Origin of the sequence: Pseudomonas sp. efr-133-TYG-103a (assembly GCF_030209235.1) — a bacterium.
GTDB lineage: Bacteria > Pseudomonadota > Gammaproteobacteria > Pseudomonadales > Pseudomonadaceae > Aquipseudomonas.
In genome coordinates this window covers 1-115,343 of sequence record NZ_JARVSK010000021.1, presented here as the reverse complement: position 1 = coordinate 115,343, position 115,343 = coordinate 1, and the positions used below count along the sequence as shown (strand labels likewise).

General features: G+C 60.6%; 95 protein-coding genes and 4 pseudogenes (1 of these 99 running past the window's edge). 52 read left to right on the top strand and 47 right to left on the bottom strand.

Annotated elements, in window-relative coordinates:
• Window positions 1-304: the start of an acyl-CoA dehydrogenase gene (locus QRN36_RS18650; RefSeq protein ID WP_285425410.1), read on the bottom strand. The gene continues 728 nt to the left of window position 1, outside the view; only the first 304 of its 1,032 coding nucleotides appear in the window; the start codon lies at window positions 302-304; its stop codon lies off the left edge, out of view.
• A gap of 231 nt (window positions 305-535) precedes the next feature.
• On the opposite strand from QRN36_RS18650, the gene QRN36_RS18645 reads away from it, so the two are divergent.
• The 3 genes from QRN36_RS18645 to QRN36_RS18635 all read left to right on the top strand — a co-directional run bounded on the left by QRN36_RS18645 (window position 536) and on the right by QRN36_RS18635 (window position 2,194).
• Complete coding sequence (locus tag QRN36_RS18645; protein WP_285425409.1) at window positions 536-940, top strand: DUF2946 family protein; 405 nt, start codon at window positions 536-538, stop codon at window positions 938-940.
• Window positions 941-1,100: 160 nt separating this feature from the next.
• Window positions 1,101-1,709: an SCO family protein gene (locus tag QRN36_RS18640; protein ID WP_285425408.1), complete on the top strand. Its 609-nt coding sequence runs from the start codon at window positions 1,101-1,103 to the stop codon at window positions 1,707-1,709.
• Complete coding sequence (locus QRN36_RS18635; RefSeq protein ID WP_285425407.1) at window positions 1,709-2,194, top strand: copper chaperone PCu(A)C; 486 nt, start codon at window positions 1,709-1,711, stop codon at window positions 2,192-2,194. The genes QRN36_RS18640 and QRN36_RS18635 overlap by 1 nt, the downstream gene beginning before the upstream one ends.
• A 45-nt stretch (window positions 2,195-2,239) precedes the next feature.
• On the opposite strand, the gene QRN36_RS18630 is transcribed toward QRN36_RS18635, so the two are convergent.
• From QRN36_RS18630 to QRN36_RS18610, 5 genes are all read right to left on the bottom strand, one after another.
• Window positions 2,240-3,514, bottom strand: coding sequence for an Nramp family divalent metal transporter (locus QRN36_RS18630; RefSeq protein WP_285425422.1), 1,275 nt, complete (start codon window positions 3,512-3,514; stop codon window positions 2,240-2,242).
• Window positions 3,515-3,653: 139 nt separating this feature from the next.
• Window positions 3,654-4,319, bottom strand: a complete 666-nt coding sequence (locus tag QRN36_RS18625; protein WP_285425406.1) for a glycosyltransferase family 2 protein — start codon at window positions 4,317-4,319, stop codon at window positions 3,654-3,656.
• Between the two features lie 201 nt (window positions 4,320-4,520).
• Window positions 4,521-5,084, bottom strand: coding sequence for a type 1 glutamine amidotransferase domain-containing protein (locus QRN36_RS18620; RefSeq protein WP_285425405.1), 564 nt, complete (start codon window positions 5,082-5,084; stop codon window positions 4,521-4,523).
• Between the two features lie 230 nt (window positions 5,085-5,314).
• The gene (locus QRN36_RS18615) at window positions 5,315-5,650 is read right to left on the bottom strand and encodes a hypothetical protein (RefSeq protein WP_285425404.1); all 336 of its coding nucleotides are present in this window, start codon (window positions 5,648-5,650) and stop codon (window positions 5,315-5,317) included.
• 337 nt (window positions 5,651-5,987) lie between these two features.
• On the bottom strand, window positions 5,988-7,313 hold the full coding sequence (locus QRN36_RS18610) for an OprD family porin (RefSeq protein ID WP_285425403.1): 1,326 nt from the start codon (window positions 7,311-7,313) through the stop codon (window positions 5,988-5,990).
• Window positions 7,314-7,759: 446 nt separating this feature from the next.
• On the opposite strand from QRN36_RS18610, the gene QRN36_RS18605 reads away from it, so the two are divergent.
• The 5 genes from QRN36_RS18605 to QRN36_RS18585 all read left to right on the top strand — a co-directional run bounded on the left by QRN36_RS18605 (window position 7,760) and on the right by QRN36_RS18585 (window position 13,063).
• On the top strand, window positions 7,760-8,452 hold the full coding sequence (locus QRN36_RS18605; protein ID WP_285425402.1) for a response regulator transcription factor: 693 nt from the start codon (window positions 7,760-7,762) through the stop codon (window positions 8,450-8,452).
• Between the two features lie 120 nt (window positions 8,453-8,572).
• The gene (locus QRN36_RS18600) at window positions 8,573-9,964 is read left to right on the top strand and encodes a HAMP domain-containing sensor histidine kinase (protein ID WP_285425401.1); all 1,392 of its coding nucleotides are present in this window, start codon (window positions 8,573-8,575) and stop codon (window positions 9,962-9,964) included.
• 199 nt (window positions 9,965-10,163) lie between these two features.
• On the top strand, window positions 10,164-11,246 hold the full coding sequence (locus tag QRN36_RS18595; protein WP_285425400.1) for a glycoside hydrolase family 3 N-terminal domain-containing protein: 1,083 nt from the start codon (window positions 10,164-10,166) through the stop codon (window positions 11,244-11,246).
• A gap of 102 nt (window positions 11,247-11,348) precedes the next feature.
• A complete protein-coding gene (tam, locus tag QRN36_RS18590) occupies window positions 11,349-12,113 on the top strand; it encodes a trans-aconitate 2-methyltransferase (RefSeq protein WP_285425399.1) in 765 nt (254 codons plus the stop codon).
• 164 nt (window positions 12,114-12,277) lie between these two features.
• Window positions 12,278-13,063 (top strand): sulfite exporter TauE/SafE family protein, encoded by a 786-nt coding sequence (locus tag QRN36_RS18585; protein WP_285425398.1) that lies wholly within the window; start codon window positions 12,278-12,280, stop codon window positions 13,061-13,063.
• A gap of 45 nt (window positions 13,064-13,108) precedes the next feature.
• On the opposite strand, the gene QRN36_RS18580 is transcribed toward QRN36_RS18585, so the two are convergent.
• The gene (locus QRN36_RS18580; RefSeq protein WP_285425397.1) at window positions 13,109-13,414 is read right to left on the bottom strand and encodes a DUF6482 family protein; all 306 of its coding nucleotides are present in this window, start codon (window positions 13,412-13,414) and stop codon (window positions 13,109-13,111) included.
• Window positions 13,415-13,635: 221 nt separating this feature from the next.
• On the bottom strand, window positions 13,636-13,965 hold the full coding sequence (locus QRN36_RS18575; RefSeq protein ID WP_093458970.1) for a hypothetical protein: 330 nt from the start codon (window positions 13,963-13,965) through the stop codon (window positions 13,636-13,638).
• A gap of 749 nt (window positions 13,966-14,714) precedes the next feature.
• On the opposite strand from QRN36_RS18575, the gene QRN36_RS18570 reads away from it, so the two are divergent.
• The 3 genes and pseudogenes from QRN36_RS18570 (at window position 14,715) to QRN36_RS27635 (ending at window position 17,299) form a co-directional block, all read left to right on the top strand.
• On the top strand, window positions 14,715-15,683 hold the full coding sequence (locus tag QRN36_RS18570) for a threo-3-hydroxy-L-aspartate ammonia-lyase (protein ID WP_285425395.1): 969 nt from the start codon (window positions 14,715-14,717) through the stop codon (window positions 15,681-15,683).
• A 230-nt stretch (window positions 15,684-15,913) separates the two neighbouring features.
• Window positions 15,914-16,741, top strand: a pseudogene (locus tag QRN36_RS27640) (methyl-accepting chemotaxis protein); the annotation flags it as partial.
• 165 nt (window positions 16,742-16,906) lie between these two features.
• The gene (locus QRN36_RS27635; RefSeq protein ID WP_373568767.1) at window positions 16,907-17,299 is read left to right on the top strand and encodes a hypothetical protein; all 393 of its coding nucleotides are present in this window, start codon (window positions 16,907-16,909) and stop codon (window positions 17,297-17,299) included.
• A 140-nt stretch (window positions 17,300-17,439) separates the two neighbouring features.
• On the opposite strand, the gene glgX is transcribed toward QRN36_RS27635, so the two are convergent.
• From glgX to glgA, 6 genes are all read right to left on the bottom strand, one after another.
• A complete protein-coding gene (gene glgX, locus QRN36_RS18560) occupies window positions 17,440-19,626 on the bottom strand; it encodes a glycogen debranching protein GlgX (protein WP_285425392.1) in 2,187 nt (728 codons plus the stop codon).
• A gap of 173 nt (window positions 19,627-19,799) precedes the next feature.
• On the bottom strand, window positions 19,800-20,243 hold the full coding sequence (locus QRN36_RS18555) for a DUF2934 domain-containing protein (protein ID WP_285425391.1): 444 nt from the start codon (window positions 20,241-20,243) through the stop codon (window positions 19,800-19,802).
• Between the two features lie 16 nt (window positions 20,244-20,259).
• Window positions 20,260-23,043: a malto-oligosyltrehalose synthase gene (locus tag QRN36_RS18550; protein ID WP_285425390.1), complete on the bottom strand. Its 2,784-nt coding sequence runs from the start codon at window positions 23,041-23,043 to the stop codon at window positions 20,260-20,262.
• Window positions 23,040-25,109, bottom strand: coding sequence for a 4-alpha-glucanotransferase (gene malQ, locus QRN36_RS18545; RefSeq protein ID WP_285425389.1), 2,070 nt, complete (start codon window positions 25,107-25,109; stop codon window positions 23,040-23,042). Before malQ ends, QRN36_RS18550 begins: the two co-directional genes overlap by 4 nt.
• Window positions 25,099-26,913: a malto-oligosyltrehalose trehalohydrolase gene (gene treZ / locus QRN36_RS18540; protein WP_285425388.1), complete on the bottom strand. Its 1,815-nt coding sequence runs from the start codon at window positions 26,911-26,913 to the stop codon at window positions 25,099-25,101. The genes malQ and treZ overlap by 11 nt, the downstream gene beginning before the upstream one ends.
• Window positions 26,914-26,938: 25 nt before the next feature.
• Window positions 26,939-28,525 carry a glycogen synthase GlgA gene (glgA, locus tag QRN36_RS18535; protein WP_285425387.1) on the bottom strand — a complete coding sequence of 529 codons (1,587 nt, stop codon included), beginning with the start codon at window positions 28,523-28,525 and terminating at the stop codon, window positions 26,939-26,941.
• Window positions 28,526-29,129: 604 nt separating this feature from the next.
• Between glgA and QRN36_RS18530 the strand changes: the two genes are divergently transcribed.
• Together QRN36_RS18530 and QRN36_RS18525 are read left to right on the top strand one after the other, a co-directional pair.
• Window positions 29,130-29,621: a GNAT family N-acetyltransferase gene (locus tag QRN36_RS18530; RefSeq protein ID WP_285425386.1), complete on the top strand. Its 492-nt coding sequence runs from the start codon at window positions 29,130-29,132 to the stop codon at window positions 29,619-29,621.
• Window positions 29,622-29,975: 354 nt separating this feature from the next.
• Entirely contained in the window at window positions 29,976-31,523 is a 1,548-nt protein-coding gene (locus tag QRN36_RS18525) for a TerC family protein (RefSeq protein WP_285425385.1), read from the top strand.
• Window positions 31,524-31,590: 67 nt separating this feature from the next.
• Here QRN36_RS18525 and QRN36_RS18520 read toward each other — a convergent pair whose 3' ends face one another.
• The gene (locus QRN36_RS18520) at window positions 31,591-33,336 is read right to left on the bottom strand and encodes a phosphoethanolamine transferase CptA (protein WP_285425384.1); all 1,746 of its coding nucleotides are present in this window, start codon (window positions 33,334-33,336) and stop codon (window positions 31,591-31,593) included.
• Window positions 33,337-33,649: 313 nt separating this feature from the next.
• Window positions 33,650-33,823 (bottom strand): DUF6026 family protein, encoded by a 174-nt coding sequence (locus QRN36_RS18515; protein WP_093458959.1) that lies wholly within the window; start codon window positions 33,821-33,823, stop codon window positions 33,650-33,652.
• Window positions 33,824-34,147: 324 nt separating this feature from the next.
• Between QRN36_RS18515 and gnd the strand changes: the two genes are divergently transcribed.
• The 4 genes from gnd (at window position 34,148) to QRN36_RS18495 (ending at window position 39,394) form a co-directional block, all read left to right on the top strand.
• Window positions 34,148-35,125, top strand: coding sequence for a phosphogluconate dehydrogenase (NAD(+)-dependent, decarboxylating) (gene gnd / locus QRN36_RS18510; RefSeq protein ID WP_285425383.1), 978 nt, complete (start codon window positions 34,148-34,150; stop codon window positions 35,123-35,125).
• Window positions 35,125-36,648, top strand: a complete 1,524-nt coding sequence (zwf, locus tag QRN36_RS18505) for a glucose-6-phosphate dehydrogenase (RefSeq protein ID WP_285425382.1) — start codon at window positions 35,125-35,127, stop codon at window positions 36,646-36,648. Before gnd ends, zwf begins: the two co-directional genes overlap by 1 nt.
• Window positions 36,645-37,463, top strand: a complete 819-nt coding sequence (locus QRN36_RS18500) for an HAD family hydrolase (protein ID WP_285425381.1) — start codon at window positions 36,645-36,647, stop codon at window positions 37,461-37,463. Before zwf ends, QRN36_RS18500 begins: the two co-directional genes overlap by 4 nt.
• 116 nt (window positions 37,464-37,579) lie before the next feature.
• Window positions 37,580-39,394 carry a glycoside hydrolase family 15 protein gene (locus QRN36_RS18495; RefSeq protein WP_285425380.1) on the top strand — a complete coding sequence of 605 codons (1,815 nt, stop codon included), beginning with the start codon at window positions 37,580-37,582 and terminating at the stop codon, window positions 39,392-39,394.
• Window positions 39,395-39,423: 29 nt separating this feature from the next.
• Here the strand turns inward: QRN36_RS18495 and alkB are convergent, their stop codons facing one another.
• The 3 genes from alkB to QRN36_RS18480 all read right to left on the bottom strand — a co-directional run bounded on the left by alkB (window position 39,424) and on the right by QRN36_RS18480 (window position 40,684).
• Complete coding sequence (alkB, locus tag QRN36_RS18490) at window positions 39,424-40,104, bottom strand: DNA oxidative demethylase AlkB (protein WP_285425379.1); 681 nt, start codon at window positions 40,102-40,104, stop codon at window positions 39,424-39,426.
• A gap of 16 nt (window positions 40,105-40,120) precedes the next feature.
• Window positions 40,121-40,300 carry a hypothetical protein gene (locus QRN36_RS18485; protein WP_285425378.1) on the bottom strand — a complete coding sequence of 60 codons (180 nt, stop codon included), beginning with the start codon at window positions 40,298-40,300 and terminating at the stop codon, window positions 40,121-40,123.
• A 78-nt stretch (window positions 40,301-40,378) separates the two neighbouring features.
• Window positions 40,379-40,684 (bottom strand): DUF1883 domain-containing protein, encoded by a 306-nt coding sequence (locus QRN36_RS18480; protein ID WP_093458953.1) that lies wholly within the window; start codon window positions 40,682-40,684, stop codon window positions 40,379-40,381.
• Between the two features lie 169 nt (window positions 40,685-40,853).
• Here QRN36_RS18480 and QRN36_RS18475 point away from each other — a divergent pair, with 169 nt between their 5' ends.
• Entirely contained in the window at window positions 40,854-41,210 is a 357-nt protein-coding gene (locus QRN36_RS18475; RefSeq protein ID WP_285425377.1) for a hypothetical protein, read from the top strand.
• Window positions 41,211-41,274: 64 nt separating this feature from the next.
• Here the strand turns inward: QRN36_RS18475 and QRN36_RS18470 are convergent, their stop codons facing one another.
• Both QRN36_RS18470 and QRN36_RS18465 read right to left on the bottom strand, forming a co-directional pair.
• Complete coding sequence (locus QRN36_RS18470; RefSeq protein WP_285425375.1) at window positions 41,275-41,556, bottom strand: hypothetical protein; 282 nt, start codon at window positions 41,554-41,556, stop codon at window positions 41,275-41,277.
• Window positions 41,557-41,710: 154 nt separating this feature from the next.
• Entirely contained in the window at window positions 41,711-41,896 is a 186-nt protein-coding gene (locus QRN36_RS18465; protein WP_285425373.1) for a hypothetical protein, read from the bottom strand.
• A gap of 367 nt (window positions 41,897-42,263) precedes the next feature.
• Between QRN36_RS18465 and galU the strand changes: the two genes are divergently transcribed.
• The 5 genes and pseudogenes from galU to ahpF all read left to right on the top strand — a co-directional run bounded on the left by galU (window position 42,264) and on the right by ahpF (window position 48,912).
• Window positions 42,264-43,106: a UTP--glucose-1-phosphate uridylyltransferase GalU gene (galU, locus tag QRN36_RS18460; protein ID WP_285425372.1), complete on the top strand. Its 843-nt coding sequence runs from the start codon at window positions 42,264-42,266 to the stop codon at window positions 43,104-43,106.
• A gap of 135 nt (window positions 43,107-43,241) precedes the next feature.
• Complete coding sequence (gene gorA / locus QRN36_RS18455; protein ID WP_285425371.1) at window positions 43,242-44,597, top strand: glutathione-disulfide reductase; 1,356 nt, start codon at window positions 43,242-43,244, stop codon at window positions 44,595-44,597.
• 167 nt (window positions 44,598-44,764) lie between these two features.
• A pseudogene (locus QRN36_RS18450) lies at window positions 44,765-46,408 on the top strand (ATP-binding protein); the annotation flags it as partial.
• 238 nt (window positions 46,409-46,646) lie between these two features.
• Window positions 46,647-47,210 carry an alkyl hydroperoxide reductase subunit C gene (gene ahpC, locus QRN36_RS18445; RefSeq protein WP_017128507.1) on the top strand — a complete coding sequence of 188 codons (564 nt, stop codon included), beginning with the start codon at window positions 46,647-46,649 and terminating at the stop codon, window positions 47,208-47,210.
• Window positions 47,211-47,349: 139 nt separating this feature from the next.
• Entirely contained in the window at window positions 47,350-48,912 is a 1,563-nt protein-coding gene (gene ahpF, locus QRN36_RS18440; RefSeq protein WP_093458947.1) for an alkyl hydroperoxide reductase subunit F, read from the top strand.
• Window positions 48,913-49,100: 188 nt separating this feature from the next.
• On the opposite strand, the gene gloA is transcribed toward ahpF, so the two are convergent.
• Complete coding sequence (gene gloA, locus QRN36_RS18435; protein ID WP_285425370.1) at window positions 49,101-49,631, bottom strand: lactoylglutathione lyase; 531 nt, start codon at window positions 49,629-49,631, stop codon at window positions 49,101-49,103.
• A gap of 54 nt (window positions 49,632-49,685) precedes the next feature.
• Between gloA and QRN36_RS18430 the strand changes: the two are divergent.
• A pseudogene (locus QRN36_RS18430) lies at window positions 49,686-50,336 on the top strand (DUF4946 domain-containing protein).
• A 449-nt stretch (window positions 50,337-50,785) separates the two neighbouring features.
• Here the strand turns inward: QRN36_RS18430 and QRN36_RS18425 are convergent.
• From QRN36_RS18425 to QRN36_RS18385, 9 genes are all read right to left on the bottom strand, one after another.
• Window positions 50,786-51,148, bottom strand: a complete 363-nt coding sequence (locus QRN36_RS18425; protein ID WP_285425369.1) for a histone-like nucleoid-structuring protein, MvaT/MvaU family — start codon at window positions 51,146-51,148, stop codon at window positions 50,786-50,788.
• 361 nt (window positions 51,149-51,509) lie between these two features.
• The gene (locus QRN36_RS18420) at window positions 51,510-52,607 is read right to left on the bottom strand and encodes a hypothetical protein (protein WP_285425368.1); all 1,098 of its coding nucleotides are present in this window, start codon (window positions 52,605-52,607) and stop codon (window positions 51,510-51,512) included.
• A 196-nt stretch (window positions 52,608-52,803) separates the two neighbouring features.
• Window positions 52,804-54,201 carry an efflux transporter outer membrane subunit gene (locus QRN36_RS18415; protein WP_285425367.1) on the bottom strand — a complete coding sequence of 466 codons (1,398 nt, stop codon included), beginning with the start codon at window positions 54,199-54,201 and terminating at the stop codon, window positions 52,804-52,806.
• Window positions 54,201-57,392: an efflux RND transporter permease subunit gene (locus QRN36_RS18410; RefSeq protein ID WP_285425366.1), complete on the bottom strand. Its 3,192-nt coding sequence runs from the start codon at window positions 57,390-57,392 to the stop codon at window positions 54,201-54,203. The genes QRN36_RS18415 and QRN36_RS18410 overlap by 1 nt, the downstream gene beginning before the upstream one ends.
• 12 nt (window positions 57,393-57,404) lie before the next feature.
• Window positions 57,405-58,649, bottom strand: coding sequence for a multidrug efflux RND transporter periplasmic adaptor subunit MexE (gene mexE, locus QRN36_RS18405; RefSeq protein ID WP_285425365.1), 1,245 nt, complete (start codon window positions 58,647-58,649; stop codon window positions 57,405-57,407).
• 221 nt (window positions 58,650-58,870) lie between these two features.
• Window positions 58,871-59,227, bottom strand: a complete 357-nt coding sequence (locus QRN36_RS18400; protein WP_285425364.1) for a type II toxin-antitoxin system RelE/ParE family toxin — start codon at window positions 59,225-59,227, stop codon at window positions 58,871-58,873.
• 2 nt (window positions 59,228-59,229) lie between these two features.
• Window positions 59,230-59,520: a type II toxin-antitoxin system ParD family antitoxin gene (locus tag QRN36_RS18395; protein ID WP_285425363.1), complete on the bottom strand. Its 291-nt coding sequence runs from the start codon at window positions 59,518-59,520 to the stop codon at window positions 59,230-59,232.
• Between the two features lie 847 nt (window positions 59,521-60,367).
• Window positions 60,368-60,991, bottom strand: a complete 624-nt coding sequence (locus QRN36_RS18390) for a hypothetical protein (protein ID WP_285425362.1) — start codon at window positions 60,989-60,991, stop codon at window positions 60,368-60,370.
• A gap of 141 nt (window positions 60,992-61,132) precedes the next feature.
• Window positions 61,133-63,796 carry an ATP-binding domain-containing protein gene (locus tag QRN36_RS18385; RefSeq protein WP_285425361.1) on the bottom strand — a complete coding sequence of 888 codons (2,664 nt, stop codon included), beginning with the start codon at window positions 63,794-63,796 and terminating at the stop codon, window positions 61,133-61,135.
• Window positions 63,797-64,160: 364 nt separating this feature from the next.
• On the opposite strand from QRN36_RS18385, the gene QRN36_RS18380 reads away from it, so the two are divergent.
• The 4 genes from QRN36_RS18380 to QRN36_RS18365 all read left to right on the top strand — a co-directional run bounded on the left by QRN36_RS18380 (window position 64,161) and on the right by QRN36_RS18365 (window position 67,449).
• Window positions 64,161-64,490 carry a hypothetical protein gene (locus QRN36_RS18380; protein WP_285425360.1) on the top strand — a complete coding sequence of 110 codons (330 nt, stop codon included), beginning with the start codon at window positions 64,161-64,163 and terminating at the stop codon, window positions 64,488-64,490.
• 14 nt (window positions 64,491-64,504) lie between these two features.
• Window positions 64,505-65,464 (top strand): hypothetical protein, encoded by a 960-nt coding sequence (locus tag QRN36_RS18375; RefSeq protein ID WP_285425359.1) that lies wholly within the window; start codon window positions 64,505-64,507, stop codon window positions 65,462-65,464.
• On the top strand, window positions 65,451-66,131 hold the full coding sequence (locus QRN36_RS18370; protein ID WP_285425358.1) for a hypothetical protein: 681 nt from the start codon (window positions 65,451-65,453) through the stop codon (window positions 66,129-66,131). Before QRN36_RS18375 ends, QRN36_RS18370 begins: the two co-directional genes overlap by 14 nt.
• 103 nt (window positions 66,132-66,234) lie before the next feature.
• Complete coding sequence (locus tag QRN36_RS18365; RefSeq protein ID WP_285425357.1) at window positions 66,235-67,449, top strand: HEPN-associated N-terminal domain-containing protein; 1,215 nt, start codon at window positions 66,235-66,237, stop codon at window positions 67,447-67,449.
• A gap of 50 nt (window positions 67,450-67,499) precedes the next feature.
• Here QRN36_RS18365 and QRN36_RS18360 read toward each other — a convergent pair whose 3' ends face one another.
• Complete coding sequence (locus QRN36_RS18360) at window positions 67,500-68,618, bottom strand: XRE family transcriptional regulator (protein ID WP_285425356.1); 1,119 nt, start codon at window positions 68,616-68,618, stop codon at window positions 67,500-67,502.
• Window positions 68,611-69,231, bottom strand: coding sequence for a hypothetical protein (locus QRN36_RS18355; RefSeq protein WP_005737903.1), 621 nt, complete (start codon window positions 69,229-69,231; stop codon window positions 68,611-68,613). Before QRN36_RS18355 ends, QRN36_RS18360 begins: the two co-directional genes overlap by 8 nt.
• Before the next feature lie 181 nt (window positions 69,232-69,412).
• On the opposite strand from QRN36_RS18355, the gene QRN36_RS18350 reads away from it, so the two are divergent.
• Window positions 69,413-70,459 (top strand): DUF4062 domain-containing protein, encoded by a 1,047-nt coding sequence (locus QRN36_RS18350; RefSeq protein ID WP_285425355.1) that lies wholly within the window; start codon window positions 69,413-69,415, stop codon window positions 70,457-70,459.
• 46 nt (window positions 70,460-70,505) lie between these two features.
• Here the strand turns inward: QRN36_RS18350 and QRN36_RS18345 are convergent, their stop codons facing one another.
• Together QRN36_RS18345 and QRN36_RS18340 are read right to left on the bottom strand one after the other, a co-directional pair.
• Window positions 70,506-70,886, bottom strand: coding sequence for a hypothetical protein (locus QRN36_RS18345; RefSeq protein WP_285425354.1), 381 nt, complete (start codon window positions 70,884-70,886; stop codon window positions 70,506-70,508).
• A gap of 588 nt (window positions 70,887-71,474) precedes the next feature.
• The gene (locus QRN36_RS18340) at window positions 71,475-72,389 is read right to left on the bottom strand and encodes a LysR family transcriptional regulator (protein ID WP_285425353.1); all 915 of its coding nucleotides are present in this window, start codon (window positions 72,387-72,389) and stop codon (window positions 71,475-71,477) included.
• A 476-nt stretch (window positions 72,390-72,865) separates the two neighbouring features.
• Between QRN36_RS18340 and QRN36_RS18335 the strand changes: the two genes are divergently transcribed.
• The 5 genes from QRN36_RS18335 to pgm all read left to right on the top strand — a co-directional run bounded on the left by QRN36_RS18335 (window position 72,866) and on the right by pgm (window position 81,846).
• Window positions 72,866-73,888: a zinc-dependent alcohol dehydrogenase family protein gene (locus QRN36_RS18335; RefSeq protein ID WP_285425352.1), complete on the top strand. Its 1,023-nt coding sequence runs from the start codon at window positions 72,866-72,868 to the stop codon at window positions 73,886-73,888.
• A gap of 660 nt (window positions 73,889-74,548) precedes the next feature.
• A complete protein-coding gene (locus QRN36_RS18330) occupies window positions 74,549-76,051 on the top strand; it encodes a hypothetical protein (protein ID WP_285425351.1) in 1,503 nt (500 codons plus the stop codon).
• Window positions 76,052-76,144: 93 nt separating this feature from the next.
• A complete protein-coding gene (locus tag QRN36_RS18325; RefSeq protein WP_285425350.1) occupies window positions 76,145-77,542 on the top strand; it encodes a PLP-dependent aminotransferase family protein in 1,398 nt (465 codons plus the stop codon).
• Between the two features lie 248 nt (window positions 77,543-77,790).
• Window positions 77,791-80,031, top strand: coding sequence for an ATP-dependent DNA helicase (locus QRN36_RS18320; protein ID WP_285425420.1), 2,241 nt, complete (start codon window positions 77,791-77,793; stop codon window positions 80,029-80,031).
• Between the two features lie 156 nt (window positions 80,032-80,187).
• A complete protein-coding gene (gene pgm / locus QRN36_RS18315) occupies window positions 80,188-81,846 on the top strand; it encodes a phosphoglucomutase (alpha-D-glucose-1,6-bisphosphate-dependent) (RefSeq protein WP_285425349.1) in 1,659 nt (552 codons plus the stop codon).
• A gap of 186 nt (window positions 81,847-82,032) precedes the next feature.
• Here the strand turns inward: pgm and QRN36_RS18310 are convergent, their stop codons facing one another.
• Window positions 82,033-82,728, bottom strand: a complete 696-nt coding sequence (locus QRN36_RS18310; protein WP_285425348.1) for a pirin family protein — start codon at window positions 82,726-82,728, stop codon at window positions 82,033-82,035.
• Between the two features lie 248 nt (window positions 82,729-82,976).
• On the opposite strand from QRN36_RS18310, the gene QRN36_RS18305 reads away from it, so the two are divergent.
• Complete coding sequence (locus tag QRN36_RS18305; protein WP_285425347.1) at window positions 82,977-85,520, top strand: UvrD-helicase domain-containing protein; 2,544 nt, start codon at window positions 82,977-82,979, stop codon at window positions 85,518-85,520.
• Window positions 85,521-85,575: 55 nt separating this feature from the next.
• Here the strand turns inward: QRN36_RS18305 and QRN36_RS18300 are convergent, their stop codons facing one another.
• Window positions 85,576-85,857 carry a DUF1652 domain-containing protein gene (locus tag QRN36_RS18300; protein WP_285425346.1) on the bottom strand — a complete coding sequence of 94 codons (282 nt, stop codon included), beginning with the start codon at window positions 85,855-85,857 and terminating at the stop codon, window positions 85,576-85,578.
• Between the two features lie 625 nt (window positions 85,858-86,482).
• Here QRN36_RS18300 and QRN36_RS27630 point away from each other — a divergent pair.
• Window positions 86,483-87,250: pseudogene (locus tag QRN36_RS27630) on the top strand (MCP four helix bundle domain-containing protein); the annotation flags it as partial.
• Window positions 87,245-88,108, top strand: a complete 864-nt coding sequence (locus tag QRN36_RS27625; protein WP_371265944.1) for a methyl-accepting chemotaxis protein — start codon at window positions 87,245-87,247, stop codon at window positions 88,106-88,108. The pseudogene QRN36_RS27630 and the gene QRN36_RS27625, both read left to right, overlap by 6 nt.
• Before the next feature lie 117 nt (window positions 88,109-88,225).
• Here QRN36_RS27625 and QRN36_RS18290 read toward each other — a convergent pair whose 3' ends face one another.
• From QRN36_RS18290 to QRN36_RS18260, 7 genes are all read right to left on the bottom strand, one after another.
• Complete coding sequence (locus QRN36_RS18290) at window positions 88,226-89,209, bottom strand: D-glycerate dehydrogenase (RefSeq protein ID WP_285425344.1); 984 nt, start codon at window positions 89,207-89,209, stop codon at window positions 88,226-88,228.
• Between the two features lie 16 nt (window positions 89,210-89,225).
• Window positions 89,226-90,542 carry an MFS transporter gene (locus QRN36_RS18285; RefSeq protein WP_285425343.1) on the bottom strand — a complete coding sequence of 439 codons (1,317 nt, stop codon included), beginning with the start codon at window positions 90,540-90,542 and terminating at the stop codon, window positions 89,226-89,228.
• A 79-nt stretch (window positions 90,543-90,621) separates the two neighbouring features.
• The gene (locus tag QRN36_RS18280; protein ID WP_285425342.1) at window positions 90,622-91,587 is read right to left on the bottom strand and encodes a sugar kinase; all 966 of its coding nucleotides are present in this window, start codon (window positions 91,585-91,587) and stop codon (window positions 90,622-90,624) included.
• Window positions 91,580-92,419 carry a sugar phosphate isomerase/epimerase gene (locus tag QRN36_RS18275; protein WP_285425341.1) on the bottom strand — a complete coding sequence of 280 codons (840 nt, stop codon included), beginning with the start codon at window positions 92,417-92,419 and terminating at the stop codon, window positions 91,580-91,582. Before QRN36_RS18275 ends, QRN36_RS18280 begins: the two co-directional genes overlap by 8 nt.
• Before the next feature lie 110 nt (window positions 92,420-92,529).
• Window positions 92,530-93,552, bottom strand: coding sequence for a LacI family DNA-binding transcriptional regulator (locus QRN36_RS18270; RefSeq protein ID WP_285425340.1), 1,023 nt, complete (start codon window positions 93,550-93,552; stop codon window positions 92,530-92,532).
• A gap of 205 nt (window positions 93,553-93,757) precedes the next feature.
• Window positions 93,758-94,573 carry an ABC transporter permease gene (locus QRN36_RS18265; RefSeq protein ID WP_373568766.1) on the bottom strand — a complete coding sequence of 272 codons (816 nt, stop codon included), beginning with the start codon at window positions 94,571-94,573 and terminating at the stop codon, window positions 93,758-93,760.
• Window positions 94,574-94,593: 20 nt separating this feature from the next.
• Window positions 94,594-95,580 carry an aliphatic sulfonate ABC transporter substrate-binding protein gene (locus tag QRN36_RS18260; protein WP_285425337.1) on the bottom strand — a complete coding sequence of 329 codons (987 nt, stop codon included), beginning with the start codon at window positions 95,578-95,580 and terminating at the stop codon, window positions 94,594-94,596.
• Window positions 95,581-95,917: 337 nt separating this feature from the next.
• Here QRN36_RS18260 and QRN36_RS18255 point away from each other — a divergent pair, with 337 nt between their 5' ends.
• The 9 genes from QRN36_RS18255 (at window position 95,918) to QRN36_RS18215 (ending at window position 106,369) form a co-directional block, all read left to right on the top strand.
• Complete coding sequence (locus QRN36_RS18255) at window positions 95,918-97,057, top strand: MFS transporter (RefSeq protein WP_285425336.1); 1,140 nt, start codon at window positions 95,918-95,920, stop codon at window positions 97,055-97,057.
• Between the two features lie 191 nt (window positions 97,058-97,248).
• Window positions 97,249-97,929 (top strand): hypothetical protein, encoded by a 681-nt coding sequence (locus tag QRN36_RS18250; protein WP_285425335.1) that lies wholly within the window; start codon window positions 97,249-97,251, stop codon window positions 97,927-97,929.
• Between the two features lie 80 nt (window positions 97,930-98,009).
• Window positions 98,010-98,930 (top strand): DNA-3-methyladenine glycosylase, encoded by a 921-nt coding sequence (locus QRN36_RS18245; protein WP_285425334.1) that lies wholly within the window; start codon window positions 98,010-98,012, stop codon window positions 98,928-98,930.
• Window positions 98,931-99,047: 117 nt separating this feature from the next.
• Window positions 99,048-99,587 (top strand): methylated-DNA--[protein]-cysteine S-methyltransferase, encoded by a 540-nt coding sequence (locus QRN36_RS18240; protein WP_285425333.1) that lies wholly within the window; start codon window positions 99,048-99,050, stop codon window positions 99,585-99,587.
• A gap of 78 nt (window positions 99,588-99,665) precedes the next feature.
• On the top strand, window positions 99,666-100,469 hold the full coding sequence (locus QRN36_RS18235; RefSeq protein WP_285425332.1) for an isocitrate lyase/phosphoenolpyruvate mutase family protein: 804 nt from the start codon (window positions 99,666-99,668) through the stop codon (window positions 100,467-100,469).
• Between the two features lie 129 nt (window positions 100,470-100,598).
• Window positions 100,599-101,216, top strand: a complete 618-nt coding sequence (gene lexA, locus QRN36_RS18230; RefSeq protein WP_285425331.1) for a transcriptional repressor LexA — start codon at window positions 100,599-100,601, stop codon at window positions 101,214-101,216.
• Window positions 101,216-101,833, top strand: coding sequence for a translesion DNA synthesis-associated protein ImuA (imuA, locus tag QRN36_RS18225; protein ID WP_177182078.1), 618 nt, complete (start codon window positions 101,216-101,218; stop codon window positions 101,831-101,833). The genes lexA and imuA overlap by 1 nt, the downstream gene beginning before the upstream one ends.
• A 7-nt stretch (window positions 101,834-101,840) precedes the next feature.
• Window positions 101,841-103,271, top strand: a complete 1,431-nt coding sequence (locus QRN36_RS18220) for a DNA polymerase Y family protein (protein ID WP_285425330.1) — start codon at window positions 101,841-101,843, stop codon at window positions 103,269-103,271.
• Entirely contained in the window at window positions 103,268-106,369 is a 3,102-nt protein-coding gene (locus QRN36_RS18215) for an error-prone DNA polymerase (RefSeq protein ID WP_285425328.1), read from the top strand. The genes QRN36_RS18220 and QRN36_RS18215 overlap by 4 nt, the downstream gene beginning before the upstream one ends.
• 54 nt (window positions 106,370-106,423) lie before the next feature.
• On the opposite strand, the gene iolG is transcribed toward QRN36_RS18215, so the two are convergent.
• Window positions 106,424-107,422, bottom strand: a complete 999-nt coding sequence (iolG, locus tag QRN36_RS18210) for an inositol 2-dehydrogenase (protein ID WP_285425327.1) — start codon at window positions 107,420-107,422, stop codon at window positions 106,424-106,426.
• 58 nt (window positions 107,423-107,480) lie between these two features.
• Window positions 107,481-108,506: a LacI family DNA-binding transcriptional regulator gene (locus tag QRN36_RS18205; protein ID WP_285425326.1), complete on the bottom strand. Its 1,026-nt coding sequence runs from the start codon at window positions 108,504-108,506 to the stop codon at window positions 107,481-107,483.
• A 175-nt stretch (window positions 108,507-108,681) separates the two neighbouring features.
• On the opposite strand from QRN36_RS18205, the gene QRN36_RS18200 reads away from it, so the two are divergent.
• From QRN36_RS18200 to QRN36_RS18185, 4 genes are all read left to right on the top strand, one after another.
• Window positions 108,682-109,554 (top strand): SDR family oxidoreductase, encoded by an 873-nt coding sequence (locus QRN36_RS18200; protein WP_285425325.1) that lies wholly within the window; start codon window positions 108,682-108,684, stop codon window positions 109,552-109,554.
• Window positions 109,551-110,714 (top strand): phytanoyl-CoA dioxygenase family protein, encoded by a 1,164-nt coding sequence (locus QRN36_RS18195; protein ID WP_285425324.1) that lies wholly within the window; start codon window positions 109,551-109,553, stop codon window positions 110,712-110,714. The genes QRN36_RS18200 and QRN36_RS18195 overlap by 4 nt, the downstream gene beginning before the upstream one ends.
• Window positions 110,715-110,829: 115 nt before the next feature.
• Window positions 110,830-111,495: a GntR family transcriptional regulator gene (locus tag QRN36_RS18190; protein ID WP_285425323.1), complete on the top strand. Its 666-nt coding sequence runs from the start codon at window positions 110,830-110,832 to the stop codon at window positions 111,493-111,495.
• Window positions 111,496-111,508: 13 nt separating this feature from the next.
• The gene (locus QRN36_RS18185) at window positions 111,509-112,360 is read left to right on the top strand and encodes a DUF1989 domain-containing protein (RefSeq protein ID WP_285425322.1); all 852 of its coding nucleotides are present in this window, start codon (window positions 111,509-111,511) and stop codon (window positions 112,358-112,360) included.
• Between the two features lie 57 nt (window positions 112,361-112,417).
• Here QRN36_RS18185 and QRN36_RS18180 read toward each other — a convergent pair whose 3' ends face one another.
• On the bottom strand, window positions 112,418-112,819 hold the full coding sequence (locus QRN36_RS18180; protein ID WP_177182041.1) for a hypothetical protein: 402 nt from the start codon (window positions 112,817-112,819) through the stop codon (window positions 112,418-112,420).
• A gap of 271 nt (window positions 112,820-113,090) precedes the next feature.
• On the opposite strand from QRN36_RS18180, the gene QRN36_RS18175 reads away from it, so the two are divergent.
• Together QRN36_RS18175 and QRN36_RS18170 are read left to right on the top strand one after the other, a co-directional pair.
• A complete protein-coding gene (locus QRN36_RS18175; protein WP_285425321.1) occupies window positions 113,091-114,101 on the top strand; it encodes a zinc-binding alcohol dehydrogenase family protein in 1,011 nt (336 codons plus the stop codon).
• Between the two features lie 9 nt (window positions 114,102-114,110).
• On the top strand, window positions 114,111-115,235 hold the full coding sequence (locus QRN36_RS18170; protein ID WP_285425320.1) for a mannitol dehydrogenase family protein: 1,125 nt from the start codon (window positions 114,111-114,113) through the stop codon (window positions 115,233-115,235).
• Window positions 115,236-115,343: the final 108 nt, after the last annotated feature.

Genomic DNA, 115,343 nt, shown 5'->3' with positions numbered 1-115,343 from the left:
CGGCGGCCCAGACGCCCCAGATGCCGTGTACGGAGAACGGCGCAGCGTTCAGCTCGGCGAGGATCGCCAGGGCGTCGGTGTGGCCTTCGAACAACTTGAACAACGCCAGGTCGATCCCTGCGACTGCGGCCAGTTGCTGCCAGCGGGCGAGGGTGCGGCCGGCGCCCGGCAGTGGCAGTCGATCCAGGTCCGACTCGATGCAGCGGATCATCGCGGCACGCAGTGCTGCGTCCGGCGCGGCGGCGTTGAGGCGCTGGGCAAAGGACGCCAGTGCGGTTTCGAGGGTGATTGCGTCGTCGCGCATGCCTGAGTTTCTCCCGGCGTTTCAGGGCTGACGCGTAGTGCGCAGGCTGTTCATCGAATTCGGCATTGATCGCGGTCCGGGGTTCAATAAGAATCCGCGCCGATTGCGCGTGCAGGGTCGGGCGACAGGACGTGGTGCTCGAACGCAGTGCCAGGCCTGTGCGGTTTTGTCGCACCCGGCAGTCAGAGGGCCGGGCGTGCGCGGACCCGCAACGCGGTAGAATCGCGCCCCATGAAATTCGTCCGAACCCACCAATCGCTCATTGCCTGGATGCTCTACGGCGCCATCCTGTTCAGCGGGCTCGTGTGCAGCCTCAGCCATGGGCAGATGCTGCGGGCGTTCAACCAGTTCAGTGCGCAAAACAGCGCGGACGAGGTCTGCAGCGAGCACCCCGGCATGTCCGCCGTGGCTGGCGACACCCGGATGGACATGGCGCAGATGGGCGATCATGCGCAGTTGATGAAACTGTCGATGACCGACTGCGCATTCGCCGGCACGCTGGCGCTATCGCTGGTGTTTTTCGTAGGTCTTACCTGGCTGGCGAATCAACGGCGCAGGCCGCAACTGCGTTACGCCCCTCTGCTGCGCAAACCCCCGCGACATCTCTTTCCCGCGCTGCTGCCCCAGGCGCCCTGAGCGGGCGGCCCGCAATGTCCGGGCGCGAAGGCCGGGCACCGCTGTTTCGCTCGATCCTCCTTGGGCTGCCCGGCTACGCCGTGTGCGGGTCGGCAATGTTCCGGGCTGGATGGAAAAGGGCTGGCGTCTATGCTGGCCATTGTTTGCGAGAGTTCGTCTTATGAATGATTTACTCACCCGCCGTCAGGTGGTCACCGGGATGGGCCTGCTGGGTCTGGGCCTGCTCGCCGGTTGCGATGGCTCGACCACCGCGCTGGATTTCAAATACGGCAAGGACCTGAGCAACAAGATCATGGGCCGTACCTTCAAGCTCACCGACACGCAAGGCGAGGTGAAGACGCTGTCCAGCTATCGCGGCCTGATGCCGATGGTGTTCTTCGGATTCACCCAGTGTCCATCGGTGTGTCCGACCGCTCTGGCCCGCGCAGCGCAGATCAAGAAGATCATGGGCGAGGACGGCAAAACCTTGCAGGTCATCTTCATCACCGTCGATCCGGAGCGCGACACTTCGCAGATCCTCGACGCTTACGTCAAGCAGTTCGACCCAGGCTTCGTGGCATTGCGCGGTACGCTTGCGCAAACCGAGCACGTGGCCAAGGAGTTCGGCGTGTTCTACGAGAAAGTGCCCATCGGCGACACCTACACCATGTCCCACACCGCCACCAGCTTCGTTTTCGACTCACGCGGTAACCTGCGCCTGGGCCTGTCGCCTTCACTTTCCGCCAAACAATGCGCGGAAGATCTGCTCACTGTCATGGAGGTTTGCTGATGACCCCTCTGTTGCGCAACTCGGCCCGGGCCGCACTCATTGCATTGCTTGCCGCTGCGGGTGCTTCGGCATCAGCGCAAACGCGCGTCGACGACGCCTGGGTGCGCACGTCGGTGCCCGGTCAGCCTTCTTCCGGCGCGTTCATGCGCCTCACCGCGGACACCGACAGCAAGCTGCTGAGTGTCAGTTCTCCTGCGGCCACGGACGTGCAGATTCATGAGATGAACATGACCAACGACGTCATGCGCATGGGCCCGGTGGATTCGGTCGCGCTGCCAGCGGGCAAGACGGTCTCGCTGGACCCGGACGGCTATCACGTGATGCTGATGGGGCTGGTGGGGCAGATCAAAGAGGGCGATCAGGTGCCGCTGACCCTGACCATCGAAGACGCCAAGGGTGGCCGCGAAACCCTGACGGTCAAGGCGCCGGCCCGCGCCGCGATGGACACGATGAACATGGACCATGATCACGGCGCGTCGCACTGACGCCTCGCACCAGAAGCAACGGGCGCCGGTCGCGATGGCCGGCGCTCAATCCATGAACGCGTTGGTCAACAGCACGACATTCAGCCCGATGATCAACAGCGCAATCGCCCACGCGGTGATGGTCAGCACGCGACCTGTGACGAAGCTGCCCATGAGTTGCCGGTCCGAGACGAACCGCACCAGCGGGACAATGGCGAAAGGCAGCTGCATCGACAGAATCACCTGACTGAGCACCAGCAATTTGGCCGTGCCCTGCGCGCCGTACAGGCTGGTCACCACGATCACCGGAATGATTGCCAGCCCTCGGGTCAGCAGACGACGCACCCAGCCCGGCAGCTTCATGCGCAGAAAACCTTCCATGACGATCTGGCCCGCAAGGGTGGCGGTCACGGTGGAGTTGATCCCCGATGCCAGCAAGGCCACGGCGAACAGCATCGAGGCGACGCCGACGCCGAGCATGGGCGACAACAGGTGATACGCCTGCTCGATTTCCACCACATCGGTTTTGCCGGCCTTGTGGAAGACGGTTGCTGCGGTGATCAGAATCGCCGCGTTGACGAACAATGCCAGGGTCAAGGCGATGCTGCTGTCCGTTACCGCCCAGCGCAGGCCGATCCGTCGGCCTTCGTCGGTGCGCGGGTAGGCGCGGGTCTGGACGATGGAGGAGTGCAGGTAGAGGTTATGCGGCATGACGGTGGCACCGATGATGCCGATCGCCAGATACAGCGCGGCCGGGTTGGTCACCACTTCGGCCTTCGGAATGAAGCCTGCGAACAGCTCCGCGAGGTCGGGGCGGGCTAGCACCATCTGGATCGCGAAACAGCCGAAAATGATCAGCAGCAGCGCGATGACGAAGGCTTCGAGGGCACGGAAACCCTTACCCATCAGCAGCAGAATCAAGAACACGTCGATGGCCGACAGCACCGCGCCCCAGACCAGCGGGATGCCGAACAGCAGGTTCAGGGCAATGGCGGTGCCGATCACTTCGGCCAGGTCGCAGGCGATGATCGCGGTCTCGCAGGCCAGCCATAGCGCGATGCAGACCGGCCGGCTGTAGCGTTCGCGGCAAGCACGCGCCAGGTCCCAGCCGGTGACGATGCCTAGGCGTGCCGAGAGCGCCTGCAACAGAATGGCCATCAGGTTGGACAGCAGAATGACCGAGAGCAGCATGTAGCCAAATTGCGAACCGCCGGCGATGTCGGTCGCCCAGTTGCCGGGGTCCATATAGCCGACCGCGACCATGTAGCCGGGGCCAGTGAAGGCCAGCAGGCGCTTGAACCAGTTGCCGGTTTTGGGCATTGCAACGCTGGCGCTGGGCATGCCGCCGCCCAGTGTGTCGTCGTCGCCGGGATTGGCCCGGTTTTTTATCGGTTGCATGAAAAGTCGTTCCGGCTGGGTGTAAATGAGCGGTGCAGAACCCACACCGGACGTCAGCGCCCGGTACCCGCTATAGACAGGGTTAGCTCATTAACGAGGGCGCCGCCAACGAGTTGAGGTAATCGCCGAAACCTTCCTTGCATCGGTAGTTTTTTCGCGCGCTGGTGACGACGCTGTTGCGTGCGGTCCACGCGATTCTCGCGCCGATACGCTGCAGGTCCTCGACCAGGTGCACATCTTCATGGGCGGACAGGGCTTTGAAGCCACCTGCCCGTTGATAAGCCTTGGCACACACGCCCAGGTTGGCGCCATGAATATGCCGGTGGTCCTCGACGGGACGATACAGCGCGTCGTAGCGCAGGCGCACTTGCTCGGGATGCTCCGACCAGTCGCTGACCTGAACGATGCCACACACCGCGTCGGCTTTCAGGCTCATCTGCTCGGCGAGCCACGCATAAGGCACGACGCTGTCGGCATCGGTAAACGCCAGCCAGCGGGCGCCGCGTTCGAGCATCAAGCGCGCACCCGCGGCACGGGTCATGCCGACATTGCGGTACTCGCACAGATGCGTCAGCACGCTGTGGGATTGGGCCACGCTGGCGGAGTCATCGGTGCAGTCGTCGAGCATGATCAGGATCTCTACCGGCTCGCCCGCGAGCTCTTCATGAGCACTGGCGGCGATCAGCGATTTGATGCAGTCATCCAGAAAATCTTCTTCGTTGTGCGCAGGGACAATGATTCCAATCATGTATCGATCTCGTCTCGGCACCAGCGATGGTCGTGGCGTCCTTTCAATGTCGACCTGCGCGGCGAAAAAATGGTTGCAAGTATTTTCGCTTGCGAAGGCGACTGAACCTGTAACCGCGCGTGTCTGTTTCGCCATATGAAAGACGCCGCTATCGAGCGGCGTCTTTTGTCTTACGGTGCAACCAGGCCCGAGGCCTGACGGTTATGCGGCGATCAGCGATTTGCCGATGGCTTCGTTAAAGGCCGGCAGATCATCCGGCGTGCGTGAGGTGATCAGGGTCCAGCCGTTGGCCGGGCACTGTTTGACTTCGGTGTCGACCCAGCCTGCCGCTTTGGCATTGAGCAGGTCAGTGCGCACGCTCGGGTATGACGTCAGGGTCTTGCCCTCGATCACGCCTGCATCGATCAACAGCCACGGGCCGTGACAGATGGCTGCGACTGTCTTGCCGGCCTTGGCGAACTCGCTGACCAGGCGCTGGGCATCGCTGTCCTGGCGCAGGGTGTCGGCGTTGACGGTGCCGCCGGGAATCACCAGCGCATCGAACTGGCTGGCGGTCAGGCCGGCAAGCTTGCTGTCGGAAGTGACACGCGAATCCTTGTCGGTGTCGTGCAGGAATAACTGGGCGGCACCGCCTTCGATCGTGGCATGGGTGACGGTTGCGCCCATGTCTTTCAAGGCTTGCAAAGGCTTGAGCAGCTCGTCACGTTCGATCCCGGTGTTGGCCGTGATGATCAGTACCTTCTTGCCGTTCAGTTCAGTGCTCATGTTCACGATCTCCTCAATGGTTGAAACGACGTCGTGTTGCCTGCAATGCAGACGTGCGAATGCTGACGTGTTGGTTTTCAGAGGCGGACGGAAAACTGAAAGTTCAGGCCGATTGCCTGACCGGGCTACGGTCATATTGCCGCGGGGCCGTCTAAAGAAAGGCTTTCACCTGGACGAGTGCCGTGGACACTGTCCGCGAGCGCTCGTCATGGCTGAAGGGTAAGGGCGCTTTACAGGCAGTCGCGGGCGGCCTGTTCCAGCGCGTTGCGACCGAATGCCGACGAGAGCGGCGCCCGCTGGTAAAGGAAGACGCGAGTCGTGGGGTTGCCTTTGTAGATTTCCAGAATCTCATCGGAGGCGACTTTGCTGACCACCAGCAACTTGTAATGCCCCTTGCTCTCGGTCATGGAAGCATCTGGCTTGATCTGTTGCCATTTGGGAAACACGCACTGCGCGTATTCGGAAGCGCTTTTGCGGGTGTCCAGATTCAGCGACGGGTTATTCGGTGTAGAACTGCAGCCAGCAAGGGCAAGGGCCAACGCAGCTGTCGGCATTAAATGACGCATCATTCATCCTGAATAGTTAAGAGTAATCGTGTCGGGCACAGGTGCTCCGCAGTCCGTTCAATGCGCACTTCGCCGTTGTTCTGGAGTGGGGCAAAGTACTGTTCCGTTCCTTGCAAGTGTGCACTTGAGCAAGAACCGAAATCATTTGCATCGATGCTGCAGTCATTGTTTTTTTCGGAGGCTGCGTATGTTGACCAGCCGCAACGAAAATGAAAAGCGCGAGTGGCAAAAAACTGCCGATCGGACAGTGGGCTGAACGAGCTTAGAGAGAGGTGCGGGGGAGGCGCTGCGGGAAGGGGATGGGCAGAGCGGCTGCCGCGAAGCAGCCGCGAGCGATTTACAGAATGCTGATCGGGTAATCCACGATCAGACGGAATTCGCTCAGATCGCCTTCGCCCTGATCGGCGTTGGCGTTGTGAAAGGCCTGGCGAATGCGGAACGAGAGATCCTTGGCCGGACCGGTCTGGACGACGTATTTGGCTTCGATATCCGTTTCGTGATGCTTGCCGTCACTGCCATACAGTCCGACGTAGCGGCTGTTGGACGGGGTGTGGGTGCCATCGACGTTAGAGCCGTTCAGGTAGCGGGTCATGAAGCTCAGACCCGGCACGCCGTAAGTGGCCATGTTCAGGTCGTAACGGATGCCCCAGGATTTTTCACCCGGACCGTTGAAGTCCGACCATTGAACGGAGTTGGCCAGGAACACCGAGTCTCCGCCTTCACCACCGCCGTTATCACCGGTACTGGCGTAGTCGAACGGGGTGTCGCCGTGCACTTTCTGATACGACAACGTCAACGTGTGCGCACTCAGGAATGAATATGCGGCCGACGCCGAATACGTGGTGTTATTGATCGTGCCGGCCTTGGCCTGACCTTCATCCAGGGTGCGATACAAGTTAACGTCGAACAGCAACGATTGTTCATCGCTCAGTGGCAACGTGTAGTTGGCGTTGACGTAGTACTGGTTCCAGATGTCCTTGAATTCCGAACCGTAGAAGCTGACACCCAATGCCGGGGTGATTGCATATTTGGCACCGGCAAAGCTGACGCTGTCAGCGGTCACGCCTGCATAAAGGGCGTAAATATCATGATCGTGGTTACTGGTAATGCCGCTGTTGGTGCTGGTGTAACGACCGGCTTCCAGATCCAGTCCGTCAAACTCACTGCTGTTGAGATTGAAACCGGTGGCCGATTGCGGAAGCAGGCGGCTGCCGCCCACGGCAAATACCGGAGAAGTCGGTTGCATGTTGCCGTAGCGCAATTCGGTCTTTGAAATCCGCATCTTGATACTGCCGCCGGCGGAACCGTAACTGTCGCGCGGATCGCCGTCATCGTTGACGGGCAAGTTGCCGGTGCCCGAGTACTTGCTTTCGCCGTCGAGCTTGACGCCCCAGTAACCGTAGGCATCGACGCCGAAGCCGACAGTGCCCTGAGTGAAGCCGGAGCTGTAGTTGGCGATGAATCCCTGAGTCCAGTCGCGATTATCGACACCGCCATTGGTGCGGTTGCGATTGAAGTAATAGTTGCGCGCCAGAACATTGAGGCTGCTGTCTTCGATGAAACCCTTGGATTCGGATTGATCGGTAACGGATTCCGCCCATGCCATTTGACTCACTGCGGCCGAAACGGCCAAGGCGACCGCGCTCCAACGTGTTGAACTCATCGTTTTAATTCCCCTGGTATAGATATGGCTCACAGGCGTGCCCATACGATCCGCTCGAAGTGGCGGCGAGTATGAGAAAACCGGGCATTACGGCAGGCTGACTAAAGTTCAGCGAGTGGCTGAAGTCGCAGAATGTTTATAGATATAAGACGTTGCGGGCAACGTTGAATGATCTGCGTCGTGGCGTTTTATATCACGGCTGTCTTGTTTGGCAGGGGCCAATATCAGTCGGGAATGGTTAAATAAAATTAACTGTCGAACCTGCGTGCGCTTGATTAGTCTCGAGAAAGTTGAAGTCACTCTCATCGCTTCAATGCTCTTTTATTTAACCGCCCTCCCTCTGTGGCGGTTTTTTTTGCCCGTAACCCACGGTTGAGCAACACCGGCTTTACCATTCGCTTGCACGGGTTAACATGATGCACTCGATTGAAAAGGTTCACGCTGCCATGCGAAACGTCTTGTGCATCGAAGACGACCCCGATACTTCCCAAGAAATCGCCGCGCAATTGCGCCGCGTCGGTTATACGGTCGAATGCGTGGCCGACGGCGCCCTCGGTTTGCAGCGAGCGTTGAGCGGAACATTCGATGCGATCACGCTGGATCGCATGTTGCCCGGGCTCGACGGGCTGGGTGTCATCACATCGCTGCGGGCTGCTGGTGTGCGCACGCCAGTGCTCATGATCAGCGCCATGAGTGATGTCGATGACCGGATACGCGGCCTGCGTGCCGGCGGTGACGATTATCTGGTCAAGCCGTTCGTGTCAGAAGAGATGGCCACGCGCATCGAGGTGCTGCTGCGCCGCAACAACGACATCCCGGAGCGTGAGACCGTGTTGCAGGTCGCCGATCTGGTGCTGGACCTGCTGAGCCGCGAGTTGCGTTGCGCCGGACGGTCCATCGCGTTGCCGGCCACCGAGTTGCGCCTGCTGGAGTTTCTGATGCGTAACCCGGATGTGTTGGTGACCCGCGCGCTGATTTTCGAGGTGGTCTGGGGCTATCACTTTGATCCGGGCACCAAGCTGATCGACGTGCACCTGACCCGGCTGCGCAAACGTCTGGAAAATCTGGGCTGTGCACCGGTCATCACCACGCTGCGCGGCTCCGGATTCAAGCTCGTGACATCGGCTGCGAACCCTTGACTGCTGGCCACTGGCCCACTAATTGCTGTCGCAACGTACACGATGACTGAATGGAGACGGCTTGTCGCGCGCTGGCCGCTGCGTTCATGCAGTGCGCGGGCGCCAGGCCAATGAATGCTTATGTCTGCGGACCTTTCCGACCTGACCGCCGCGCGCTGCGCCGAGGTGCGTCCGCGCCTGTCGCGCACCACCACGTTCCGCTTGACGGTGACGTATGCCGCGGTGCTGGTCATCGTGGTCGTGTCGTTGATCAGCCTGATCTACTGGCAAGCGGCTGACTACATGGTGCGCCAGGGTGACGCCATCGTCACCGGGCAAGTCCGGGCCCTGTTGTATGTCGACGCCAACGATTTGCCCGACGAGATCGATCGCCTGCAGGCTGGTGATCTGCGTGGGGTGATCCAGTACGGTCTGTTCAGCGCGCAAGGGCGCTATCTGCGCGGCAAAGTTTTCTCGTTGCCGCCAGGCGTGATGCTCAACGGCAAGCCCCATGACTGGCTGGAAACCGGCTTTGAAGACGGCGCAAGAGCAGTCGCCAAGCGCCTGCCCAATGAGCAGATTCTGTTCGTCGGCTACAACGCCAAGACCCTGGCAGGCCTGCGCGACATCATCTTTGACTCACTGTGGTGGAGCGCCGTGTTGATTCTGGCGATCGGTCTGGTGCTCGGCGTGCTGCTGGGCGTGGGGCCATTACGGCGGGTTCGTGCGGTCCAGATCATCAGTCAGCGCATTGCCAGCGGTGACCTGTCGCAACGTCTGCCGCTGTCCGGGCGGGGCGACGAACTGGACGCGCTGTCGTCACTGGTCAACCGCATGGTGAGTGAGATCGGCCTGCTGCTGGAGGAAGTCAAAAGCGTCGGCGACAACGTGGCCCACGATTTACGCACTCCGCTGAACAAGCTGCGCGCGCATCTGCATCGCACGCTGGAGGACTGGTCCGAGACACCGGACGAGCAGTTGCAGGTTCACGTGGAAAAGTCGCTGCACGCCGCCGATGTCCTGCTCGGCCGTTTTCGTGCGCTGCAGCGCATCGCCGAAATCGACAGCAATGCGCGCCTTGCACGCATGGCCACGCTCAATCCCGCGCCGCTGCTGGAGGAGCTGTTCGAGGATTATCAGGCCGTGGCCGAGGAGGAGGGCATTCGCCTGAGCCTGCGCGCCGAGCCGGTGCCTGCCTTGGTGGCCGACCGCGAACTGCTGGCGGAAGCGGTGATGAACCTGCTGGACAACGCCCTGAAGTTCACTGCGTCAGGGGGCCACGTGCAGATGGGCCTGAGGCTCGCGATGGGCCGCGTGCGCATCGAAATTCAAGACAACGGGCCCGGGATTTCCAGCCAGGATCGTGAGCGGGTGCTGCGCCGCTTCTGTCGTGGCCAGCACGACCCACTGGTGAGCGGTGCCGGACTTGGTCTGGCGATTGTTGCGGCAGTCGCTCGTGCCCATGACTTCGATCTCTGCATGGAAGACGCACAGCCCGGTCTGCGCGTCGTGCTGCAGGCGCGACCTGCCTGAGCTTGCGATGTTCTCTTGAGCGAGAGGCGGCGAGCGCATCCGACCTGATTCCTCCACTGAAAGTGCACAGTGTTGCTCGGTCATCGTTATTTATGACTTGACCCAAGATTGATTCGCTTTAGAGTGAGCATGAACGAGCGTTATGTTGATTGTCATGGTCATCATCGAGCACGCTCAATTGTTCGCTTCGGAGGAATAAATGTCTGACCCACTGCAAGAAGCCGCGTATGCCGTGCTGTTGCCTGCGTTTGCCGAACTTGAACTGGACGATGCAGTGCGCCGTTATCTGCAGCGCGGCGGCGTGTCGATCCTGCTCGGTGAAACCCGTGACGAATACCTGGCGCGGCGCATGAGCTTCGAGCGACGACGCGCAGAAACACAGGCTCATTTCACGCGCATCGCCGAGGACGCTGCGGCATGTGCTGGCGGTCCCGTGCTGATTGCCGTCGACCAGGAACTGGGCGGGATCCAGCGTTTGCATCATCTGGTACCGGGCATGCCGTCCGCCGAGTTGCTCAAGGATCTGAGTTGCGAAGAGATCGAAGCGCGGTCTTATGAGATGGCCAGTTCGGCACGTGTCATGGGGATCAATCTGTTCCTGGCGCCAGTGGTTGATGTCGTCACCGGGGTCAATCCCTGGCTGCACAACCGCAATCTGGGCGCCGATGCCGCCCAAGTGGCGCGCATCGCCTGCGCCTTTATTCGCGGCGTGCAGCGCGCCGGGGTGATTGCCACGGCGAAACATTTTCCCGGTCACTCTCAAACCGAGCACGATCCTGCAGTGGCGCGCGCGACAGTGCCCGGATCGCTCGAAGCGCTCGCCGATGGACTGGAGGTCTTCCGCAAGGTCATTGCCGCCGGCGTGCAAGCCATCATGCCGGGGCCAGCGGTATTTCCGGCGCTGGATCCGCTGCAGTCCGCCAGCACCTCGGAAGCGGTGATCGGCCTGTTGCGCGATCGCCTGGGTTTCGACGGCCTGATCATTTCCGACGACCTCGACGCCGTGTCGATTCTGCGCGGCAACAACCTTGCCGACACGGCCGTTGCAGCGTTGCGTGCCGGTGCGCATCTGCTGTTGGTGTCCAGCGAGGCGGGGCTCGATGACCTCGCCCAGGCGATCGTCGACGCCGTGGCGGCCGGCCGTCTTGATGCGCAGCGCTTGTTGGCAGCGGCAGAAAAGGTACGAGGTCATGCACAGGCCAACCGTGCGCAGGTCGAGGCGGGCCTGTATGTGTCCTATCCCTTTGCAGGCGGACACATGACGCGTCGGGTCATGCGCTGATCGGCGTGAGTGAAGGGCAGGGGAGATGGTAGGCAGAATCCATGCTGCATTGCACAATGCCTGTTGTTATCGCTCCCGTCCCAGTCAGAGAAGGAATGCCCGATGAGCTGGTCCGCCAGGCAGTATTCAATGTTCGAACAGCAGCGCACGCGTCCGGTCCGTGATCTGGTCGCAGCGATTCCCACCACCGAGGTCAACGTCGCCGTCGACCTGGGTTGTGGACCGGGTAACTCCACGCAAGTGCTGGCCGAACGCTTTGCAAACGCGACCATCCGTGGCGTCGACAGCTCCGACGACATGCTCAAGGAGGCACGCCAGCGCCTGCCGGAATTGAGCTTCGAACTGGCCGACATCGCCACGTGGAGACCCAATCAGCGTTTTGATGTGATCCTGGCCAATGCTTCGCTGCAGTGGGTTCCGGATCATGCCGAGCTTTATCCGCGGCTGGTCAATCTGCTGAATCCGGGCGGTACGCTTGCGGTGCAAACCCCCGACAATCTGGAAGAACCGGCCCATCGCCTGGCGCGTGAAATTGCCAGCAGCGGCCCGTGGGCGGACAAGATCGGCAGCGTCAGGCATCCCGACCGTCACCCGGCACGCGCTTACTTCGAATGGTTGCAGCCTCACTGCGCAGAGGTCGACGTCTGGCGCACGACTTATCATCACCCGCTTGCCGGCGGACATGAGGCGGTGGTGGAGTGGTTCAAGGGGTCGGCGCTGCGACCTTACCTGCAACGGCTGGAAGAAGACGAGCAGAGCGCATTCCTCGAGACGTACCTGCAGGCGGTCAGTCAAGCCTATCCGGCGCTGGCTGACGGGACGGTACTGCTGCCGTTTCCTCGTCTGTTCGTGCTCGCCACGCGTTGAGGTCAGCGAGGCGTCCAAGCGCCAGCACCCTGCACTCGGTTGACCTTCAGTTATAACCATAGATCGTTTCGATCTAGGTTTTTAGAAGAAAACGCAAGGTCCTTAGACGAAAAATAGCTATCCTGCCCGCCAGTTTTTCGGATGCACGTTGGTCAGGCAGAGCAATGGATTTTGGCAATGTAGGTTTCGTCGTCGCCGGCCTGGTGGTCGGCTTCATCGTAGGCATGACGGGTGTCGGCGGCGGGTCGCTGATGACGCCGATCCTGCTGTGGTTCGGCATCAATCCGGCGACCGCTGTCGGCACGGACTTGCTGTACGCGGCAATCACCAAAAGCGGCGGGGTCCTGGTCCACAAGAAGAATGACAACATCGACTGGGGCATCACGGGCTGGCTTACCTTGGGCAGCGTGCCTGCCGCGGGGCTGACGCTCTGGTTTCTCAGTACGCTGCACACCGCTCCCGATTCAATGAACACGGTGATCAAGCAAGCGCTCGGCGTGGTGCTGCTGCTGACGGCGCTGGCGATCTTCTTCAAAAAGCGTCTGCTGGCCTTCGCTCAGCGGCATGCGGGTGACCACTACCGCCTGAGTGCCCGCAGCCTGAACGGCCTGACTGTGCTGACGGGGGTAATCCTTGGTGTGATGGTGGCGCTGACGTCCATTGGCGCCGGCGCGCTGGGGACGGTGGCGTTGTTCATCTTGTACCCGTTTCTCGACACCCGACGCCTGGTCGGCACTGAAATCGCCCACGCAGTACCACTCACCCTGATCGCGGGATTGGGCCACGCGAGCATGGGCAACATGAACTGGTCGATGCTGGGTTTCCTGCTGATGGGGTCACTGCCGGGCATTTACATGGGCAGCCACCTTGCCGGGCGTGTGCCCGACGCCGTGCTGCGTCCGTGCCTGGCGGCGATGTTGATCGCGATCGGTTACAAACTCGCGTTCTGAAGACCGGGCGCGATCATGCCGCATCGCGCCTGTCCACCACCGGCCTCAGAGGCTGGAGCGAAACGGTATCGGCTCGCGGGAAACGTAGCGGTCGGTCGCGGCATGGCCCACCATCTCGTCGTAGACCACCGGATGCACGATGAACAGCGGCACTTCCGCAACGGCCGTCAGGCACTTGCGCGCTTCCTCGACCGACGCCACATGCAGGACGCCGCCCTTGGGGCTGCTGATGGCATGAGACGTGCCCTTCATGCGGGCATGGATGACGTATGACCCCCCTTCAACGGAAATGAGGTCCAGTTCTTCAACCTCGCCCGCCTTGATGTGCTTACCCAACTGATCCAGATCCATTGCGGCACCTTCTTACGCATTGCGCGTTTTATGTTCCATGGATTGATGCAAAGGCCCTAGAGGCGGCCTGCATGCATTGGAAGGGGCGAGAGGACGACGAGTTCAAGGCGATTGAACGCGGCAGGATAGGAGGGCGCCGGTAAGGGTGGCCGCAGGCGTTGATGCGGCCCTGCGCAAGAGCGCCGCGGGCGTCCGCGAAACGGACCCCGCGGCGGTGTCGGTCAGCAGAGCTTGTCGATGACGCGCACGTCCGGCTGTTTCTGCGCTGCGCCCCATTCGGCGCTCAGCGTCTCCAGCACTTGCCCCAGGAACTGCTTGTCGGCCGCTGCCTTCTTGCCGACATAACCATGGCCCTTGCGGTACATCTTCAGCCGTGCACGCATGTGCGGATGCTGCTCGGCGAACTCTTGCTCTTCGGTACAGGCACCCAGGCCGTCCATATGGACATCACCTTTCTCACAGACCCAGAGAATATGGCTATCAAGGGAGTCCTTACGCGCCGCGAACAGTCGAGCCAATTGATCAATGGTAGGTTGATTGTTCAGATTCATTGTTGGATACCCCTTTTTGACCACTCGTCAATCTATCTGGTTAGTTCAAACGTAATGGCGAATCCTCGGTCGATTCGCAGTCCTTTTGCTCACGCTGACAAACAAGGTCCGTCGGTACACAGAGCCGGTGCCGGGCCGTTTGGATGTGCTGTCGATGGGGGCTGAAACGCAGAGGTCGAGACCAGGAAGAGGAATGGCGGACATCACGAGGACACGGGCGACGTGGTCGACCACAAGTGTCATGAGGATGTTTCGCCAGCACCCGGCCCTGGTGGGTCGATCCTGCGGGTTCCGCTTCATCAATCTGCCTTGTGGGCAGCACACATCCAGAGGATGTTCGACGGCTGTGTCGAACGAGCCCGGAATACTTTTGCCAGCTCTCCCGATCGGGGAGACGCTTGAACTATGCAGTTGCAAAATCACTTCGTCAACCGTTTTGTAGTGAAATATTTATCGCACTACAAAATATGTAGTTTTCGAACACGAAGGTCCGATCGTGACTACAAGGTCAATGTTTACGGGGGCTTGGCGGCATGCGCCGCCGTGATCCCGAAAAAAATCAGGCAGGACAAACGGCTAGATCTCTTTGCTGACCCACTGGTCTGCAAATGAACCTGCGGGCACCCTCAAACCTGTCATTGAACGTCGCCGCGACGTCGCCGCCGCGGGGTGCCAGGTCGGGTCGCGACCCATCCACTGGCGTCCCCGATATGCCAGAATCAGGCACGGACTCAACCTGGAGGGTGAATATGCAAACGCTGGTGCTGCCAACCTATGAAGATGTGCTTACCGCCGCTCGACGTATCGAGGGACACGCGCACAAAACGCCGGTCCTGACGTCTCGCACGGTGAATCGCGAATTGGGTGCCGAAGTCTTCTTCAAATGCGAAAACTTTCAGCGCATGGGGGCGTTCAAGTTCCGCGGGGCGTTCAACGCGCTCTCGGCATTCGACGCCACGCAGCGCAAACATGGCGTCGTTGCGTTCTCCTCCGGCAATCACGCGCAAGGCATCGCGTTGTCGGCCCGGCTGCTGGGCATACCGGCGACCATCGTCATGCCCCACGACGCGCCGGCGGCGAAAGTGGCCGCGACCAGAGAGTACGGCGCAACCATCATCAGCTACGACCGCTATACCGAAGACCGCGAAGCCATTGGCCGCGAGCTGGCCGAGCGGCAAGGACTGACGCTGATTCCACCCTACGATCACCCTGACATCCTCGCTGGCCAGGGCACTGCGGCCAAGGAGTTATTCGAAGAGGTCGGCGCACTCGACGCCCTGTTCGTTTGTCTGGGCGGCGGTGGACTGCTCAGCGGATCGGCCCTGGCGACGCGCGCGCTGGCGCCCGCATGCAGGCTGTATGGGGTCGAACCCGAAGCCGGCAATGACGGTCAGCAGTCCTTGCGCGCTGGCACCATCGTCAAGATCGACACGCCGAAAACCATCGCCGACGGCGCCCAGACGCAATATCTGGGCAATTACACCTTCGCCATCATCCAGCGCGACGTCGATGACATCCTCACCGCCAGTGACGGGCAACTGATCGAGGCCATGCGGTTTTTCGCCGAGCGCATGAAGATGGTGGTCGAACCCACCGGCTGCCTGGGGTTTGCCGCTGCGCGGGCGATGGCGTCGCAACTGAAAGGACAACGAGTGGGCGTGATCATCAGTGGCGGCAACATCGATCTGCACCGCTACGCGCAGTTGCTGGCGGAATAAACCGCACAGCCACCTGGAGGTTCGAGTACGCACCAAAACGACCTCCTGCGAGCAATTCCTCGCTTGAAAACGGGCATTTTTCTGACTGCCCATTCCTCGCCGCGCGGCGCTGTCTCGCGGCTTTCCTTAGCGTTCCTCGGGGTGAATCAGCACTGCTCAGCGTTCTTCGTGAAGCGTGTGCTGATGGCATTGTGCTTGCAGTGGCATCGGCACATACGGAGGGATGCTGAATGTTTTCACTGCGCGCCAACAAACGCCGGGCTCATGACGATGATGCCCTCAACCTGCTGTTCGATGACCTCGACCTGACCGTGCAGCTGTCCGGGCACACACCCCTGAGCACGCGCCTGAACGGCTTCACTGCCACTTTGCATCAGCGTCTGGCAGAAAGCCTGGCCGCGTCGGTCGATATTGCCGCGCACGCGCCGGAGCTTGCGCGCATCGCACGGGCGACCGAGCAGAGTGGTCAGACCCTCGCTCAGGCGTCCGAGTTGATCGCCAGCGCCAGCGAGCAGGTGAGTACTTCGCTGGACACCGAACTGGTGCCCGGCGCTGCTCAGGTGGCCAAATTGTCCAGCGAGGTCACGCTGACCTTGCGTCAGTGTCAGCAGACGGGCGAGCAGGTGTTGGGGCAGGTGGACGCCATTGGTACCAGCGAGCAGAAGCTCGAAGAAGTCATCGGTCAGTTGTTCGGACAGCTCGAAGAGGTCAGCCAGGTGCTCGGCGTGATCGCCAGCATTTCGCAGCAGACCAACCTGCTGGCCCTGAACGCCGCGATCGAGGCGGCAAGGGCGGGCGAACACGGCCGCGGGTTTGCCGTCGTCGCTGACGAGGTCCGGCGTCTGGCGGGGCATACCACCGAATCCACGACCCGCGTCAGCCAGATCATCGAACGCTTTCGCGCCGACATGGACCAGCTCGGCAGTGCCGGACGCATCATGCACGCGGCGGTCGCCGATGGTCGCGAAGGCATGACGCGCATGGGTGAAGACCTGCGCAGCACCCAGGCGGCGATGGACCAGCTGGATCAGCGTGTCGGCCACATCGCTTCCGGCACCGAACACATCGGCATCGCCGTGCACGCCATCAACCGCGACGTGCAGAACATCGCCGGCGTGGCCGCTGAACTGCTCGGCAATGCCGGTCAGGTGCTGACTCACAGCGACGCGGTGCGCAGCAGCGGCGACCATCTGCTGAACGGGCTGGGCGGCTTCCGGCTGCAGATGCACAAGGCGATTCAGGCGAGCGTCGAAAAGCTCGCCAGCGAGGCGGCGATGCAGGGGGATCCGGGCGCGGCCGAGCGATTCATGGGCGAGATTCTGCAGCGAGATCAGCGTTTCGAGCTGTTCTACATGGTCGACAGAAACGGCGTACAGATCAGCGAAAACGTCGGACTGGACATTGATCCAAAAGCCGCCAGTTGCAAGGGTCGCAACTGGGCTCAGCGGCCATGGTTCCGCGAGGTCGCCGAGCAATTGGGCAGCTATATCACGCCGGTGTACCGCTCTTCGGCGACCGACGCTTTCTGCATCACGGTGTCGGTGCCGATATTCGCCGGCAATGGCCAACTGCATCGGGTGCTGGCGGCGGACGTGAGACTGTCGGCGTTGCTGTAAGCGCAAGATCGCGCGGGGAAGAATGTGGGCCGCTCGAAGGCTGAATCGCGGCCGACGAGGGGCCGCAGCGCTGCGCGCACGGGTAAGCGCACATAAAAAAGCCCGCAGACGCGGGAACGTCTGCGGGCCTTTTCAGGGCATTACGCCTGGTCTTCTTTCTGCAGCTCGAACAGCAGCAGCGAGCGCGGAGTGACGGTGTATTCCGAGCCGAACTCGAATTTCTCCTTGCCTCTTGCGTCAGGCTGGTTGGTGTCGATCAGGCAGGTCCAGTTAACGCCTTCCGGCACTTCAGGGAGCTTGAAATTCACCCCTTCGTGGTGTGAGTTGACCATCATCAGCATGGTCGCATCAGCCCCGCGGCGACGGATCCCGGTTTCCTGCGCACGGCCATCGATGAGCATGCCCAGGCAGCGGCCGTTAGGGTCTTCCCATTGCTCGATAGTCATTTCCTCGCCGCTCGGCGACAGCCAGGTGACGTCCTTGACCCCCAACTCTTCGTTGTATTCGCCCACCAGGAAACGCCCGCGACGCAGGATCGGGTATTTCATCCGCACCTTGATCAGCTTCTGCACGAAGTCATGCAGCGCTTTGCCGTCTTCATCCCAGTCCCAATTGACCCAGCCGATTTCGCTGTCCTGGCAGTAGGCATTGTTGTTGCCGTTTTGAGTGCGAGCAAACTCGTCACCGGCAACGATCATCGGCGTGCCTTGGGAAAACAGCAGCGTGGCGAAGAAATTGCGCATCTGGCGCAGGCGCAGCGCGTTGATTTCCGGGTCGTCGGTCGGACCTTCGACGCCATGGTTCCAGGAGCGGTTATCGTTGCTGCCGTCCTGGTTGTTCTCGTCGTTGGCTTCGTTGTGCTTGTCGTTGTACGACACCAGGTCGTGCAGGGTAAAACCATCGTGGGCGGTGACGAAGTTGACCGACGCATAAGGCCTGCGGCCGCGCTGGTTGAACATGTTGCCGGAGGCGGTCAGGCGGCTCGCAAGATCGGCCAGCTGGCCTTCGTCGCCTTTCCAGAACGCCCGCACGGTGTCGCGGAACTTGTCGTTCCACTCGGCCCAGCCCGGCGCGAAATGCCCAACCTGATAGCCACCGGGGCCGCAGTCCCAAGGCTCGGCAATGAGCTTGACCTGACGCAGCACCGGGTCCTGACGGCAGGCCACGAGGAAGCTGTGCCGCTCGTCAAAGCCATCGTGGTATCGACCAAGGATCGTCGCCAGGTCAAAGCGGAAACCGTCGACATGCATCTCGCTCGCCCAGTAGCGCAGGGAGTCGGTGACCATCTGCAGCACGCACGGGTGGCTCAGGTCCAGGGTGTTGCCGGTGCCGGAGTCGTTGATGTAGTAGCGCTTGTCGTCTGGCATCAGGCGGTAGTACGAGGCGTTGTCGATGCCGCGCATGGACAGGGTCGGGCCACGCTCGTTGCCTTCGGCGGTGTGGTTGTAGACCACGTCGAGAATCACCTCCAGGCCCGCATGGTGCATGTGCGCGACCATTTCCTTGAACTCGGCGATCTTGCCGTGAGCCAGGAAGCGCGGATCCGGCGCGAAGAAGGCGATGGTGTTGTAACCCCAGTAGTTGGTCATGCCCTTTTGCAGCAGGTGTTGGTCGTTGACGAACGCATGGATTGGCAGCAGCTCGACCGAGGACACGCCCAGGCCTTTGATGTGCTGGATCACGTCGTCGACCATCAAGCCAGAGAACGTGCCTTTGAGCTCATCCGGGACCGACGGGTGACGCATGGTGAAACCGCGGGTGTGGGTCTCGTAGAAAACGGTTTTCTCCCACGGCACATTGACGCGCTGGTCACGGCCCCAGGTGTACGCCGGGTCGATGACTTTGCACTTGGGCACGAAGGGCGCGCTGTCGCGCTCGTCGAAGCTGAGGTCGTCATCGGGATGACCGATGGTGTAGCCGAACAGGGCTTCGGACCACTTCAGTTCGCCTACGAGTTGTTTGGCGTAGGGGTCGATCAACAGCTTGTTGTGGTTGAAGCGATGGCCGTTTTTCGGATCATACGGGCCATAGACCCGGTAGCCGTAGATCAGGCCTGGATGAGCATCGGGCAAGTAGCCGTGGAAAATCTCATCGGTGTATTCGGGCAGCTCGATGCGCTCCAGTTCGTGCTCGCCGGTGGAGTCGAACAGGCACAGTTCGACTTTGGTGGCATTGGCCGAGAAGATTGCAAAGTTGACCCCAAGGCCGTCCCAGTTGGCACCGAGCGGGAAGGGCAGGCCCTCACGAATGCGCGATGCAGTGACTTCAGGGCTGCCGGCCGTGCTGGATTCATTCTGGTTGGTGCTGTTCTTTTCTTGCTTGCTCATGTGAATTCCTGACGTTTCGAATGATTTCCTGAGGGCGAACAAAGCCTTTGTCGCAGGCTGGGACTGCGCCATTACGCAATACAGGGGGTGGTTTACCGCAGGTTTCAGACGATCGTTTTCAGGCGATCCCTGCGGTAGGTGTCATCTGTTGGAAGCCTTGCCGAAGGCAAGGTTCAAGGCGTCGGAGGTTTGGCTGCCGGCGCCTTCTTGGCTGCAGGTTTTGCTGGCTTGGCCGCGGGTGCCGCACCGTTCGCGGCGGACTTGGCTTCTGCCGGTTTGGCAGGTGCCTTGGCCGCCGGTTTTGCCGCAGGCTTGGCAGCGGACTTGGCTGCTGGCTTGGCGGCAGGTTTTTCAGCCGCTTTGGCCGCCGGTTTTTCAGCCGGCTTTTCGGCAGGCTTGGCGGCGGCTTTGGCGGCGGCCGGTTTTGCTGCTGCAGGCTTGCTGGCGGCTTTGCCCTTGGTCGCTTTTTCAGCCGCAGGCTTCTTCGGCGACTTGGCTTCGGCTTCGGCCAGTTTGCGGGCCATTTCCCAGTGACGGGCATCATGCCCATGCGGCTTGCCTTCCGTTTCCCAGATCTGGTGGGCAAGCTCTTTGATTCTTTTCTCGTCGGCACTCATCTCGACACTCCCGGTATTACAAGGTTTGAATAAGCAGGTTTACAGAAATTTCCTTGAGCGCTGCACTGAGCAACATTTCCTTGCTGGATGTGACTGTAGCTTGTGAGAAAAGTCCCTTCCAATCCGGATGTGAATCAGTGAACGGCAGGAGTATTCGTGTATCGCCCCAATTTGCTGCGTTGATGAATGGAGTTTGCGCGGTGCCCATTAGTTCAGCCGGCAAACGTGGAACCACAACAATAGCCCGCACGCCCTGCGTTTCCCGGGCAAATGCGACGACGTGGGCGGCCTTTTCGCCGACCACTTCAAGCGGTTGATATCGGCCTTCACTGAACAGTGAGGAATGTTGATTGCGCAGCATGAGCACCTGGGCAATCAACGCCTGTTTGATCCGGCCGTCCTGCCACTGGGCAAGCAACTCGGTGAGGGATGTGGATTGGCTCAGCGCGCGTTCGCGAGCGGGGTAATCCACCGGACGACGGTTGTCCGGATCCACCAGGCTGAAGTCCCAGAATTCGGTACCCTGATACAGATCAGGCACACCGGGCGCAGTCATTCGCAGCAAAGTTTGCGCCAGACTATTCAATGCACCTGCCGGAGCAATTCGATTGGCCGTGGCACCGATCGACTGACGCAGCGCCAATCCTTCCGGGCTCAACAACAGCTGCTGCAAGAACTCGCGACACGCGGTCTCATACGCCTCGTTCGGAGCGCTCCAGCTGCTCTGCAACTTGGCTTCGCGCAGGGCTTTTTCCTGCCATTGCGTGAGCCGTTTTGCGTACTCTTCAAACGCACTGTCGCCCTCAAGCCCCAGCGGCCAACTGCCCAGGATCGCCTGGTAAAGCATCAATTCGTCGCCTGGGCTGATGTGACTCTCGCCCCCCTTGAGCGGTGCGGACAGTTGCTGCCAGCGCTCGACCTGTTCGGCGTACCACGGCGCATGCTCGCTGATCACCGCCAGGCGTGCGCGCGTGTCTTCGCCGCGCTTGTGGTCGTGGGTTGCCGTGGTCAGCAGGTTGTCTGGAAAGGTTGCACTGCGATCGATGCAGACCTGATGGAAAGCCTCGACCGGTGCACTGAAATGTTGCGGATGGAAGCCCACATCGTTGCGCGACAGCAACACGGACGAGCGATAGAACGAGGTGTCTTCCACCGACTTGGCGGCGACCGGTGAAGTCAACTGCTGGAAGCGATTGCACGCCTTGCGACGCATCTCGCGCAGGGGGCCGCTCGGGTAGTCGCGCAGGCGTTCTCCGCCGAGCCAGCGCTGCAGATAATCGAGCACCGGCCAGTCGCCTTCGCCGAGTAACTCGCGGGCACCGCTCATGGCTTGCTGGAAGAAGCGCTCGTCTTCGTCGGAGCGTCCGCAGGCCGTGATGTAGGTGCGATAGACCGGGAAGTTACTCACCAGCGCCAGCAACGCACGACGGATCGCCCCCAGCGTCAGGTCGCGGCTCATGACGTCGCTGCGCGCCACTTGCAGCAGCGCCTGAGCAAGGTTTTCGAAGTCCCCGGCAAGCGTGCCGTGCAGCACCAGATCCCGGGCCTCGAGCACTTCGGCATTGAAGTCGGCGGTTCGACCGCTGACCCGGCTCCACAGCTCACCCAGCACCGCTTCGCCACGAGGATCGTGTTGCAGCAACGACACCTGGTTCATGAACTCGTAACCGGTGGTGCCGTCCACGTTCCAGTCCTGACGCAGCGGCTCGTCGGGGCCGAGGATCTTCTCGACGAAGATCGGCAGGTGGTTCAGCTCGGTTCCGGCCGGGCGCAGCTTCAGCAGGCTGTCAACCCGACGCCGCAGCTTGCGGCAATAGCCACGCGGGTCGGCCAGGCCATCGATATGGTCGATCCGCAGACCGTCCACCAGCCCTTCGGAAATCAGCTCGAAAATCTTGCCGTGGGTGGCTTCGAAGACCTGCGAGCGCTCGACCTTGAGGCCGCCCAGTTCGTTGATGTCGAAGAACCGGCGCCAGTTGATGTCGTCGCCTGCCGTGCGCCAGCTCGCCAGGCGATAATCCTGTTGTTCGAGCAGGCGGTGAAGCCGCTCGAAGCCTTCTGGCTGGCGTCCGTCGAACTGGGAGAATCCGGCCTCGATGGCAGGCGTCAGGTCAGGATTGGCCTTGATCAGTCCCGCCAGTTCGGCTTTCAGGTTCAGCGCCTGCTCGTAGGCGTCGGCCTGGGAATCGAGCTGCGTGAAACGCTCGGCCAGTGGCTCCAGCTCAGGGCGTCTGGCGGCCTTCAGCAGCGGCCCGTACGAGCCCGGATTGATCGGGAAATGATGCTGATAGTGCTCGGCGTGGAAACTGCCATGCTCGGCGTCGAGCCGCAGTGCGACATCGCCGTTCTGCAACACAGTGCCATAGTCGGTGCTCAGGAACGGCAACAGCAGTTGCCCTTTGAGCAGCGGATCAGGGGAATTCCACTGGATGTCGAAAAACTTCGCGTAGGGACTGCGACGGCCCCATTCCAGCAAATCCAGCCACCACGGGTTGTCAGCGCCGCCGACAGCCATGTGGTTGGAAACGATATCCAGAATCAGGCCCATGCCATGTTCGCGCAGGGCCGCCACCAGTCGACGCAGTGCCGGCTCGCCGCCCAGCTCGGGATTGATCACCCGCGGATCGACGACGTCGTAACCGTGCATGGAGCCCGCCCGCGCTTTCAGCAATGGCGAAGCGTAGATATGGCTGATCCCCAGCCGGGCGAAATACGGCACCAGTCGGGTGGCGTCGTCGAGGGTGAAATCCTTGTGGAATTGCAGGCGTTGGGTCGCGCGCAGAGGCTTGAGAGCGCTCATTGGTCACGCTCCCGGGCCTGCTGACGTGCCGCCGCAAGGATTTCCAGGCGTCGTGCGGCGTCGGGATGGTCGAGCAACGCCGCGCTGTCCCCCGGCAAGCGTCGCCGCCAGTTGGGGTGGCTGTCGATGGTCCCCGGCAGGTTGGCTTGTTCCTCGATCCCCAGCGCATCTTCAATCGGCAGCAACACCAGCGGCGCGCGCGTGTGGCCCAGGTAGCGGATGCTGCCGTCGATGAGGTCGCTGTCGCTGCTGTCGTGCATGCCGTAGTTCTGTCGCAGGGCGGTACGTAAACCCTGGCGTTCGCGCTCGCGGGCTGCACGCCAGTCTTGTTCGGTGTTTGCGTCGATGTGGCCCAAGGTTTTATTCCATTCAATGTCCAGCTCGCTGAGCCAGCCGGTCAGCGTCGGCAAATCATGCGTACTGGTGGTTGCCAGCGCGTCGTCCGACCATCTGATGATCGGTTTGAATTGAGCGTTGTCCTGTTCGAACAACAGCACGCGCATGCCGAGAATCTCCCGCTCCGACAATTTGTCGTGGAGGCCTTCGGGCACCGTGCCCAGGTCTTCGCCGAGGACCACAGCCTTGTGGCGCCAGGATTCCAGGCACAGCAGGCGCAGCATGTCGTCCAGCGGATAGTTGAGGTAAGCGCCTTCGCTTGGCGGCGAGCCCAGCGGCACCACCCACAACCGCTGCAGGCCCATCACGTGGTCGATGCGCAGCCCGCCGGCATGGGCGAAATTGGCCCGCAGCATTTCAATGAATGCACGAAAGCCGTTGCGTCTCAGGCCCGTGGGCGAGAACGCCGAGATGCCCCAGCTTTGCCCGGAGCGATTGAGGATGTCCGGTGGCGCGCCGACGGTAAGGGCGGACAGCAGTTCATCCTGACGGCTCCAGGCCTGGCTGCCGGCGCCATCGGCACCGACTGCCAGATCGCCGATCAGCCCGATTTTCATGCCGCTCGAGCGCGCGGCGGTCTGCGCCCGTTCAAGGCCTCGGGCGATCAGCCATTGAGCGAAGGCGTGAAAGCCGATCTGCTCGCCATGTTTGTCGGCAAATTGGTCGATCTCCTCGCTGCGCGGGTTTTTGAACGCGTCCGGCCATTCATGCCAGTTGTCGCTGATGCCCAGTTTTTCGGACTCGTCACGCAGCGCCTCGAAGCGACAATGATTCTCCAGCGCTTCGCCGCCGGCGTGGCGGAAACTGTTGAAATCTTCGTGCAGCGGGTGCTCGCTGCCAATGAACGCGCTGTAGAGGGAGCGATAAAGAATCCACTTGGCTGCCGCGGCAGCCGGCCAGTCGACCAGTGTCAGCGATTCAAGGCGCTTGAGCTCGTCGGCAAGGCCGGTTTCTTCGATTGCCGTGCGCACGGCGCGCTCACCGAGGATCGCGCCGGGCGCCGCGTACAGCGCATTGAGGAACAGCCGGCTCGAAGGCGAGTAGGGGCTGTAACGACTCGGGTCGCTGGCGAACATCGCGTGCACCGGGCTGATGGCGATCGCGGCGGCGCCACGTTCGCCTGCCGAGCGAGCGAAAGCCTCCAGAGCCTGGGTGTCGCCAAACCCGCCATCGCCTTCGCGGCGAAGGTAGTACAGCTGAACGGTCAGCCCCCAGTCGCGGGCGATGCTGACGTCTTCGGCCATTGCCATGCTGTAACAGGTCTTGGGTGCCACCGCGATGGTCAGGTGCTGGCCATCGATGGCCAGTTGCTGATAGCCGACGGTGGCCAGCCCCGGAAGCTCGGCTTTGGCGGTGAGTCTGGCGTCGAGACGCGAACCGTCTGCCAGCTTCAGAACGAAAGGCGTTTCCGGTTTGAACCAGGCCGACAGGTCCAGATTGCGGCCGTGGTCAACCGTCAGCAGAGGCGGCGGTGTGGCGGACAGGCTCTGATCTTGCAGTCGCTTGAGGCTCGAGGCGATCTGCGCATCGTCTTCAGCGGGGTAACCCAGTCCGTCGAGGACCTTGCGTAACACTTCGGGGCTGACCCTTTGCGGTCGTGCGTTGGCATCCTTCCAGTCGACCGACAATCCTGCCTCGGCCGCCAGCATCTCCAGTTGCTCATTGCTCATCCTGTTCCTCCACAACGTCACGCGATATCAGGCTGACAACGGCCGTGTATGGATTGAGGCTGCCGCGTTGGGAAAGTTCTGCCGATTTTGGATGGGACTCGTGCAGCACGCGCTGTGCGTGGTAGGGCTCGATCTCCACCGGGTGCTCGCTGAGGTTCAGGTCGATGCGCAGCTCGGTGTCATCGCCCATCCGCCAGCGTGCGCTGACCGCTTTGTCGGCCAGTACGTCAGCACCCAGCGCCTCGGCACCTTCCAGGCGCGGGAAGATTTCCTCCCGACGGGTCTTGAGCAATTCCTTATAAAGCGCAAGCCAGTTGCGATGGTCCTGACCTGTGTCGGTTTCCAGATAAAGCGCATCGAAGCCGGGTTTGGAGGCTTCAAAGGTTGCCAGTGCGTTCGGATCCGGAATGCGCTCGCGTTGCTGCGGATCGGCAAACGCGGCGAAATCGGCGAATTCACCGCGACGTCCTTCGCGCACCGCGTCAGCCAGTTCGTCATGGAAATCGGTGAAAAACAGAAACGGTTCGCTGGCGGCCCACTCATCACCCATGAACATCAGGGGAATCATCGGCGACAGCAGCAAGAGGGCAGTGGCGGCACGCAGAGCGGGCGCCGGTGCCAGTTGCACCAGACGTTCGCCCAGCGCACGGTTGCCGATCTGGTCGTGATTCTGCAGGAACAGCACGAACGCACTGGGCGGCAGGTCCGCGCTGGGCTCGCCACGGGCATGACCATGGCGCGTGGACTCGCCCTGGTAGACAAAGCCTTCACTGAGCAGACGCGCCAATTTGTGCGTCGGTTGCTGGGCAAAATCGGTGTAGTACGCGTCGGTTTCGCCTGTCAGCAACACGTGCAGCGTATTGTGGCCGTCGTCGTTCCACTGCGCGTCGTAGCCCTGTTTCATGCGCCGGGCTTCGTTGAACTCGTTCTCCAGCATCAGCCAGATCTGCCGCTGCGAGGGCACCTGCTGGTGCACGCGCTCGGCAAGCTCTTCGAGAAAGTTGGGGTCTTCGATGGCGTGGACCGCGTCGAAGCGCAGGCCGTCGAAGCGATATTCCATCAACCACATCAGGCTGTTGTCGATGAAGAAGTCACGCACTTCGCGCTGGCGGAAGTCGATGGCGTCGCCCCATGGCGTCTTCTTGTCGCTGCGGAAGAAGTGTTTGGCGTAGCTGCCCAGATAATTACCGTCCGGCCCGAAGTGGTTGTAGACCACATCGAGGATGACCATCAGGCCAAGCCCGTGGGCGGTGTCGATCAGGTGCTTGAGCTCTTCCGGCGTACCGTAGGAGGACTGCGGCGCATACGGCAACACGCCGTCGTAACCCCAGTTGCGATCGCCGGGAAACTGGCCGATGGGCATCAATTCGATCGCGGTGATGCCAGTGTCGACCAGATGTTGCAAATGTCGTTCGACGGCGGCAAAACCGCCCAGCGCACCGGTGTGCAGTTCATAAATGACTGCTTCATGCCAGGGGCGTCCGCACCAGTCGGCATGCTGCCACTTGAAAGCCGCGGGATCGACGACCACGCTAAAGCCATGCACGTCGCTGACCTGAGCCCGGGAGGCCGGGTCAGGTACGTGCAAGTCGTTGTCGATGATGTAGCGGTATTGCGTGCCGGCCGGGGCGTGTGTTTCCAGGACGAACCAGCCGTTTTCCTGCGCAAGGAGGGCCTGTACAGACCCATCCTCTTTCTCGACACTGACATCATTTGCATCCGGTGCCCACAGGGCGAACCGGGTGCGGTCGGAATCCAGCAAGACGGCGCCGTGGCGCCAGTTCTCATCCGTGCGCGAAGGCATCCGTTACCCCTTTTCAGTTCATCAATCAGTAATGCAGCGCAGCACCCACGTTTTTCTTCAGAAGATCCTGATACAGCTCGGCGTAAGGTTCGACGGCTTTATGCCAGTCAAACGGGGCGGCCATTGCGCGGCAACGCATGGCGTTCAGCAGCAGCGGGTTGGCAAAGACCCTGAACGCGCGGGTCAAGGCTTCGGTGTAGCTTTCAACGGTGGACTCATCGAACAGAAAGCCTGTGCAGCCATCTTCGATGGTGTCGGCCAGACCGCCGGTGCGGCGTGCGATCGGCAGTGAGCCGAAACGCTGGGCGTACATCTGGCTAAGGCCGCACGGCTCATAGCGCGAAGGCATCAGCAGGAAGTCGCTGCCGGCGAACATACGGCGCGCATCGGTTTCGTTGAAGCCCACACGCACGCTGATCTGGCCGGGGAAACGGGCTGCCAGCGCACGCATCGCGTCTTCTTCTTCAGGCTCGCCGCGACCGATGATCGCGATCTGCCCGCCGTTGTTGACGATGTACTCGCCAACGCCGATGGTCAGGTCCAGGCCTTTTTGATAGACCAGACGGGACACCACCGCGAACAGCGGTCCGCTCGACGGTTCCAGTTCGAACAGCTCGCGAACGTGATCGGCGTTGATTTCTTTGCGCGTCCACTCGTTCGGCGCGAAACGGCAGACCAGATGGTCGTCGGTCGCGGCGTCCCAGCTTTCGTCGATGCCGTTGGGGATCCCGCTCAACTGGCCTTTTTCAGCCTTGCTTTGCAGGAAGCCTTCAAGACCGCAACCGAAGTCTGGCGTGGTGATTTCCTTGGCGTAGGTGGCGCTCACGGTGGTGATGTGGCTGGCGTATGCCATGCCGGCCTTGATGAACGACAGGCGACCGTAAAACTCCATGCCATCCGGGCCGAGCGCCTCATCGGGAATCCCCAGCTCGCGGCTCGACGCCGTGCTGACGAAACCCTGATAGGCGAGGTTGTGAATGGTGAAAATCGACGGCGTGGTCTGTCCGCGCCATTTCATGTACGCCGGCGCCAGGCCTGCTGGCCAGTCGTGGGCGTGAACCAGCTCCGGGCACCACTGGGTTTTCACCGCGCCTGCGGCGAAGTCCGCTGCCGCCAGACCCAGTCGGGCAAAGCGGATGTGGTTGTCGGACCAATCGCGACCTTGGTTGTCGCCGTAAGGCGTACCTTCGCGTTCATACAGTTCAGGGCAGATCAGCACATAAATCACCAGCCCGTCTTTCATGTCCATGCGGCCGATCTTGCACGGCGGCAGGGCGGCATGGCCGCTGAGTTCGCTGATGATGTGAATCGGGTTACCGCTATTGATGACCTGTGGATAGCCGGGAATCAGCACGCGTACATCGTGCAGGTGGCGCATGGCGCGCGGCAGTGCGGCAGAAACATCGCCCAGACCGCCGGTTTTCACCAGGTCGGCCATTTCCGAGGTCACGAACAGAATCTTCTTTCTGTTCATCATCGACATGCCCGGTTGAACCGGGGGCAGTTGCAGCACAGGTGCGCTCGTCGTTGCGAAGACCGGCAGATGGGTCAGCTCGCTGGCCGGCTGATTAAAACTCTCTCCCTTCTGGGTTTTGACAGCGGCACTAATCATCGTTTTCTCCCATTCGATACGCAGTGTTGGTACAGCACTTGAGTTGTAATCGGCCATGTCCTATGGCCAGGCACACAAGACCTACGCAAAATCGATACCCATTTACCGACTGCATAATGAAGGACAGGGTGAAAGCGGCCTCTGCTCGGGCTTGAAGCAATAGCATAGGCGCTCTAATCACATGACCCAGGGCTGTTGTAGAAGTTTCGACTTTTTTTCAGGGAAATGTCTGGCATGCGGGGTGGGAGGCTTTTTGTAGGAAAGTTTCCACTGCGCTACATCATCCTGCTCGCCATGCATTGCGCTGTCGTGACGCATGAAACGGCGGTTCCCGATGCAGACGACCGCTGGTCGGATTGTTCGACAATCAAAACGGTGCGCATCCCAGCCTCGGTGCTTCGGGACTTTTTGGATCATTCGCAGGAGGGAAAGTGCAGACGTCGCCTTTTCTCGGTGCGTGATCGATCTTTTCGCGTGCGCATAGAGATTTTTCCTACTTCTGTATCGGGATATTTTGGTGCGCACCGCGTTAGAATCGCTGCCACGTGGCGGTCCCGGTCGAAGCACCGGTCGCCTGGTCACCTTTCAGCGGTAGAGGAAGTCAATGCAAGCCCCCGAGGTTCTGGTACTGCAAGCCAGCTATAGCAATCCGGTCCACGCCGAAGCGATCGGTTTCCTGCTCAACCAATATGCCGAAGACGCCATGGGTGGCGGCGAGTCGCTGTCTCTGGATACCCGAGAGCAACTGGCCATCGAACTGGCCAAGCGGCCTCACGCGTTCAGCGTGCTGGCGTTCATTGCCGGTGAGCCGGTGGGCCTGGTCAACTGTTTCGAAGGCTTCTCCACCTTCGCCTGCCGGCCTCTGGTCAACGTTCACGACGTGGTGGTCATTGCCGCCGTGCGAGGGCAGGGCATCAGTCAGAAGATGCTCGCCAAAGTGGAGGAGATCGCCCGTCAGCGCGGTTGCTGCAAGATCACTCTGGAAGTGCTGGAGGGCAACGAGGCGGCCAAGGGCGCTTACCGCAAGCTGGGTTTTTCCGATTACCAGCTCGACCCGCAGATGGGGCGGGCGCTGTTCTGGCAGAAAGCCCTCTGAGTCGCCGCGTCGCCCGGACACACGTGTACCGGGCGGCCTGCGCGCTCGTCCCGCTGCAGCGCGCTCCTCGTTCAGGTGTTGCTGGGGCAACAGTCGTTCAAAACATTTGTAACAGTTATGTCCTGTAAGGCATTTCGGCGCGCAAGGTAGGATCGGCTCCCGTATTCATTTCAGGATTCACATGCCGCTTTCACTGGAACCTCCCGGTTGCCAATCCCGCCCGCATTGCCCCGATCATCTCGCCCCTGATCTAATCTTGCCTGTGCCGTCCGAACCCAGCCTCGACCCGCACCCACGCGTGCGGGGGAGTGAGTCGTCGTTCGATTCTGTCCTGCCGCGAAGGAGCAACTGACCATGGAATGGCTTGCGGATCCCACCGCCTGGCTCGGCCTTCTGACCTTGATCGTGCTCGAGCTGGTGCTGGGCATCGACAACCTCGTCTTCATTGCGATTCTCGCCGACAAGTTGCCGCCCGAGCAGCGTGACCGCGCGCGGGTGCTTGGCCTGTCCCTGGCGCTGATCATGCGTCTGGGGCTGCTGGCGAGTATCTCGTGGATGGTGACCCTCACCGAGCCGTTGTTCGAGATATTCGGCAAGTCGTTTTCGGGGCGCGATCTGATCATGCTGTTCGGCGGCGTCTTCCTGCTGTTCAAGGCGACGATGGAGCTGCACGAGCGCCTGGAAGGGCATGTGGCGCAGCACTCCGGCAGCACGACCTACGCGCTGTTCTGGCCGATCGTGGCGCAGATCGTGGTGCTCGATGCGGTGTTCTCGCTGGACGCCGTGATCACGGCGGTGGGGATGGTCGACGAACTGGCCGTGATGATGATCGCGGTGATTTTCTCGATCGGCATCATGATCATCGCCAGCAAACCGCTGACGGCGTTCGTCAACGCGCACCCGACCGTTATCATGCTCTGCCTGGGTTTCCTGATGATGATCGGCTTCAGCCTGACCGCCGATGGCCTAGGCTTTCATATCCCCAAAGGTTACCTGTACGCCGCCATCGGATTTTCGATCCTCATCGAGGTCTTCAATCAGGTTGCCCGATCGCGCCGCAAACGCAGCCTCAAGGGCGATCTGCCGCGTCGTGAACGCATGGCCCACGCAGTGCTTCGCCTGCTGGGCGGGCGCAAGCCGAATGCCGAAGACGTGGGCGAGGAGATTGCCGACATGCTCGATGGCGACAGCGGGGAAGTGGTCTTCGATCGTCGTGAGCGCGTGATGATCAGTGGCGTGCTGCAGTTGGCGCAGCGGCCGATTCGCAGCGCCATGACCGTGCGCAACGATGTCGACATGCTCGACCTGGATGATGATCCGCAGGCCATCCGGCAACGACTGCTGAGTTCCTCTTACTCGCGGCTGCCGCTGATCCGTGGCGGGCGGGTGGAGGAGCCTCTGGGTTTCGTGCATAAAAAGGAAATGCTCAACGCGCTGCTGTCCGGGACCGAGCCGAATCTGGAGCACTTGGCACGGCCGAGCCTGAACCTGTTGGAAAGCTTTTCGATCCTCAATGCGCTGGAGCAGATGCGCGCGCAGTCGACGCACATCGCCTTCGTGATCAACGAGTTTGGGGATTTTGCCGGGATCCTGACCATGACCGATATTCTCGAGTCGATTGCCGGCGAATTGCCGGACGCCTCCGAGGTCGAGGGCCCGGACCTGACCGAAGAGGGCGGGGGCGTGGTGGTCAATGCGGCGATGAACCTGGATCACCTGCGCGAGCGGATCGGCTTCAAGGCGCGCCCGACAGAGGACTATCAAACCCTCGCCGGTCTGGTCATGAGCCTGCTTGATCGCCTGCCGGTAACGGGCGATCAGCTGCAGTGGGCGGGCTGGAACATCGAGGTGGTGCAAGTCCAGGAGCGTCGGGTTACCAAGGTCTTGCTGCGTCAGCAGTAAACCGCGGCGAACCGGAAAAACAAAAAGGCCTGCGCGATGCAGGCCTTTTCGTTCAACTCAGACGCGTTTACTGCGCCGCGACTTGCGGCGGAGTCTCGGGTTGGCGCGCCACTTTCTCCATGATTGCGAAGTCGCTCAACCCTTTCTGCGCATACGGGTCGCCGATCAGCCTCGGACGCGCCTTGAAGTCCAGGCTGACCAGGCTCTTGGTGGTGTCCAGCTCGTCAAAGCTCAGGCCGGCCAGTTGCGCCCAGGTGTGGATCAGGTTGGAGCTGGAGTAAGGACGGCTGTGAATGCTGTCGAAATTCCAGTCGTGGGTTTCACGCCACTTCGGTGAGGCGTAGGCAATGAACGGCACGGTGTACATGGGAATCGTCGGCTTCTTCTCGTTGCGTCCCAATGTGGCGTGACCCGCCGAATCGAACACGTCCTCGCCATGATCGGACAGGTACAGCAAGAAGCCATTGGGGTCAGCCTTGCCATATTCCTTGATCAGGCTCGAAACCACGAAATCGTTGTACAGCACCGCATTGTCGTAGCTGTTGTACAGCTCGAGTTTGCTGTCATCGATGGCCGCAGGCACGCCGTCACGGCCGGTGAATTTCTCGAACGACTGCGGATAACGGTACTGATAGGCCATGTGCGTGCCCAGCAGATGAACGACGATCAGCTTGCGCGGCGCGGCATCGCCCAGCGCCTTGGCGAAGGGTTCAAGCACGTCGCCGTCATACTGGCGCGCATTCTGGTTGCGGTTGTTGTTCAGGTAGACCTGCTCGTCGGCCTGCTCGGAGAAGGTCGTGAGCATGGTGTTGCGTTTGGTCATCGTCTGCTGGTTGGTGATCCAGAAGGTCTTGTAACCCGCCTGCTTCATCACGCTGACGATCGAAGGCGTCTTCAGGTACAGGTCGGGGTTTTCTTCGTCAGCGAACGTCAGCACCTGTTGCAAGGCTTCAATGGTGTAAGGCCGCGGCGTGATCACGTTGTCGAACACCTGCAACTGATCTTTCATGGCGTCCAGGTTGGGCGTGGTCTGGCGCGGATAGCCATACAGATGCATGCGCCCACGGTTGGTCGACTCGCCGATGACCAGCACCAGCGTGGTCGGCAGCCCGGCCTGTTGATCTTTCAGGTTCTTCAGCGGCGCGATGTTGCTGCTGCTGGTGAGCATGTCTTGCATGCTGTCCAGTTGTTGGGTGTAGCGGTGATAGGCGACGATCATCTGCCACGGCACGGCGGGCTCGACGCGTGATTCGAACGCCTCGAGGCCTTCGGCCGTGGTCTCATGGCGCGACATCTGTTTGGCCAGCGGGTAGCCGATGATCGCGACCAGCAGCGCGGTCGCCACGATCCACGCGCGACCGCGGGGCATGTACACCGGGCGCAGGCGGGTCCACAGGAAGATCGCGAACGCAGTATGGGCGATGAACGCCAGGACGATCCACCACGCGAAGTACTGCGTCATGTACTCGCCCGCTTCAGAGATGTTCGATTCGAACATGATGAAGATGACGCTCTGCGAGAATTCTTGCTGATAGATGAAGAAGTAACCCAGGCTGGCCATCGAGCAGGCCCAGAGGATCACGCCGATGACGGCCGCCATTACGCGGGTCTGTCTCGGGAACACCAGCATCGGCGCCAGCCAGATCGCGCTCAGCACGAATGCCTGGCGAAAGCCCGCGAAACCGGTGATGCCGGTCAGCTGAATGAGGAGTTGCGTGATCCCGGAGAAATACCAGAAGAATACGAACAGCCAGATCAGGCCAGTCCAGTCAAAACCTTTCGGAGCAGCGGCGCTCCGGTGCATCGTTGTCATGTGACGCTCCAGCTGTGAATCTCGAGCGGCAAGGTGCCGCGTCGCATCGTCTGATGGCGGCTAAGTGCCATCATCTGTTTTACAGTGGCGCGATTATGGTGCGGCGGACGTGAAAATTATGTCAGCTGTGTGTCAGTAGGGTGTCGAGTAGCTCAGGGAAGGGATTGTGCAAGGCGCGGGAACGTTACAGAGTGTGTCTGGTCGGACGAATGTCCAGAGGTCTGGATGGCGTTGGCGGGGAAAATGCTGGACTGGGCATGCATCGGCAAGCCAGCGGATCGGGCTTGCCTCAGGACGAACGTGGCAGGGAGAGTCAGGCTTGCAGGGCAGTGCCGCTGCTGACCAACTGAGCGTGTTGCAGCATCATGGTCAATTGGGTGACTTTCTTCTGCAGCTGATCGCGTTCTTCCTTGAGCTGGCGCAGCTCGTCACGACGGACAGTGACGTACAGAGTTTGTGGTGCGTTTGCCGGTAGTACTGTGCCCATTGCTCACCTCGCAAATGGCGGGATTCAACTTCGTAAGGTTCAAGCAGAGACGTTGCCTACCCGACTGTGTCCTTGCTTCCTACCTCTATCGGCGGGAATTCTGATTTCTTTTGCGCAAAAAAGGAACTTTTTTATTTTTAATTGTCGCGAACGTTTCTTGATCGCGAAAACCGGCGTCTTAAGGCAGTCTTGCAGACCTCTGCCTGGCGGTACATGAAACTATTTTCACCGGGAAACCTTCGTTTGCCTCCCCGGACTAACCCTATATGCGGCACTGGGCTATAAAATGAGGCACCCCTGTATTTGATTAAGGAGCACCTCTACATGCAACTCGGGATTGTTGGACTAGGCCGCATGGGCGGCAACATCGCACGTCGACTGATGCTCAATGGCCACACCACTGTGGTTTATGATCGCGATGAGCAGTCTCGCACCGTGCTCGCCAACGAAGGTTCGACGCCAGCCAATGACCTCAAGTCACTGGTCGCCGCACTGGAAAAACCTCGAGCCGTCTGGGTGATGTTGCCTGCTGGCGCTCCAACCGAAGACACCATCAACGTGCTGGCCGACCTGCTGGATGAGGACGATGTCATCATCGACGGCGGCAACACGTTCTATAAGGACGACGTCCGTCGCTCCATCGCGCTCAAGGAAAAAGGCCTGCATTACGTCGATGTCGGCACTTCGGGCGGCGTCTGGGGCCTGGAGCGTGGCTACTGCATGATGATCGGCGGCGAAACCGAGGTCGTCGATCGCCTTGATCCGCTGTTCAAGACTCTGGCACCGGGCATCGGCAACATCCCGCGCACCAAAGACCGCGCCAAGGATGCCGACCCTCGCGCCGAGCAGGGCTACATCCACGCCGGCCCGCCGGGCGCCGGCCACTTCGTCAAGATGATCCATAACGGTATCGAGTACGGGATGATGCAGGCCTTCGCCGAGGGCTTCGACATCCTCAAGACCAAGAACTCGGACAACCTGCCCGCCGAACAGCGTTTCGACCTGAACCTGGGTGATATCGCCGAAGTCTGGCGTCGCGGCAGCGTGGTGTCGTCCTGGCTGCTGGACCTGACCGCCGATGCACTGGCGACCGATCCTCAGCTTAATGCCTATTCCGGTTCCGTGGCCGATAGTGGTGAAGGCCGCTGGACCATCGAAGCGGCGATGGAGCAGGCCGTGCCGGTTCCGGTGCTGTCCACTTCGTTGTTCGCTCGCTTCCGTTCCCGTCAACAAAGCACGTACGGCGACAAGATGCTCTCCGCCATGCGTTTCGGATTTGGTGGTCATAAGGAACCAAAATAATGGGTTTATCCCGAAGCAAGCAGAAAGCCCCGGTCGCCCCGGCGACCACGCTGTTCCTGTTCGGCGCGCACGGTGATCTGGTCAAGCGACTGCTGATGCCGGCCCTCTACAACCTGTTCCGTGACGGACTGGTTGGCGAGGACTTGCACATCGTCGGCGTTGACCACAACACCGTCAGCGATGCCGACTTCGCCAGGAAGCTGGAAGACTTCATTCGCCAGGAGGCGGCCAACAAGGTCGCCCAGGGCGGGGAAGAGCCTCTGGATCCGGCGCTGTGGGGCAGTCTGGCCAAGCGCATCACCTACATCACAGGTGATTTTCTCGACGATGCGACCTACAGCGCCATCGACGACAAGATCAAAAGCACCGGCACGCGCAATGCCGTGTTCTACCTGGCGACCGCGCCGCGCTTCTTCAGTGAAGTGACCAAGCGTCTCGGCTCCTCGGGGCTGATGGTCGAGGGCGACGATCATTTCCGTCGCGTGGTGATCGAGAAACCGTTTGGTCATGACCTGCCCAGCGCCGTGGCGCTGAACAACTGCTTGCTGAAGGTCATGAGCGAGAAGCAGATCTATCGGATCGATCACTATCTGGGCAAGGAAACGGTACAGAACATTCTGGTCAGCCGTTTCTCCAATGGCCTGTTCGAATCGTTTTGGAACAACCATTACATCGACCATGTGCAGATCACCGCCGCTGAAACCGTCGGGGTCGAGACGCGCGGCAGTTTCTATGAAACCACCGGCGCGCTGCGGGACATGGTGCCCAATCACCTGTTCCAGTTGCTGGCGATGGTCGCCATGGAACCGCCGGCGGCTTTCGGAGCCGACGCCGTGCGCGGTGAAAAGGCCAAGGTCATCGGCGCGATCAGGCCGTGGTCGGAAATGGAAGCGCTGGCCAACTCGGTGCGTGGGCAGTACACCGAAAGCACGATCGGCGATAAGAGCGTGCCGGGTTACCGTGAAGAGGACCGCGTCGCGGCGGACAGCAATACGGAAACCTATGTCGCGCTCAAAGTCATGGTCGATAACTGGCGATGGGTCGGTGTGCCGTTTTATCTGCGCACCGGCAAGCGCATGAGCGTGCGCGACACCGAAATTGCGATCTGCTTCAAGCCTGCGCCTTATGCGCAGTTCCGGGACACCGACGTGGACCGCGTAGCGCCTAACTTCCTGAAGATCCAGATCCAGCCCGACGAAGGCATGTGGTTCGACCTGCAGGCGAAAAAGCCAGGGCCGACCCTGGACATGCAGACCATCGAGCTGGGCTTCGCGTACAAGGACTTCTTCGAGATGCAGCCATCGACCGGGTACGAAACCCTGATCTATGACTGCCTGACCGGCGATCAGACCCTGTTCCAGCGGGCCGACAATATCGAGAACGGCTGGCGTGCCGTGCAGCCCTTCATCGATGCCTGGGCCAAGGATCCGCAAGTGGAGTTCTACAAGGCCGGTGACGATGGCCCAGCGGCGGCGGATGAACTGCTGGCCCGCGATGGCCACAGCTGGCAACGTCTGGGATGAGTGAAGCCACGCAACCCCTCATCCGTTTCATGCTGTCCGACATCGATGGCACGTTGCTGCGACCCGATCACAGCCTGAGTCAGGCCAACATCGACGCGGTGCGCAAGCTGCAGGCAGCCGGGATTCATTTCTCGGTGGCCAGCAGTCGGCCGCCCCGCGCCATGCGTCAGCAGATCGAGGCACTGGGCATCGAAGTGCCGACCGTGGCCTTCAACGGCGCCAACATCATCAAGCCCGACGGCAGTTTGCTCAAGGCTCATCGCATCGACCCGAAAGCGGCGCGAACCAGCCTTGAGCTGTTTGCCGGCGAGAACGTGTCGGTGTGGGTGTTCGCCGACGACCAATGGCTGCTGCTCGACCCGCAAGGGGATTACGTCGAGCACGAGCGCAACACGCTGGGTTATGACTTCGTGCAGGTCGAGCATTTCGAGGATTACCTTGATCGCATCGACAAAATCGTCGCCGCCAGCAAGGACTTCGAACTGCTCAAGCGTCTTGAGGTCCAGCTCAATCCGCTGATTGCCGAGGCTGCAAGGGCGGCGCGCTCGCAGTCGTATTACCTGGACGTGACCGCGCTGGACGCCAATAAGGGGTCGGCGCTGGAAACACTGGCGCAGACGCTGGGCGTCGATCTGGCGCACACGGCGGCCATCGGTGACGCCGGCAACGACGTCGCGATGTTTCTGCGTGCCGGGCTGTCGATCGCGATGGGTCAGGCAGAAGTCGGCGTCAAGACGCAGGCCAACTACGTCACCGACAGCAACACGGAGGACGGCCTGGCGGCTGCCATCGAGCGTTACATCCTGCCGCGCTGACTGGCGCGGCACCTTCCTGCAGCCGTCCGGCCAGCCGATCGTCGCGTCTTCACGAGTGATCGTCAGCGTGCCGTGCGCCTGCGGGCTTCTCAGACACCAGGAGGAATTCTGTTCCCATGGCTGTATTGATCGAAGATTACGCGCTGCTCGGCAACTGCCGGACTGCCGCGCTAGTGGCCCGCGACGGGTCGCTGGACTGGTTGTGTTTCCCGCGTTTCGACGCCCCAGCCTGTTTTGCCGCGTTATTGGGTGACAGCGACAATGGCCGCTGGAAACTGGCGCCCACCGATGCAAAAAGCCAGTCGCGGCGGCGCTACCGTGACGGCACGCTGATCCTCGAAACCCTGTTCACCAGCGACACCGGCCAGGCGTTGCTCATCGATTTCATGCCGATGGAGGTCGACAGCAGCGTGGTGCGCATCGTCGTTGGGCTGCAGGGCCGGGTCGATTTCGCCATGGACCTGGCCATCCGTTTCGACTACGGCAGCACCGTGCCGTGGGTCGAGAAGCGCGATCCACACACCATGACTGCCGTCGCCGGACCTGACATGTTGGTGCTGCGCACGCCCGCCGAACTGCATCCGCTGGATCATCACACCGAAAGCCTGTTCACCGTTCAGGCCGGCCAGCGCCTTGGTTTTGCATTGTCCTGGCAGGCTTCCCACGAACCGGTGCGCGAAGCGTTCGACGTCGAGCGCGCGTTGCAGCAGACCGAGTCCTTCTGGCGGGCGTTTTCCGATCGCTGCCCGGACGTTGGTCCCTTGACCGAACAGGTCAAGCGCTCGTTGATCACGCTCAAAGCGATGACCTATGCGCCCACTGGCGGGATCGTCGCGGCGGTGACCACCTCGCTGCCGGAACAATTGGGCGGCGAGCGCAATTGGGATTACCGTTTCTGCTGGCTGCGCGATGCCACCATGACGCTGCTGGCGTTCATGAATCTGGGTTATTACGAAGAGGCCACCGCGTGGCGTAACTGGCTGTTGCGTTCGGTGGCCGGCAACCCCGAGCAAGTGCAGATCATGTACGGGCTGGGCGGCGAGCGGCGTCTGCCGGAATATCAGTTGCCGTGGCTGGCAGGGTACGAGCACTCACGGCCGGTGCGCGTTGGCAATGCCGCTGCCACCCAGATGCAGCTGGATGTCTATGGGGAAGTGGCGGATGCAATGACCCAGGCGCTGAAGAGCGGTTTGCCGCGTCTGCCGCGCAGCACGCAGATCCAGAAAGTGATCATGCCGTTTCTGGAAAAGGTCTGGCACCTGCCCGACGCCGGTATCTGGGAAATTCGCTCCGAGCCTCGGCACTTCACGCACTCGAAAGTCATGGCCTGGGTGTCGTTCGATCGTAACGCCGGCGTGCTGGCGCAAAGCGACAGTCAGGAAGAGCGCGAGCGCGGACGACATTATCGGCAGATCGCCGACCAGATTCATGCCGACGTTTGCGCCCACGGCTATGACGAGGCGCTGGGCAGCTTCGTGCAGACCTACGGCGGCAAGGAACTGGACGCCAGCCTGCTGCAGATCGCGCTGACCGGGTTTTTGCCGGTGGACGATCCGCGGGTGATGGGCACGGTCGCGCAGATCGAGCAATCGTTGATGCAGGACGGTTTGCTGCTGCGTTATGACAGTGAGCGCAGCACGGACGGCGTGTCCGGCAGCGAAGGAACATTTCTGGTGTGCTCGTTCTGGCTGGCCGACGTGTACGTGCTGCAGGGACGCGAGGAGGAGGCGAGCGCGCTGTTCGACCGCTTGTGCGGGTTGTGCAACGACGTGGGCCTGCTTGCCGAACAATACGACCCGCGTGCCGGGCGCATGCTGGGCAACTTCCCGCAGGCGTTCAGCCACATCGGCATCATCAATACGGCGCTGAACCTGCATCGCGTGGTCTGCCCGGTCAAGACGCGGGCGACTGCGAAGCTGCTGGCCAGTTGAGTCGACGCCGCCGACTTCGGCGTGCGCCTTCAGCGGGCCTTGCGGAAGGTGAAGTTGATGCGTTGCTCGCCCAGTTGCGGGTGCTCGGCCTGTCGGATGGGCATGACCCCGTGATAGCGCAGGCGATCTTCGCCGCCCCAGACCACCACATCGCCATGAAACAACGGCACGCGCTGCGTGCCGTCACTGCGGGCATGGCCGCCGAACAGGAACATCGCGGGAATGCCGAGCGACACTGACACCACCGGCCAGCCATGATCGCGCTCGTCCTTGTCCTGATGCAGTGACATCTTCGCGCCGGGTATGTAGCGGTTGATCAGGCAGGCATCTGGCTCGAATCCGGGAAAACCGCCGGCCTCGGCAGCCGCTCGTGCCAGCTCCCGGAAGACCTCCGGCATGTCCGGCCATGGCTGGCCGGTGGCTGGATCGACGGGGCTGTATTTATAGCCGCTGCGGTCGGTGGTCCAGCCATATTGCCCGCAACTGGTCAGTGCCACCGACATGGTGTAACCGCCGGGCGTGACCATGTGGCGAAAGGGCGCCTGGTTCAGAACGGCTTCCAGCGCTGGCAGCAGTCGCGCCATCAGCGGCAGGGCAAAACCACGCAACACCCATGACTGCGGACCGATCTGCTCCGTTGCTGGCGGCTGCGCAGCCTCATCGGCAAACAGGTCGAAAGTGGCGGGCGTCATCCCTTTGCGTTGTATCATCGCGGCGCTACCGGAATTACAGTGCTTTGCTGACCTTGACGTCGCTGATCACATCGTCGCTGCCGCTGTGCATTTTCTGCAGCGCGGCCAGGGCTTCGTCGGCGGAAGGGGATTGCAACAGGGCAAATTCGAAACGGCGCTCACCGTTGAGCTTGTAGCTGATGGCGTATTTGATCACGGGGGCAGGGCTATTCACGGTTGACTCCTTGGCGACAGCTTGACGGCGTGCGCGAGAACACAAGGTTTTCACGTGGGCCGGTGTTCAATGGGCGCATCAGCTCAGGCGCGAAGATGAGCGTCGGACGATCTTGATTGAATGGGTGAAAGTGGTTTTGCGACCACCGTGAGTGTCCATCTTGCGCCCGGCGGTATCGATGGTGATGTTCCAGAAGCCGGTGCTCGGCACGGCAATCTTGGCCGGAAAGCGATCGAATGCGCCGCCGTGGTAAGTGTGGCGTCCGCCGTTCTTGAAGCTGCGGAAATTCGCGTCGCTCATCAGGCGTATGTTGCAGAGCTGGGAGCACTCGATGACGACCATGTCGTCTTCGTTGAGGTGCTCGCGCTGGTGTACGAATTTCATGGGTGTCTCCGGAGACAGGGCATTCTCGAAAACGCGAAAAGATAGCACGGCACGCCTGGTCGTTGCTCGTCGTCGCGGTTTTTATTGCCGCGCCGCAGGGGAAAGGTCACAGGCGCCGGGATTTAATTCAAGCATGGCTTGTCGTAAGCACCTTTACTGGAGGGATTGTATGAAACTGGCGGTTGTTATTCTGGCTCTGGCGATGACAGGTTGTGCGACCGTCAACGACATCGAGCACACTCCCGCGACAATGAGCGTCATGTCGGGCAAGAGTCCCAAGGACTATGCATCCTGCTTCGTCGGACGCATCGCCGACAGCCGCAAACCTCCGCAGATCGAGCCCCGCCACGCCGGGTTGCGAGTGATCGTTCCGCAGAAGCTCATGAGCAGCGATCCGGCTGCGATCGTCGACATCGAACCGCGCTCCAGTGGCAGTTCGATCAAGCTGTTCGAGCGCATGGGCAATAATCCGTTGCGCCCCAAAGACGTGCAGCACGCAGTTACCGCCTGTATCTCGGGCGAATGAGGGAAGGGGGGCTTCTGAGGAGGCCAGCCCGTCGGCGCCTGCCTGCCGGGGCTGGCCAATGGCGTTACTTGCAGACCACCAGCACGCTGCGCGTCTTGTAGTTGCCGACGTCGACGCCCAGGGTTTTGTCGTCATCTTTGGGTTGCGGTGTGCCGTTCGTGCTGACGATGTTGTAGCCGGTACCGGCGCAGGATGCGTCGGCCTTCTCGTAGCACGCGGCCCATGACATCGCCTCGCCGGAGCAGTCGATGTTCAGGCCCTGCTGGCCGTTCTTGAGGTAAGTGTTTTGTGCGGTGGCACAGCCTGTCAGGCCCAGTACTGCAATGATGGACAAAATCTTGGTCATGTTCAGGTGCTTCACAATGAGGGGCCGAATAGCGGCAGCAATTGTCAGACTTGGGCGCGGTGCCATCGTTCCGGCATCATCGAAGAATTTTTAACCGGAAGGCTTTCTGGGGGTGTGCCGGGGCCGCCCCGTTGCGAGGCGGCCGGCAGCGGTCTCAGTTTTTCTTGTCCGCCCGGCGACGCGGCGCTGGCGTGTCCTGGAACACCGCCGCGACCTCGATGGCGCTGCTCTCGCTGGCGAACGGCCCGGCGACCGCCTCTTCATCGTGCCCCACCAGCCACCACTGGCCGTCCTGCAGTTTTTTGATCTGGTAACCGTTTACGCTTTTGACTTCCGACATCGATCCGTCTCGACAAGTGATTCAGCTGCTTATGATAAAGCGCGGCGGGTAAAGGGCAATCGCAGTTTTCCTGCACGCAGGCGTTAACGCGGCTACGCTCTCGTGGGTCACTGAATGGCCGTTGCGCTGAGAAGGATCACCACGCACGAGTGACCGGAGGGACTAAGAATAATCAGCGGGTCATGCGCCGCGCCTGTCTACGGGATCCGTTCGCCCAGGCTTGCCATCGTATTCTCGGGAATTGTGTGGAACTATCTGCGCAACTATTCCTCTACCATGGCAGCGAACGGCCAGTGGCGGCCATTGTAAGGTCATCGCCGCCTCATTAGACTGCGCCGCAACACCCCCAGCCTCATCAAGGACTCATATGATCAAGAAATGCTTGTTCCCTGCAGCCGGTTACGGCACTCGCTTCTTGCCAGCGACCAAAGCCATGCCCAAAGAGATGCTGGCAGTTGTCAACAAGCCACTGATCCAGTACGGCGTGGAAGAAGCACTTGCTGCGGGTTTGAATGAAATCTCCATCGTGACCGGTCGCGGTAAACGCGCCCTGGAAGACCACTTCGACATCAGCTACGAGCTCGAACACCAGATCAAGGGCACCGACAAAGAGAAATACCTGGTCGGTATCCGTCGCCTGATCGACGAATGCAGCTTCTCCTACACCCGTCAGACCGAAATGAAAGGCCTGGGCCACGCGATCCTTAGCGGTCGTCCGTTGATTGGTAACGAGGCGTTCGCCGTGGTGTTGGCGGATGACCTGTGCGTGAACCTGGATGGCGAAGGCGTTCTCGCGCAGATGGTCAAACTGCACAATCAATACAAGTGCTCGATCGTGGCGATTCAGGAAGTCGACCCGAACGAAACCAACAAGTACGGCGTCATTGCCGGTGAAGAAATCAAGCCCGGCCTGTTCCGCGTGACCGACATGGTCGAGAAGCCAAAGCCTGAAGATGCGCCGTCGAACCTGGCGATCATCGGTCGCTACATCCTGACCCCGGACATCTTCGAGAAGATCGAACAGACCGAGCCAGGCAAGGGCGGCGAGATCCAGATCACTGACGCCCTGATGAAGCAGGCCGCCGAAGGCAATGTGCTGGCCTACAAATTCAAAGGCAAGCGTTTCGACTGCGGTGGCGCCGAAGGCTACGTGGAAGCGACCAACTTCTGCTTCGAGCACTTCTACAAGACGGGTAAATCCACCCAGTAACACGACTGTGCCGGAAAATCTCTGGTAGCTGTATGTCAGATAAAGCCACCTTCGGGTGGCTTTGTCGTTTCTGTCCTACAGAACTTGCCGAGAGCGCTGGAGCGGTTATGCTAGCGGCCTGCCAAGGAGACAGAAATGACCTACGACTTCGACCTTTTCGTGATCGGCGCCGGTTCCGCAGGCGTCCGCGCCGCACGGTTTTCCGCCGGTTTTGGTGCACGCGTGGCGGTCGCCGAAAGCCGGTATCTGGGAGGCACCTGCGTCAACGTAGGCTGTGTGCCGAAGAAGTTGATGGTCTACGGCGCGCATTTTTCCGAAGAATTCGAACAAGCCAAAAGTTTTGGCTGGAGCAGCGGCGAAGCCGAATTCGACTGGCCGACGCTGATTGCCAACAAGAATCAGGAAATCAGCCGTCTCAACGGTGTTTACCGTGGCCTGCTCGATAACAGCGGCGTGACTTTGATGGAAGGGCATGCGCGTCTGCGCGGGCCGCACGAGGTCGAGGTCAACGGCCAGGTGCATACCGCCGAGCACATCATGATCGCCTCCGGCGGCTGGCCGCAGATTCCGGAGATCCCCGGCCGCGAGCACGCCATCACGTCCAATGAAGTGTTCTTCCTCAAGCAGATGCCCAAGCGTGTCGTCGTGGTCGGTGGCGGTTACATTGCCGTGGAGTTCGCCTCGATTTTCAATGGTCTCGGCGCCGAGGTGTCGCTGATGTACCGCGGCGAGCTGTTCCTGCGCGGCTTCGATGACAGCGTGCGCACGCACCTGCATCAGGAGCTGACCAAGCACCAGATGGACATCCGCTTCAACACACAGATCGAGCGCATCGAGAAGCTGGCCGACGGCACCCTCGAGCTGACGCTCAACGATGGCAGCTCGTTCAATACCGACTGCGTCTTCTATGCGACCGGGCGCCGTCCGATGCTCGACAATCTGGGCATGGACACGGTCAACGTCGCGCTCGACGACAAAGGCTTCATCAAGGTCAACGAGCACTATCAGACCAGCGAACCGTCGATCATCGCGGTGGGCGATATCATCGGCCGCGTGCAACTGACGCCCGTGGCGCTCGCCGAAGGAATGGCGGTCGCGCGACGGCTGTTCAAGCCTGAGCAGTACCGCGCCGTGGACTATCGGCACATTCCGACGGCGGTGTTCAGCCTGCCGAATATCGGCACGGTGGGTCTCACCGAAGCCGAGGCGATAAAAGCCGGGCATGATGTGCAGATTTTCGAGAGCCGCTTCCGCCCGATGAAGCTGTCCCTGACGGACAATCAGGAGCGCACGCTGATGAAGCTGGTGGTCGACGCCCAGTCCGATCGCGTGTTGGGTTGCCACATGGTCGGCCCGGATGCAGGAGAGATCGTCCAGAGTCTGGCGATTGCCCTCAAGGCTGGCGCCACCAAGCAGATTTTCGACGACACCATCGGCGTGCATCCGACAGCGGCAGAGGAATTTGTCACCATGCGTACCGCCACGCGCTGACACCGGGGCGGCATTCATGTAAAAGCGTCCGGCCCCATGGATTGGGGCGGGCGAGCTAACGTAATCAGGGACGGACCCACTTTTTGACCAGTACCAGCAAGAGCTTTGCGGCAGCCATGCCTTTGAATCCCGTTGGACCTGACGACCAGGCGTTCTCCAGAGCAGAAGCTCTGCACGAGAGTGAGCGGCAGTTTCGCAGCCTGGCCGATAACATGAGCCAGTTGGCCTGGATCGCCGATCCGGGCGGCAGGATCTATTGGTACAACCAGCGCTGGTACAGCTACACCGGCACCTCTCACGAGGCGATGATGGCGCTGGGCTGGCGCTCGTTGTATCACCCGGATCATCTGCAACGCGTGGAGTCCCGACTGCGCCGCTGCTTCGCCACGGGCTCGATCTGGGAAGACACCTTTCCGTTGCGTGGCAAGGACGGTCTGTACCGCTGGTTTCTCTCCCGCGCATTGCCCATTCGCGACGAAAGCGGCAACATCACCTACTGGCTCGGGACAAGCACCGACATCACCGCCCAGGTCAAGGCGGAGGACGCACTGCGCGAGCTGAACGAAAGCCTTGAACTGCGCGTGGCCGAGCGCACCCGCGAACTGGCGGACATCAACCAGCGGCTGCAGATCGAGATCAGCGAGCGCGCCCAGGCCGAAGAGGCGCTGCGCCACGCGCAGAAAATGGACGCGATCGGTCAGCTCACCGGCGGCATCGCCCACGACTTCAACAACATGCTCACCGGCGTGCTGGGCGCGCTGGATCTGATCCAGCGGCGCGTGGCGGCGGGGCGGGTGTCGGAGATCGATCGCTACATCGATGCGGCGATGAGTTCAGCCAACCGCGCTGCCTCCTTGACCCACCGGCTGCTCGCATTCGCCCGGCGCCAGTCGCTCAATCCGCGCCCGGTGGACGTCAATCGCATGGTCGTGTCCATGGAAGAGCTGTTGCGGCGCACCATTGGTGAAAGCATCGAGCTGGAGGTCGACCTCAACAGCGCCCTGCGTCTGACCAATACCGATGAGCACCAGCTGGAAAACGCGCTGCTGAACCTGGTGATCAACGCCCGCGATGCGATGCCCGACGGCGGACGCCTGCTGATTCAGACCGAGCTGGCCCATGTGGCTGTGCTGCATGATTCTCTGGCCCCCGGCGATTATGTGCGGCTGGGCGTGCAGGACACCGGCTGCGGCATGTCCGGGGAAGTCATCGCGCGGGCCTTCGATCCGTTCTTCACCACCAAACCGATCGGGCAGGGCACAGGACTTGGCCTGTCGATGGTCTACGGCTTCATCAACCAGACCGGGGGACAGGTTCTGATCGACAGCAGCGAGGGCCGCGGCACTCGGGTCGACCTGTACCTGCCGTGTCACTTCCAGCCTGTCGAGCGCCAGGCGGTGGTCGACGACAGCGTCGATCCGCCCCGTGCGGTCCAGGGCGAGCGCGTGCTGGTGGTCGAAGACGAGCCCGACGTCCGCATGCTCGTGGTCGATGTGCTGAGGGATCTGGGCTACACGGTCGAGGTGGCGTCCGACAGTCACACGGCGCTGCCCTTCATTCAGTCGCCGCAGCGCATCGATCTGTTGGTGACGGACGTCGGCCTGCCCGGGCTGAACGGCCGGCAACTGGCTGAGATCGCGCGTCAGCATCGGCCTGGTCTGCGCGTTCTGTTCATTACCGGATACGCGCCAAACGCCGAAATTCGTGGGGATTTCCTCGATGAAGGCATGGACATGCTCACCAAACCCTTTTCCATCGACGCGCTGGCGCAACGCGTCAGAAGCCTGATCGAACCGGCCGCGCAAGGGTGAGTTCGTTGGCCTGTCGATCGCAGATCCGGCATTGTCAGGTCATCGAACGCCCGTGCAGGGCAGCAGAAATCGATGACGTTGACGCTTCACTAATTTCTTCTATTAATAAAGCGCTTTTATAGTGAAAACCAATCGTCAGCATGAGCTTTGCCAATGAGCCCTCGTTGCCGATTGTGCGTAATATCCTTCTCATCGATTTCGCAACGCAAAATTCCACAACCCTAAGGAGTTCCACCCGATGCCTATCATCAACAGCCAAGTAAAACCGTTCAAAGCTACTGCGTACAAGAACGGCAACTTCGTAGAAGTGTCGGACGCCGACCTGAAAGGCAAATGGTCTGTGGTGTTCTTCTACCCGGCTGACTTCACCTTCGTTTGCCCAACCGAGCTGGAAGACCTGGCTGACAACTACGACGCTTTCCAGAAGCTGGGCGTTGAAATCTACAGCGTTTCCACCGACACCCACTTTGCCCACGCTGCCTGGCACAACACTTCGCCAGCCATCGGCAAAATCCAGTACACCATGATCGGCGACCCGACGCTGACCATCTCCCGCAACTTCGACGTGCTGATCGAAGAAGCTGGTCTGGCTGACCGCGGTACTTTCGTGATCAACCCAGAAGGTCAGATCAAAATCGTTGAACTGAACGACGGCGGCGTTGGCCGTGACGCTTCCGAGCTGCTGCGCAAAATCAAGGCTGCTCAGTACGTCGCTGCTCACCCAGGCGAAGTTTGCCCTGCCAAATGGCAAGAAGGCGAAGCGACCCTGGCTCCATCCCTGGATCTGGTCGGCAAGATCTAAGTCCCCATGACTCTCATGGCTGGACCGGGAGCGATGAGCTCTTGAGCACGTAAACCGCATCGCCCCCAAAAAACGCCCGGGCGGTCATCGCCCGGGCGTTGTTTTTTCCAGAATTCAAAGATGAAAAGGAAGCCGAATCATGTTGGACGCCAATCTTAAAGCTCAATTGAAATCGTACCTGGAGCGGATCACTCGCCCGATCGAGATCGTCGCGTCCCTCGATGACGGCGCGAAATCCCAGGAAATGCTGTCGCTGCTCAATGACATCGTCAGCAGCTCCAACAAGATCACCCTGGACACCAATGGAGCCGACGCTCGCACGCCGTCCTTCGCCCTGAACAGCCCGGGCCAGGACATCAAGCTGCGTTTCGCCGGTTTGCCAATGGGTCACGAATTCACTTCGCTGGTGCTGGCGCTGCTGCAAGTGGGCGGCTATCCCTCCAAAGCCAGCGAGGACACGATTGAACAGGCCCGTGCGCTGACCGGCGAGTTCAAGTTCGAGACGTACTTCTCGCTGACCTGCCAGAACTGCCCTGACGTGGTTCAGGCGTTGAACCTGCTGGCGGTGCTCAACCCGAACGTGCAACACGTGGCGATCGAAGGCGGCCTGTTCCAGCAGGAAGTGACTGACCGTCAGATCATGTCGGTGCCGAGCATTTACCTGAACGGCGAGCTGTTCGGTCAGGGCCGCATGGGCCTTGAGGAAATTCTCGCCAAGATCGACACCAGTGCGGGCGATCGTCAGGCCGAGAAACTCAACGCCAAGGAAGCCTTCGATGTCCTCGTCGTCGGCGGTGGCCCGGCCGGTTCGGCCGCAGCTATCTACGCGGCGCGTAAAGGCATTCGCACCGGTGTCGCGGCCGAGCGTTTCGGCGGTCAGGTGCTGGACACCATGGCGATCGAGAACTTCATCTCGGTTCAACACACCGAAGGCCCGAAACTGGCTGTCGCCCTTGAAGAACACGTCAAGGAATACGACGTCGACATCATGAATCTGCAGCGCGGCGATCAGTTGATCCCGGGCAAGGACGGCGAACTGCACCAGGTCAAATTCGCCAGCGGCGGCGTGCTCAAGGGCAAGACCGTGATTCTGGCGACCGGCGCGCGCTGGCGTGAAATGAACGTTCCCGGCGAGCAGCAATACCGCAACAAAGGCGTTGCCTATTGCCCTCACTGCGACGGCCCGCTGTTCAAAGGCAAGCGTGTTGCGGTCATCGGCGGCGGTAACTCGGGTGTCGAGGCTGCTATCGACCTGGCCGGTATCGTTTCCCACGTGACCTTGCTGGAGTTCGACAGCTCGCTGCGTGCCGACGCGGTCCTGCAGCGCAAACTGCACAGCCTGCCGAACGTGACAGTGCTGACCAGTGCCCTGACCAGCGAAGTGACCGGCGACGGTCAGAAAGTCAACGGCCTGCGTTACAAGAACCGCATCACCGGTGAAGAAATCAACGTCGAGCTGGAAGGTATCTTCGTGCAGATCGGTCTGCTGCCGAACACCGAATGGCTCAAAGGCACTATCGAGCTGACGCCACGCGGCGAAATCGTCATCGATCAGCGCGGCGAGACCTCGATCCCCGGCATCTTCGCGGCCGGTGACGTGACGACCGTGCCTTACAAGCAAATCGTGATCGCTGTGGGCGAGGGCGCCAAGGCGTCGCTGAGCGCTTTCGATCACCTGATCCGGACCAGCGCCCCGGCGTGATGTACACCTGAGTCAGCCTGTAAACGAAAAAACCTCATGAGCGATCATGAGGTTTTTTTGTTTTCAGGGCCTGAGCCCCGGTTGGGAGGTATTGATTCGTGAACGGGTTGTTCACGAAAGACTGCCTTCCACAAGTCCGATGCCGGTCCGGGTCTTTGAAGTAACCGGACCGGGCAGGGATTCGACCCTTACGCCCCGCCAACCGGCGTTGGTTGAATGATCTCCACCCAATAGCCGTCCGGGTCCTTGATGAAGGCCAGGCTTTTCATGCGGCCGTCGGTCAGGCGTTTCTGAAAGTCCACGCCCAGTGCTTCGAAGCGCGCGCAGGCGACGTGCACGTCCGGCACCGAAATGCAGATGTGGCCGAAGCCCCGTGGGTCGGTGTTGCCGTTGTGGTAGGCGAACGCCGCGTCCTTTTCGGTGCCGTGGTTGTGAGTGAGTTCAAGAATGCCCGGAATGCCTTTCATCCAGACCGTGCGCGCGGCGTCATCGGCCGGAATCTGCGCCTTGTCGACCAGCGCGAGGAAGTAAAGGCTGAATTCGGCTTCCGGGAAGTCACGCTTTTCCACCAGGCTGAAGCCCAGTACGCGGGTGTAGAAGTCCAGCGAGGCGGTGATGTCCTTGACCCGCAACATGGTGTGGTTGAACACGAATTGTGCAGTGGCGGCGTCCGGCTCAGCGGTGACGCCGGGGAAGGTGTTCAGCTCGTGCAGACTCATGAATGTCTCCGGTAGGTCCTGTAAATGTTGCCGAATGATACGGGTACGCGGCCCATGAGCCAAACCCGAATACGCACGCATTGGCGTCCCGGCCTTGTCGGCACCTGCCGGGTGGCTCACACTTTGTCATTCGACGTTCAGGTGCTGGTCATGATTGCCGCGTTTCGTTTGTTTCTACTTCCTGTCTTTTGTCTGCTCTGGGCATTGCCCGGCGGCGCCTGGGCCACGGATGCAATGATCGTCTGGCCAAGCGACTGGGAAGTCGAATCGCTGCCACCACCGGAGCAGAACCCTGATCATCCTTCGGTGCAGATGCGTCAGCGCGCCGTGAAGAACGACAGCAACGGTGATCCGGCGATGGTGGTGGAGCTGACCCAGACCCGCTTGCAGCCTGGCCATGAGGTCAATGTTCAGGGCGTGTTGCTGGCGATGCGCAAGGCGGTTCAGGTCAACTTCGCCCAGGGTGGTTTTCAAAGCGTGTGCACGAAGATGAAGGACAGCACACTCAGCGCGGTGCCGGCCATGGAAACCACCTGCACCATCACCCAGAACGGCGTGCACGTGATGACCCAGACGCTGGTCGCTGCCGCCAGCAAGGACATGGCCTGGTCGCTGTCTTACGCGGGCTCGGCAGAGGGTTATTCCGCCAACAAGGATCAAGTGCTGCAGATCCGCGACAGCCTGCGTCTGGGCATCACGCCCTGAGTCCGTCGCGACTGAACGATATGCGTCAATTGCAGGGGCAAAAGCAACAGGCAAAAAGAAGCCCGCCGAAGCGGGCATGGGGCGCTAATCCTTTAGCAGCCTTTATCCTGTAGAAGAAGGTGTGAAAAATATGTGAAGAATCGCACCCTTCAGCGGATCGACAAATTCGCGCTCTCGCGAGCCGCGTCATTGATCAATAACACCGTATTCGCTTTGCAGTCAGAGATGCAGGCTGTGCTATTCCAACGCGATATAACAACGCGCTGGTTAATGCATCACGGATTCATCGCAGCGTTGTACGAAGTTGAACGGTTGAGTATTCCCAGGATCGTGCGTTGTGCGAAAAACATCCTGTCAACCGGCGCCGAATGTTTGAATAACGGCTCATATACAAACAGCCCCTTTGGCAGGGGCTGTCATGCGCTGCCGCAGGGGGCACCGGCAATCAATCAACGGCGCAACCAGGAATCGACGGCTTCGATGCCATATTGTTCTTTCCAGGCCTTCAGGCCACGGTGATTTCCACCTTTGGTCTCGATCAGCTCACCCGTGTGCGGGTTCTGATAGACCTTGACCACGCGAGCGCGGCGACGTTTCGGGCCTGCCGGGGCGGCGGCAGTCGCGGTCGGATTGGGGTCGAGGATGGCGATGATGTCACGCAGATTCTTGTCGTAGGAACTCATCAGAGCCTGAAGCTTCTGCTCGAATTCGATCTCCTTTTTCAGTCCGGCGTCGTTCTTCAGGCTTTCCAGCTGAGCAAGCTGTTCCTGAAGGGCTTTTTCTGCTGCGCGAAACTCGGCAAGTCTGGACAAATATAGTACTCCGGCGGTAATTGGCTGTTGTCAGCCCAATGCAAGCAACATAAACGCAAGTATCGGTCCAACGCTCATTGTGTGACTGCCCCGGATGTGACATCTCGACCGGTTGAAGAGTGACAGCGCAGGATCGGCGTCGCATCAACGGTGGGGTAGTTAAGTGGTACGGGCAAATAATGCACGTTTTTTTCCACTTGTAAAATAGCCGGAGGGTAATTGTTATATGAAACTTCCTCGGCGAGATATGCAGGTCTGACAAAAAACTGCGTATCAGGAGAAAGATGTTGTAAGTAATTTCTGAAACTATGCTGATATTGGAAACTATCGTGCCGCGTTTCTGCACGGCGAGTTGCGCACATTACAGCCCTTGTTGTAACACGGGATCGTCGGGGTTCTGCTGCTCCAGTTCGGCCAGCAGCACCTGAACCTTCTGCAGTTGACCGTTCTCCTTCCAGTAATGAATCAACAGGATCCGGGCGCGTCGGTTCGCCGGCTGGCGTTGCAGAATGTCCTCCAGCTGGCGCTGGGCGGGCTCCAGCTGCTGCAGGTCATGCAGTGCCACCGCCAGATCGTAGCGATATCCCGCATTCTCCGGTTCAAGTTCCACGGCTTTGGTCAATGCCAGCAGCGCGTATTCGCTTTGTTGGTGATGCAACAACCATTGCCCCAGCGCATGTTGCAATAAAGAAGATTGCGGGTGTCTGTCGAGCAGTCGCGCCAGCAATTGGCGAGAACGGTCGGCCTGGCCTTGCTGATCGAGCAACTGCACTTGCGCCAGGCCGATCTGAATCGTGTTCGGCTCAAGTTTTTGCCCCAGTTCCAGTGCGGCGAATGCCTTATCGGGTTGCCCATTGTTGACATACAGGCGCGACAGTTGAAGTTGACTCTGTCCGCTGGGCGGTTGTGAGATCAATGCACTTTCATATTCCTGAGCCGCTTCCTGAACCGCCCCGTAATACAGACCCAGATCGTCCGGCGTCAGTCCCAGCAGGGCACGGACCGCAGTGAAGCGCACGCCTTGATCGGGATCGTCGAGCAGCGGGCCGATCAGCAGACTGCGCTGTGCCTCGGGCAGCATGCTCACTACGGTTTCGATCGCCGTCTGGCGGATCAGTGGAGCAGGGCTCTTGAGGTCGGCGCGCAGGATTTTCAGCGCCTGAGTGCTGGGGTAATTGACCAGTTCGACGAGCAGGCCGGCGCGACGAATGTCCGACAGATCCGTGCGACTGAATTGCTGATACAGCACGCGAGCAGCACCGGCCTTTCCTGCATGGGCCAGTTCGAGGGCTTCGGCATAACTGTGATTGACCACCGGCGCTGCGGGCGGCGCGTGCCAGCTGCGAACCAGCAACGCCGCGCCGATCAGCAACAGCAGCACCGCGAGCGCGATGACGGCCTGTACGCGGCGGCGAGTTCTCAGTTGAGCGGGCGTGCGCTGCGAAGACGCTTTTGACATACCGATTTCCGTTTTTGCGTGGTCAGCAGCTTCGGGGAGTGATGGCCGAGTGTCAAACGCCGCAGGGCGAAATCTTGACTCGCACGCGGGCCTGTATCCGCCCTTGCGCCACTTGCCGGCCAAAAAAAAGCCCCGGACCATGTGAGCCCGAGGCCTGTGGGGCGACCGGTAAGTCGCCCCACGTGCTGTCGATGAATCAGGCGTTAGGCTGCCAGCCGCCACCGAGCGCTTTGTAGATGGCAACGATGCCACGGTACAGATCGATCTCGGCCAGCGCCTGACTGTCCTCGGCTGCCAGCCGTTCACGCTCGGCGTCAAGCAGCACGAGGAAATCAGCCGTGCCTTCCTTGTACTGGATGCTCGCCAGATTGGCCGCCGCGCGACTCGATTCGCTCTGGCGCACCAGCGACACCAGACGCTGCTGGCGCTTGTCATAGTCGCTGAACGCGTTTTCGGTTTCTTCCAGCGCCAGCAGCACTTGCTGTTCGTAGTTGGCCAGCGCGCCTTCAGCGTCGGCGTTGGCGCCTCGGATGCGCGCCTTCACGCTGCCCAGGTCAAACGCCGCCCAGGTGATGCTCGGGCCAAGGCCCCAGGCTTGCGCTGCGCTCGAACCGATTTGCGAACCCCGGCTGGCGGTGAAGCCCAGGAAGCCGCTCAGGCTGACACGGGGGAACAGGTCAGCGGTCTGCACGCCAATCCGCGCGGTCTGCGCCGCCAGTTGCCGTTCGGCGCTGAGCACGTCGGGACGGTTTTCCAGCAGCTTCGTCGGGTCGCCGATCGGCAGCGCCTTGGAGATCGCCGGCAGCTTGGCCGGAGCCAGGCTGACGCTCATGGCGTCCGCACGCTCGCCCAGCAGCGTGGCGATGCGATTGCGCTCGCGCACCTGCTCGGCCTGCAGTTGTGGAATGCTGGCCTCGACCGCCGCCAAACGCGCGTCGGCGCGCACCACGTCGATTTCGTTGCCCACGCCTTCGTCACGCAACTGCACCGTGACGCTGCGCGAATCCTGCTGGTTCTTCAGGTTGTCGCGGGCGATGTGCTCGCGCAATTGCGCGCCGCGCAGTTGACCGTAGGCGTCCACCAGCTCGGCGATCATCGTGACCTGCAGCTGATAGAGGTTGGCCTCGGCCACCTGCTGATCGGCTTCGCTGGCTTCCAGTTCGCGCTGGATGCGGCCGAACAGGTCGATCTCCCAGGCCATGTCCAGGCCCAGGTCGTAGCGTTCCTGATTGATCCGGTGTTCGGTTTGACCGGGCACCTGGCTGCGACCGATCTCGCTGCTGGCGCGGCTGGTGACGACCGGCATCGCGTCGTTGCTGATGTCGTCACGGATGGCACGGGCCGCTTTCAGGCGGGCGAACGCCACGCGCAATTCGCGGTTGCCTTGCAGCGACTGGGCGACCAGCGCGTTCAGCGTCGGGTCGTCGAACTGCTGCCACCAGATGGTTTCAACGCGACTGCGGTCATAGGTGCTCTGCGTGGCGGCCTGAATGTTGGCCGCCGCAGTGTCGGGCTTTTTGTAGTCAGGGCCGACGGCGCACGCCGCCAGCGCCAGGACCAGCAGGCTCGGCAGGAAGAGTTTTGCAGCCTTCATCAATGAGCCTCCGGAGCGATAGTCTGAACGCGTTGAGCCTTGGCTGCCTTGCGCGCCTCTTTGCGTCCAACGTAATTACGAATCAGCACATAGAACACGGGGGTCAGCAGCAGACCGAAGAAGGTCACGCCGAGCATCCCGGAGAACACCGCCACACCCATGGCGTGACGCATCTCGGCACCGGCGCCGCTGGAGATCACCAGGGGCACCACACCCATGATGAACGCGAAGGAGGTCATCAGGATCGGCCGCAGACGCAGGCGGCAGGCTTCCAGAACAGCCTCCAGCGGGGTCTTGCCTTTTTCCTGCTCATCCTTGGCGAACTCGACGATGAGGATCGCGTTCTTGCACGCCAGGCCCACCAGTACGATCAGGCCGATCTGGGTAAAGATGTTGTTGTCGCTGCCCGCGATGATCACACCGGCGATGGCGGACAGCAGCGTCATGGGCACGATCAGGATCACCGCCAGTGGCAGGCTCCAGCTTTCATACAGCGCCGCCAGTACCAGGAACGCCAGCAATACGCAGAGCGGGAAGACCAGCAATGCCGTGTTGCCCGAGAGGATCTGTTGATAGGTCAGGTCAGTCCACTCGTAGGTCATGCCGTTGGGCAGTTCCTGCTTGAGCAGTTTTTCCATCGCCGCCTGCGCCTGACCCGAACTGAAGCCCGGACCTGCTGCGCCGTTGATCTCGGCAGTGATAAAGCCGTTGTAGTGCATGACGCGGTCAGGGCCGGAGGTGTTGGTGACCTTGAGCAGCGTCGCCAGCGGAATCATCTCGCCCAGGTTGTTGCGCACCTTCAACTGACCGATCTGCTCTGCGTCCTGACGGAACTGCTGTTCAGCCTGAACGTTGACCTGATAGGTCCGGCCGAAGCGGTTGAAGTCGTTGGCGTACAGCGAACCCAGATAGACCTGCAGGGTGTCGAAGATGTCGCTGATTGCCACGCCGTGAGTCTTGGCCTTCTCGCGGTCGATGGCGGCATCGACCTGTGGCACGTTCACGGTGTAACTGGTGAACAGTGCAGCCAGTTCCGGCACGCTGCGGCTCTTGCCGATGACGTTCATCGTTTCTTTGTACAGCTCGTCATAACCCAGGTTGCCGCGGTCTTCGATCTGCAGGCGGAAACCACCGATGGTGCCCAGCCCCTGAACCGGCGGCGGCGGGAAGATCGCCATGTAGGCTTCCTGAATCCCGGCGTATTTGCCGTTCAGCTCACCGGCGATGGCACCCGCCGATTCACTGGCCAGTTTACGGTCCTCGAACGGCTTGAGGGTCACGAAGACGATGCCGGAGTTCGGGCTGTTGGTGAAGCCGTTGATCGACAGGCCCGGGAACGCCACCGCGCTCTCGACACCCGGTTGCTTGAGCGCGATGTCGGACATGCGCTTGATGACGTCTTCGGTGCGATCAAGACTCGCCGCATCCGGCAGTTGCGCGAAGGCCACCAGGTACTGTTTGTCCTGCTGCGGCACGAAGCCGGTCGGCGTGGTCGAGAAGCCCAGCCAGGTCATGACGATCAGGCCCGCGTAGACCACCAGCGCGACGCCACTGACACGAATCACCCGGCCGACCGCGCCAACGTAGCCGTTACTGGCTTTGACGAAGAAGCGGTTGAACGGACGGAACAGCCAGCCGCCGAGCAATTTGTCGAGGAATCGCGAGAAGCCATCCTTCGGCGCATCGTGAGCGCGCAGCAGCACCGCTGCCAGTGCAGGCGACAGGGTCAGCGAGTTGAACGCAGAGATCACCGTAGAGATCGCGATGGTCAGGGCGAACTGTTTATAGAACTGTCCCGTCAGGCCGGAAATGAACGCCGCCGGCACGAACACCGCACACAGCACCAGCGCCGTCGCGATGATCGGGCCGGTCACCTCGCGCATGGCGATCTGCGTGGCTTCCATCGGCTGATGACCCAGTTCGATGTTGCGCTCCACGTTCTCCACCACCACGATCGCATCGTCCACGACGATACCGATCGCCAGTACCAGACCGAACAGCGAGAGCGCGTTGAGTGAGAAGCCGAACAGGTGCATGACCGCGAAGGTACCGATCAGCGACACCGGCACGGCGGCCAGCGGGATGATCGACGCACGCCAGGTCTGCAGGAACAGGATCACCACCAGCACCACCAGGATCAGCGCTTCGAACAGGGTGTGAACCACCGCCTCGATCGAGCCGCGCACGAAGATGGTCGGGTCATAGACGATGCTGTAGTCCATGCCTTGCGGGAAGTCTTTCTTCAGCAACTCCATTTCGCTGCGCACTTCGTTGGAAATGTCGATCGCGTTGGAGCCAGGACGCTGGAAGATCGGGATCGCGACGGCCGGCTGATTATTGAGCAGCGAGCGCAGTGCGTACTGGCTTGAACCCAGTTCGACGCGGGCGATGTCTCGTACGCGAGTGATCTCGCCGTTCTCGCCAGCGCGGACGATGATGTTCTCGAACTCTTCCTCGGAAACCAGACGGCCCTGGGTGTTGATCGACATCTGGAAGCTGGTCGCGCTCGGGGAGGGCGGTGCGCCCAGTTGACCGGCTGCTACCTGACGGTTCTGCTCACGAATCGCGTTGACCACATCGGTCGCGGTGATGTTGCGCGAGGCGGTCTTGTTCGGGTCCAGCCAGACGCGCAGCGAGTAGTCACCCATACCGAACAGCTGCACGTCGCCGACACCGTTCAGGCGAGCCAGCTCGTCCTTGATGTTCAGCACCGCGTAGTTGGACAGGTAGAGCATGTCGTAACGCTGATCCGGCGAGGTCAGGTGGACCACCATCGTCAGGTCCGGAGACGCCTTGTCGACCGTGATACCGATGCGCGTCACTTCTTCCGGCAGCTTCGGTTCGGTCCGCGTCACGCGGTTCTGCACCTGCACTTGTGCGGTGTCCAGATTGGTCCCCAGCGCGAAGGTGATGGTCAGGGTGAGTTTGCCGTCAGCCGTTGCCTGCGAGGACATGTAGAGCATGTTCTCGACACCGGTGATGGCCTGTTCCAGTGGCGCGGCCACGGTTTCGCCGATCACTTTCGGGTTGGCGCCGGGGAAGTTGGCGCGCACGACCACGGTCGGCGGCACGACTTCCGGGTATTCGCTGATCGGTAGCTGAAACAGCGAGATGGCGCCCGCGATCAGGATCAGCAGCGACAGCACTGCCGCGAAGATCGGTCGCGTGATAAAGAATTTGGAAAAATTCATCGAGTGAGTCCCTTAACCGCGTGGCGAAGCGGCAGCGGCAACCTTGGCGTCCAGTTTCTTCTGGGCCTGAGGTTGGTTGCTGGCTTCAAGTGCTTGGCGTTGTTGTTGCAGCGCGGCGAGCGTTTCAGGGCTGGCCATCGGGGTGTCCTGCGGGTCGATCGGCGATCCCGGACGAACACGTTGCAGGCCGCTGACGACAATGCGGTCGTCCTTGGCCAGACCGCTGCGCACGATGCGCAGGCCTTCAAGCTTCGGCCCCAGGTCAACGCTGCGGTAAACCGCCTTGTTGTCCTTGTCGACCACCAGCACGAATTTCTTGCCCAGGTCGGTGCCGACGGCTTCGTCCTTGATCAGGGTGGCGGAATAGGTGCCGCTGCCGACCAGTTTCAGACGTGCATAAAGGCCCGGGGTGTAATCGCCCTTGCTGTTGTCGAATACGGCGCGGCCACGAATGGTACCGGTGCGCGGGTTGACCTGGTTGTCGACGAAGTTCATCTGACCCAGGTGCGGGTTCTCGGCCTCGTTGGACAGGCCCATGTACACCGGCGTGGTCGCGCCGCGTTTGCCGTCGCGGGCCAGTTGGTTGTACTTGAGGAACACGCGCTCGTCGGCGTCGAAGTAGGCATAGACCTTGTCGGTGGACACCACGCTTGTGAGGATCGACTGGTCGGCGGTGACGATGTTGCCGGCGGTGATTTCGGCGCGGCTGACACGGCCGGTGATCGGCGCGGCGACGCGGGTAAAGCTCAGGTTCAGGCGGGCCAGATCCAGTTGTGCCTGGATCGCGGCGACCGCAGCCTTGGATTCCTGCGCGGTGGTGGTACGCGAATCGGCGAGTTCGGCGGAGATCGCGTTGTTGGTGCGCAGGCGCTCGCCACGCTGGGCTTCGTTATTGCTGCGTACCGACGCTGCCTTGGCCTGTTGCAGTTGGGCTTCGAGGCGATGCACTTCGGCTTCGAACGGGCGCGGGTCAATCTGGAACAACAGATCGCCTTTCTTCACCAGCTCGCCGTCGGTGAACGCGACCGAATCGATCTGACCGGAGACACGTGGACGCACCTGTACGGTTTCCGGCGCTTCCAGGCGCGCGGTGACCTCATCCCATTCGTTGACCGGTTGCTCCAGAACCTTGGCCACGTTGACCTTGGCCGCAGCCGGTGCCTGCGCGGCCGATTCCGGGCCTTTTCCGCACGCACTGATCACCACCAGTGCCAGCGCGGCAAGGGGATAGCGCAAAGGAGTAAGTGACTGAACCATGGGAAAATCCGCCGATGTTATTGAGATGGGCGGATTCTGTTCTCGAGGGGTTTATTGCACGAATCGAATACGACGAAGGTAAATATCAGTCTGAATGATATTGACCTGCGCAAAGGCTCTAGACGAGGCTGTCCGGAAGTCGATAACGCTTTTGGTTGCTCCCACTTGTGCGCTGATTCGCACCGGGGATTCGAGTGATTGCGAATGGGCCAGGTTGCTGATCAGTCGTCAGGCAAGTGCAGCTGCACTTCCATGGCGTCATGAAGGAGTCTGACGACCTCGATCACGTCGTCGCTTGCCACACGATAGAACACGATATGGCGTGGGCTTTTGACCATTCCATGGGTTTGCTTGGCCTGCTGGCGTGAATAGATGAGGTGATAGCTGCGAAGGCCCGGTGCAAGCTCATCGCGGTCGTGGCTGCCAATGCGATCAGGCGTGTCGGCAAGCGCTTGCAACGCCGCGAGGATCAGCGCCTGGTAACGCTGGCGCGCTTGGTCGCCGAATTGCGTTTGGGAGAGCCTGAGGATGTCGACAATGTCGGCGCGCGCCGGGTTGGAAATCCGATACTGCGGCATGCTCAGTGTTTCTCTTTCGCGGGGAGGGTTGCCTCCAGGCTCAAGCCCTCGAGGTAGTGCTCCAGATCCCCTGCGTTCACCTGCGTAAAGCGCCCATGCTCAAGATCCATGATACCGATCGAGGTCGCCTGACGCAGTGCCTCGATTTTGGCGGTGTCCTCGGCGACGCGCTGCTCCAACAAACGTAACCCTTCTCGCATCACCTCGCTGGCATTCTGATAACGGCCGGACTGCACCAGATCATGGATGACCTGTTCCTGGTGAGGGGTGAGCACAACATTTCGCGTCGCCATAGATAGCTCCAGTTCTATCAACCAAGTCCTGTTTATCGTTGGCATATTATGCCATTTTGGTCAGGAAGACAGCTCTGGGGCCGACAACCGGCGATTGGGTGATGGCTGACTGGCGCCAACTGCTAAACAGCCTGCAAGGAGAACCTAGAGGCTGTCCGGGTCACCAAAGAACATTTTGACTGGGCTCTAGCTCGGTAATTGTAGCCTGAAACAAACGAATTGTGCCCCCAGTTTTGCCCCCCATCAACATGGGGTGCGCGAGCGATCGCGAATGGCGATCTCCGACGGACTGAAGTGTGGCAGTGGCTTGTATTCAGTGCGCCTCGGTATGCTGGATGAGCAACCAGTATCTGGTAAGTCCTAGGTCGATCGGAAGAGGATATGAGTAATGAGTCGATATCCTAAAACGGAGTTGTCGAGTCTGTGTCCTCAACAGATATCCTGACATTGACTCGCGAGATACTCGTGCTCTGCGTGATTTGCCAGTAGGCATCGATCCCTGTCTCCATCGACAGTTGGAGCGTAATGCTGGGTGCCCGGTCACGGAAAACGCCTAAGAAGCGGTTCTCCAGTATTGAAGTGGTGCTCAAAGTTGAAATCATCTTTCTGGTCTTGGGTCTCGATAGGCTGGTTGGACCCAGAACCTTCCTCTTCAATTGGCCGCCAGGTGGGCTGCCAACGAGGGCACTCAGGTTGAGATGCAGAGGGAGCGCCTTACCTGAATTTGCAATTGATCGTGACAAAGATGAATTTTGAATATCGTGTCGAGATTGTTGGGTGTAAGCGCAACGAATCAGGCCTTGCCTTGCTTAGCTAACTGCCTGATCCCTAGTGCTAGTCAAAGATTTTATCTTGTGGTTTCCTTAGGGCTTGCAGTGGTGATCTCGTCTAGCTCAATTAGTCTGTTACTCGGGACGGTTAGCTCGGTAACTGATGTCCATTTTTCATTTTCTACCAGTTTGGCAAGTGTGAATAGTTTATCCTCGAACCCGACGAAAACTCTACGTGCTTTTTCGTAAACCTCTACAAACAGATTTCGCTGAGTTTGGTCTGCCTCTGTTCTTGGTGCAGTTGGTTCGGTTCGAATTCCGGTGAGTATAATCATTAGCTCGTCAATCCTTCCTTTGTCAGTAAGGCCGGAAGTGTCAATGACACCGTTCTCATAAACGTCATTGACGTTCTCTTCTTTAAAGTTGGGGGTATTGTTCGCATACCATTCAATCTCAGCGAGTACTCCAGCGCATAGCACCATAATTCTACTCGTAAGATATTCTTCAACTGCTTGTGCTGAAACGAGTTTATTAGAGGGTTTTGGAAATACAGTTGCAGCACCTGCGGCCTTTCCGCGGTAGATGTCAACGCAAACGCCTCCGATCTTGAATCCTACCTCTCGAGCCATGAGCCAGTGTCCTAGCTCATGATGAATGACTCGCCTCACGTCTTGTTGCTCGCTCAGCTTTGGCAGTGCCATAAACAGTCCTTAATACATCGAATGTCGTTTTACAGTCAGGATTCTTCGGCTGTGACGGCTTTGAAACCGTGTACCTTTGGGGGCATATAGTTGCTCCGCCTGATCAAATCTCCTTTAAACCGGCGAAAGCATTTGCCAGGCCTACCAGCGCTGGGCGAGGGCAGGGCGAAGGTTCGACAAGGCAGGTGGCAGCTCCTGATGACAGACCATGCCGAGGTATGTCGCTGCCCGGGTGGCACCTACATACAGGAATCGCTCGAACAGAGTAGGTTTCGCTTCGACGAGCTCATCCAGCCCTATGAAGAACACGGCTTCGAATTCGAGCCCCTTGATGTGCTGGACATCAAACACCCGGATATCGGACTGGTTACCCAAAGACTGGCCATCGACACAAGGAACCGCGAGCAGACTCCTGCTCTCTAGTTTTTTGGTGAGCGCTTGGGCAACGAGTTTCACGTGCGCCTCGGATGCGACCAGGACGGCAATGGTAGGCACCGGCTCATTTTTGGAGCGGATCTGATCTTCGATCTCGAAGATCGTCTCGGCGACCCAGGTGACGACGTCTTCACCCCGGAGGTTTTCCCCTAGCACCGGCGGTACACCTTCGTGAGAGGAGTGCTCCGGCAGGCTGCCTACTGCTTCAGTGTCTCCATCCATGTGCTCGAGCAGTTTGATGGCAAAGCTGTTCAATAGACGACTCTGCCGATACACCGTGTTGATTCGCTGAGGATTGAGGCGAGGGGAAATCCACTCAAGCTGATCGAGGTGTTTGAGGCCAACCCCTGTGATCCGTTGGTTGAAATCTCCGCAGGCGAAGAACGATTCAATAGCAGGGTCAGTCAGGCTCTCCATGCAAGCAAGCTGGAGGAGCGAGAAGTCCGTGGCTTCGTCTACTAGGACTTGCTGCAGGAATTGGCTCGAGATCCTGGCAAGCTCGGTGAAGCGAGGTTCGTTTATGTGCCGCTTCACAAAATCCTGACGGATAAGTTCGCGAGCGGATCGAAGCATGAGGAGAAGAATGGCGTCGAGCTCTGTCTCATCAACGTGGGAAGCGTGCTCTGGCCGCTCATAGCGGTACCGATCAAGCGTTACGCTGTCGCGACGGAACGCTCTGTAGCTTGCCGGGACATCAAGTATGTACCGTTTCCAGGCGTCCCTGAAGCGCCGCAGCGCGTTCTGGAAGCACATCTCTCGCCCAAGCATTGCAAGCCATTCATCTGAGGGGACTCGATCTCCAAGCCAGTCTCGTAATTGAGCTGCACGGCTTGTCTTACCTAGATTGCTGTTACGATAGCGAGTGCGCGCATAGGCCTGAAGGAACTTTCGGTAAGCCGCGAATGCTTTGAGCTCTGCGCTGTGCGACGGCGTAGCAATACCATCGTCAGCAGTATCGTCATCAAATTCGGCACCTTCCTCGTCCTCATCATCATTTTGGCCAAGGCTATCAAGGAAGGTGGCCATTTCTGCGAAGACGGCTTTGTTCCGGTTGTGAAGGAGGTTGCCTTGCTTCTTGATCAGATCGTCTGTGGTTGAGCGACTGGCTTTGAGCATAGGATCAATCCGCGTCTCGAGATTGTTCCACTCGGCATACGCGCTCAGCAATCCTTCTGGTCGAAGTCCATCTGACATTGCAAACAGCTTGTGCACCACTGCGTCTACTAGGTTCGGGGCAGAATCCCGCAGTAAAATTCCTCCTTCCTTCAGAGAGGAGAGGAGGCGGCTTTGGTGTAGAGCTTTAAAATCGGCAAACCACTGGCGCGGATCATCGTTGATGTCCACCGGGGCGAATTGATGATCTTCCTTGAGAATGCATGTGCCACTGTTGCCCGTCTTGAGGATGCCAAATGTAGACCTTGCCAGTTCATGTCGGCGCTTGCTCCAGGTCTTGATATGCTCGTCCGAAGCCGGCACGTTCTCACGGCTGAAGGCCTCTTTGACGTAATGCTTTAAGAGGTCTGACGGTGTGAACATCATCCAGCGTGAGCGCTTAGACTGGGGGCCCAGCAAGAGGCGCTCGTCCTGGCTAAGCGCCTCCCAGTCGAGCTTCTGGCCGAGACGTTTAATCAGGGTGGTTGTTTTGCCTGTCCCCGGTGGGCCAAGGATGATTAGCTGGTGGTCTACTGAAAGGCGGAAAATTTCGTCCTGAAATTTGTCAAGAATCGCTTGGTCTCGAAGAGCCATAGCGTTTCGGATCTCGTGACGCACACCTTCGCGGATCTTCTCAGTTTCGGACGTGCCGGCGAGCATGGCAAAAAACGAATTGCTGTCGTCGGGCTGTATAACCTTGCGAAGAGATGGGATCGTCTGAGGTGCTGAGCTTTCTTGGCGCCAAATGCTGTCAATTGAGTCCCAGAGCTCAGCGCTTTTCTGAGGTTTTAACTCGAGTTTGTCCAAGACCCGGTAGCTGACTTTTTTACCCGCGATCTCTACATCAACGTCCTCACCTGCGCCGTGGGCAGCCAAGCGACCGAACGGAGAGCGGTAACCGGCTAGCTTGCCGTTATTAAGGACGAATCCTCCTGTGGTGCGGCAGATGTAGTAGGTCTCAACCTGGCCTTTCTCGTTTTCCACCACGATCCGCGAGACAGCTGGCTCTCGGATGAGGCTAACCAGTGATTTGGTCACATCGTCAGAGATGGATGCGATCTGCTCAACGGCAGCGGCACCGGTGAAGGTATTTACAAATGCTAAGGCATCAGAGGCTTCGCGACTCCCCGATGTGAGCTGTTTAGAAGCAATTTGTTCGATCTGGTGAAACGAGTCTAAGGCGTGGTTGGCAAGATCCAACGCATCATTGGCACTCATTGAAGCACTCCCTGTTTCAAATGTTCATGACTTCGTCTGCCAGACATGCATGTGCGTAGATTCATGTACTCATGGCGATGTTCATCGGCTGCCCCAGATCCTAAATCCTGATGGCTTTTGTTGCTAGCAGATTGCTATGGATCTGGTATCGTCCGGGCATTGTTGCCTTTCGCGACTCGCCGGCACAGGAGACGCCAGCTTGGGAGCTCTGCAGAAATCGTCGCCCTTTCTATCTAGATTTGCGACGCCTAGAACAGGAGAGGACAGTATCCCGGGCTTCTATTCCCCGGAGCTCCAGATGTGGGCCGTTGAGGCTCCTGATGGAGTAGTTCCAATCATCGCTGACGGAGCGCTGAATGAGCTGATGACCAAGACCAAGGTCAACTCTGAGCAGGATGACGAGGCGTGCTGGCAGGTTGAGCTGTTGACCAAAACCTACCAGAGAGTCGAAAGCGATGACGACGATCCCAGTCCTTACCGAGTCCAACCAGCTGATTCAGGCTCCCCGCGTCGATTCGACTCGAGCAATCACCTGCTGCAGCTGGTAACCAAAACCGATGCGACGACTGAGCGCGATGATCAATGCAGTGCCAATCACATCCTGAAGCTGATCACCAAGACTAAGGTCGAGCTGGAGCGGGACGACAATGGTGATCCAACCTTTGGGCTAGATGCTCGTTACTACTCGGACTGAACTGGAAGCGCTTCATGTTGCTGCTAGTTACAAATTGTCGTGACATCACGATGGACTACGTGGTTGCTGAGCTCCGTCGACGTGGCCAGCCTTTTTTCCGGCTGAATACCGAACAGTTGCCCCAAGCGTTGTGCTCGATGGCAGGGTTTCCCCGGGACGCGTGGTCTATTTCGCTAGACGGGGTAGTAGTCCGCGGGGCAGCGATAACAGCAGCTTATTTCCGTAGGCCGGGAGCTCCAGTTGTACCGGACACGGCAACGGATCCTGGAGAGCGGGCCTACATCGAAGCGGAGTGGAGTAGCTTCCTCAAAAGCCTTTACTCCCGTTTAGAAGGCCGGTGGCTGAACTCTCCCACCAAGATCTTCATGGCTGAGGACAAGCCGATGCAGCTCCTTCTCGCACAGGAGATCGGCTTCCATGTACCACAGGCATTTGTGACGAACGACATCTTATGCGCTAGGGCTATCTCTGCTCTTGGCCAGGCCATTGGAAAGCCTCTTCGACAAGCGGTGTTAGCAGGCGAAACGGAGCGAGTCATCTTCACCTCTCGACTCGCTGAGATTGAGGATGAACAGGCGGAAGCCATCAGGCTGACCCCCTTCATTGTGCAATCAGAGATCTTGAAGCAATACGATGTCCGAGTGACCGTCGTGGGCGGGCGGGTTTTTGCGACGGCGATCTGGTCACAAGATAACGAGGAAACGATAACTGACTGGCGCAAGGGCAGTCGTCCTGATCTTCGCCACGAAAAGATTGTTCTTGATCGACGCGTTGAACGTCAGTGCGTGAAGCTCGTCCAGCGCCTAGGCCTTCGTTACGGGGCAATCGATTTGGTTTGCGATCAATCGGGCAAATTGTGGTTCTTGGAGATAAACCCGAACGGGCAGTGGGCCTGGATCGAGAATCTCACGGGTTACCCAATCGCTGCTGCAATCGTAGACGAGCTGACGGTGAACGCCATTGCTCAAACTTAAAGACTGGATTCATTGGGTATGGCCGACCCTCATCCCGTTGTCGCCTGGTCAGCAGGCTGACGATGTGGAATGGAAGCAGGGCATTGCTGCGTCTGTTCAAGCGGGGGATTGGTCGACAGACAGCGACGTGGTGCTGGACGAGTCACGCCGTCTTTTCGATGCAGAGGTTGACCGCAGGAAGGGAGCTGACGCGAAAGCCGGTATCTACCTAGCCGCCATTACGGCGCTGATACCCGTCCTAGTCTCACTGCTGCCCACTCTGTGGAGCGACAAGTCGAGCAAATGGCTAGGCTGCATTGGTCTCGTCCTGTTCGGATTGGCAGTGGCCTTTTTGCTACGCGCAGGGGCGTGGGCATTCAGCACGTTGAAAGTCGCAGGGTTCGCTCAGCTTGGCCCAGGAGAGCTAGCCAATGCCTGGAAAGGAAGCTCGCCTAAAGCGGGCTTAGCCAAACAGCTCGCCCGCGCCGTTCTGCATAACTACTCGCTGGTCAACGAAAAAGTGACCGGCATCAAAATGACCCATGAGTATCTGCTTCGGGCCTTTTTGACCTTCACTATTCTCCTTGTGCTTCAGGTGATGTGGCCGTTTGGCGCGTGGGTAGTCGAGAAAAGCGCCAGGTTGATCGAGGCTCCCGTCCCAGCTCCATTGATCATGTGCTACTCGTGACGGTACGAATCCGAACGATCTATCCCTGAAGATGCTACGTATCCAGTACTTCTGAGATGTTTGAGCATGCATTTGAGGCGGTGCTATGGGCGGAGTCAAGAGAATGATGGAAGAGGACATGGAGCGAGGTTTCTCGCGAGTCGAGGACACGTTCGTGTGCTTACGCTGCGTCGAAGATGACGGCCTCAAAGCTTTCATCAAGGATAATTCGATGAGCGGAACCTGCAGCTATTGCGATGGAAGCCGACGCGTCGCTGACATGAATGACGTGATTGAGCACGTTTTCAATAGCCTCTCAATAGAGTGGGGCGAAGCTACGAATGAGGGGCTGGCTTACGAAACCCGTGAAGGAGGCTGGCAGGGCCGCGTATACGGTACTTGGGAGCTTCTTTACTACCACGGCCCCGAGTGTTCGGAAGAAGTGTTCGACACTATCGCCGGATCCATACACGACGTGGCGTGGTGCGAGAGAGATCCGTATTCGTTACCCATTGATCGAACGATGGTCTACGGATGGCAGAGCTTCAGTCATTTCATCATTCACACAGCACGATTCGTGTTTTACAAAGCTGTGAACACCTCATATGCGGCTGATCAGCACGATGAGATGAACCCGGTCGACATTCTTGAAATGCTGGGGAGCGTGGCGAAAAAGCTCGACCTAATTGATACAGTGCCTACAGGACAGTCGATCTTCCGCGTTCGCATCGTCGATCCTGAGGTTCACCTCAGCCGAGCTGGTGAGCTTGGGCCGCCACCAGCCGCGCATGCGAACATGCCGAACCGGATGAGCCCCGTGGGAATCCCTATGTTCTACGGGGCGTTCGATCAAGACACCGCCATTCGTGAAACCTACGATCCTGCTGAGGGAGCCCTTAAGAAGGCAGCCACCGGCGAGTTTTCGCCTATCAGGGATCTGCGGGTGGTTGATCTGTCCCGCTCGTTTTATGTGCCGAGCCTTTTCGATCCTGAACTGCAAACGCTAAGGCCATACTTCAGCTTCATGTGTAACTTCGTCGAGGATTTCACCAAACCGATCGAGCGCAGCGATCGAGCTCACGCGGACTATGTTCCAACCCAGGTGGTGACTGAGTATTTCAGGCACGTCTACCGTACCGATGACGATCATCAAATTGATGGGATCATCTACCCGAGCTCGAAGACTGGGAACAAGGCGATCGTTATTTTTGCTGATGCTTCAGGCTGTATCGACGCTGGCGATACGTCTAGTGATCGAACGCTGTTGCGGCTCGACAGAGCATTCGACATTGACCTGGCCGACTTCGCGGCAGGCGAAGATGACGATGAGATATTCTGATTATCTGCAGATGCATTGGAGAAGCAGGGCATCTGTTGAGTGGTTTAGGATTACCCCTGGGAATCGCCAGTCTTTATAAGCCTCAACGGAGAAGCAGGCACCTTGAGCATGAACTGGTTCTCGACCATCTGCCTGGTCAGTCCAGCCCCTGCGAGAACCCGGCTCCAAGTCGAAAAATCCAGGAGATCGATTGCTCGTTGCACAAGCAGGGGAGACTCCATTGGGATGAGCTCGTCGAACTCCTCGTGCTTAGTAAACCCTTTCCGAGCGAGATAAGTGAAGCCGCTCTTGGCTTGGTCAGCGGTGAGAAGATCCAAAGCCCGTGCACGATAAATCAGCGCCTTGAAACTGACCTTCCAGCGAAGCTTCAAGTCTTTCAGCGCTGGCCAGTTGAGATACTTACCTCGCATTGCTGGGAACTCAGCGGCGAAGCTAGCCCTTGGCATGAGTAAAGCGCTGGCGAACTGATTAGCTTGCTCTTCCGTTTCCCGGCAGCCGGTTTCCACCCCTTGATGCATCACAAGATGACCGAGCTCGTGGGCCAGATCGAAGCGCTGCCGTCCAGGGTTCACCTTTGAGGTATTCCGGACGATCAATGGACGTTTGTTGAACAATGAAAAGGCGTCAACGCGATCGTCCGCGTCCGCCAGGTTGACGACGAGCACCCCAATCTTTTCCGCAAGCTTGGTAACGCTCGAAAGTGGGCCCAAACCTATTCCTTGCTCTCTCCTAAAACGCTCGGCCACCTGTTCAATTTTTCCGGCACCGGTGACTGGCTCCTCGATGGCAAGGAAATCGACGGAAGGAAAAGCTACCTCCTTGTCCAGCTCATCAACGAGAAGCTCGAAGATCTCCACTTGGGCTGCAATTGTTTTCTTGAGCGTTTGGGTCGAGGCTCGCACGCTACGAAAGTGGCATTGTTCAAGCTCAACACCACTTTTGCGCGGAACGAAGAAGAAGCTCTCCTTGACGTTCAGGATTTCGCATAGCTGCTTCAACTGTCCAGGATTGGGAATTGAGTTGATCTCAAGCTTGTGTGCGTATTGTCTGGTCACGCCAAGGAGCTCGCCGATTTCAGCAAGGGATCGCCCCGAGGCGCACCTTGCAAGGCGGAGCTTGTCGGGTGAGAACTCATCACCCAGAGGCAGAAGGCCTGTTGTGTCATTCATCTTTCAAGTCAGCGTCTTTCGTTTCTTTCTGCGCAGCGTCCTTATCGCGACGAACTGGCAGAGAATCATCAATTTCAACAATAGGGGAAAGCTCGGTGACGCGGACAGAAACCAGAGGTTCGTAGTTATGTGTCCACTTGCTAACGACATTTCGGTTGGTGTCGAAGCCCAGGACAGACACGGTGAGAGTCGGGCCATCTGGATTTCGATCGCTGTCTACGTACAGCCGCCACGTTACGTTCCCGTCAGTAGCCGGCCCTAGAAGGCTGTCGTGGTAAAGCTCAACGACGTTCTTCTCCACTCGATAGCCTTTTTTGCGAGTGTCGGGATCATCCGTGACTACCTGCATCAAAACCCCATCAATGCTGACCGTGAAATCCAGGGTGTTGTTGACGAGCTTGAACCAAGGGAGGTCACCCTGGAGATGTAAACGCTTGAAGCGGCCATGAATGCGACCGTAAGGGAAGATCCCTCGAGTCCAGTTAGTGTCATCGTCAGTGGAGGTAGCCTCGAGCGCCTTGTAAGCAGCATCCAAGAGGTTGTTGCAGACGACATCAAGGTGAGCGCGGCTGAGCTTCGGCTCAAGCTCGCTTGGATGCTGGTAATCAGGCATGCATTTCTCCGAAAAGCGTGCAAATAATCTGTAGTGTCAACCGGGATTTTTGTGCATAATTCTGAGAATGTCAACCTCTGGCATAGTGGTCAGAGTGATCAGTAGCCATGCTAACAAGGCGTGCGCTTTGGCTGCTCAAACTCATGCGAGCTTGGCGAATCTTGGGGTGATTGGGGGTTTTATGAACGTTTTCATCAGCTCTGTCGTTCGAAATTTTGAGAGCTATCGTGCGGCAGCCAAGAAAGCTGTCACGCTGCTGGGGCATGTGCCAGTGATGTGCGAGGATTTTGGGGCGCGGCCTTATTCCTCTCAAGAAGCTTGCATGACTGAGGTCGAGCAGGCAGATGTGGTGGTGCTGGTGCTAGGTGCAGATTTCGGATTTAGAACTGTATCTGGGGAGTCAGTGACACAGCAAGAGTTCCGGCGCGCTCGTGTTGCAGACAAGCCCATCCTCGCGTTCCTGCACGATGTGGACGTGGAGGGGCCCCAGCAGGAGTTTCGCTGGGAAGTATCGGATTATGTCGACGGCCTTTTCCGCGCGACATTCGCCAATGAGCAGGAGCTCTCGGATGGTATCGTCCGGGCATTAAACCAGCTGAATACGAACCGAAGTGCAGTTAGTGAGGAGGAATTTGAGAAACAACTTCAGATTCGGAACGCCAACGGTCGGTGGGGTGGCCGAGACCACGAAACACGGATCGAGCTGGCCTTCCTCCCTCAGCCTGCTAGCCCTGGCAGTCTGCGTGCCATCCACGCGGAGCATGAATCGTATTTCTTGAAGTTTTGCCAAGCTGGACTCAGCACGGTCAAAGCCGGCTATGTGGACTTCGACAGGGATGAGCTTACTGGAATTGATGCTCCGGGCTTGATCTGGCGGCATCACGATCGTGGACTGTCCTGGTTGTCGATGACCTTGGCAAACCCAGTCCGCACGTCTAACCACTTTGACGGTTACTACATATCGCCAACACAAGTGAGACGCTTGGCAGAGGCTGCGCATGAGATTCTTTGCCAGGGCCGAGGAGGGTGGTTTCAACTGTCTCTCTATGGCGTTTCATACAAAGTATTTGCTGAGCCGCCTGCGGTTGCCACCAGCAGTTTCACTATGTCGCACCGGTCGGAGCAAGAGGTGGAGGAACGCCGGCTGCTCGTCCCAGCTACCCCTGCGGCTTATGGGCGATGGCTTGATGACGTGATGTTCAAGTTCAAGCGTAAACTGTCGTCATAGCCTGTCTTTGCGCCTGGCAGAGGGCTGCCAGGCGCGCCTCGCGTACTTAGCTGGAAGAAATATGAAGGATCATTCCGCTCTCAGCCACCTCTTCAAGTTTGAAGAAACGACCAGCCACCTTGAGGGCGGGGAAAACAACACAAGCGGCGTAGGGGTCACTGTATTGAGTGGATATTCCTTGGACGTCGAACACTATCTGGCCGGGTGGAAAGCCTAGGTTTTGGGCACGCATCAGGTTGTGAAGTGCTCCCTCCCTCTCTCCATTTGCCTCTGCAACCTCAATCACTTTCTGGCGGAGAGTGTCCACGTCCTCGTCAATCACTTCGGTGAAAAACTGCTGCCTGCGATGCCTTCCGAAGCCGAATCCTGCCGAGTTGGCAGAGCCAATACGATTGAGCGCGATGCATGCAACGGTAACCAGTTCCATACCACTTCCTTGGTTTGCCTACGGTACTCATTTCATAGATGAAAAATGGTTGGAACGCCAGGAAGCTCAAGAGGTTAAGCGGAACCTTCCAATTTCTTGGCTAGCCCGCCGAACTGCTGTGCGGGCTCCACGTACCTCAACGCCGATTTCAGATCGCTCCAACGTATGAATGATTGCTATTCAGTTAGTGCTTGTTGGTCGTTTGGATTTTCAATCTTCGGGGGTAGAAGGGCCCTTACGGGTTTTTGAAAACCGGCGTGATCATGGGGCGACGGTTGTCCTGCAAGCGATGCCTGTGTCAGCCACTGCGACATCAACCTAGCAAGCGCTCAGACTGTTCTAACGGCAATGAGCACTCTGCGTATTTGAGCTGAGGTGATCCGATAGCATTCAACGGCGATAGGGAACTGTCGCAGGCGATTTTTCGAGAAGAAGATTGTTGAGCCTTAGACTGGGGGCATCCCTTTCAAACCATCCAAAGCATGCCCTCAAATATGCCCCCAATGTAGCAATCCACTGAAAGTGAATGGATCTCCACGGTCTATGAAAAGGCGGAAATGATCAGCCAAACAGCCTGCCCAGCGAAGCCTAAAGACTCTCAGGGTCACCAAAAAACATCTGGATTCGCGAACGCAGCCATCGTTCCCCTGGATCGTTGTCCTGGGAACCGCGCCAGGCCATGTGCAGCTCGAACGTGCGCGACTCGATGGGCAGTTCTTCGGCCCGTACGCCGCCTGCGGCGGTGAGCACCGCGGCGGCGTAGTCCGGGACGGTGGCGACGATGTCAGTGCCGGCGATCAGTGTCGCCAGGCCGTTGAATTGCGGCACGGCAAGCACGACGTGGCGCTTGCGGCCGATCTTCTCCAGGTACTCGTCGATGAATCCGCCCAGGTCACCGGCAAACGACACCAGTGCGTGGGGACGCGCGCAGAAATCATCCAGCGTGATGGCGCCGGGCATGGAGTCGGCGCGCAGCAGTTTCGGTTTGCTGCGACGAAGCACCTTGCGTTTGGCGTTGGCGGGCAGGTCGTCGGTGTAGCTGACACCGATGGAGATTTCGCCGGAGGACAGCAGCGCCGGCATCAGGATGTAATTGGTCCGGCGCACCACCAGCACAATGCCCGGCGCCTCGGAACGCAGGCGCTTGAGGAGCGATGGCAGCAGTGCGAATTCGACCTCGTCGGACAGCCCGATACGGAACACCGCGGTGCTGGTGGCCGGGTCGAAATCGGCGGCGCGGCTCACGGCCGTGGAAATGGAATCCAGCGCGGGGGAGAGCAGGCCGAAAATTTCGACGGCCCGAGCGGTCGGCTCCATGCTGCGTCCGGTGCGCACGAACAAAGGATCGTCGAACAGTCCGCGCAGACGAGACAGCGCAGCACTGATGGCCGGCTGGCCGAGGAACAGCTTCTCAGCGGCACGCGTGACACTGCGTTCATGCATGAGGGTTTCGAACACGATGAGCAGGTTGAGGTCGACGCGACGCAGGTCGTTGCGGTTCATGACGGGGGTCTCGGGGACATGGGTCAATACGTGGGCGGCCAACAGGGGGCCAGCCAGGTGTTCGGCTCAGGTTCGGATATTAAGGGTAAACACCGATTGTCCGCATCGTTAAATTCATCTGCAAGCATACAAACGTGTTAGCCATCACGCCCGTCGATGATGACCGATGAAACCTTCCGCCATGCCCTGTGCCCAATTCATAAGCGCCTGATGGGCGACAGAGGCCTGCAGCCCCGGGCATTTTTCGCGCCACAGGCATGAGCGTTCATCCGGAAATGGCCCTTCGGGTTGCAATGTCCGGGCGAGCGAACAAGAATGTCCGCCTTGAAGACGTGAGCATTCGATGGTTATCTAATGACCGCCTTTCAGCAACAGAATCGATGACAGGCATGTCGACTATTAATAGCCACTGATAGTGTTACCGGCAGAGCCCGGATAGAGTTCATGGCATCAAGGTTCATAAGGCGAGGTTCGAAATGTCCCGCACGATCCGTTTTCATCAGTTTGGCCCGGCCGAGGTGCTCAAGGTAGAAGAGCTGCCCGTCGCGTTGCCGGCACCCGGTGAGGTGCAAGTACGCGTCCAGGCGATCGGCGTTACCTGGTACGACGTGCTGTGGCGACAAAATCTGGCTTCTTCCCAAGCACGGCTGCCTGCAGGTCTAGGCGCCGAAATGGCCGGCGTGGTGACTGCCGTCGGTGAAGGTGTTGCCGATCTGAAAGTCGGCGACAAGGTCGCAAGCTTCCCTTCGGCCGACCCTAACGTACACCCGGTGTATGGCGAGCTGATCGTCCTGCCACGCACCTCCGTCACCCGTTATCCGGACGTGCTGACGCCTAACGAAGCGGCCGTTCACTACACGCCGTTGCTGGTGGCGTACTTTGCGTTCGTCGAACTGGCCCGCGCCAAGCCTGGGCAGACTGCTCTGGTCACTGACGCCAGCCATTGCGCCGGCCCTGCGTTTCTGCAACTGGGCAAGGCGCTCGGGATCAAGGTCATTGCTGCGACCAAGACCGAGTCGTGCCGCGAGTATCTGTTGAAGATGGGCGCGGACAAGGTAGTGGTCACCGAAGAGCAGGACCTGCTCATGGCGATCAACAAATACACCGACAACCGTGGCGTCGACATCGTGCTCGATGGTCTGGGCGGTCCACAGATGTCGATGCTGGGTGATGTGTTGGCGCCCCGCGGCAGCCTGATTCTCTATGGCCTGCAAGGCGGCAACCAGACGCCATTCCCGGCGTGTGCGGCGTTCCAGAAGAACATCCAGTTCTTCGTGCATTGCGTGGGTAACTTCACCGGCAAACCTGAGCTTGGGATTCAGCAGGACGAGGACGCAGTCAAGCGTGCGCTGCGCGACATCAATCAGCTGACCGCAGACCGGGTACTGGTGCCGCAGATCACCAAGGTGTTCCCCTTCGATCAGTTGGTGGAAGCACACCGTTTGATGGATGGTTGCCCGGTCGGTGGCCGTGTAGTGGTTGAAGTAGAGCCTTCCTGAGCGCAAGTCACCGCGCGTGTAGAGTGTTCGACGCCCCAGGCCAGGCGTCGACGTTGAGGAGTCGGTCGCCGCGTCTGGTGTCCGCCCCGTCTGTCAGGGCCACGCTGTATTCGACGAAGCCTTCCCGAGCAATCAGGAAGGCTTTTTGTTTATAAGGTCAGTGGATCACGAAACTCAAGTTTAAAACGTGAACGCGAGTGCCGGTGCCGTGCGGGCCGTTAATGACCTGTCGATAATAAACAGCGTTGTTTAATCATTAAACGTTCGGTGATGTTTCTGACAGGTATTCATTGTCGGATCTGTACCTTGTAATTGTTTTTCAGACACCGATAATAGTTCAATCATTATTGCTCAAGGAACGAGTTCATGATTGCTTCTTCATTGCTTTCGGTCATGCCTGTTTGCCGAAGTGTCGTCAGTGCAAATGCCCTCTGGATCGGCGATTGCAAGCTCACGCCCCGGCGCGGGCCGTGCGACGCGGCCTATGGCACTGTCTCGCCCGACGCCAGCTCGATGAACCCATGCCCCATCAATTGTTGATGTCCACACGGTATGTTTCGCGCCGTTATTCCCGGCGCTGATATGTGATCACCTTTAAAGGCGGCCATCGGTCGCTTAAGTGTGATGATCTTGCTGACGCTGTATTCAGGTAGTGACGTTATGAGCTCCATGCATGAGCAGGCCATGAACTATGTCTATCAACAAGTTCTGCAACGCCTGATGAATTACTTCAACCGGGCCGAGCGAACCGGACTGCAATTATTGATTCAACGTTTGATCGTCGCGGCGGGTGGCATGGAGCGCATCGGCAGTTATACCGTGCTGGTGGCCTTCAGCGGCGGCAAGGACAGCGCCTACACCGTTGCATTCCTGCGCGCGGCGCAGCTGAGCATCGCGGGCAGGGCACCCACCACCTTCAAACTGCGCATCGCGACCATGCGCCATGCGGGGATCACCTCTGCGGTCATGGACAACATTCATCGCTGTTACTCAGCGCTGTTTCTTCATGATGATCCACGGGTGGAACTGCTGGTGGTCGATCAACAGTACGTCCAGACCTTCGAGCCGGACCTGCCGTTTTCCAGCGCCGGGCGCGAGCAGAACCGTTCGGACATGCTGCTGGGCGGACACATGACGGCCGGGGATGCCAGGACCACGTTTTGTAACAGCTGTTATTTGGGCATGGCCGATTTTCTGGGGCGGGCCGCCTCCTGGGGTCAAGGCGTGGACGCCGTGCTCAGCGGTGACTCGCTCAAAGAGCAGAAGCAATACGCGACCTGGATCATGCGTCTGGCGAGGCGCAGCGGGCAGACCGTCGCGAACTGGCACACGCTGGGTTTCAGTGCCGCCCTCAACGCCATCGACAACGTCGGGCGGGCGTACTACCGCGAGTTGTACGGCGAGCAGTCCCGCTCGGGTGGCTATGTTCGCCCGCTGGGTTACCCGAACAAGCCCGTGACGCCGGCCTTCCTGACCGTTGCCGACCTGATGGGCTTCAAGGTCGACGAACACTGGTCGCTGCTGACGGATTTCCTGGGCTTCCGGTTCGATGATCTGGCGTTCAGCTTCAGTGAGTCCGATTGTGCCAACCCGTTGCTCATGGCGCACATGCGCGGGCTCAAGGCCGAGTTCGTGCAGGGCCGTGAGTATGGCGAAGGCATTGCCGAATACCTGGAGCTGGCAGCCGCCATGATGCGCCGCAAGCAGATGCCCGGACGCCTGATCGAGCAGGCCCTGGCCGCTTACGATACGCCGGCCAGGCTGGAAGAACGCCGGGCACTGGCCGCCGGGTACGCGCAGGAAGCCTTCGCCCTGAGCGAATCGCAGTTGGTGTGCCTGCTGTTCGCCCCGTTCGTCGATGCCGGCGCGCAGTTGGAGCCATTCCTGCGCCGTTGTCACCCGGGCATGCTGGTGGCGCGCGGCGAACTGCACAAGGCGCTGTCGGGTCAGGTGGCGCCGGATCAGGTCGTTCAGTGGCTGGTGGAGGTCAGCGGACTGAGCCTCAAGGGCCTGCAGAATCTGTACGGCAAACGGCGCGTGGACTTCACCGATGACAGCTCGATCATCGCCCGGGTGCGCGCCAGCGATCCTGACAAACACCGCGTGATGACGGTGGACCCGCAGACCGGCAATCCCGTCTCGGAGCTGATCTCCGGCCGTTGATGCCTGAGGCGTGCCGGTTCTGCCTCGGCGCTGTGCTGCAATCGTGATTTTTCCAATGACCCTGCGCTCGGGCGCAAGGATGGGGTGTGTGCGATGAATAACAACAAGACCGATTTTGCCTATCAACTGGTGTACCGCTATCTGCTCAGGCTGACCAACGAAACGCCGCCGGGACCTGCGGTGCGCCTGCCATCCTTGCGCCTGCTGGCCAGACGCCTGCGGGTGTCGATCTCGACGGTGCAGAACGCCTACTCGCTGCTGGAGAAGGAAGGGCGGATCTGCTCGGTGCCCAAGTCCGGTTATTTCGCCTTGCCTCACCCGTGCAACGACATTCCCTGCGAGGGCGACGATGCGCTGCAGCGCTATCACGCCAGCGCCCGGCGTGCGGACATGTTTGTTTTCGGCGCCGACGAGCCGACGCTGTTGCAGTCGCTGGACGGCGCGTTGCTGGGGCTGGAGCGCGACCTGATGCGCCACTATCCCTGTCAGCCAGACCCGCGTTTTCAACCGTTCGGCGACGTCGAGTTGCGCTCGGCGCTGGCCGCGCACTACACCTCTTCCACGGAGCATTGCTGGCACCCGGATAACGTGTTCGTCGCGCCCGACAAGACCGCAGTGCTCAAGACTGTCGTCCAGGCGCTGCAGCTGCAGGACAGCGCGGTGCTGGTCGAATCGCCGTGCGGCTGGAATATCCTGCGCACGCTGCAATCGTTCGGCATCCGTGTGATCGAGGTCTGCAGCGACGCACACGGCGGCATTGATCCCGAGGAGCTCGGCGGGTTGTTGCAGCACGAGCAAGTCAGAATGGTGATTCTGCCTTCGCAGATGGACCCGGTTCGCGGCCGGATGATGCCGGCCGAACAGCGTGCACGGCTCGCCGAGGTGTTGAATCTTCATGGGGTCTGGGTGTTGGAGGACGACACCCATGGCGCGCTGTGTTTCGATCGGCAGAACCCGCCATTGCGGGACCTGATCGATCCTGAGCGCCTGCTGATCGTCGGCGCCTTCGACAAGGTGATTGGCCTCGAGGCGCCGTTCGGCTACCTGCTCAGCCGGCATTCCCGAGCCCTGTGGCATCAGCAATTGCTGCTGCGTTCGTTTCGCCTGCCGCCGATTCGTCAGAAGGCGATCGCCCGACTGTACAGTACTGGTCAGCTGGATCGACACCTGGAGGTCTTGCGTTCGAGCCTGCAGGCCCGCGTTGGCGAGTTGTCGGCGATGGTGGAGCACTACTTGGGCGACGACGTCGGCTTTCAGGCACCGCAAGGCGGCGCAACGATCTGGCTGAACAGCCTTCACCGGGTCGACATGGGTCGCGTCTTCGAGCGCCTGCTCGAACAGCGTATTGTCGTCGCGCCGGGCGAGCTGTTCAGTGTGCGCGGCCTGCATCAGCAGAGCCTGCGGATCAGCGGGACGGCGGACTGGAGTCAGGACATCGAATCGATGCTGGTCGTGATCAAAGGCGCTCTGGTTCAGGAGCGCCTGGCCTAGCGCGATGTCGGGCGGTGTCGACATCCGGGCAGCGTCGCGGTCGGCGTGTTTTTCCACCCTGGCGCCGCCATCGATCCATTTCCATTTGCCAGCCACGATGTCAGCTGTTATCTGTACGTCCGTCCAGTACCGCCATGCTCCGGCCAGCCGCTTTCGTGATTCCCGATACCTCTACCCGACCTGACGCCGACAATGCCGCGCCGCCCGCGCAGTCGCCCGTTGCCCTCGATCCGCCATCCGGTTACCGGATCGCGGTGCGCGAGCTCTGCGAGTTCACCGCCAAGACCGGCGATCTGGATCTGCGCTTCACCCCTTCGCCGACGGCGCAGGAGGGCATTGCCGGGCATCGTACGGTCGCGGCACGGCGCAATCCGGCGTATCAGGCCGAAGTGGCGTTGTCCGGCTGCTTCCATGAGTTGACCGTTCGGGGCAGGGCGGATGGCTACGACGCCACGCTTAACCAGTTGGAAGAGATCAAGACCTACCGTGGCGACCTCGACGCCCTGCCTGCCAACCATCGGCAATTGCACTGGGCGCAGGCCAAAGTCTACGGGTGGCTGTTGTGCCAGCAGCTCGAACTGGCCGAGATCAACGTCGCGCTGGTCTATTTCAACATTATCAGCGAACAGGAAACCCTGATTCGCGAGCGCTTCACCGCGCCGCAATTACAGACTTTTTTCGAGCAGCAGGCGAGCCTGTTCCTGACGTGGGCGCGCCAGGAACTGGCTCACCGTGAAGCACGCGACCAGGGGCTTAAGGCGCTGGCGTTTCCCCACCAAGGCTTCCGTCATGGCCAGCGCCACCTGGCCGAGTCGGTCTATAAAGCCGTGAGTACCGGTCGTTGCCTGATGGCTCAGGCGCCGACCGGCATCGGCAAGACCATCGGCACGGTGTTTCCGATGCTCAAGGCGGCGCCGACACGCAAACTGGACAAGTTGTTCTTCCTCACGGCAAAGACGCCGGGGCGCAAACTGGCGCTGGATGCGCTGGACGTCATCGGACGCAGCGCGCCGCAGTTGGGCTTGCGAGTGCTGGAACTGGTGGCGCGGGACAAGGCGTGTGAGTACCCGGACAAGGCCTGCAACGGTGATTCCTGCCCGCTGGCCAAAGGGTTTTACGATCGGTTGCCTGCCGCGCGCAGCGATGCGCTGATTCAGCCCTGGCTGGATCAGGCAGGGCTGCGCCAGGTCGCCTTGCGCCATGAGGTGTGCCCGTACTATTTGAGTCAGGAGCTGGCACGCTGGGCGGATGTGGTGATTGCCGATTACAACTACTACTTCGACCTCAGCGCTTTACTGTTCGGGCTGTGTCAGTTCAATCAATGGCGCGTGGCGGTTTTGGTGGACGAGGCGCACAACATGGTCGAGCGCACGCGGCAAATGTACAGCGCAAGCCTGGATCTGCACGCCATGAACCAGGTGCGACAGGTGGCGCCGGAGCCCCTGAAAAAAGCGCTGCAACGGCTCAATCGCGAGTGGAATGCGCTGCACAAAGAGCAGGTCGCGCCGTATCAGGCGTACCCCGAAGCGCCGACCCGGTTTCTCAATGCGCTGAGCCTGTGCGTGACCGCCTTTGGTGACTATTTCAACGATCATCCCCACGCAGCCAGCGGTGAGCTGCAGCGTTTCTACTTCGACGCAATTCAGTTCGGGCGTATCGCCGAGCTGTTCGACGCGCATTTTCTGTTTGATATCAGCAAGCGCGACGTCGGCAGCAAACGCGCGCTGTCGCGCCTGAGCCTGCGCAACGTGGTGCCTGCCGGTTTCGTCCGCCCCCGGCTGAGCGCCGCCGTCAGCACAGTGCTGTTTTCCGCCACCCTCAACCCTCGGCACTTTTACCGCGATCTGTTGGGGCTGCCTGAAACCACAGCCTGGATCGATGTGGAATCGCCGTTCCAGCGCGCGCAGCTGGAGGTGCAGATTGTCAGCCGCATCTCCACGCGCTACACCCATCGGCAGGCGTCGCTGGCGCCGATCGTGGCGCTCATGGCCGAGCAGTTTCAGCGTCGGCCCGGTAATTACCTGGCGTTCTTCAGCAGCTTCGACTACCTGCAACAGGTCGCCGAACTGATGCAAAGCAGCCATCCGCAGGTGCCAGTGTGGCTGCAGTCGCGCGGCATGGCCGAAGCCGAGCGGCACGCCTTTCTCGAGCGCTTTACCCCGGACAGTCAGGGGATCGGCTTCGCGGTGCTGGGCGGAGCGTTCGGTGAAGGCATCGATCTGCCGGGGGCGCGGTTGATCGGCGCGTTCATCGCCACGTTAGGGCTGGCGCAGATCAACCCGGTCAATGAGCAACTGAAACAGCGCATGAGCCTGTTGTTCGGCGCCGGATACGACTACACCTATCTGTACCCGGGCATGCAGAAAGTGGTGCAGGCCGCAGGCCGGGTCATCCGTGGTCAGGAGGACAGCGGGGTGGTGGTGCTGATCGACGATCGTTTCGCCGAAAGCAAGGTCCGGCAGCTGTTGCCCGCCTGGTGGGCGCTGTAAGCTGGCATCCGCTCAATTGTCTCAAACGGTTACGGATCGATAGCCGAGCACGGCGGTCCAACTGCCAGTAAACTGCCGCGCGGTCGGTGTTTGCCGGTTTCCCGATGTCTGTTTTTTCTGTCAATTCATCTTTTATTTCATCCACGGAGGTTTCGCATGAGTATCAGTCCATTCGCGGGCAAACTGGCGCCTGCAGAATTGCTGGTCGATCTTCCTCGCCTGGTGACGGCGTATTACATCGGTCAGCCGGATGCGTCGGTCGCCACCCAGCGGGTTTCCTTCGGCACTTCCGGGCACCGTGGCAGCTCCTTCGACCTGAGCTTCAACGAATGGCACGTGCTGGCCATCAGTCAGGCCATCTGCCTGTACCGCCAGGCCAATGGCATCGACGGCCCGCTGTTTCTCGGCGCCGATACTCACGCGTTGTCGACCCCCGCCGCGGCGACCGCGCTGGAAGTGCTGGCCGCCAATGGCGTCAACGTGATGATCTCCCAGGATGACGAGTACACGCCGACACCTGCGGTCTCTCACGCGATCATCTGCTACAACAAAGGCCGCAGCACTGCGCCCAATTCCGGCCTGGCTGACGGCATCGTCATCACCCCGTCGCACAACCCGCCAGAGAGCGGCGGTTTCAAATACAACCCCACCAACGGCGGCCCGGCCGACTCGCACATCACTAAGTGGATCGAGAACAAGGCCAACGAACTGCTCGCCGAGAAGATCGTCGGCGTGACCCGCATGAGCCACGAAAAGGCGCTGCGCGCCGACACGACCCATCGCCATGACTACCTCAACACCTATGTCGCGGACCTGAAAAACGTCATCGATATGGACGCCATCCGTGGCGCGAATCTGCGCCTGGGCGTCGATCCACTGGGTGGCGCGGGCGTACGTTACTGGTCGGCGATCGGTGAGCATTACGGCCTGAATCTGGACGTGGTCAACACGTTCGTCGATCCGACTTTCCGCTTCATGAGCGTGGACTGGGACGGCAAGATCCGCATGGACCCGTCGTCGAGCTTTGCGATGCAGAGCCTGATCGGACTCAAGGATCGCTATCAGGTCGCCTTCGCCTGCGACCCGGATCACGATCGCCACGGCATCGTCACGCCGACCGGTGGCTTGCTGGCCCCGAACAATTATCTGGCGGTGTCCATCGACTACCTGTTCCAGAACCGTCCTGACTGGCGGGCCGATGCAGCCGTGGGCAAGACCGTGGTCAGCAGCGGCATGATCGACCGCGTGACCCAGCGTCTGGGCCGCCGCTTGTATGAAGTGCCGGTGGGCTTCAAGTTCTTTGCCGAAGGTTTGTATGAAGGCACCTTGGGCTTCGGCGGCGAAGAGAGCGCCGGCGCGTCGTTCCTGCGTCGCGACGGCAGCGTCTGGACCACCGACAAGGACGGTCTGATTCCGGCATTGCTGGCGGCTGAAATCCGGGCGCGCAAGGGCCGCGATCCAAGCGAGATGTACAAGGCGCTGACCGACGAGCTTGGTGAGCCTGTCTCGACCCGGGTCGAAGCGAAGGCCAATTTCGAGCAGAAGGCTTTGTTGAGCAAGCTGTCGCCTGAGCAGGTGACTTCGACGGAGCTGGCGGGCGAGAAAATCACCAGCATCCTGAGCAAGGCGCCAGGTAACGATCAGGCGATCGGCGGCTTGAAAGTCATGACCGAAAACGGCTGGTTCGCGGCGCGGCCTTCGGGGACTGAGGACATCTACAAGATCTACGCCGAGAGCTTCAAGGGCGAGGATCACCTCAAGCGTCTGGTGGCCGAGGCGCAAGTATTGGTGGATGCGGCGATTGCGCCCAAGTGATCCGAGCGGGCGCCAACCGGCTGCTGAACGCCTGGAAGGGTAAACGCCCTCGCGCTTTCGCGAGCAAGCGCGCCCCTGCAGGGTTGTAGCGTCTGGGAATGAACCCTTTGCCAATAGCCGGAAACGCAAAAAGCCCCGATTGCCTGGCAAGTCGGGGCTTTTGCTTATTTCACTGCCGTGGTCGGATCAGGCCACGTCCACCAGAACGATTTCGCTGTCCTCGATGGCGGTGACGCGCAACACGCGTTCCTGTTCCACCGCGACACCATCGCGGGCCCCGGCGCGCAGGCCGTTGACTTCGATGATCCCGGTTGCGGGCACCAGGTACGCACGACGACCCTCGTCCATGGCGTACTCGGCCGTCTCACCGGCTTTCAGATTGGCCGCCACCAGACGGGCATTGGCACGGATGCGCAGTTCAATGTCGTCGTCCGCCTTGCCGCTTGCCAGCGTCACGAACCCTTCGCGGTTGCCTTTGGGGAAAGGCTTGGCGCCCCAGGAAGGCGGAGCACCGACCTCGTCCGGCATGATCCAGATCTGGAAAATGCGGGTTTCCTTCGACTCCAGGTTGTACTCGCTGTGGGCCACGCCGGTGCCGGCACTCATCACTTGCACGTCGCCCGCTTCAGTCCGGCCGCGGTTGCCCAGGCTGTCTTCGTGGGTGATCGCACCTTCACGAACGTAAGTGATGATTTCCATGTCGCGGTGCGGATGACGGGGGAAGCCAGTGCCGGCTTCGATCACGTCATCGTTCCATACCCGCAGCTGGCCCCAGCTCATGCGGCTTGGGTCGTAGTAGTTGGCGAACGAGAAATGGTGGTGAGCGTTCAGCCAGCCGTGGTCTGCGCCGCCCAGGGATGTGAAAGGTCGAAGTTGCAGCATGATCAGTTCCTCCATTAGCAGGGCCGGGCCGTTTCGCTGGGCACCGCTGGTTAGTCGTTGGAGCCATGATCAATCAATTTAACATCGATAAAAAGCGTAAGTTTTGCGTGATTATGATCGAAATACTAGATAGCTGGTCCCTTGCTACTTTGAGCCTTTACCTGCCCTTGATCGGCTAAGCCCATGACCGCAAAGCATTTCGCTGGAGCTTGTCGGCAAATGCAGCGACCATAGGCGCCTTCGTCAAAATGCTGAAACCCGGAGCCTGCGTGTCGCACGATTTTCCTGCCGAGCCACCTCATTCGCCGCCCGCCGATCTGCCCCCTGATCTGATCACCCCCGAACGCCTGCCGTTCTTCAAGCGCCTGCTCGCCCGTGCCATGGGCCGCAGCCTGAACCGCCTGCAGGCCCAGCACGTGCCTTCATGGAGGCAGGGCCACGCCGACGGTTACCTCAATGGCCACGTCGAAGGCATGAACGAGGGTTACGCCGAAGGGCATCTGGATGGCGTGCAGGAGGGGCGGCAGGTGCTGGTGATCCGGGACACGCGCCCGGCCGAGCATCGCGGTCCGAAAGTGGACGATCACCTGTTCGATGACTGGCGCCTGCCGCTGAGCAACGAGCTGAAGAAGCGTATCAAGGCCGACGTGGCGCAACGCCTGCCCGAGCATTCACAGCCCACCACCGCGCAATGGAAGATGATCTTCAGCGACACGCCGTCGACGTACGTCATCGCGGGTGCCGGTGCGGGTAAATCGACATCGCTGGTGCTGCGGGTGCTGTTGCTCCATCACTATCTGGGCTTCGAGCTGGATTCGATGACGGTGGTGACGTTCACCCGCGAGTCGCGCAAGGATTTCATCAACAAACTCATTGATATCTTCGCAGTGTGGGGGCATGAGCTGACGCTGCGCCAGGCGCGCGAGGTGGTGCGCACGTTCCATTCGCGCATCCTGCCGCTGGTGCGCAGCCTGCCGGGCTTCGAGCAGTTGCAGGCGTTCGAGAACCTCAGCAGCCAGAGCGGCACGTTGTTCGGCAATCCGTCGGGGGAAGACCTGGCCGACAGCAACCCCTTCGATTTGCGCATCAACGACGCCCAGCGCCAGCAGCTCAACCTGTGTTACCGCGACCTGTACGCGGCCAATTCGCGCTTTCGTGAAGTGATGGCGCCGCTGTACCGGCATTCGCTGCAGCTCAAGGCGCTGGACCGGGATCACCCGGATGTGCAGAAGCGCATCACGGTCATGGGGTTGTCTTCCCGGCGCGATGAGGAGCTCTGCGACGTCATCGAAGACCTGTGGATCCGCGCGGGCGCCTGGCCGATTCAAGGCGTCGAGCCCATGCGCCAGACCGTCGAAGTCAGCGGGCTGACGTTCCACGTTCATGGTTACGCAGCCGAGCTCGATGCGTGGATAGTGCTGGGCTTCGATCCGAGCGAGGATCAGCACCTGCGGCGTCCCGACGCCAAGCTGCCGGTCTGGGCCGAGTGGGTGATCAAGCGCACGCTGTTTCAGGCGTTCTGCCGCAAGCCGGTGATCTGGCTGGAGAACTATGAAGCGTCGCGCGGGATGATGCAGTCGCTGTCGGGCGCCGCCGTGGCCGGTCCCGGTTTCGATTACAAGGTAAAAGGCGAATTGAGCGCCGCGCCCTTGCTCGACTGCTTCGTGGCAGCGGCGAGTTTCATCGAAAACCTGGGCCTGGATGTACCTAATGCAGTTTCGCGCATGAGCTTCTCCGAGCAGGATCCCGACCGGTTTTTCTTCGAAGGCCTGAGTCTGTTCTGGAAGGCGTTCGAAGACCATCTGCTGGACCAGACGCCGCCGGTGATGACTTACAACCGGATGTTTTCGCTGTTCGGGGAGAACTCGCCGGAAAACCTCAAACTGGTCAGCGACGACGGCTTGCGCCCTCTGTCGCACCTGATGATCGACGAATTCCAGGACGTCTCGCCGCAGATTGTCTCCTGGATCCGGGCGAGCCTGCGCGAGGTGCGCAGTCGCGGCACGGCGTTGCAGGCGGGCAGGGGCGCGCAGCGTTCCTCACTGCTCTGCGTGGGTGATGACTGGCAGTCGATCTACGGCTGGCGCGGCAGCTCGCCCAAATTCTTCATGGAGTTCGCCAAGGAGTTTTCCTCACCTGCAACGACGCGGGTCATGCTCAGTGACAACTTCCGCAGCCATCAGCACATCATCGACGCCGCCGAGCACATCGTGCGCGCGGCGCCTGCCATCAGCGGCAAAAAAGCCAGGGCCAGCGGCGCAGTGCAGGAGTTGCTGCCGGTGACCGTGCTCGATCGCGACGATGAAGCGTTGATGAATCGCCTGAGCGAGCACTATCACGCGGGCGATTCGGTGCTGCTGCTGTACCGCAAGGGCAGTGAACGGGCGCGACTGCCTGAAGCCCTGCAGGCGCTGGCCGACGCGGATTACGCACGGCCGCCGCAGGAACGTCGCCTCAAACAATTGACTTATCACAGCGCCAAGGGCTTGCAGGCCGACGCCGTGTTCCTGCTCGGTGATTGTCAGCACCAGACCCAGTCGCCTTGGAAGAATCAGGTGTATGGCCTGGCCGGCCTGGGCAAGGAAGGCGATCTGGAGGCGTTCGACAACGCTCAGAAAGATGAAGTCCTGCGCCTGGCGTACGTGGCGATCACCCGCGCCGTGCGCCATTGCTATTGGTTCATCGATGCCGTGGGCAACGAAGAAGCAGGCATTGCCAAGGCCTCGGCGCGGATTGCCGCAGACAAGGCGTTCTTCGAGGACCGGCGAGGTGTTTCAGTGAGCGAAGCGTAATGCATGCGTCACGGTGTCAGGCTGCCGGGGCAGGACGTTGAAGACAGGGCCAGGCTCAGGCCCTGTTCAGGTACTCGATCTGTGACGGGATGAACGTTTCCAGTTCCAGCTCGATGGCTTCGATGATGCGCTCCACGTCCATCGCGTTCATGACCGTCGCGCACGGGATGCCAGCGATGGCGATCACCGTTTCGCCGCTTTCACGGTCGAACAGGCGCGCAACCATACTGCTGGGCGCATCCATATTGGCTTCAAAGCCGACAGGATGAAAATGCCAGCGCATCAGCTGGCAGGCGTTTGGGAACGTGACTTTATTCATGGGGCCCACCTCGTTCAATCGAGCACTTCCGAAGCTCCGCAGGGTAGGAAAGACGCTGAGTCGGCGCGGCTGTGTAGAAGAACGTCCTCTTGCGGGGCCTGGGCGGCGTGCCGCTTGGCTGTCCCGTTCTTCGTATCCGGTGCACGATCACAAGTCAGGTAAAGGTAGCACTGACTTCTGACAGAAATGGGAAAAAAATCCTACGGATTCAAAAATTTTACATTTCCTTGATCTGGATTCACTTCGTTATTACCTCTGCACGAAAATCATCGCTGCTGAATCGATATTCTGTTCTAAGGCACTGCGCCATTATGAAAAGATCATCTGGGTAAAACGTTTCAAGAAGCCTGAGTTAGAGCCATTTACGCATGTGAACATAAATATTACCCCGCCTAACTGTAAAGCGGCGTTAACACGCAAACGTTTTACTTGAATACTTTGGATCCACTAAACATGTGTTTTAAAAAATAACAGGCAAGACGCTGAATAAAACTAAAGGTCTGGCCGATAGAACATTCAGGTGCAGTCGAAACGCTTGATCGCGTTCAGATTGCAGCCGTCATCTACCAAAGAGACGAATAAAGTTTCTGGTGTTTGATTTACGCATGGATGCACTCAGCCGGATCTTTTAGAGAGATATTCCATGTCGATAAGAAACATGAACATTGCGCCTCGCGCATTTCTGGGGTTCGCCTTCATTGCGGTACTGGTGATCGGGCTGGGCTTTTTTTCGATCAACCGGATGGCGCTGATTCGCCAGGCCACCACCGACATGGAGACCAATCAGCTTCCCAGCGTGGGTTACCTGGGCACCATGCTGGAAAACAGCCTGCGCTTGCGCATCACGTCGTTCCGCACGCTGGTCAACCGTGAGCCGGCCTCGTTGCGCGAAACAGAGGGGCGCATCGCTGAATTGATCGGCAAGTTACAAGACGCAAAAAAGAACTATGCAGCGCTGCCGGCAGAGGGCGAAGAACTTTCGGTGTATCGACAATTTGACGCCACACTTTCGACGTTCCTGGAGGTGCAGGCACAAGTACTGGAACTCTCGCGCCAGGAAAAAACCGAAGAAATGCGCAACTTGATCAACACCCGGATGAAAGATGCCACTGACCTTATGGGTGTTCAGATCAACCAGTTGATCGCCATCAATAAACAAGGCGCCAGTGAGGCGGCAGTTGTTTCCAAACAGCAATATGACAGTGCCAACGTCGGCATCATTGGCGTGTCGGTCATTGCCGTTTTACTCACGGTCATTCTTGCCTGGTTGTTGACCCGAAGTATCGTCAACCCGCTGGCCAGAGCGGTTCGTGCAGCCGAAGAAATTGCCGGTGGTGACCTGACCCGGCTCATCGAAGTGGATGGCAAGGACGAAGCTGCGCACCTGTTGAAGTCGCTGGCGACCATGCAGCAGAACCTGCGCAAGACCATCGAACTGATCTCCGGCTCGTCGACGCAGCTGGCCTCGGCTGCCGAAGAACTCAGCGCGGTCACTGAAGAGTCGTCCCGCGGATTGCAGCAGCAGAACAACGAGATCGAACAGGCGGCCACGGCGGTCAACGAGATGACCGCTGCAGTGGAAGAAGTGGCGCGTAACGCGGTGTCGACCTCCGAGGCGTCGCAACAATCCAACCAGACTGCGCGTCAGGGCCGAGATCGGGTGGTGGAAACGGTCCGGTCGATCCAGGAGATGACCCAGCAGATCCAGGCCACGACCGGTCTGGTGGAAGGTCTGGCGGAGCAGGGGCGTGACATCGGCAAGGTGCTCGACGTGATCCGCTCTATCGCCGAGCAGACCAACTTGCTGGCCCTCAACGCCGCGATCGAGGCGGCCCGGGCAGGTGAGGCCGGGCGCGGGTTCGCGGTGGTGGCCGACGAAGTGCGTGCGCTGGCGCACCGTACCGCGCAATCGACCACTGAAATCGAACAGATGGTGGCGGGCATACAGACTCGCACCGGCGATGCCGTTCAGTCGATGTCGCGCAACACCGACAGCACTCGCAGCACGCTGAATCTGGCCAATTCGGCGGGCGACGCACTGGAGTTGATCACCGAAGCCATTTCGCAGATCAACGAACGCAATCTTGTGATCGCCAGCGCCTCGGAAGAGCAGGCGCAGGTGTCGCGGGAAGTGGATCGCAATCTGGTGAACATTCGCGACCTGGCTGCCCAGACGGCCGCCGGTGCCAACCAGACCAGCGCAGCCAGCCATGAACTGTCGCGTCTGGCGGTGGACTTGAAGGCCATGGTGTCGCGGTTCGTGATTTGAGTGGTTCAGCCAGCAGCACTGCTCGCTGAACCCACGCGTGCCCGCAAATGCCGAAGGGGGCTAATGCAGCGAGGCATCTGACCCCTAGTCAACGCGGGCACGTGTCGGGTCAGTCGGTCAGTGAGGGTGCCAGGCCGAGGGGTTGACCAGATCCTTTGGTTTGTCCCCGGACAGCGCGCTGATCATGTTGTCCACGGCACAGCGGGCCATCGCTTCACGGGTTTCGTCGGTGGCCGAGCCCATGTGCGGGGTCGCCACGACGTTATCCAGTTGCAGCAGCGGCGAATCGGTCTGGATCGGTTCGCGATCGAAGACGTCCAGGCCCGCCGCGCGGATCTGCCTGTTCTGCAGCGCCGTGATCAGCGCCTGCTCATCGACGACTTTGCCCCGGGCGATGTTGATCAGGATCGCTTGCGGACGCATCAGCGCCAATTGCTCGGCCCCGATCAGGCGTTCGGTCTGCGCCGTCAATGGCACGGTCAGGCAGACGAAGTCCGACTCGTGCAACAGGTCTTCCAGGCTGCGGTACTGCGCATCGAACCGGGCTTCAACGTCTGGCTTGGGCGAGTGGCTGTGATACAGCACCGGCATGCCGAAACCGAAATGGCCGCGCTGCGCCACGGCTTCACCGATCCGACCCATGCCGACGATGCCCAGCGTCTTGCCGTGGACATCGGTGCCGAAATGTTCAGGCCCGATGTTCTGCGTCCAGCGACCGTCACGGACCATGCTCGCCAGCTCGACGACTCGCCGCGCGGTGGCCATGATCAACGCGAAACCGGTGTCGGCAGTGGTCTGCGTCAGCACATCCGGCGTGTTTGTCAGCAGGATGCCGCGACGGGTCAGATCGTCGATGTCGTAGTTATCGACGCCCACCGAAACGCTGGACACGGCTTTCAGCTTCACGGCGCGATCCAGCAGTTCGGCGTCAAGTTTCAGGCTGGCGCCCAGCAGGCCGTCGGCGTGGGGCAGGGCGTCGCGCAGTCGCGCCATGCCCTCGTCCGACTTCACATCTTCGATCAGCGTGACGTCGGCGTGGGCCTGCAAGCGCTGCATCAGCGCCGGCGACAGTTTCTTGTAGAGAACCACGTGCTTGCTCATTCAACTCTTTCCCGAATCAAGGGTGGGCGGGTGTGCGACGAACCTCGGGCTCATCGCGCAGCGGCTTTGCTGTGTTGTCTGGCTTGAGCATCAGGGTCAACAGCACCGACACCAGCAGCGAGCCGCTCATGAACAGATAAGACGCGCTCAATGTGCCGGTCGCGCCGTTGAGGTAGCCGACCAGGTACGAACCTGCGAAAGACCCCAGCGCGCCCAGGCTGTTGATCAAGGCCATGGCACCACCGGCCACGTTGGCGGGCAGGATCTCCGGCACGATGGCGAAAAACGGCCCGTAAGGCGCGTACATGCAGGCGCCGGCGATCACCAGCAGCGAGTAGGACCACCAGAAATGCTCGGTGCCCAGCGCATACGAGGCGTAGAACGCCACGGCGGCCAGCAGCAGTGGCGGCCAGACGAACAGTTTGCGTTTCTGCAGTTTGTCCGACGCCCAGGACACGATGACCATGCCGATGACGGCCGCCAGGTAGGGCAGCGCCGACAGCCAGCCGGCCTCGACCATGTCCATCTGCATGCCTTTCTTGATGATGGTCGGCAGCCACAGCACGAAGCCGTAAACGCCGATGCTCCAGCAGAAGTACTGCGCGGCCAGCAACAGGACCCGAGGCGAGCGGAACGCTTCGGCGTAGTTTTTCACCGGCTTGATGCCCACCTGCTCGGCGTCGAGGCGAGTTTGCAGTTCGGTTTTCTCCTCAGCGGTGAGCCACTTGGCCTGCGCCGGGCGTTCGTCCACCAGACGCCACCAGATGAATGCCCAGATCACCGCTGGCAGGCCTTCGACGATGAACATCCAGCGCCAGCTGAAATGGGCCACCAGATACCCTGACACCACCGACATCCACAGCATCGTCACCGGGTTGCCGAGAATCAGCACGGTGTTGGCGCGCGAGCGTTCGGCCTTGGTGAACCAGTAGCAGAGGTACACCAGCATCGCCGGCATCACGGCCGCTTCCACTACACCCAGCATGAAACGGATGCCGATCAGCATGTAGGCGTTGGAGACAATGCCGGTCAGGGTCGCCAGACCGCCCCACAGGATCAGGCTGACGAAGATGAGCTTCTTCACGCTTTTCTTTTGCGCGTAGATAGCGCCGGGCACCTGAAAGAAGAAGTAGCCGAGGAAGAACAGCGCGCCCAGCAGCGAGGACATGCCGGGGGTGATGTGCAGGTCTTCGGCCATGCCCGACGCTGCGGCAAAGCCGTAGTTGGCGCGGTCAAGGTACGCCAGGCTGTAGGTGATGAAGACGATCGGCATGATCAGCAGCCAGCGACGTTTGAGGCCGGCGTGTTTCACGGTTTCGAGTAGCTTTTCCATTTCGCGCTCCCTGAGCATGTTTTTTTTGTTGCAGCAGGTGATGGAGAACAACGTGTGCACACAGGTTGATGAAAGTCGGTCAGGCGATCTGCTTTCGCGGCGACGGCTTGAGCTCTGCCGCTTGCAGTGCCGCGCGGGTTGGCAGGCCTTCCATGTCGCCGCGACTCTGTACGGCATGGCTGCCGATCCAGTTGCCGCGGGCGGTGGCTTGCTCGAAGCCGAGGTTTTCCAGCAGCGCGCTGATCACCCCGACTGCAAATCCGTCGCCAGCCCCTACGGTGTCCACGACATTGGCCACCGGCACGCCCGGCACGAAGGCTTCGGTGAGCTGGGTGCGGTAGTAAGCGCCCTTGGCACCCAGCTTGATCACGACGGCTTCGACGCCCATGTCCAGGTAGAAGCGGGCGATGTCGGCAGGCGTGTCGAACCCGGTCAGCAATTCGCCTTCCGCCAGGCCAGGCAGCACCCAGTCGGCGAGGCTGGCGAGGTGGTTGACCTCACGAATCATCGTCGCCTGACTGGACCACAGCGATGGCCGCAGGTTGGGGTCGAACGACACGCTGCGTCCGGCGTTGCGCATCCGCGTCATCAGTTCGCGGGACAATGCGCGGCAGCTGTCGGACAGCGCGGCCGGGATGCCGGTGGCGTGCAGGTGACGCGCCTTGAGCAGCGGGGCAACGATGTCGTCGACCGAGAGGTGACTGGCGGCCGAGCCGCGACGGAAGTACTCCACCACGGGATCTGCGCCTTCGAGCTCCAGCGACTTGAACTGAAAACCGGTGGGGTGTGCCGGGTCGACAGCGACATGGGCGCAGTCGACGCCTTCTTTTTGCAGGCTGTCGATGACGAAACGGCCCATGGAATCGTCGCCAACCCGGCTCAGCCAGGCCACGTTGAAACCCAGCCGGGACAGGCCGATGGCAACGTTGCTGTCAGCGCCGGCGATACGCTTTTCGAAATGACGCACTTGCGCCAGATCACCGGTCTGCTCGGCCACCAGCATGGTCATGGTTTCGCCGAACGAGAGGATATCGAGATCAGACATGGCTCAGCGCCTCCGTGGATGCTGGCGAATGGCGCTGGCCGAGGCTGGCAAGGTAAGCCACCTGTTCGCGGGTTATCTGCAGCAGGTCGTCGCCTTGCAACGGGTATTCGATGGCGCGGGGGAGGCCGGCAGGCATGTGCTTGAGCAATTGCTCCCACAGGTGCAGATCGGTCTGACGGGGCGGTACCGCGACCAGTTTGCCCGAGGCGTTGCGCGACACCGCCTTGCAGTGCACGTATTCGACGTACGGCCCGAGTTGCTCCGCGGCGCTGCGATTGGATTGCCCTTGCCACAGCCAGTTGCCGATATCGAACGTCATGCCGATGGGCAGTTGCAGTGCCTTGACCTGCGCGAAGAAAGCGCTGAACGGCTCGATGCGCCCGCCCTGTGGCGTCTGATCGTTTTCCACCAGCAGTTGAACGTCATGACGGCTCAGGCAATCGGCGAGAGAAGCGAAGTCTTTGTCGCCGTCGAAGTGCCCCAGCGACACTTTCAACCACGCGGCGCCACAGGTGCTGGCCCTGCGCAGGGTCGGTTCGAGCTGCGGGTTCGGCAAGGCCTGACCCTCCAACCACAACTCCAGAGGCGCGGAATACAGGCACTCCAGCCCTTGAGCCTGAATGGCCTGGGCCAGTGCCGGAAAGTCTTGCTGGCCCAGTTCGCCAGTGAAGATCTCGTCAGAGAAAAGCTCGCCAGTGAAGAGCTCTTCGCGCAATTCGATGCGCGTGACACCGGCTTCCACCAGCAGCGGGATGAAGCTGGCCTGACCACGCTCGCGCACAAGGTCTGCACCGAAGGCGCCCAAGCTGATGGCAACGGGGAATCGACTCATTGTTGTTGTCCTCTGAAACCGGTTTCATTTTTGTTCGAACGGGCGAAATCGAGAAAAGTTCGCCACAGGCTGCAGGTCGCTGACCTGCGGTAGCCCAGATGCAAGATGGGTCAGGGTCGTCGTCGCGTGGAGCCACGCACGATCAGCTCTGCGGGGAAGTCGTAACTGCGCACCGGTTCCTGATCGCCACGCAGGCGATTGAGCAGACATTCGAAGGCTGTCACGCCGATGTCGTGGGTCGGTTGCGCAAGGGAAGTGATGCCGCTGCCGACCAGCGGATACCAGTCCAGCTCATCGAGGGCGATCAGGCCGATGTCGTCGAACAGATGGCAGCCCAAGTCATGAAGCAGGCGCGTGCTGCTCAACGTCGCGACGCCGTTGCTGGTGAACAGCGCCTTCGGGCCAGCGCCTGTGGTGGCAAGGAAGGCCTGCAACTGATCGCGCAGCTGCGCGCCGGTTTCCCGGACCTGCCCGTGCATGTCGGGGCGCAGGGCAATCTGGGCATTGAACGCGTCGACTCGTTCGATCCGGGAACTGGTGCCGTCCTGCGGCTCAGTGATCATCAGAATGTCGCGGTAGCCGGCTGCGTGCAGGTGATCGAGGGCCTGTTTGACGGTAGCAATATTGTCCAGCCCGACCAGATCGCTCTGCAACTGATCGACTTTGCGGTCCACCAGCACCATCGGCAGTTCGCTGTGCAGCTCACGAAGTTCGTCCAGGTGATGGCCAAGGGTGTTCACGATCAGGCCTTCGATGTTGTACGAACGCAGCGCCGCCAGATGAAGGCGCTCCTGCTCGTCATCGCGGTCGGTGTTGCACACCACCAGGCTGTAGCCGTGTTTGCGGCAGGCGGTTTCGACGCCATGCATGACGGCCACGGAATAGGGGTTGCGGATATCGGCCACGAGCATGCCGATCAGACGCGTGCGGCCACGTTTGAGTCCACGCGCCATCTGGTTGGGGCGGTAGCCGAGGGTTTCGATGGCGCGCTCGATCCGTTGCGCGATGGCTTCGGAGAGCAGTTGCCGGTCTTCGCCGATGAACCGCGAGACGCTGGCTTTGGAGACGCCTGCCAGATCGGCAACGTCGTTCATGGTGACGCGGGCGCGCGTCGGGACGGAAGTCGTGTTCATGGCCTGACCCTTATTGGATTTATCAGCAGGCTTTTACGCAAAGCAGGTAATGCTTTGAAACCGGTTTCAGGAAACACCAAAGCGAGCCGGTCGTCAACTCGGCATCGGATAAAAGGTGAGGGGCTTCAGATGGCTGTGACAGGGAATGGCCACGCCGGCGGGCGCCTGAAGGCGTAAGCATGCTCACGCCTTCAGGTTTGAGCGATCAGTTGTTGCCTTTGAAGGTGTCTCGCCAGGACAGCAGGCGTTTTTCCAGCATTGCCAGCACGCCATCGGTCAGTTTGCCGAGCAGTGCCAGGACGATGATGGCCGCAAGCACGATGTCTGGCCGCGAGGTTTCGCGCCCGTCGCTGAGCAGATAACCCAGGCCTTTGGTGGCGGCAATCAGTTCGGCCGCCACCAGAAACATCCAGGCCAGGCTCAGGCCTGAACGCAGCCCGGTAAACAGGCCGGGCAGGGCGGCGGGCAGGAACAGATGCAGGATCATCTGGCGGCGACTGAAGCGGTACATCCTGCCGACTTCAACCAGCTTGCGATCAATCCCGCGAATGGCCGCCACGCCGTTGAGGTAGACCGGGAAAAACGCGCCGATGGCGATCAGCACGATCTTCGAGGTTTCGCCGATGCCCAGCCACAACAGCAACAGCGGCACCCAGGCCAGGCTGGGGATCGAGCGCAACCCGGCGAACGTCGGTTCCAGATAGGCTTCCGCCTCGCGGCTCAGGCCCACCCACGCTGCGAAAACCAGCGCAAGGCTGGCGCCGATCGCAAAGCCGGACAGCACACGAACGAGGCTCGCGCCGATGTGCTTCCACAGTGCGCCGTCGGCCAAGTCGGTGAGGGTCGAGGCAATCTCGCTCGGCGCCGGCATCTGGTAGGACTGGACCCAGCCAATCCGGACCACGACTTCCAGCAACAGCAGGATCGCGACAGGCACGGCGAGGCCTTTGAGGCGGCTGCGCCAGCGGCCGGGGGCTGCCCGCACGGGCCGTTCGGCAGTGGTCGCCGCGTCGGATTTCAGGGTGGCTGACCGGGCGCTGTTCATGGCTTGCCGATGACGGCTTTGCCAAACGCTGGATCGATCAACTGATCGATGACCTCATCGACGTGAGTGCCTTTGCGCACCAGTTCCTCGGACACCAGAATCGGCGCCGCGGCCTTGGACGCGGCAACGTCCTTGTCGGTCAGCTGCGGGCTGCTCAGGTCGGTGCGAGACAGCTGCAATTTGGCGACATCCAGCGGCAGACCCGATTCCGTTGCCAGCAGTTGAGCAAATTCGTCCGGATTTTTCAGCGCCCATTCACGGGCCTTTTCGTACGCGCCAATCACCGTCTTGATCGCTTGCGGATGCTCCTTGGCATAGCGCTCGGTCACGCTGACGACGCCGTAACTGTTGAAGTCCTTGTTGCGATAGAGCAGACGCGAACCGGCCTGAATTTCGCTGGCGGCCATGTGCGGATCGAGGCCGGCCCAGGCGTCGACGTCGCCTTTTTCAAGCGCGATCCGCCCGTCCGGGTGTTGCAGGTGAAGCAGTTCGACATCGTCTTTGCTGAGCTTGGCCTGTTGCAAGGCGCGCAGGGTGAACAGGTAAGGGTCGGTGCCTTTGGTGGCGGCGATCTTCTTGCCTTTGAGGTCCGCTACGGTCTGCAGCGTCGAGTCCTTGCGCACCACTAGAGCGGTCCATTCGGCGCGGCTGTAGACGTAAACCGATTTGATCGGGCTGCCGTTGGCGCGTGCCAGCACGGCGGAAAGACTGGCTGAAGAGCCGAAATCGGCGCCGCCGCTGTTCAGGTATTCCAGCGAACGGTTGCTGCCCTGACTGAACACCCACGTGACTTTCGTCTCGGGCAGTGCCTTCTCCAGCCAGCCGAAATGTTTGAGCACGAGGCTGACAGGGGAGTAATAGGCGTAATCGAGGTGAAGCTCGGCTGGCGGAGCTTCTGCAGCCTGGGACAGCGGATGCAGGGTCAGGGCCAAGGCACCGGCCAAAAGCTTCAAGGCGGTAGGAATGCGGGAAAAAGCGGTCATGTTCATATCCATTCGGAGGGCGGAAGCTGCACGTGGCTGCTTATGTCGAAATCAGCAGTCAGCACGAGTCAGCCTGCGTAAATGGAATATTGCAGGCTTTGTGCCATGCAACTGCTCGCGTAGATTGCACCTTTCACTGCTGCCGAAGGTTTCGGAGCAGTTGCGTGAGTGGCAATTTGCTGAGGTGCTGTTGCTGGAGAAACACTTGATCGGGTGATGCCCTTTCTTGAAAGGGCCGCTGTCAGGATTTCTGCTAAAAAGTGCGCTGATGCGGTTGTCAGACGCCTCACCGGTGGTCATGCTCCTGCTACAAATTTGTTACAGGACCTTTCCGCGCATGCCTGCCGACGCTGCCCGTAATGCCGATCTTGCCTCCCGACGTTCCGCCACCATTCTTGGTTTGTGCCTGCCCAGCGATGTGCTGCTGTACCTGCTGTTGCCGATGAACGCCGATGCGTTCGGCGTCACCCTGGCCCAAGCCGGTGTGCTGCTGGCAGCCAATCGGCTGGTGCGGATTTTCGGCTACGGCTATGTCGTGCGTTTTTACGCCGAACGGGGCGACAGGGCCGCTTTGACGCTGGCCGCGCTGGTGTCCGCCATCTGCGCGCTCGGCAACTCGTTCATCACCGGGTTCTGGATGCTGCTGGTGCTGCGGCTGGGGTGGGGCCTGAGTTACGCCGCGCTCAATCTTTCCACCCAGGCGCTGGCCACCTCAGAGGCGGGCGGGGCGGCGCGCCGCTCCGGGCGATCCCGCGCAATCATCGCCGTCGGGCCGATGCTGGCGTTGCCAATCGGCGCACTGATCAGCCTGTACTTCGGGCCGCGGCTGATTTTTCTGATTCTGGCGCTGTGTTCGTTAGTGGGGCTGTGGCTGGCCCGGGGCCTGCCCGCAGCGCCTCACGCGATGCCGAGTCGCAGCGGGCGTCGGTTCAAGCGGCCGGACAGCGTGGCCATGTGGTCATTCATCGAAGGCGTCGCGCTGGACGGGCTGTTCATTTTCGGCCTGTCGCTACAGGCGCAGCATGTGCTGGGAGGTAACGCGGTGGTGATCGCCGGGGTGTTGCTGGCGCTGCGGTATGTCTCGGAGATGCTCTTGAGCCCGCTCGGTGGGCGTGCCGCTGACAGCTTCGGCGCGGTGCGCATGCTGGTGGTGTTCTCCGCAGCGACGGCCGTGGCGCTGACCGCGTTCGGCCTGCACTGGCTGATCATCGGCGCAGGCGGCGTGCTGATTCTGCGGGCGTTGCAGCTGCCTCTGGTGACCACCCTGGTCGCCGAACGTAACCCTGGCACCGGGCGTGTTCAGGCGCTGGCGGGCAATGCGGTCTGGCGCGACGTCGGCGCCGGGGTCGGTCCGTTGCTGGCGGGCGTGGTCTTGCCGATCGCATCGCCGGTCTGGGTTTACAGCCTGGCAGGTCTTGCCGTGGTGATCAGCGCCATAATCTGCAGCCGATATACCCCTCAGGCCGACGCCGCTTGAGGCGATGCAGTCGACCGTTCGGCGAATAATCCGGGAAATCAGACGTTTGCGTGCAACCTCTCAAGCATTTTCCCCTCTCATGGTCATTCTTATAGGGACATGCAGCCTCGTGACGCTTGAGGCGCAGAAGATGCGACAGGGACGTTGAACAGGGCCTCGCGCCCCTCACGCATGACCAGCACCGGGCCTTTATGAGCATTTCCAATTCACCTGCCATCTCACGCGCATTTCAGTGTTTAACCTGGCTTCTGCCGCCCGTACTCATCGTCTGCACTGCTATTTTCTGGTTCGCCGCCGGCAAAGGTGTCCACGCCGAGCCCAAGAGCGGCACGCAAACGCTGGTGTTTCTGCGCCACGCTGAGAAGCCCGACATGGGCCTGGGGCAATTGAACTGCCAAGGCCTGAATCGCGCCATCGACCTGTCCACCGTGTTGCCCGAGACCTTCGGCAAGGCCGATTTCATTTTTGCTGCCAACCCCAGTCGTCATGTCGAAGAAGGTGAGGGCGATCATTCCTACAGCTATTTGCGCCCGCTGATGACCGTCGGCCCGAGCGCGATCAAACTGGGCCTGCCGGTCAACATCGACTACGCCGCCAATGATACCGGCGACCTGGCCGACGAATTGATGCGCGACAAATACCACAACGCCACGATCTACACGGCCTGGTCCCATGGTTATCTGCCCGAATTGATCAACAAGGTCGCGCAAGAAGCTTCGGGCAAAGACCTCAAGCTGGTCGACGAGTGGATTGGCGATGACTTCGATTCGGTGCTGGTGCTCACGCTCAAATGGGACAACGGCAAGGCCACGCTGCAGTACGAGAACCACAAGCAGAACCTGAATGACGGGGCAATCGGCTGCCCGACGTGAACTACGGTGCGCCGAGGTTTTGTATCAGCGCGCGGATTGCGTTAGCTTCCTGCTGACGTTTTCATTCCGGCACATTCGACATGCTGCAGACCCATCACCTTCAGGCCACCCGTCAACTGCCGTTCAAGCGGCCTTTTGACTGGCAGCGCATGCTCGACTTCTTCGCTGCCCGGATGACGGCCGGCGTCGAGGCAGTGATCGATGGCGTGTACCTGCGCAACATCGAGTTCAACGGCAGCGCAGGCACGTTGTCGGTGGCGCTGGCGCCGCACACGGATCACCTGATTGTCACCGTGCACGGCGAAGTCAGCCGCCATATCGATGAGCTGGTTGTGCCGGTTTCGCACATGTTCGATCTCTACGCTGACCCTCACGTCATCGACCCCAGTCTGGCGAGCGACCCATGGCTGGCGACGTTGGTGCAGGCACGCCCGGGGCTGCGGGTGCCGGGGGCGTTTTCAGGTTTCGAGCTGGTGGTGCGCACCATCGTCGGCCAGCAGGTCAGCGTCAAAGGCGCGACGACGATCGTCGGCAGGCTGGTGCAGCGGGCCGGGGTTCAGATTGGCGAAAGCGCCAGCGAACCGCTAGCCTGGCGTTTCCCGACGCCGGATGCCTTGGCGCGCGCGAACCTGGACAAGATCGGCATGCCTGGCAAGCGCGTTGACACTTTGCAGCGTCTGGCGGCGTCGGTTGCCAGCGGCGAGCTCGTCCTCGATGCGCGCGCGGGCCATGTCGACGAGCGCAGGCGCCAGTTGCTGGCGCTGTCAGGCATCGGCCCGTGGACCGTCGAATATGTAGCGATGCGCGCCTGGCGCGACCCGGACGCATGGCCGGCCTCGGATCTGGTGTTGATGAATCTCATGACCTTGCAGGACCCGAGCCTGACGCGGCTGGCGCTGCACAAAGTCCGTGCAGAGGCCTGGAAACCGTGGCGCGCCTACGCGGCGATGCACATCTGGCATTCGGCCGCGGATGTCGCCGGCAAAGCCAAGGGCGGCTGATTCGGAATTCGACCGCAAGAACTGGATGGCCCGCCGCACACGCGCCGACCGATAGTATGGACACACCCCGCTGCGCCGTCGTTCGCAGCGTACGACTGTAGACAAGGAGTGACCCTGATGACCTTTACCTACCGTTTTGTCGATTCCCCGGTCGGTCGGCTGAAGCTGGTCGCCAAGGGCGAGTGTCTGGCGGCCATTCTCTGGGAGCATGAGCGCGCGAACCGGGTGCTTCTGGGCGAGATGGCCGAGGACCGTGGCAGTGAGATCATTCACCGCGCACAGGCGCAGCTTGCCGAATATTTCGCCGGAACCCGCAATCGGTTCGAACTGGCCCTGGACTTTCACGGCACCGACTTCCAGAAGAAGGTCTGGCAGGCGTTGCTGACCATTCCCTTCGGTGAGACCCGCAGCTATCGCGAGATCGCTGTCCAGGTCGGCAATCCGGCGGCGGTGCGTGCCGTGGGCGCGGCCAATGGGCGCAATCCGATCTCCATCGTCGCGCCGTGCCACCGCGTGATTGGCAGCTCCGGTGCGTTGACCGGGTTCGCCGGCGGACTCAGCGCCAAGCAGTGGCTGCTGACGCTTGAGGGCCACCGCCTGCCAGCGTCGTACACGCAAGCGCAAGCGCTCCCGTCGCTGCAGGGATCGCTGTTCTAGACTCAGCGCTGGCCACGTCCGGCGGGAGCGCAAGACGCTGCTCCGCCCTCATTGAGTGTCACCCCAAGGAGATGAAACATGCCTGCTTCTGCCCAAACGTTTCGCGATCTGCACCACCAGCCCACCGTCCTGCGCCTGCCCAATGCCTGGGATGCGGGCAGCGCCAGGCTGTTCGAAAGCGTCGGCGCCAAGGCCATCGCCACCACCAGCGCCGGTGTCGCCTGGGCTCAAGGCTATGCCGATGGGCGGGTGTTGCCGATGGACGTGGCGGTCAGCGTGGTGGCCAGTATTGCCAGGCTGATCAAGGTGCCGCTGTCGGTGGACATTGAAAACGGCTACTCCGACGATCCGCACACCGTCGCGCAGAACGTCAAGCGCATCCTCGATGCGGGCGCTGTGGGCATCAATCTCGAAGACGGGCCCGATGCGCCACAACTGTTGGCGCGCAAGATCGAGGCGATCAAAACGATGGCGGCCAACAGCGGCCTGGACGTATTCATCAATGCCCGCACCGACGTTTACCTCGCCAGCCTGGTCAAGGAAGGGCTGCGCGTCGAGGAAACGCTGAAGCGCGGCAATCTGTACCAGCAGGCGGGCGCGGACGGGCTGTTCGTAGCTGCGCTGGTGGATATCGGGCAGATCGAGGCCGTGGTGCAAGGCGTTAACCTGCCGATCAACCTGTTGGCCCGGCCAGGCCTGCCTGATGCCGATGGCCTGGCGAAGCTTGGCGTGCACCGCCTGAGCGCCGGGTCCAGCGTCGCCCAGACCTTGTGGGGGCAAGCTGAGATTCTGGCCCGGGGGTTCCTTGAGCAAGGCCTATCGGAGCCCGTTACCCAGAGCAACCTGACGTACCCGCAGATTCAGGCGCTGTTCGGCCACTGACCTGAGTGAGTGGCTGACGAGACGTTGTCTGTTCACGTCGGCCAATCGCCCCATGTTCGTGTTCTCTGAAGTGGGAAATGTCAGCAGCGGATAAATGGCGCTGTTCAGTGTTCGGCAAAAAGAGTACAAATGTACTCCATGACGACTCTGACTCCCCGACGCGCTGCCATCCTGACGTTCATTCGCGATCGCATCGCCCAGCATGGCCAGCCACCCAGCCTGGCAGAAATAAGCGAAGCCTTCGGTTTCGCGTCGCGCAGTGTGGCGCGCAAACACATTGTGGCGCTCACTGAAGCCGGCCTCATCGAGGTCACGGCCAATCAGGCTCGCGGCATCCGCCTGGTTGAAGCCACGCGGCGTCCGGACATGCTGGAAATCCCCGTGCTGGGCCGTGTGGCGGCAGGTGCGCCCATCGGTCCGGACATCGATCACCACGACACCTTCACCCTGGACAGCCGCACATTCATGCGCGTCCCCGATTACCTGTTGCGGGTCACGGGCGACTCGATGATCGAGGACGGCATATTCGACGGCGATCTGGTCGGCATTCTGCAAAGTGCCGAAGCCCGTGACGGGCAGATCGTCGTGGCACGGCTCGATGGCGAAGTCACCATCAAGCGTCTGGAGCGCGGCAACGATCAGCTTCGGCTGTTGCCACGCAACCCGGCTTATCAGCCGATCATTGTCGGGCCCGATCAGGATTTCGCCATCGAAGGCGTGTTCTGCGGGCTGGTGCGCCGAGAATGATGGGCGCAGTGGTCAGCCTCGACGCGCTGCTGGACGAGCGTCGAGTCTGGAAAGGCCGTCCGGAGGTTCAGCCGGTCGCCGCCCAGCCCACCGGGCACGCCTTGCTCGATGCCGCTTTGCCGATGGGCGGATGGCCCCCGGCGGCCCTCACCGAAGTGTTGATCCCGGCCGACGGCTGCGGCGAATTGCGCCTGCTATGGCCGACCCTGGCGCGGCTGGCCGACAGTGGCGAGCGCATCGTGCTGATCGCACCGCCTTACGTGCCTTACGCCCAGGCCTGGCAGGCGGCGGGCATCGATCTGCGGCAGTTGTCGGTGATCGAGGCCAGCGAGCGTGATGCCTTATGGGCGGTCGAGCAATGCCTGCGCTCAGGCAGTTGCGGTGCGGTGTTGTGCTGGCCGAACAAAGTCGATGACCGCGCCTTGAGACGGCTGCAAGTGGCCGCTGAAACCGGGGAAACCCTGGCCTTCGCTTGTCGGGAACAGCAAGCGGCCGCCAATCCGTCTCCGGCCGCCTTGCGCATCGCCATCGACATGCGACCCCACCAGTTACGGGTGCTCAAATGCCGTGGCGGGCTGGCGCCTTCATCACCCATTCCTTTTACCACCGACGCCTGAGGTTCCCATGCTCTGGGCTTGTGTCCTGCTGCCGCAACTGGCGCTGGACGGCGTCATGCGTCGTCGCGCCGACCCTGAACGTCCTCTGGCATTGATCAGCGGCAGCGCCCAGCGCCGTGTTCTGCAGACCGTGAATCCTGCCGCCCGTGAACTGGGGCTGCGTCCTGGTCAGTCGCTGACGGCAGCCCATGCCATGACCCGCGAGTTCGACACCGTCGATTACGATCCGGATGAAACCGAGCGCTGGCAGCGGCTGTTGGCGGCCTGGGCCTATCGCTTCAGTTCCCATGTCAGCCTGAAGTACCCGCGAGTGCTGCTGATGGAGGTTGAATCCAGCTTCGGCCTGTTTGGCCCATGGCCTGTGTTCGAGGCGCGCCTGCGACAGGAGCTGACCGGGCTGGGGTTCAGTCATCGCATTGTCGCGGCGCCCAACCCGCTGGCGGCGCGCATGCTCGCCAACGCCCACGACGGTCTGGCGGTGAATGACAACGACAGTCTGCAGCAGGTGCTCGATCAGATGCCGGTCAACCGGATCGGCCTGCCGCAGGAGGTGGCGTCGGCACTGGCGCGCATGGGCCTGCACAGGGTCAGACAGGTGTTGGCCTTGCCTCGCGACACACTGGCCCGGCGCTTTCCGGCGACTGTGCTGCAACACCTGGACACCTTGTTCGGGCGCAGGCCCATGGCCCTTGAGTGCTACGTGCCGCCCGACCATTTCGACACCCGCATCGAACTCAATTTCGACGTTGAATCCCATCAGGCGCTGCTGTTTCCGCTCAAGCGGATGATCGCCGATCTGGCGCTGTTCCTGGCCGGGCGGGACAGCGGCGTGCAGCGCTTCGTCATCTATCTGGAGCACGTGCCCAGTGTGGGCAGCGTGGCGCCGGACACCTTGATACCCGTTGGATTGCTCAGCGCCGAACGTGAAGCCAACATGCTCTTCGAGCTGGCCCGTGGGCGTCTGGAACAGGTGGAAGTCCCTTCGCCGGTTCGAGCCTTGAGATTGCAGGCCAGGGACTTGCCGGCATTTGTGCCGTCTCACCGCGAGCTGTTCGACGACCGCCCACAGCAAAGCATGCCCTGGGAGCAATTACGCGAGCGACTGCGCGCCCGGTTAGGAGACGATGCCGTAGGCGGTCTCGGGTTTCAGGCCGACCATCGCCCGGAGTGTGCCTGGTCGCCGGTCAGCCCAGTCAAACCGGTGAAAGTCACCCACAATGTGCCGCGTCCGGGGTGGCTGCTGCGTGAGCCGGAAACGCTGGTCGAATCTGGCGTGCGTGTGCTGGCAGGGCCCGAACGGATTGAATCCGGCTGGTGGGACGGCGGCGATGTGCGCCGTGATTATTTTCTCGTCGAAACCCGCAACGGACAGCGCGGCTGGGCCTACCGCAAGGTGGGCGATGACAGCGGCCTGGTGCTGCATGGCTGGTTTGCATGAGCTGCGAATACGCCGAGCTGCATTGCCTGTCGAATTTCAGCTTCCAGCGCGGCGCATCCAGCGCCAAGGAACTGTTCGAGCGGGCAAAACAGCACGGTTATCAGGCGCTGGCGATCACTGATGAATGCACGCTGGCGGGCATCGTGCGTGCCTGGCAGGCTGCCCGTGACGCGGAGCTGCCGCTGATCATCGGCAGCGAGATCACCCTCGAGAACGGGCCTAAAGTGGTGTTGCTGGTGGAGAACCTGCAAGGTTATCAGGCGTTGTGTCGCCTGATCACTCAAGGTCGGCGACGCAGCAAGAAAGGCGAATACCGCCTGTTGCGCGAAGACTTTTTGCAGCCCGTACAAGGCTTGCTCGCGTTGTGGGTGGCGGACCTGGATCAGCCTGCCGAGGTGCGCCGGGAACACGGCGAATGGCTGCGCGGTATTTTTCAACACGATCTGTGGCTGAGCGTCCAGCTGCACCGTGGGCCGGATGATCACCTGCGGCTGAACACGTTATTGGCATTGGCACGTTCGCTGGGCATACCGCCGGTGGCCAGTGGAGATGTGCATATGCATGCTCGTGGCCGACGCGCGCTGCAGGACACCATGACTGCCATCCGACATCACACCCTTGTCGCGGAAGCCGGGCATCGGCTGTTCGCCAACGGCGAGCGGCACTTGCGCCCGCGCGCGACGCTGGCCGAACTGTACCCCGCGCAGTTGCTGGCTGAAACGCTGGTCATTGCCCGACGTTGCACCTTCGATCTTGGCCAGTTGCGCTATGAGTATCCCCATGAACTGGTGCCTGCCGGATTCACGCCCTCGAGCTGGTTGCGAAAACTGACCGAAGCCGGCGCCCGCTGGCGTTGGCCAGACGGCGTTCCGGAGGTGGCGCGGCAGAATATCGAGAAAGAGCTGAAGATCATCGCCACGATGAAGTACGAAAGCTACTTCCTCACCGTCCACGACATCGTCAACTTTGCCCGCGAGCAGAGCATTCTGTGCCAGGGTCGGGGTTCTGCAGCCAACTCGACGGTGTGTTTCGTGCTGGGCATCACCGAGCTCGACCCGGCCAAAGGCAATCTGCTGTTCGAGCGCTTCATTTCCGAGGAGCGTAACGAGCCACCCGACATCGACGTGGATTTCGAGCACGAACGCCGTGAAGAAGTCCTGCAATATGTGTTTCGCCGATACGGCCGGGGCAGGGCGGCGCTGACTGCGGTGGCCAGCACTTACCACGGTGCCGGAGCGGTCCGGGATGTGGCGCGGGTGCTGGGCTTGCCACCGGACCAGATCAACGCGTTGGCCGACTGCTTCAGCCGCTGGAGCGACAGCATGCCGCCTGTCGAGCGCCTGCGTGAATGCGGCTTCGAACCCGACAGCCCGGTGCTGCGCAGGGTCATGGCGCTGACCGGCGAGCTGATCGGATTTCCCCGCCACCTGTCGCAACACCCCGGCGGGTTCGTGATTTCCGAGCACCCGCTGGAAACCCTGGTGCCGGTGGAAAACGCGGCCATGGCCGACCGGACCATCATCCAGTGGGACAAGGACGATCTGGATCTGGTGGGCCTGCTTAAGGTCGACATTCTGGCGTTGGGCATGTTGAGCGCGCTGCGCCGCACCTTTGATCTGGTTGAACTGCATCGGCATACACGCTGGACCATTGCCACGCTTCCCGCCGAGGACCGGCCGACCTACGAGATGATCAGCCGTGCCGACACCGTCGGCGTGTTCCAGATCGAATCGCGGGCACAGATGTCGATGCTGCCGCGTCTGAAGCCCCAGACCTTCTACGATCTGGTCATTGAAGTGGCGATCGTCCGGCCGGGTCCGATTCAGGGCGATATGGTGCATCCGTATCTGCGTCGCAGAAATGGCGAAGAGGCGGTGACGTATCCCTCCGAAGCGCTCGAAGAGGTGTTCAAGCGAACCCTCGGCGTGCCGCTGTTTCAGGAACAGGTCATGCAGCTGGCGATTGTTGCCGCCGATTATTCGCCCGGCGAGGCAGATCAACTGCGCCGCTCCATGGCCGCCTGGAAACGCCATGGCGGGCTCGAGCCGCATCGGGTCCGGCTCAGTGAACGGATGAAGGAAAAGGGCTATCCCGACGAATTCATTCATCGCATTTTCGAACAGATCAAAGGCTTCGGCAGCTACGGTTTTCCTGAGTCCCACGCCGCCAGTTTTGCCTTGCTGACCTACGCCAGTTGCTGGCTCAAATGCCACGAACCGGCGGCGTTTACCTGCGCCCTGATCAACAGCTGGCCGATGGGTTTCTACAGCCCGGATCAACTGCTTCAGGACGCCAGACGCCATCACATCGAAGTGCGTCCGGTGGATGTACGTTACAGCGACTGGGACTGTTCCCTGGAGCCGGTCGAACATCCCGACTACACCCGCAACCTGGCGATCCGCATGGGCATGCGCATGATTCGTGGCTTTCGCGAGGAAGACGCCCGGCGTATCGAGCAGGCCCGCCAGCAACGTGCATTCAAGGACGTCACGGATCTGTGCGTCCGCGCCGATCTGGATAACCGCGCACGTGCCTCGCTGGCGGACTCCGGGGCATTGCGCGGTCTGGTCGGTCATCGCCACCGCGCGCGTTGGGAAATAGCCGGCGTCGAGGTGCAGCGTCCGTTGTTCGGTGATGACTGCTTCGGCGAAGAAGCCCAGGTCGTTTTACCGCTGCCCAGCGTGGCTCAGGATCTGGTGGCCGATTACGACACACTCGGCACCACGCTGGGTCCGCATCCGATGGCGCTGTTGCGCAATAAGTTGTCAGCCAGACGCTTTCGCAGTTCGAAGGATCTGTTGACTGAAGAGCATGGGCGCAATTTCAGCGTCGCCGGACTTGTGGTGGGTCGCCAGCGACCGGGCACCGCCAGCGGCGTCACGTTCGTCACGCTGGAAGACGAGCATGGGATGATCAACGTGGTGGTCTGGCGCGACCTGGCTGAACGGCAGCGCAAGGTCCTGGTGGGGTCGCAGCTGCTGCAGGTGTTCGGCAAGTTCGAATACCAGAAGGGTGTGCGCCACATCATTGCGCAGCAGATGTTCGACCTGACTCCGCTGCTCACCGGTCTTGATGTTCGCAGCCGGGATTTCAAATAACCGGGTGCAGCCTCCGTCAGGGCCGGGTGCTGCACTGTGGGTGGGTGATTGTGATCAAAGCTCGACCTTGACCGCTCGCCCGGTCCTGATTGATTCCAGTGCGCAGTTGGCCAGATGCAGGGCTTTCAGGCCATCCCGCGCGCTGGTCGGCAATGGCTGGTGCGCGCGCACGGCGTCGATGAACTGGTTGAGTTCGATGCGATACGAATCGGCATAACGTTCGAGGAAGAAGTTCAGCAACGGCTCGCGCACTTCGGTCTGGCCGGCGCTGTAAGTGCGAACACTGCTGGGGCGATGGTTGTCGTTGAGGATCATGCCCTTGGAACCGAACACCTCCAGGCGCTGGTCGTAACCGTAGACGGCCTCGCGGCAGCAATTGATGTGGCATTGCTTGCCCGACGCAGTGCGCAGCAGCACCATCACGCTGTCCCAGTCCTCCAGCTGCGCCAGATCGGGCTCCACCAGGCGGCTGGCGATGGCGATCACCTCGACCGGCTCTTCCCCCAGCAGCGTGCGGGCGGTGTCGAAGTCGTGAATGGTCATGTCGCGGAAAATACCGCCGGAGTGCTTGAGGTTGTCCAGCGACGCCAGTCCAGGGTCGCGACTGGTGATGATCACCTGACGCACCTCGCCGATCTCGCCGGCGGCAATGGCTTTGCGCATTTGCAGGGTGTCGGGGTCGAAGCGCCGATTGAAGCCCAGCATGACGTTGCCGTTGAGGCGCTCGACCTCTTCGACCGCCTGTGCAGCCTTGCCGAAGTCCAGATCGATCGGCTTTTCGCACAGCACCGGCTTGCCCAGCTTGACCGCCCGCAGCATGTAGTCGATGTGCGTGTCGGTGTGGGTGCCGATCACCACTGCGTCGACATCGTCCCGGGCGATGGCTTCGGCGCAGTCATACGCTGCCGCGCAGCCCAGCCTGGCCGCCAGCGCGTCGACGCCTTCGCGCCAGGGGTCGGCGATCACCGACAGTTGCACGTCCGGATTGGCCGCCACGTTGGCGGCGTGGATGTTGGCGATGCGGCCTGCGCCGAGAACTGCAATGCGTAGCATGGGTGGATCTCCTGGGATTGTTGTTATCGGGTAGATCGGTCTGGAAAGGCGACGTCTGTCAGTGCGCCAGATTGAACGGTGTCACGATCTGCACCTGGGAGGAGGTGATCGGATCGACTGTGCATAAACGATGAAATTGCAGAAGGTGAAGGAATGCCTGTCGCGCATCGACCTGCAGGTTGTGATCGATGACGGCGGCGATTTTCTCCTCGGCCAGCAACTGACGGTTTTCCTGATCGAGGTCGTGACCGATGAACACCGCCAGTGGACGCTCCAGCGCCTGGAAGGCGTCGACGATCGCCCGGTTGCCACCTCCGACGCTGTAGACCGCCTTGATCGACGGGTTGTCATGCAACGCCTGAGTCACCCGCGCGAGGGTCGGTTGATAGACACCGAAGCCACCACTGACGTCGACCACACGCAGATGCGGCGCGCGACTGCGCAACCAGGTGCGAAAGCCCATCTCACGCTCTTCTTCGCCGCGAAACAGTTCGCTGCTGATCACCACAGCGACATCCTGCGGGCTGGTGTCCAGCCAGCGCGACATCAGATAAGCCGCCGTCTGCCCGGCCGTACGGTTGTCCATGCCGATGTAGCCGATGCGTTCGCTCTGGGGCAGGTCCGACACCAGTGTGACCACCGGGATGCCCGCGGCCGTGACCTGGTTGACCGCCTCGTTGATCTGCGGCTCATCGGCAGCCTTGAGGATCAGGCCCTGACTGCCTTTGCCGATGCAGCGCACGATCAGGTCGTGCATCTGCTGGGTGTCGATTTCCTGATACAGGTGATAGCGCGGAAAGATACGGAACGGCGCCAGATTGCCCAGTTGTGCGTGGATGGCTTCCTGCACAGCATCACTGAAGCGCTTGGGGGTGTGCAGGATGATGTCGATGTGCAAGGTCCGGCCGACGGCGGGGCCTGACTTTTCCTGTGCCTCGAGTTCTTCGAGGGCCTGCTGGATTCGCCGGTTGGTCTGGTAATGCACGCTGCCGCGCTCATGCAACACCCGATCGACCGTGGCTTTGCTGACGCCCGCCTGGGCTGCGATTTGCTTGATCGAGAAACGCCTGGCGCGGTCCAGCATGTCGATCCCCTGGCTTGGAATGAGCTTTTTGTGAGGTCTTGTTGAGGTCGATTCGGGCCTCAATGAGGTGAACGCAATGCTAGTCTCAGTTCCATTCGTTGTACAGATGGAATTTTATTTCCATCGCCGCGACGGACTTTTCTGAACCCCAAAACAACAACAGCGGGAGCCAGGCATGTCAGCACGTGATCTTTGTGTTCCGGATCTTTCCCGATCGTTCAGCGGTCGCTATTTCATTGTCACCGGCAGTACCCAGGGTCTGGGCGCCGCCGTGGCACACACCCTTGCAGCGCGCGGCGCGGCCGGCCTGATCATCTGCGGGCGCAGCCGAGACAAGGGCGAAGAGCAAGTGCGGCGGCTGGCGGAAGGCGACTGTCAGGCGTTCTTCGTGCAAGCCGATATGGAAAGCGTCGAGGACTGCCGACGGGTCGTTGCCGCCGCCAAAACGCATTTCGGGACCGTCCACGGGCTGGTCAACTGCGCCGGAATGTCTGACCGTGGCACCATCATCGACACCTCACCGGAGCTGTTCGACCGGATCTTCGCGGTCAATGTCCGGGCGCCGTTCTTCCTCATGCAGGAATGCATCAAGCTGATGATTGCAGGTCAGGTGGAAGGCTCGATCGTCAGCATTCTCAGCGTGTCGGGGCATGGCGGGCAGTCGTTTCTGTCGGCCTACGCGGCGTCGAAAGGCGCACTGGCGATCCTCACCAAAAACGTTGCGTTCAGCACGTTGCGCAATCGTATTCGCGTCAACGGGCTGAACATCGGCTGGATGGACACGCCGCACGAAGACCAGATTCAGCGCCAGTACCACGCCGCCGAAGACGGCTGGCTGGAACACGCTGAAGCGCAGTCGCCATTCGGTCGGTTGCTCAAGCCTCAGGAGGTCGCCAACAGCGTCGCGTACCTGCTGTCAGACCAGTCGGGCATGACCACCGGCGCGGTCATCGACATGGAGCAAGGCATCATCGGCTGCGGCGACGGCTCCACACCGAGGCCGATGGCGGCGTTGTCGCTGGACAGCGTCAAGGGTGGTGAGCTGTGACGGCGCCATTCAGCCTGTTCGGCAGCGCTGCCGACATCGATGTGAACGCCTTTGCCGCGTTGTGCGAGCAAACGGTCAATGCCGCCGATTACCCCAACGCGCAGGAGGTGGTCAGTCGAGTGGTGATCTACCGGGCCGATACGATGCGCCGCGTTCAAGGCCAGGATCGCCAGGCGTTGATGGGCGAACTGCATCGCCTGTTCCGCGACGGCCCGGGTGTGATGGTGGTGCGCGATGCCTACCCTGACCTTGCTGTGATCGATCGGCACAGCGAAGTGTTTCGCCAGATCATTGCCGAAGAAGCGGCCAGCGTCGTGCGTGCCGATCATTTCGCCCGCGCCGGGGCCAATCAGCGGATCTGGAATTCGCTGCAGAAAGCCGCCAGGCATTCGCCGGATTCGTTCATCGAGTACTACGCCAATCCGTTGCTCGGGCTGATCGCCGAGGCGTGGCTGGGCCCGTATTTTCAGGCCACGGCGCAGGTCAACGTGGTAACACCGGGCGGCCAGGCGCAACAGCCCCATCGTGATTACCATCTGGGGTTCCAGAGCAATGAGGTGGCGCAGCGGTTCCCTCTGCCACTGCATCGGCTGTCGCAGAACCTGACGCTGCAAGGCGCCGTGGCGCACACCGACATGCCGCTGGAAACCGGGCCGACGCTGCTGCTGCCGTTTTCCCAGCGGTACGAACCCGGCTATCTGGCGTGGCGTGATCCGCGCTTCATCGATTACTTCCAGGGCCACGCGATCCAGTTGCCGCTGAACAAGGGTGACCTGCTGTTCTTCAACCCGGCGCTGTTCCACGCGGCGGGCACCAACCGCACCCCGGACCAATTCCGGATGGCCAACCTGCTGCAGATTTCCTCGGCGTTCGGCAAACCCATGGAGACAGTCAATCGCGAAGAGATGATGCTGGCGCTGTATCCGTCGCTGCTCAAGCGAGTGGCGCAAGGCGAACTGGATGAGGACAGCCTGCAGGCGGTGATCGCCATGAGCGCTGACGGTTATTCGTTCCCGACCAATCTGGACACCGATCCGCCACTGCACGGCATGGCGCCCCAGACCGGACAACAGTTGCTTGAGCAGGCGTTGAGGGAACGGTGGGAAATCACGCATTTTGCTCAGGCGGTGGAGGCGATGCGGCGCAAGCGCCTGGCGTAGCGATCTGAGAGTTTGTCTCGCTGTAAATACCAGCGGCTTGAAACTGGCACGCGCTGTGCTGTCCTGAACGCAACCGGGTTGTTGAACAATCCCGCTCGTTCAGGAAGTGTCGTACGTGTCCATTGCCAAAGCAAACGGCCTGTCGCTGGCCGATCAGGTCGCTCACGAGCTGCGCGAAGACATCATCAATGGCCGATTGCTGTCGGGCATGGCGTTGGTGGAAAGCGAGCTGGTGCGCCGCTACAGCGCCTCGCGCAACACTGTGCGCGAAGCGCTGCACTTGCTGGGCCGCGAAGGCCTGACCACGTACGTGCGGCACAAAGGCGTGATGGTCCGGCGCCTGAGCCAGGACGATGTCCGCGATCTGTTCAGGGTCCGTCGCACGCTGGAATCACAGGCGATTCTGGTGGGCATGCCGCTGGTCGACGACCGCTCAGCGCGGATGGGCAATGCGATCGAAGCCGCGGAACTGGCGTGCGAACGCGAGGACTGGCGCGCTTTCGGCACCCACAGCCTGCGCTTCCATCAACAGGTGGTCGGTCTGCTGCACAGCCCTTCGTTCGATGAATTCTTCACCAACATCGTCGCGCAGATGCGCCTGGTGTTTTCCGCCGCCCCCGACGAAGCCCGCTATCAGGGACCCTGGCTCGAACGCGACCGGCATATCCACCAACTGCTGATCGACGGCCGCCGGCGTGACGCCGACCAGGCCATGGGCAGTTACCTCGATGATTCCGAAACCCAGGCGCTGGATCTGCTTGCCAGCGCTGCCAGACCGTGAACAGGAGATTGCCATGTACAAAGACTACCCAGCCGCCTATCAGGTCAGCAAAGGCGCGGCGCTGCAGGTCGATACCGCCTTTTATGAGCGCATCCGCGAGCGTCGGGAAGGCCGCACGCTGGTCGAGCAATTCGAGGTGCCGATCCGCACCGGACGCGCCTGGAAGGTCAAGGCCGGGCAGGTGTTTCGTGTGACCACCCCGGTCGGCCCGCAGGTGGGCGACTTCAACGTCTGGAACGCCAACGACCCGCGGGAGCGCATGTGGGCGGCGCGCACCCGCCAGCTGCAAGGCGCCCACGTCAGCACCTACGATCGTCTGTGGTCGAACCTGCCGTTTCTGCGGCCGATGGTCACGATCACCGATGACAGCCTGGCGAGTTACGGCATCGACGAGCACGGCGGTCGGCTGCACGATTTGCTCGGAACGCGCTGCGATCCGTACGTGAACAAAATGCTCACGGGGGAGGATTTTCATCATCACTGCCATTCCAATCTGACGCGCGCAGTGCTGCCGCACGGGCTGACCGAATTCGATGTGCATGACGTGCTGAATATCTTCCAGTGCACGGGCCTCAATCACGACGATATGTATTTCATGAAGGCCTGCCCGGCGCAGAAGGGCGATTACCTGGAGTTTTTCGCCGAGATAGACCTGCTGTGCGCACTGTCCACCTGCCCGGGCGGAGACTTGTCGCTGCCGATGTGGGGCCCGGAAGCACAGGATCCGTTGACGGTGTGTCGCCCGTTGGGCGTGGAAATCTACGACCTCGACGCCTCGTTGCTGCAGGGTTGGGAGCCGCCGGCTCGCGCCGAATACAACGGCCTGCACGGACTGGCGATCGCCAAGGCTGCGTGGGAAAAGTAAACCTTGAGCAATGGCCTGCGCGCCTGGCACAGCGAGGCGTGGCAAGCCAGCCGGCGTTTAGGCGTCGCGCAACAGGTCGTGAGCGTTGAGCAGGCTCCAGGCGATCTCGGGGTGCTTTTCAAGACCGCGACGAATGGCGGCAGGGATGGCGGCGCGGGTCTTGCGGCACATGCCGGGCAACTCAGCGATGTCGATGATGATCCCGCGCATGCTGCGCACTTCGTTCACGCCAGGCGCGACATGAAGGCGGATACCGAGCTGCTCGAACATGCGCCGCTGCATATGCTCCAGGTCGCTCAGGCTCACAATGTTTTCCAGTCGCTCCAGCAGGCGCTTTTCTTCCTGGCGGGTCAGGCAGAGGATGCGCAGGTCTGTGCCGGAAGTTTCCAGCAGGCGCTCGCGGTCGCAGACACAGGCGCCGGGCGGGCAAGGGGAGCGGATCGGCAGTGAGGGGATCATGGGCACCGATCATAACCATGCGCGCGTTCGGTTGACAGCCGCCTGTCGGTCCTCGGCAAGCCTTCGTCGTCAGTCGATTTGGTAAGGCCAATATCATTTAGATTTAATTGGTCTTGCCAATATCGAAATGCGTGTGTAGCTTTTTTCCAGCACGCAGGGCCTGTTCTCGCAGCACCGGATGGGCGCCCAGGACCACAACAACAAAAGATCACCCCGGCGAGGCGCGACCTTTCCCTCGGCTCGTGCCGGCTGCCTGGTCTGGAGAAGAGACATGCTCACAGTCGTTTGCGAAAAACCCGGCTCCCTGATGGCGCTGGATCGCCAGAAACCTGTCCGCGGGCCCGTCGAGACGCTGGTCAGAATCAAACGCGTCGGCGTCTGTGGCACCGATCTGCACATCTTCAATGGTAACCAGCCGTTTCTGGAATACCCCCGCGTGATGGGCCACGAATTCTCCGGCATCGTCGAGCAAAGCGAGGCGGGCAGCGGGCTTGAGCCCGGTGACGTGGTGTACGTGATGCCTTACCTGTCGTGCGGCGACTGCATCGCCTGCCGTCAGGGCAAGACCAATTGCTGCGTGCGGATTCAGGTGCTGGGCGTGCATCGCGATGGCGCCTTCACCGAATACCTCAGCCTGCCGCACGCCTTCGTGCTCAAGGCCCAAGGGGTGACGCTGGATCAGGCGGCGATGATCGAGTTCCTCTCCATCGGCGCCCACGCTGTGCGTCGCTCGGACATTCAAAAGGGTCAGCGCGCGCTGGTGGTCGGCACTGGCCCGATCGGCATGGCGGTGGCCATTTTCTCCCGGCTGCGCGGCGCCCAGGTCACCGTGCTGGATACCCGCGAGGACCGTCTGGCGTTCTGCAGGCAGCACTTGCAGACAGACGCCGCGGTGCTGATCGGGGAACACGACAAACAGCAGCTTGAGGCGCTGACCCAAGGGGAATTTTTCGACGTGGTGTATGACGCCACCGGCAACGCCAAGGCCATGGAGCGCGGGTTCGAGTTCATCGCCCACGGCGGCAAGTACGTGCTGGTGTCCATCGTGCGCGACATCATCAGTTTCTCCGATCCCGAATTCCACAAGCGCGAAGCGACGCTAATGGGCAGCCGTAACGCGACGGTCGAGGATTTCCGTTATGTCGAACAATGCCTGCGCGATGGTCTGATTCCCGATGCCGCGCTCAATACCCACCGGATGAAACTCGCCGAAGTCACCGAGCGATTCACGACGTTGCTCGACCCTGCCCAAGGCGTGGTCAAAGCCATCGTCGAATGCTAGGAGACGGCCATGAGCAATCCGCTGTCCACGCCCATTTTGCAATTCGGCACGAGTCGTTTTCTTCAGGCCCATGCCGATCTGTTCATCTCCCAGGCGCTCAGCCGGGGCCAGGCATTGGGCAAGGTGACCGTGGTGCAGACCACCGCCAGTCCCGACAGCGCCCGGCGTGTGCAGGCCCTTGCCACCGGGGCGGGTTATCCGGTGCGGATACAGGGCACCGAGCAGGGTCGCACGATCGATGAGCAATGCTGGTCCACCTCGATTGCCGGTGCGCTGAACGCGGCGCACGACTGGCCGCTGATTCGTCATGCCATGCAGCGCGACGTGCAGGTGGTGATCTCCAATACCGGTGACAAGGGCTATGCGCTGGATGCCGCTGATACGCCGGCACTGTTGAGCCGCGATGCGCCGGCGCCGATGAGCTTTCCGGCCAAATTGCTGGTGTTGCTGCATGATCGCTGGCAGGTCAGTCCCGACGCGACGCTGTCGTTGTTCCCGTGCGAACTGGTGTCACGCAATGGCGATGTCCTGCGTGATCTGATTATCGGCCTGGCCGCTGACTGGCAGCTGCCCACAGCGTTTGCCGACTACCTGCGGCAGACCTGTCGCTGGGCGAACTCGCTGGTCGATCGCATCGTTTCGCAACCGATCGAGCCCATCGGCGCGGTCGCCGAGCCGTACGCGCTCTGGGCCATCGAGGAACAGGACGGCTTGCAGTTGCCCTGCGTGCACCCGTGCATCGTGCTGACCCGCGAACTGCAGCAATACGAGCAGTTCAAGCTGTTCATGCTCAATCTGGGGCACAGCTGGCTCGCGGAGTGCTGGCTGAGTGAGGGCCGGGCGCTTGACGAGACGGTCTATCAGGCGATGAGCAACGCCGTGATGCGGCAGCGTCTTGAGGAGGTCTGGGAGCACGAGGTGCTGCCGGTTTTCGCGGCCAGCAATCAGCTGGCGCAGGCGCGGGATTATCTGGCAAGCGTGCGCGACCGCTTCCTCAATCCGTTTCTGCAGCACCGGATCGCCGACATCGCGCAGAACCATGAAGAGAAGAAACGCCGTCGGTTTCTGCCGATGGTCCAGATGGCTCCACCGGGCCTGGCGCAGCCCGGCCTGCGCAAGGCGCTGCAGCAATAGAGCGCGAGCGGCGTGGGTCTGGTGTCTGGTGGCTATCTAGCGGATGCGAGCCACTTCGCGAGCAAGCTCGCTTGTATGGTAGGACTCGAAGGGGTGGGTGGGACCTAA

Bases quoted from the DNA above. Each gene is read 5' to 3' on its own strand.
- pgm (WP_285425349.1), top strand. From the start codon at position 80,188: ATGAGTATCAGTCCATTCGCGGGCAAACTGGCGCCTGCAGAATTGCTG.
- QRN36_RS27635 (WP_373568767.1), top strand. From the start codon at position 16,907: ATGCACAAGGCGATTCAGGCGAGCGTCGAAAAGCTCGCCAGCGAGGCG.
- QRN36_RS18640 (WP_285425408.1), top strand. From the start codon at position 1,101: ATGAATGATTTACTCACCCGCCGTCAGGTGGTCACCGGGATGGGCCTG.
- QRN36_RS18350 (WP_285425355.1), top strand. From the start codon at position 69,413: ATGAACGTTTTCATCAGCTCTGTCGTTCGAAATTTTGAGAGCTATCGT.
- QRN36_RS18415 (WP_285425367.1), bottom strand. From the start codon at position 54,201: ATGAAGGCTGCAAAACTCTTCCTGCCGAGCCTGCTGGTCCTGGCGCTG.
- QRN36_RS18500 (WP_285425381.1), top strand. From the start codon at position 36,645: ATGAGTGAAGCCACGCAACCCCTCATCCGTTTCATGCTGTCCGACATC.
- zwf (WP_285425382.1), top strand. From the start codon at position 35,125: ATGGGTTTATCCCGAAGCAAGCAGAAAGCCCCGGTCGCCCCGGCGACC.
- QRN36_RS18205 (WP_285425326.1), bottom strand. From the start codon at position 108,506: ATGCTGGACCGCGCCAGGCGTTTCTCGATCAAGCAAATCGCAGCCCAG.
- QRN36_RS18470 (WP_285425375.1), bottom strand. From the start codon at position 41,556: ATGACCAAGATTTTGTCCATCATTGCAGTACTGGGCCTGACAGGCTGT.
- ahpF (WP_093458947.1), top strand. From the start codon at position 47,350: ATGTTGGACGCCAATCTTAAAGCTCAATTGAAATCGTACCTGGAGCGG.
- QRN36_RS18480 (WP_093458953.1), bottom strand. From the start codon at position 40,684: ATGAAATTCGTACACCAGCGCGAGCACCTCAACGAAGACGACATGGTC.
- gloA (WP_285425370.1), bottom strand. From the start codon at position 49,631: ATGAGTCTGCACGAGCTGAACACCTTCCCCGGCGTCACCGCTGAGCCG.
- QRN36_RS18610 (WP_285425403.1), bottom strand. From the start codon at position 7,313: ATGAGTTCAACACGTTGGAGCGCGGTCGCCTTGGCCGTTTCGGCCGCA.
- QRN36_RS18375 (WP_285425359.1), top strand. From the start codon at position 64,505: ATGTTGCTGCTAGTTACAAATTGTCGTGACATCACGATGGACTACGTG.
- QRN36_RS18395 (WP_285425363.1), bottom strand. From the start codon at position 59,520: ATGGCGACGCGAAATGTTGTGCTCACCCCTCACCAGGAACAGGTCATC.
- QRN36_RS18335 (WP_285425352.1), top strand. From the start codon at position 72,866: ATGTCCCGCACGATCCGTTTTCATCAGTTTGGCCCGGCCGAGGTGCTC.
- QRN36_RS18530 (WP_285425386.1), top strand. From the start codon at position 29,130: ATGCAAGCCCCCGAGGTTCTGGTACTGCAAGCCAGCTATAGCAATCCG.
- QRN36_RS18475 (WP_285425377.1), top strand. From the start codon at position 40,854: ATGAAACTGGCGGTTGTTATTCTGGCTCTGGCGATGACAGGTTGTGCG.
- QRN36_RS18495 (WP_285425380.1), top strand. From the start codon at position 37,580: ATGGCTGTATTGATCGAAGATTACGCGCTGCTCGGCAACTGCCGGACT.
- QRN36_RS18555 (WP_285425391.1), bottom strand. From the start codon at position 20,243: ATGAGTGCCGACGAGAAAAGAATCAAAGAGCTTGCCCACCAGATCTGG.
- QRN36_RS18275 (WP_285425341.1), bottom strand. From the start codon at position 92,419: ATGAGTCGATTCCCCGTTGCCATCAGCTTGGGCGCCTTCGGTGCAGAC.
- QRN36_RS18255 (WP_285425336.1), top strand. From the start codon at position 95,918: ATGCCTGCCGACGCTGCCCGTAATGCCGATCTTGCCTCCCGACGTTCC.
- QRN36_RS27625 (WP_371265944.1), top strand. From the start codon at position 87,245: ATGCAGCAGAACCTGCGCAAGACCATCGAACTGATCTCCGGCTCGTCG.
- QRN36_RS18355 (WP_005737903.1), bottom strand. From the start codon at position 69,231: ATGCCTGATTACCAGCATCCAAGCGAGCTTGAGCCGAAGCTCAGCCGC.
- glgX (WP_285425392.1), bottom strand. From the start codon at position 19,626: ATGAGCAAGCAAGAAAAGAACAGCACCAACCAGAATGAATCCAGCACG.
- QRN36_RS18175 (WP_285425321.1), top strand. From the start codon at position 113,091: ATGCTCACAGTCGTTTGCGAAAAACCCGGCTCCCTGATGGCGCTGGAT.
- tam (WP_285425399.1), top strand. From the start codon at position 11,349: ATGAGCTGGTCCGCCAGGCAGTATTCAATGTTCGAACAGCAGCGCACG.
- glgA (WP_285425387.1), bottom strand. From the start codon at position 28,525: ATGATTAGTGCCGCTGTCAAAACCCAGAAGGGAGAGAGTTTTAATCAG.
- QRN36_RS18390 (WP_285425362.1), bottom strand. From the start codon at position 60,991: ATGGCACTGCCAAAGCTGAGCGAGCAACAAGACGTGAGGCGAGTCATT.
- QRN36_RS18200 (WP_285425325.1), top strand. From the start codon at position 108,682: ATGTCAGCACGTGATCTTTGTGTTCCGGATCTTTCCCGATCGTTCAGC.
- QRN36_RS18290 (WP_285425344.1), bottom strand. From the start codon at position 89,209: ATGAGCAAGCACGTGGTTCTCTACAAGAAACTGTCGCCGGCGCTGATG.
- QRN36_RS18220 (WP_285425330.1), top strand. From the start codon at position 101,841: ATGCTCTGGGCTTGTGTCCTGCTGCCGCAACTGGCGCTGGACGGCGTC.
- QRN36_RS18520 (WP_285425384.1), bottom strand. From the start codon at position 33,336: ATGACAACGATGCACCGGAGCGCCGCTGCTCCGAAAGGTTTTGACTGG.
- galU (WP_285425372.1), top strand. From the start codon at position 42,264: ATGATCAAGAAATGCTTGTTCCCTGCAGCCGGTTACGGCACTCGCTTC.
- gorA (WP_285425371.1), top strand. From the start codon at position 43,242: ATGACCTACGACTTCGACCTTTTCGTGATCGGCGCCGGTTCCGCAGGC.
- QRN36_RS18620 (WP_285425405.1), bottom strand. From the start codon at position 5,084: ATGAGCACTGAACTGAACGGCAAGAAGGTACTGATCATCACGGCCAAC.
- treZ (WP_285425388.1), bottom strand. From the start codon at position 26,913: ATGCCTTCGCGCACGGATGAGAACTGGCGCCACGGCGCCGTCTTGCTG.
- QRN36_RS18385 (WP_285425361.1), bottom strand. From the start codon at position 63,796: ATGAGTGCCAATGATGCGTTGGATCTTGCCAACCACGCCTTAGACTCG.
- QRN36_RS18585 (WP_285425398.1), top strand. From the start codon at position 12,278: ATGGATTTTGGCAATGTAGGTTTCGTCGTCGCCGGCCTGGTGGTCGGC.
- alkB (WP_285425379.1), bottom strand. From the start codon at position 40,104: ATGATACAACGCAAAGGGATGACGCCCGCCACTTTCGACCTGTTTGCC.
- malQ (WP_285425389.1), bottom strand. From the start codon at position 25,109: ATGAGCAATGAGCAACTGGAGATGCTGGCGGCCGAGGCAGGATTGTCG.
- QRN36_RS18215 (WP_285425328.1), top strand. From the start codon at position 103,268: ATGAGCTGCGAATACGCCGAGCTGCATTGCCTGTCGAATTTCAGCTTC.
- QRN36_RS18170 (WP_285425320.1), top strand. From the start codon at position 114,111: ATGAGCAATCCGCTGTCCACGCCCATTTTGCAATTCGGCACGAGTCGT.
- QRN36_RS18380 (WP_285425360.1), top strand. From the start codon at position 64,161: ATGACCAAGACCAAGGTCAACTCTGAGCAGGATGACGAGGCGTGCTGG.
- QRN36_RS18645 (WP_285425409.1), top strand. From the start codon at position 536: ATGAAATTCGTCCGAACCCACCAATCGCTCATTGCCTGGATGCTCTAC.
- mexE (WP_285425365.1), bottom strand. From the start codon at position 58,649: ATGGTTCAGTCACTTACTCCTTTGCGCTATCCCCTTGCCGCGCTGGCA.
- QRN36_RS18340 (WP_285425353.1), bottom strand. From the start codon at position 72,389: ATGAACCGCAACGACCTGCGTCGCGTCGACCTCAACCTGCTCATCGTG.
- QRN36_RS18635 (WP_285425407.1), top strand. From the start codon at position 1,709: ATGACCCCTCTGTTGCGCAACTCGGCCCGGGCCGCACTCATTGCATTG.
- QRN36_RS18365 (WP_285425357.1), top strand. From the start codon at position 66,235: ATGATGGAAGAGGACATGGAGCGAGGTTTCTCGCGAGTCGAGGACACG.
- QRN36_RS18600 (WP_285425401.1), top strand. From the start codon at position 8,573: ATGTCTGCGGACCTTTCCGACCTGACCGCCGCGCGCTGCGCCGAGGTG.
- QRN36_RS18260 (WP_285425337.1), bottom strand. From the start codon at position 95,580: ATGACCGCTTTTTCCCGCATTCCTACCGCCTTGAAGCTTTTGGCCGGT.
- gnd (WP_285425383.1), top strand. From the start codon at position 34,148: ATGCAACTCGGGATTGTTGGACTAGGCCGCATGGGCGGCAACATCGCA.
- QRN36_RS18185 (WP_285425322.1), top strand. From the start codon at position 111,509: ATGTACAAAGACTACCCAGCCGCCTATCAGGTCAGCAAAGGCGCGGCG.
- QRN36_RS18465 (WP_285425373.1), bottom strand. From the start codon at position 41,896: ATGTCGGAAGTCAAAAGCGTAAACGGTTACCAGATCAAAAAACTGCAG.
- QRN36_RS18515 (WP_093458959.1), bottom strand. From the start codon at position 33,823: ATGGGCACAGTACTACCGGCAAACGCACCACAAACTCTGTACGTCACT.
- QRN36_RS18630 (WP_285425422.1), bottom strand. From the start codon at position 3,514: ATGCCCAGCGCCAGCGTTGCAATGCCCAAAACCGGCAACTGGTTCAAG.
- QRN36_RS18285 (WP_285425343.1), bottom strand. From the start codon at position 90,542: ATGGAAAAGCTACTCGAAACCGTGAAACACGCCGGCCTCAAACGTCGC.
- QRN36_RS18595 (WP_285425400.1), top strand. From the start codon at position 10,164: ATGTCTGACCCACTGCAAGAAGCCGCGTATGCCGTGCTGTTGCCTGCG.
- ahpC (WP_017128507.1), top strand. From the start codon at position 46,647: ATGCCTATCATCAACAGCCAAGTAAAACCGTTCAAAGCTACTGCGTAC.
- QRN36_RS18250 (WP_285425335.1), top strand. From the start codon at position 97,249: ATGAGCATTTCCAATTCACCTGCCATCTCACGCGCATTTCAGTGTTTA.
- QRN36_RS18550 (WP_285425390.1), bottom strand. From the start codon at position 23,043: ATGAGCGCTCTCAAGCCTCTGCGCGCGACCCAACGCCTGCAATTCCAC.
- QRN36_RS18400 (WP_285425364.1), bottom strand. From the start codon at position 59,227: ATGCCGCAGTATCGGATTTCCAACCCGGCGCGCGCCGACATTGTCGAC.
- QRN36_RS18410 (WP_285425366.1), bottom strand. From the start codon at position 57,392: ATGAATTTTTCCAAATTCTTTATCACGCGACCGATCTTCGCGGCAGTG.
- lexA (WP_285425331.1), top strand. From the start codon at position 100,599: ATGTACTCCATGACGACTCTGACTCCCCGACGCGCTGCCATCCTGACG.
- QRN36_RS18305 (WP_285425347.1), top strand. From the start codon at position 82,977: ATGCTGAAACCCGGAGCCTGCGTGTCGCACGATTTTCCTGCCGAGCCA.
- QRN36_RS18280 (WP_285425342.1), bottom strand. From the start codon at position 91,587: ATGTCTGATCTCGATATCCTCTCGTTCGGCGAAACCATGACCATGCTG.
- QRN36_RS18575 (WP_093458970.1), bottom strand. From the start codon at position 13,965: ATGAATCTGAACAATCAACCTACCATTGATCAATTGGCTCGACTGTTC.
- QRN36_RS18570 (WP_285425395.1), top strand. From the start codon at position 14,715: ATGCAAACGCTGGTGCTGCCAACCTATGAAGATGTGCTTACCGCCGCT.
- QRN36_RS18420 (WP_285425368.1), bottom strand. From the start codon at position 52,607: ATGTCAAAAGCGTCTTCGCAGCGCACGCCCGCTCAACTGAGAACTCGC.
- QRN36_RS18580 (WP_285425397.1), bottom strand. From the start codon at position 13,414: ATGGATCTGGATCAGTTGGGTAAGCACATCAAGGCGGGCGAGGTTGAA.
- QRN36_RS18235 (WP_285425332.1), top strand. From the start codon at position 99,666: ATGCCTGCTTCTGCCCAAACGTTTCGCGATCTGCACCACCAGCCCACC.
- QRN36_RS18345 (WP_285425354.1), bottom strand. From the start codon at position 70,886: ATGGAACTGGTTACCGTTGCATGCATCGCGCTCAATCGTATTGGCTCT.
- iolG (WP_285425327.1), bottom strand. From the start codon at position 107,422: ATGCTACGCATTGCAGTTCTCGGCGCAGGCCGCATCGCCAACATCCAC.
- QRN36_RS18525 (WP_285425385.1), top strand. From the start codon at position 29,976: ATGGAATGGCTTGCGGATCCCACCGCCTGGCTCGGCCTTCTGACCTTG.
- QRN36_RS18615 (WP_285425404.1), bottom strand. From the start codon at position 5,650: ATGCGTCATTTAATGCCGACAGCTGCGTTGGCCCTTGCCCTTGCTGGC.
- QRN36_RS18330 (WP_285425351.1), top strand. From the start codon at position 74,549: ATGAGCTCCATGCATGAGCAGGCCATGAACTATGTCTATCAACAAGTT.
- QRN36_RS18605 (WP_285425402.1), top strand. From the start codon at position 7,760: ATGCGAAACGTCTTGTGCATCGAAGACGACCCCGATACTTCCCAAGAA.
- imuA (WP_177182078.1), top strand. From the start codon at position 101,216: ATGGGCGCAGTGGTCAGCCTCGACGCGCTGCTGGACGAGCGTCGAGTC.
- QRN36_RS18240 (WP_285425333.1), top strand. From the start codon at position 99,048: ATGACCTTTACCTACCGTTTTGTCGATTCCCCGGTCGGTCGGCTGAAG.
- QRN36_RS18625 (WP_285425406.1), bottom strand. From the start codon at position 4,319: ATGATTGGAATCATTGTCCCTGCGCACAACGAAGAAGATTTTCTGGAT.
- QRN36_RS18360 (WP_285425356.1), bottom strand. From the start codon at position 68,618: ATGAATGACACAACAGGCCTTCTGCCTCTGGGTGATGAGTTCTCACCC.
- QRN36_RS18180 (WP_177182041.1), bottom strand. From the start codon at position 112,819: ATGATCCCCTCACTGCCGATCCGCTCCCCTTGCCCGCCCGGCGCCTGT.
- QRN36_RS18270 (WP_285425340.1), bottom strand. From the start codon at position 93,552: ATGAACACGACTTCCGTCCCGACGCGCGCCCGCGTCACCATGAACGAC.
- QRN36_RS18310 (WP_285425348.1), bottom strand. From the start codon at position 82,728: ATGCTGCAACTTCGACCTTTCACATCCCTGGGCGGCGCAGACCACGGC.
- QRN36_RS18245 (WP_285425334.1), top strand. From the start codon at position 98,010: ATGCTGCAGACCCATCACCTTCAGGCCACCCGTCAACTGCCGTTCAAG.
- QRN36_RS18325 (WP_285425350.1), top strand. From the start codon at position 76,145: ATGAATAACAACAAGACCGATTTTGCCTATCAACTGGTGTACCGCTAT.